The sequence below is a fragment of the Verrucomicrobium sp. genome (genome assembly GCA_028283855.1).
In the GTDB taxonomy this organism is placed as follows: domain Bacteria; phylum Verrucomicrobiota; class Verrucomicrobiia; order Methylacidiphilales; family GAS474; genus GAS474.
In genome coordinates this window covers 1,119,485-1,228,373 of sequence record JAPWJX010000003.1, presented here as the reverse complement: position 1 = coordinate 1,228,373, position 108,889 = coordinate 1,119,485, and the positions used below count along the sequence as shown (strand labels likewise).

The following is a 108,889-nucleotide window of genomic DNA, read 5'->3' as shown; positions in this document are numbered from 1 at the left end:
TAACGCTTATGAAATCACGGGCCGTCCTGCTGGTGCTGCTGTGGGCCGCCGCGTGCCCCGCGCTCCCCTGCCGGGGCGCGGAGGTCTACGCCGACGCCCTGGCCGCCTACAAGACCGAGCACTACGCCGACGCCGACACCCTGTGCCAAAAGGGCCTGGCCACCCTCTCCCCGGACGCCAACAAGGAGCGTGTCCGCTACCTGGTGCTCAAAGGGCGCATCGCCACCGGCGCTAAAGACTACGCCAAAGCCAAGACCGTCCTGGAAGAGTCCCTCCATCTCGACCCCAGCAGCATCGCCGCCCGGCGCTCCCTGGGCGACCTCGCCTTCCGCCAGCGCCATTACGCCGACGCCCGCATCGCCTACCAGGACGCCGCGCACTACCAGCCGGGCAACGCCGACCCCGACCTGGTCCTGGCCCTAACCTACTGCGCCCTGGGACAAAAAGACCTGGGCGAGGCCCTGCGCCAGGCCTCCCAGCTCAACGCCTTCGACGACAAGACCCCCGCCGCCTATTTCGCGCAGGCCGCCATCGCCCGCTACAAGGGGGACACCGCCACCGCCGCCCAGACCCTCCAGACGGCGGCCACTCTCTACGGGCCCCAGGCCTACGCGGACTACGCCCGGGACTACCTCTTTCTCTTCGCCAATTCCTAGGGGGAATCGGCGCTCAAAAAGCCGGGCCGCGCGTAGGCCGGATCGGGATACTCGTAAAATCCCCGGCCCGCCTTGGTTCCCAGCTTCCCTTCCGCCGTCATCTTCTTGAGAAAGGCGACGCGCCGCCGCCCGGCGTCGTCATTTAGCGTCTCCGCCCAATAGGCGGAAATCTCCGCGATCGTATCCAGGCCGATGTTGTCGAACATCCCGAACGGGCCCAGCGGCATGCGGAAAATCCCCATCCACGCCCGGTCGACGTCCTCCACCGTCGCCACCTCCCCCAGCACCAGGTCGATCGCCTGCCGCTGCATGGCGCCGAAGATCGAATTGAAGATATAGGCGTGGGACTCCCGATCATAGCGGATGGGGATCTGCCCGATCCGGCGCGCGAAGGCCTCCAGCTCCGCCATCGTCTCCGGCGACGTGCCCGGGTGGGGCATGACGTCGACGATGTTGGAGGTCGCCACCGGCAGGTGAAAATGGAAGGCGGCCAGCCGCTCCGGCCACCGGCAGCTTTCCGCGAACATCGACGGGACCAGGGAAGAAGTGTTCGTCGCCAGGATGGCCCGGTCGGAACACGCTTCCGAAAGCTGCCGGAACACCTTCCGCTTCAGCTCCGGATTTTCCGGCACGCATTCCACCGCCAGATCGGCCTCGGCGGCTCCTTCGGCCAGGGTTTCCACGGCCCGGATCCGCGCCAGCACTGCCGGGAGATCGGCCTCCGTCAAAAGTCCCGGAGGAAGCGTGGCGGCCAGACCGGCCAAACCGGACCCGATCCCGGCCCTTACCGCCGGAGAGGCATCGAAAATGGCCACCTCGCATCCATGCCGGGCGCATTGAAGGGCGATCTCCTTCCCCATCGTTCCTCCGCCGACAACCAGGACTTTTTGAATCATGCCTTAGCTTAAGGGTGTGATTCCGGGTTTGCCAGCGTGGCCGAAATAGGCCACATTCTCCGCTCTTCCTCTGGCGGGATAGCCAAGTGGTAAGGCCGGGCTCTGCAAAAGCCCCATGCGCCGGTTCGATTCCGGCTCCCGCCTCTCCTTTTTATTTTCGCGGAGCCATTCTCTCCCTCTCCGCCTGTTCCAGCAGCCTGGAGGTGGGGAACGGGGCAAAGGTGGAGGTGATGACGGCCAGGTTGTGCAAATACTGGAAGGCCATGGGATCTCCGGCATCCCGCGCGGCCAAATACTCCTGCCAGCGGGGAACATAAAAGGCCGCCGCCTCCAGGCGCTCCCGGGAAAAACGCTGCTGAGGGGTCGCCGTCGCACTGTAGACCACCGCCAACAGGCCGTGGAGTTCCGCCCTCGTCGCGTCCAGGTCCCCGGCCTCCGCCGCCATGATCACGGCCGTATTCGCATCGTCTAAGGCCTGCCTGATCTTTTCGTCGGAAGGCTTCTCCTCCTTAGGAGCCTCGTTTTTCGGCCCCGGGATCGTGCGATGCCAGACGCCGCTATAACGGACTGTCCCATCGGGGAGCTTGAAGGAGTCGATGTAAACCAGCGTGCAATACTGGTCCTCCATCTCAAGCAGATGATCGTGAAAACTTTCAGGACTCTGGTTGTACCACCACCACCACCAATACCCCCCTTTTGCCGGGGCATCCCCGATCCGGTAACGGTATTCGGGTTTTCCCTTGTGCCAGCGCCCTTGGACGGCCGTTAGCCAATGCCGCCGATCCCAAAAATTCTTCCCCTGAGCATCCTTTATCCCCCGCTCCTCGAAGAAAGCTTCCTTTTGGGGGTAATCCATCCAAGGAGTAAAATCGCGATTATCCCGGTAATAAGAAATCCCCTCCCACGCCGCGCCTGCCGCCAGGACAAGCGGCAGAAGGATCCACAATGCCTTTCTCATGGAAAGGGTATGGGAGCATCCCCCCACGGGCTTCAAGCAGGAATTCCAGCTCCCGCCCCTCTTTCGTCATTCCTACCCCCCGGCGGACTGCCAGCTCACCGTGATCGCCTTGGGTGTCAGCGCCGTGATGAACCAATGTTTGGAGGGGAGAGCGGGAGCTGCCTTGGAACCCTTGGCGGGAGCCGGGGCGGCCCCGGCCGATTTGGCCGTGTGGGCGTCGATCTTCGCCGCATAGCCGGCCTGGAAGGAATCGGGCGTCACATAAGCCCGCATCCCTTTTTTCAGCTGTGAAAAAGTCGCGTCCTGGCCGTCTATGCGGACGACGGTGAAATCCCCGACCTGGAAGGTGGACGACTTGCTTGAGGCATCGGCGGCCGCCCAGCACAAAGCCGCGCCGGACAGACTGCCAAGAAGGATCAGGGAGAAGAGCAGGGAATGGATTTTCATGAAAACAGGGGCATCCTGCCCGATTTCCGCGCCCCAAACTATCAGAGAAAATCCCTAGACGGCCGTAGGGATTATTTCGTCGGAAAAGTTTTCTCGGCCGGTTGATTCGGCTTACCGCTTCTTCTGCCGACGGCGAGCCCAAATCGCCCGCTCCAGCTTGAAAAACGGCGTGGCGATCTTCCAGACCAAAGAGCGGGTAATCCGGCGGCGGCGGACGACTTCCTCGCGGTAAAGCCGGGCGTTCTCCTCCTCTTCGGGACTCCGCTCAGGAGGAGGCGGAGGAGGAGGATTCTCTTCCCGCTTCTCCTCCTCGGCACTGCGCAGAGCCTCGGAAAGACTGTTTGCCGCGCCCGTCAGACCCACGACATGGCGGAAGAGCGTTTCCAACGACCGGGCCAGCGGCCCGGGAAACTGCTCCGCCAATCGTGTGAGGGCCGCCAGGCGCGTCTCCGACATGTGGTCCCAATCCGTGCTCATGCTGCCGGGCTGGCGCGTGTAATAGGCCAGCCGCTCGTCGAGGTAATAGACCTGCTTGCCGCGGGCGGCGGCGCGCATCCACAGGTCGTAATCGGCATGGCCATCCAGGTCGGGGGTAAAGACGCCCACCTCCTCCAGCAGGCTGCGGCGGACCAGCGCGACGTGAGGCGGGAAGTAGCCGCCGATCAGGAGGGAGGGCAGAATGTCTCCCCGCACGATGGGCCGGGCTTTTCCGATGGAGTAGTCGTCGAAGAAGCTGCCATCCGGATGGACCTGCTGCATGTCGCAGTAAACCCAGTCGTATTCGGGATTGTTTTGCAGGACGAGGACCTGCTTCTCGATCTTCTCCGGTGCAAAATAGTCGTCGGCGTCGAGAAAGCCGATGTATTCCCCCCGGGCGATGGCGATGCCGTTGTTCCGGGTGCGGGCCAGGCCTTGGTTTTCCTGGCACAGGACGCGGACGCGCGGCTCCCCCTCGTATTTCCTCAATATTTCCGGCGTCGCGTCGGTCGAGTTGTCGTCGACGACGATGACTTCCATGTGCGGCCAAGTCTGATCCAGGAGGCTGCGGATGGCGCGGTCAAGGTAGGGCGCGTGGTTGTAATTGGCGATGATGACGCTAACGAGTGGCATAAGTGGGGTTCCTAGTGGCCCATGGTTTCCCAGGCGGCGATGGTTTCGGCCCGCAGGCGGTTCCAGGATGGCCAGAAGGGCTCTTCTTCTGAAAAGGCCGCCTGCCAGAGCGCGTCGGCGGGCTCGCCCAAGGGGCCCGTTTGATCGGCGCCCGCGGCAAAGGCCAGAAAGAGCCGCAGGCTGGTGAAGTAAAAGGCCCGGCGGGCGTCGCCCTCCGGGGTCTGCGCCAAGTAGGCCTGCCAGAGAGGCCCCGGCGCTCCGGCGGCAAGCCGCTCCCGGTCCCCCTTGTCGCGCTCCGGCTGCGGATGGAGGAAGCCTAGGCCGTTCATCGCCTCCGGCAGGAGCCGGGCCGTGCTTCCCTCAAGCAACAGGGCCATGGAGCGGAGCGCCAAGCGGGGGGCTTTTCCGCCTTCCGCCCACGCCTCCCGCACGGGCAGGTAGACGGGCTCCAGTTTCCAAAGATAGGCGTCCCGCACGGCTTCCAGGAGTTCCTCCGGCAGGGAGGCGGCACGGCCCATGTAGAAGAAACGGCGGGAGCGGACCTCGTAGGAGACGTCATAGGCCTTCCATTTCAGGAGCCACGCATCGCCCAGAGCCATGAGGAGCTTGTTCACCTGGTTCTGGAGGTAGCGCCCGTCCTGCGGGAAAACGCCCGCCGCAGCCGCCTCGAAGGGGACGGTGAGGAAGCCCGCCATGCGGTTGAAGACGATGAGGTGGCCCTCCTCCAGCGGGATGTCGGCCGCGCCCATCGGCGGCAGGTCGTCGAGGAGAGAGGCCGGGCCGTGGAGAACCTGGGTGCCGTAGCGCTGGTCGAAGCGGGATTGGGTGGGGTGGAAATCCTCCGCGCGCAGCGGGGCGTAGTGGACGTCGACGTAGTCGATGCCGATTTCCCGCGCCAGGCGCTTCCCCAGTTCCAGGCCGGAGCGGGGCTGCCGGGTGGCGACGAAGATGTCGTAGTCGTTGACGGCGCGGAGGCGTCCGTCAACGAGGGCGACGCCCCCTTCCCCCCGTCCGAAGGAGCCGCCCAGGAGGATGCCATCGACGTCGGGGGTTTCCTGCAGGATGGCGGCGCAAATCGTCTTCAGGTCCCGCCGCACCATCTCGTCCGCGCCGGGGAGGCGGGACTTGGTGAAGGGGGAGGCCGCGTCCGGCTGCGGCATGGGGAGGGACACGGAGGTGTGGTCTCCCGGAGAAAGGCCCAGGCGGTCCAGCAGGAGGGGGTAGATCTGCGTGGCGTCGACGGGGCCGAAGGCGGAGCCCGCCGGAGTCCCGGGGCCGTGGCAGATGAAGACGCCCTCGTTGTCCGGCTCGGCCGGATCGTAGCCGTGCATGCCCGCCGGGGGCGCGCCGTCGCGCTGGAAGAAGTTGGGATGGACGGCCACGCTGGGGTCCAGGAGGAAGATCAGCTCGCCGTTGCGCGGATCGCACCCGCGGATGGCGAAGCGCTCGATCTCCGCCTCGTCCTCCACGATGTGGCCATGGGGCTGGGAACGGAGCACCCGCTCGACGGCCTCCCGCGCCTCCGTCCGGTGGAACCAGAAGCGGGCCATGCTGGAGTCGAGGAAGTAGACGTAATCGTGCCCGAAGCGGAAGGGCAGCTCCCTGAGCCGCGCCCAGAGGTCGATGGTGCGGTTGACGGTGAGCATGCCATGGTCGGCAAAGAGGATCACCTCGCACTGCGGGTCGATCTTTCGGCAGTGCTCCACCAGGCGGCGGGCCAGGGCGTCCGTGCGGCAGATGCCGCGCTGGATCTCGATCGACTCCGGCCCGTAGGCGTGGCCCATGCCGTCCAATTCCGTGAGGTGGACGAAGGCCAGCCGGTGCTCCGGCCCGATCTCCCGCAGGGCGCGCTCCGTCAAGGCCTCGTCGCCGTGCTCGGGATAGGCAAAGCTCAGGGGCCAGATTAGCTCATACCACTTCTCCCCTTGCTCCCGCAGCAGGTCGTAGAGAGAGCGGTAGCCCTTGCGCTTGTCGTCCGGGGCGTGCCGCTCGGCCAGATCGAAGTAGGGCAGCCAGGGTATCGGAATCTGCAACGTGGAGACGTAGCTGGCGGCGAAGGACGGGAGGAGCCCCTTGGCGTTGTCCACGATCCGCTCGCGCAGAAACTGCTCCCGCCGCAGTCCGTCGACGTCCTTCAGTCCATGCGCCATGAGGAACGGGCTGTTCTCCGGGTCGCAGCGGAACATGTTCGTGTAGCCGTATTCGCCCGGGGTGAGGCCGCCCAGATAGGCGGCGCGGGGCACGAAGCCAAACGGCTCCCGCAGGGTGCCGAGGCCCCCTTCACGGGCGAGTTGCCGCAGATAGCTGGAGCGGGGCAGGTAGTTGGCGCGAAAGGCGTCGAGGAGCAGGAGCAGAACCATCAGGAGAACTCTTCTAACGCGCCGCGTACTGGCGGATCAATTCAGGAAGCCGGTCCCCGCGGATCCCGGAAAAGTGGCAGATGAAATCGCCCGGCTGCCAGCTGTTGCGCTGGTCAAAGGCCTCGGAGAACGACTCAACCCGCTCCGGCGGGAAGCTGTTGAAGGCCCGTCCGTCGGCCACGGCCAGGACATCGTGGACCGCACGATAGTTGTTGAGCAATTCGCGCAATGCCCTCTGCTCCCAGTGGCCGTGCCGCACGTCCATGTCGTGCAGCCACATGAGGTCCAGGAGGCGGACCGCCTGCGGGCATTTCCGCAGGAAGAAGACGCCGCAGTTCACCCCGCCGTCTTCCTCCGCGGCCAGCATGGCCTTCCCCTCCGCGTCGAGCCGCTCGAAAAAGGGCTCCAGCCGGACGGAAGGGTTGGTGATCATGGCGTCGGCATCGATCACCAGGAGCCGCTCGTAGCCCGCCTGCATGAGGCGGAAGAGGAGAGGGAGCTTGTACCAGGAAAGGGGGCGGTGAACCCAATTGGGCTCCATCTCCATGTCGATATAGTCGTAGCCGTGGTCGCGGCAGTAGCGGCGGTGGCTTTCCAGGCAGGGGGCCACCTTTTCCCGGTATTCCTCCCCTACCGCCACCGTGCATACCACGGTGCGGGAGCGGTCCGGCGCGGGCTCCGTCCGGAAGCGCAGGCTCTTCACCGTGGCGGCCAGGTTGGCGCCGATCTCGTTCTCCTTCGGGAATTCGGAGGAATGGAGGCGGGCCAGGTGGTTCTTGAAGATGTCGTTCCCCAGGTAGAGCTGGATCTGCCGCAGGAGGGACTCGCTGGCCGCCGTCGAGGCGGCGGTGCGGCTCATCTTCTCCTGAATCCAGCCGACTTCCTCCCGCGTCTGCCCGGCCAAGGCCCGGATTTGCTCCGTGGATTCCTTGACCTGGCGGACTTGGTCCTTGAGGAGGTTCAGCTCATGAATGAATGGAATTTTCATGCGGGAAAAATCTGGCTGTTATTTCTTCGCAATTCAGCGACGAGAAATAAAATACAAATTAACACAAAGAATATAGGATAACCCAATGGAAAAACCCGCCGCCTGCCCTCAATGCGAGATGCCCGACATCCTCGAATTCCCCGATCGGTGGGAGTGCGTCACCTGCGGGCATGAGTGGCCGCGCGCGTCCGCGCCGCAGGAAGGCCGCGTGGTGAAGGACGCGCACGGCACGCCCCTGGCCGACGGCGACACGGTGGCTCTCGTCAAGGACCTGAAGCTGAAAGGCTCTTCCCAAGTCATCAAGGGCGGCACGAAGGCGAAGGGCATCCGCCTGGTCGACGGGGACCATGAGATTTCCTGCAAGATCGACGGCATGGCCATCGGCTTGAAGGCGTGCTTCGTCAAAAAGGCGTAGGCCGCCATGGACGCCTTCCAGACTTCCCCCGGCGCGGCAGGCGAGCTGAAGGCCCGTTTTTCCGCCCTCCTGGCCGCGCGGCCGGAGGCCGATCCCGCCCTCCTTGGCGCGCTCCTGCGGGAGGCCGACGCCCTCCGCGTGGGCGAGCCCCAGCTCCGCCAATGGCTGCGGGAAGACGGCGCGGGACCGGAGCGGGAGCGCCGCTTCGCCGAGGCCGCGCTCCAATTCCGCATGCGGGACAACCGGGATGTCCTGCGGCGGGCCGCCGCCGAGGCCGCCGCCTTTGAACGGGAGCTGGCCGCGGGCCGGGAGAAAAATCTGGCCGGGATCGAGGGATTCTTTTCCGTCCCCCGCGCCGGGCTCCTCCGCGCGGTGGAGGCGGAGCGCGCCGCCCTTGAAAAGGCAGAGGACCCGGCGGCCCATCTCCGCGAAATCGAATCCCGCTGGCGGCAGGAGCCCCGGCAGCGGCGGGAGACGCCCGCCTGGGCCGCCCGCCACCACCTCCGCTTCCTGGCCAGCCAGCAGGAGGAGCGGGTGGAAAAGGCCGCCCAGCTCCTGGACGCCGTTTTGGAGCCCCGGGGCCTTTCCGCAGAGCACTTCGAGAAATACCTCCGGCAGGAGCAGATCGACCCCCGGCAGCGCGCCGCCTTTCACCGCGCCCTTGTGGTCGCTGCCTCCCCGGAAGGGCGGCGCGCCCTTCCCCGGCCCGCGCCGTTGCCCGCATCGGAGCCGGAAGACTACCGCCTGGAACTGGAGAACGAGCGGGCCGCTCAGGCGCACCGCCGCCTGGCCGGGAGCCTCGGCCCGGAGCTGCACGCCTTCACCGGCGGGCGGTTCCGTCGGGAAATGGCGCGGCTCCATGCAGTCCGCCCCCACGCGCCGGAGGAAACGCTTTCCGCGGAACAGCGCCGCCTTCAGTCCGAGGTGGCCGAGGAAATACGCCTCCTGCGGGAATCCCAGGCCTTTTCCCGGGAAGCGGCCTTCCCCTCCGCCCTGCGCAAGATGCTGGAAGATACCGAATTCCGGCGCGCGCCCGGCGCCCCCTCCCCCGGCGCGGGTCCCGAGCGGCTGCGATAATCCGCCGCCGGATCGTGATCGAAATATCACGGCTCCGCCACGCGTTCGTCAACTTCCGGGCGTTCACTTCCGCCCGGCATGATCATCCACCGCCAAACCTCCCCGGAGGTCCTCGACGGCGAGCGCCTGGCCGCCCTCCATCCCCTCATCGACATTTGCGAATACATCCGCTGGTTTGACGATCCCTCCCTCATCGCGGACTGGAAGCCGGAACGGGAACCCGCCGCCGCCTTCGCCGCAGCGGAGGCCCAGGGGCTAAAAGCCCATCTCTTCAAGGGAGCCACGGAAGCGAACAAAGACCGCTGGGTCCTGGCCTTCGAGCCGACGAAGAGCGTGGAGCAGTGGAAGTCGAACCTGCGCCAGGCCTTCGGGCAATACACGCCGGACTACCAGGCCGCCCAGGATCTGGCCCTCCTGGTGAAGCAGGAGGCGGAAAAGGCGGGCAAGCAGCTGGTCCTCACCGGCAACTCGCGCGGAGGCGGGGAGGCCATGTTCGCCGCCGCCAAGGCACGCGTGCCCGCCGTGGCTTTCAACCCCGCCTCCCTGGGGCCTAAGACGCAGGAGCAACTGAGCCTGGAGGACGTCGCCTGGGCGGATCAAAACGTCATCCTCCCGATCATGAAGCACGAGCTGCTCGACAAGCTCAACCGCGCCGCGGCCCGCTTCGCCGACCAGGCGTGGGTCGGCACCATCCACACCGTGCCGCAGCCGGAAGGCCTGGACCGCTACATGATGCCGCAGGGCCTGAGCCGCACCCTGCGCGTGGCGCTGGAGGGGCACACCAGCCACTCCCTGCTCCAGGTCGTCCGGGACAAGCTCTACCGCCTGGACCCCCATTTCTTCACCCACGTGCCTAAGGAAGTCCCCGTTCCCGCCCACCCGGTCATCGCCCACCGGGGCTCCTCCAACGAGCATCCGGAAAACACCCTGCCCGCCTTCCGCGCCGCCTTCGCCGAGGGGGCCGACGGCATCGAGATGGATATCCACATGAGCGCGGACGGCAAGCTCATCGTCCATCACGACGCGACGACCAACCGCCAGACCGGCGCGGCCCACCGCATCTCCCAAACGCCGTGGGAGACTTTGCGCAAGCTCGACGCCGGAAAATTCAAGGGAGAGCGCTTCGCCGGCACGCCCATCCCCCTGCTGGAGGAAGTCCTGGCCGAGCTGCCCGCGGGCAAGAAGGCCTACATCGAGATCAAGGGCAACGCCAAGATCGTCCCGCCGCTGCTCAAACTGCTGCGCGAGTCCGGGCGCGACCCGAAGCAGTTCACGATCATCAGCTTTTCCCTGCCCGTCCTGGCCCAGGCGCACAAGCAGGGACCGGAATTCGAGACTCTCTGGATCCCAGGCGAGCGGCCCGCCCTGGCCCGCAAGGGCTTCGGCCCCTTCTACGTCAACGCGCAGGGCGGCCTCCTGAGCCGCGGGCAGATCATCTCCCGCGCGAAGGCGGCGGGCGTGACGGGCATCGACATCGACGCCTCCCAGATCACCGCCCGGCAGGTCGACCACCGGCTGATCCGCGAGGCTCAGGCCGAGGGGCTGAAAGTCGCCGCCTGGACCGTCGACTCCAAAGTCGGCACGCCGCTGGAGCGGGAGGCCGCCGCGGCCAAGATCCGCCGCCTGAACAGCCTGGGCGCGGAGGTGACGACGAACGCCCCCGGCCTGGCCTGGGATGCGATCCGCCCGAAGCCGAGCGAGATCCGCCAGCGCCACGGCATCATCCTGGAACACGCCGAGCTGCGCCGCCCCGCCAACCTGCGGGAAGCCGGACGCCTGGTCCGCCAGCTCAGCCGCATCGCCCTTTACGTATGAAGGCCGATCCCGCCGAGTTTTTTCCCGACCCCGGCCTTTTGGCCTGCTGGAAGATCGCCGCGCGCGGCCACGGCGAGGCGCTGCGGGAATTGGCGCAAAGGGACTTCGACATCGACCGGCCCGGCCTGGAAGGGGTCACGCTCCTCCACTTCGCCGTGGCGGCGGGGGACTTGGCCGCTTTTTCCGCCCTCCTGGAGGCGGGCGCCGATCCTCTGCGGCAGGTGGAAGAGGGGGAGAGCGTCCTGGGCTACGCCGCCGCGGTCGCCGATCCCCGGTTCCTGGCCGAGGCGCTTCGCCGGGGCATCCATCCGGACGGGGCCAACGCCGCGCTGGAAACGCCCCTGCATCTGGCCGCCCGGCTGGGGCGGCGGGAACACGCGGCCCTCCTCCTGCGGCACGGCGCCTCCCCGGACGTTCAGGACGAGGAGGGGGCCACTCCCCTTCTCCGCGCCCGGGAGGAAGGCCACGAGGCCGTGGCCGCCCTGCTCCTGGAACAGGGGGCCGATCCGGCCCTGCCCGATTACGCGGGCCGCCGTCCCGCCGATTTCGCCGCCTCGCTTTCCGCACGGGTCTAAGTCAATCTGCCTCCATGCGGACGGCCCTGCTGCTGTGGTGCCTGCTGGCGTGGCGCGCCGGGGCGGAGGAAGCGGTCACCTTCACCGACCTGACGTGGCACGACGCCGCGCGCGACCGCGACGTGCCCGTGCGGATCTACGCGCCCGGCTCCCAGGCGGGCCCGCTCCCCGTCCTTTTCTTCTCTCACGGCCTGGGCGGCTCCCGGGAAGGCTACGCCTACCTGGGCCGCTATTGGGCGGCCCACGGCTATCTCTCCGTCCACGTCCAGCACCTCGGCTCCGACGCCGCGCTCCTCCACTCCCCGCTGGAGCTGAAAGCGGCGATGGCCAATCCGAAAAACTACATCGACCGCCCCCGGGACATCTCCTTCGCCATCGACCAAGTCGCCGCGCTCAACGCCGCCCCGGGGCCGTGGCAGGGCCGCTTCGACCTCTCCCGCATCGGCGCGGCGGGCCACTCCTTCGGCGCGTATACGACGATGGCGCTGGCGGGCGAAACATTCGCCTCGCATCGGAATCCGGCGTTGGACCATGTGGCCGATCCCCGGGTGAAAGCCGTCGTGGCGATGAGCCTGCCCCATATCGACGGCCAGCAATTCTCCGGCATCCACCAGCCCGCCTTCCACTTCACCGGCACGGAGGACCGGGGCCGCCTGCGGGAGGAGGACCCGAAAGACCGCCGCGCGGTCTTCGACGGCTCATCGGGGCCGGACACCTACCTCGCCGTTTTTCAGGGTGGGGACCACATGGTCTTTTCCGGCCGCCCCCGGCTCATGCGGCAGGGCGGGAAGGGCGACCACGACGCCGATTTCCAACGGCTGGTCTGCGAAGGCACGACGGCTTTCTGGGACGCCTATCTCAAAGCGGACGCCCGCGCCAAGCAATGGCTGGCGGGCGGGGGCTTTACCCAAGCGCTGGGAAGCTTGGGCGCCTTCGAGCAAAAGTAGGCGGTCCCCTCTTTTCTTCCGCTTCGGCATCACGCGCCTCAACCCTTAACGCGCGTGAAGATCGGTGAGTGGAAACCCTTAGCCGGGCGCCCTTTTTGGCACGCTTGAAGCTTCCTTTCCCTCCGGAGTTTCCCCGCATGCCCATCCTCGCCTCACCCGTACTGGAAGTGGAAGAAACGCCGCTCTGGCAGCGCCGCCGCCTGGCTTTCCTAAAGCTGGCGGAATCGGCCCGGCGCAACGAGCCCGGCGCCCGCGCCGACTTCGAGGCCACGCTCTCCCACTTCGAGCGCCGCCCCTTTTTCCACACGCCGCCGGAGGTGATGGACATCATCGGCCTCTTCTATATCCCGAAGGACGGAGCCAGCGCGGCGCTTCCCATGGTCGTGGCGGCTTCCGTGCTGGGCTGCCATGACGTGCTTCGCTTCGCCTCCGCCTCCGGCCGGGAGGAGATTTTCTTTAACGAGCGGTTCCTCCAGCGCGCCTACCTCGTGGCGGGGCCCCAGACGCTGCAAAGCGTGGAGGCTCTCGTCTCCAGCCATCGCGCCCAGGTAAAGCGCCTGGTGGAGGAAGGCCTGCGGCTGGCCGAGGGCTTCCGCATGGAAACCGAATACGAACCCCGCTGGCCGGAAGCCTACGGGCTGGAACACCTTCTTGGAGAAACGGAGATTCCCTCCGCTTCGATCGCGTCCTGGGAAAACCTTTGGGGAGAAGCCAAGCGGCAGGTCGCCGCCTACTACGGAGCCCGCTAATGCCTGCCATCCACCCTCTCGTCGCCACCCGCCTTTCCTGGGCGGCTTACATGGATTGGGACCTCTTCGCCAAACGGGAGGTGCCGCTGCCTCACGGGTGGGAGGCCGACCTTTCCAGCTCCGGCAAATCGGCGGACGGGAAAAACAGCTTCGTCACCTTCCACAACGCGGAGGCGAAGCAGGTCGTCATCGCCTTCAAGGGGACCGACAGCCTTCCCCAACTGCGTTCCGACCTGCTCAATTCCGGCGGCGCAGCCTGGGAGGCGATCAAAGGCCCCTTCGAGGAAAAGCTGCCGCAAATCCGCAAAGCCTACTCCGGCTTTCAGATTTCCACCGACGGCCACAGCCTGGGCGGCGGCCTGGCGCAGACCGCCGCGCTGGAGCACGGCCTAAGCGGCTACGGCCAAAACGCCCTCCCCATTTCCCGGAGCGCCCTGAAGGACCAGCCCCTGCTGGGAAAAAGCCTGCCGCAGGCCATCGCCGACTGGCGCGAAAAGGGAGGCTCCTTCATCGAGACGAACCGGAGCGGGGACATCGCCACCTTTTTCTACTCCCATCTGCGGCATCAGCCCTACCTGAATACGGAGACGCAAACCCTGCCCCGGCGGGTGGACCGGCCCACGCTCCTGCCCCACCTCAGCTCCTCCATCCTGTGGCACACCGTCCGCCCCCATTCGATCCGCACCATCGCCATCGACCTGGCCCTGCGGGAAAACAGCTCCCTTCCCGCCATGCCCTCCCAGAGTAAAGCCGGCCTGCGGCACGATTTCGCTCGCCCTGTTTCCCGGCAGCAGGCCAATGTCGAAGGCGCTGTTCAAGCCCTTTAGCGGCATTCCCAGGGGGAATAGCCGAATTATCCTTAACACCAGGAGACATTATGGCCGATATCAACAAGATTCCCCGGGAACCCAGACTTCTTAAAAACATCGCGCTTGTCGCGCTGGGAGCCAGCATCACCGCCGGCATCGTCTATCGCGACCGGGTTGAAAAAGCCGCCGGCGACCTGGCCCATCAACCCCAAGCTACGGAACCCGTCTCCCGCACCGATGTCCGGCAAGCCCCCGACCGTCCGTCGAAGGGCCAATCCAAGTCCTCTCAAAAGAAGTCCCCAGCCTACGTGGCGGAGGAAAGCGCTCCATCCCCCGTCCCCACCCAGTCTGCGTCGGCTCCTCTTCCCGCCTCCGCACCCGCGCCGCAAGCGGCTCCAGTCCAATCCCCCACTCCGCAACAGCCTGTCGCCAACGCAGCGCAAGCCGCCCCGGACCAAACCGCTCAGCAAGCTCCCCAACAACCGGCAGCGCAGCAGCAGCAGCCTGCGCAGGTGGGCAGCAACGCGACCACCGTGGTCGTCGCTCCGGCCCGCCGGACGTATTCCGTCGTCATTGATCTCTTTCCCGGTCCTGTCTGTTCCTACGATCCCTATTTCTACATGCCTTGCGGCCCTGGCGTGATCTTTTATCCCCGCGGGCCCTACTACCATCCCAGCTACGACCACAACCGCTACGGCAACCGCGGCTGGCATCCTTCTCCCCCCCGTCATTACGATCCGCCTCAGCGCGGGGACTTTCACCCCCCCACCGTCCATCCGGGCGGCGGCGGCCGCGGCGACTTCGGCGGCAGCCGGGGCGGCTTTGGTGGCGGACGCGGCGGCGGGGGCGGGGGCGGCGGCCATCACCGCTAAGACCGCTAGGTAACCTCCCTCTCTTGCCGGAGCCCCGCTTCGGCTCCATAGTACAAGGGTGGCCGCCACCCCATTGGAAGAGAAGCTGCGGACCCTTCCGCACCGGCCCGGGGTCTATCTCTATAAGGACCGGCTGGACCGGGTGATCTACGTCGGCAAGGCGCGGGACCTCCATCGCCGCGTCAGCCAGTATTTCCATCCTTCCCGGCGGGATTACGCCGACCGGAAGACCCGCGCCCTGGTCGACGCCATCTGCGACCTGGAATACCACGTCGTCAAATCGGAGCCGGAAGCCCTCCTCCTGGAGAGCAAGCTCATCAAGGAATACCGGCCCCGCTACAACATCAGCTTCCGGGACGACAAGCGCTTCCTCCTGGTAAAGGTGAACCTGAACGATCCCTACCCGCGCTTCCAGCTCACCCGCACGCGGCGGGAGGACGGGAGCCGCTACTTCGGCCCCTTTCCGCACTCCACCTCCCTGCGCAATTCCCTAAACCTCATCCGGCGGCAGTTCAAGCTGCGGACGTGCAGCCCCGTGGTGCCGGGCGAGGCCGATTTCCGCCACTGCCTGGACCACGTCATCCGGAACTGCTCCGCCCCCTGCATCCATAAGATCACCCGCGCCGCCTACCTGGCCCAGGTGAAGCAGGCCTGCGACTTCCTGGAAGGCCAGTCCACCGAGATGCTGGCCAAGCTGGAACAGGAACGGGACGCCGCCGCCGCGCGGCTCGACTTTGAAAAAGCGGCCCAGATCCGCGACCTCCTGGAAGACCTCCGCCGGACGACCAAGCCGGTGAAGCGCTTCCTGCGCGCCTTCAACGGCCGGGCCCTCAACCCCCAGCAGGACATGGAGGCCCTGGGCGCGGAGCTGAACCTGGCGGAGCCGCCCCGGCTCATGGAGTGCTTCGACATTTCCAACATCTCCACCACGCACAAGGTGGCCTCCATGGTCGTCTTCCGCGACGGCAAGGCGGACCGCTCCGGCTACCGGCGCTACCGCATCCGCAGCGTGGAGGGGCAGGACGACTTCGCCAGCATCGCGGAGGCCGTCCGGCGCCGCTACGGGCGCGTGCTGCGGGAGAACCTGCGGCAGCCCGGCCTCATCATCGTGGACGGCGGCAAGGGCCAGGTCAGCGCGGCGGCGGCGGAGCTCCGGGCCCTGGGCCTGGAAAATCTCCCCCTCATCGGCCTGGCCAAGGAGAACGAGGAAATTTACCGCCCCGGCATTTCCGAGCCGCTGGTCCTGGACAAGTCGACCGGCGCGCTCAAGCTCCTCCAACGCATCCGGGACGAGGCCCACCGCTTCGCCAACGCCTACCACTCCATCCTCCTCAAACAGCGGATGACGGAGAGCCTCCTGGACGACTGCCCGGGCGTCAGCGCCGCGCGGAAAAAGGCACTCCTGCTCCACTTCGGCTCCGTCGACCGTCTCCGCCGCGCCACGCCGGAAGAAATCGGCGAAGTCGAGGGCGTCGGCCCGAAGCTGGCGGAGGGAATCGCCGCCTATTTTGTCCGGCTCGACCGCCGGGAAGACGCGGAAGAGATTGCGGAAGAAGAGGTTTAGCCATCCTGGCGACTTGGTATGCGCCCTGCTTTTCTCCCCGCATGACCGAGTTTGCCGTCCTGATCGAACGCGACCCCGAAGGGGTCTATCTGGCCACGGTGCCCGCCCTGCGGGGCTGCCACACGCAGGCCGATTCTTTAGAAAGCCTGCGGGAGCGCGTCCACGAGGCGATCCACCTCTGCCTGGGCATGGGAAAGGCGGCGCACGATCCGGCCTTCATCGGCATCGAGAAAGTGGAGGTGTAAGATGGCCCGCTTTGCCCGCCTGACCGGCCCGGAATTGGTCAAAGTTTTGGAAGAGTACGGCTTCGCCGAAGCCCGCACCCAGGGGAGCCACCGCTTCATGAAGCACACGGACGGCCGCTGCACCACCGTCCCCATGCATGCCCGGGAGACGATCGCCCCCGGCCTCCTTTCCAAGATCTGCCGGGACACCTCCATCGGCAAGGACGACATGGTCCCGGGCCGCGGAAAGGAACTGGCCAAGGCGCAGGCCCGCCAGGTGATCGCGGAGGCGGGCAACGCCGGCCTCTTCCGCCAGGCGACGCGCTACACCGCCGGCGCCCAGGGCCAATACGCCCAGCAGGGCCGGGCGTACTAAGAAACCGCGCGGGCCACGTCCCAGCCCGCCTTTTCCAGCCGCTTTTCGGCGGCGGCCGCGTCGACCTTCGCCAGCGTCATGACCAGCCGCCGCGCGCGGTCGCGCAGCTTCCGGTTGGTTGGCTGCACGTTGACCATCAGGTTGTCCTTCACGCGGCCCGTGCGGATCATCGCCACGGTGCTTAGGATATTGAGAGCCGCCTTCGTCGCCGTGCCCGCCTTCAGCCGGGTGGAGCCGGTGACCAGCTCCGGGCCGGTTTCCAGGACCAGCGGCAGCGCGCCGGGCAGGCGCTTGTGGTCCGGGTTGCAGGTCAGGAAGACCGTCTTGGCGCCCCGGCGGCGCGCCTCTTCCAGCGCGCCCCGGACGAAGGGGGCGGTGCCGCTGGCCGTGATGCCGACGACGACGTCCCCCTTCCGCACGCCGCGCGCCTGGACGCTGGACGCCCCGGCACCGGCGTCGTCCTCCGCCCCTTCCTGGGCCTTGAGAAGGGCGGCGAAGCCCCCGGCAATGATGCCCTGGAAAAGATCGGGCGCGACGTTGAAAGTCGGCGGCATCTCGCTGGCGTCCAGGACGCCCAGGCGGCCGCTGGTCCCCGCGCCGACGTAGAAGCACCGTCCCTTCCGCGCCACGGCGGCGGCGACGGCGGAGGCGGCGGCCGCCAGCTGGGGCTTGGCCTTCCGCAGCGCCTCCTCGACGCGGCGCTCCTCCGAGACGAAGAGCTCGACGAGCTGCGCCACGCTCTTCTTTTCCAGGCCGCGCGAGCGGGGGTTGCGCCCCTCGGTAACGAGGCCGCCGTAGGACTCGGCGGGCGCTTCCTTGGGCGCGACCACGGGCGCGGGGCCCGCCAGGCCGGAGACGAGGCGCGCCGCGCCGACGGCGCCCGGCACGCGGCTGACGAAGATGGGGCCCACGGCCACCCGCTTCCGCACCTGGCGGGTGAAGAGGCGGACGTATTCCGGCACCTTTTCAAAGAGGCCGCCGATGAGGCCGACGGGGGGATTCTTGAGCTTCATCCGCCGCGCGATGTCGGCGACGCGGTCGGCCAGGACTCCGGAACGCTCCTCCAAGAGGCGGCGGGCCAGGCGGTCGCCCTTGTGCGCGGCGGCGAAGACGGCCTCGGAAAGCGCGGCCACCTCCGTCTTGCCGCTGTGGGAGAGCATCCAGTCGACCAGCTCCGCCATGCCGTTCTGGCCGGTGCGGCGGAGGTATTCGTGGCCCAGGGCGGTGATTTCCTGGGTCTGGTCGAAGTGGACGAAGGCGGTTTCCAGGCCGCGCCGGGCAATGTCGTAGGCGCTGCCGGGATCGGAAAAGAGCGCGCCCCAGCCGCCCGCCTTTTCCCAGCGGCCCCGGGCGTGGCCCTGGACGTTGGCCCCGGTGCCCGCGATGACGATGATCCCCTCCCCGCGCCCGTGCGCCCCGGCAAAGGCGGAGCGGGTGTCTTCCCCGATGACAACGGGGCCCACGGCGGGCCAGTAGCGGCGGACCCAGGCCTCCACGCGGCGCTTCTCCTTCGGCAGGTGGCAGCCGGCGAAGGCCCCGCCGACGGCGGAGACGTCGGCCCCCGCCGCCAGGCGGATCGACTGGATCATCTTGCCCAGCTGCGCCTCCGTCAGATGCTCCAGGTTGCCCGCCGTGGTCCGGCCTTCGCGGACGATCTTCTCCTCCTTGTCCAGGAGGGCCCAGGTGGTCTTGGTGCCGCCCCCTTCGATTCCGAGGACGTATTGCGGGGCGGAGGCTTTCTTGGCGGTCTGGGGCATCGGGAAAATATGGAAGGCCCCGCCGGGGGCGGCAACGGGAAAACGGGTCCGGCGTTGCTTTTTGGGACGCTTCTCCCAAAATCTCCGGTCTTGAGCTTCCGCGACCGCCATCACACCCTCGCCGCCCGCATCCGGGAGCTGGACCGCGCCTATTACCTGGAGGCGGCCCCCCTCGTCCCCGACCAGGAATACGACGCCCTCTACCGCGAGCTGCTCGACCTGGAGGCGGCCCATCCCGAGCTGGCCACGCCCGATTCCCCCAGCCAGCGCGTCGGCGGCGCGCCGCTGCCGGAATTCGCCTCCGTCCGGCACGCCCTGCCGATGCTCAGCCTGGACAACACCTACTCGGAGGAGGAGGTCCGCACCTTCGTGGAACGGGTGGGAAAGAACCTACGGGAGATCCCCCACACCTTCACCGTGGAGCCGAAGATCGACGGCGTGGCGGTGAGCCTCCGCTATGAAAAGGGGCGCTTCGTCCAGGGCGCCACGCGCGGCGACGGCCAGACGGGCGACGACATCACCGCCAATCTGCGCACCCTGCGCAACCTCCCCCTTTCCCTGGAAGGAAAGGGACTGCCGGAAATCTTGGAAGTGCGCGGGGAGGTCTACTTCCCCACCGCGGCCTTCGCCGCCCTCAACCGCCAGCGGGAAGCGGCGGGAGAGCCCCTCTTCGCCAATCCGCGCAACGCCGCCGCGGGCTCCCTCAAGCAGCTCGACCCGCGCGTGGTGGCCAAGCGCGGCCTGGCCATCGTCCTCTACGGTCCCGGCCACTGCGAAGGGCTGGAATGCGCCAGCCAGGTGGAATGGATGGAAAAGCTCAAGTCCTGGCACCTCCCCATCCCCGGCTGGCATCCGCAATGCGCGGACGCCGAGGCGCTCGTCGCCGCCATCGGCGAGCTGGACCGGCTGCGGCGGGAGAGCCGCTTCCCCTACGAGCTGGACGGCGCCGTCATCAAGCTCAACGAATGGCCCCTGCGCGAGCGCCTGGGCCTCACCTCCAAGGCCCCGCGCTGGGCGATGGCCTATAAGTACGGCGCGGAGCGCGCCCGCACGCGGCTGAACGCCGTCACCTTCCAGGTGGGCCGCACCGGCACGATCACCCCCGTGGCGGAACTGGAGCCGGTCCCCCTGGCGGGCTCCACCGTCGCCCGGGCGACGCTGCACAATTTCGACGAGGTGGAGCGCAAGCAGATCCGCATCGGCGACGCGGTCTGGATCGAGAAAGCCGGGGAGGTCATCCCCGCCGTCGTCGAGGTCGACCTGGCCGCCCGCACCGGCGCGGAACGAAAGATCGAGCCGCCCGCGGAATGCCCCGGCTGCGCCGCGCCCCTTTCCTGGGACGGCATCTTCCTGCGCTGCGTCAATCCCGCCTGCCCCGCCCAGCTGAAGCGGCGGCTCCTCCACTTCGCCCAGCGCAGCGCGATGGACATCGAGCGCGTCGGCGAGGTCCTGGGCGGCCAGCTCATCGACCGCGGCCTGGTCCGCGACCCGGCCGACCTCTACGCCCTCACCCTCGACCAGCTCCTGACCCTCGAGCGGATGGCGGAGAAGTCGGCCCAGAACGTCCTGGACGGCATCGAGGCCAGCCGCCGCCGCCCGCTGGGACGCTTCCTCTTCGCCCTGGGCATCCTCCACGTCGGCGTCACGGCGGGACAGGAACTGGCCGCCCACTTCGGCTCCCTGGACGCGCTGGCCGCCGCGGAGAAGGAGGAGATCGAGGCGGTGCCGAACGTCGGCGCGATCATGGCGGAGAGCATCCACGCCTGGTTCCGGGACGAGGGGAACCGGGAGCTCCTCCGCCGCTTCGCGGAGCGGGGCGTCGATCCCCAGCCGCCGGAAAAGCCCGCGGCGGGCGGCCCGCTGGAGGGGAAGACCTTCGTCATCACCGGCACCCTCTCCGCGTCCCGGGAATCCTTCGTGGAAAAGATCCGCGCGGCGGGCGGCAAGGTGGCCAGCAGCGTCAGCAAGCTGACCGACTACGTCCTCTCCGGCGAAAGCGGCGCCGCCAAACCCAGTTCCAAGCTGACCCAGGCCAAGAAGCACGGCGTGGCCGTCATCGGGGAAGAAGAGTTCCAACAGCTCCTGCAATGAGCCAGGGCCGCCACCTCCTCTGCAGCGATCCGGCGGACCTGGGCGAAACCCTCCTCCGGCTCTGGCAGACGTGGCGGCCCCACCACGACGCGGCGGCGGCCCCGGTCACCCTCGTCGTCCCTTCCCGCGCCCACCAGGCGGCCTGGAAGCGATTCCTTCTGGAGCGCGGCGCGGTCCTCTTCAACGCCCACTTCGTCCTCCCCCGCGACCTCCGCCCCCTTTTGGCCGAACCGCTCCTGGGAGAAAAGCCGCCCCTCTGGGGCCGGGAGGAGCTCGAGTTCCTTCTGCGGCGGATGGCGGAGCGGATCGACTTCCCCCTTTGCCAGGCTCTGGCGCGGGACGCCGCGCCGCTGCTCCGCGCGCTCGACGAGCTGGCCGCCGCGGGCCACTCCGCCGGGGCCCTCCTGGCCGGGCAGCCCGCCACCCACCGGCGGGACCTCGACGCCCTGCGGCGCGGCTGGGAAGACCTGGCGGGCCATCCCGTCCTGGCCTCCGGCCTCCGCGCGCTGCAGGACGCGCGGCTGCGCGCCTCCGCCCAGCGGCAGCCCCGCTCCGTCCCCGGCCGCCTCCTGGTCCTGGGCTGCGGGCTGCGGCAGGCCGCCGATTTTCCCCTCCTGGAAGCGGCGCTGCGCGCGTGGGAGGAGTGCGCCGTCCTCACCCTCCTGGCCGCGCCCGGCCAGGAAACGACCGAGCAGCCCTGGCACGACCTCGTCGCCGCCGCCCTGCCCCAGGCGGAGACGGCGCTCCCCGGCGGCGTGCCGGAGGAGGGCGAAAATCCGGCCCCGCCCGCGCCCCGCTTCTTCCTGGCCGCCGACCGGGAGGACGCCGCGCAGGGCCTCCGCCGCCAGGTCCGCGCCTGGCTGGCGGCCAAGCCCGACGCGCGAATCGGCCTCGTCTTTCCCGCCGTTTCCCCCGGCCTCTCCCGCGCCATCCAGCTCCTGCGGGAGGACGGCATCCCCTTCCATTCCGACTTCGAGACGCCGCTCCCCCTCCGCTTCGAGCAGGAGCTGCTGCGGGACTGGCTGCGCCTCCAGCAGGACGGCCTCTGGCTGGAAAATTTCCTGGCCTTCTGGCGGCGGGCCTCCGCCGTGCCCGCCTTCCAGAAACGCTTCGGCGCGGACGACGGGCGGCTGGAACGGAAGCTGGCCGAGGCCCGGCGGCAGACGATGAGCGACGACGCCGCCGTCCTCGCCGCCTGGCTGCGGGAGCGGGAGGAAGGGCTGCCCGCCCTCCACGCCTTCATGGCCTGGTGGGAGCGGGAAGGCCGCTGGCCGGAAAACGCCCCGCTGCGCCAATACCTCGACCGCCTGGGCGCGCAGCTCGACCTTTTGCTTAGGGAAGGGCTGGGCAAGCCCGTTCGCCGCTTCCTGGCCCAGGAGCTCGACCGCCTTTCCCGCGCCTGGACGGCGCCCCTGGGCCGCGCCGCCGCGTGCGAGATCCTGGAAAGCTTCGCCGCCCGGCCGGAACGGACGCGCGACTTTTCCGAATGGTCCCCCGTCCGCTTCCTCTCCCCGGAATCGGCGCGCGGCCTCGCCTGGGACCACCTCTTCCTGGCGGAGGTGGAGGAAGGGGCCTGGCCCCGCATCGACCTCCCCGCCAATCTTTTGGAGGACGGCCTGCGGGAGCGGCTCAACCGCCAAGCCCAGGTCCCCTCCCCCTCCGGCGGGGAGGAAATGTCCTACGCCACCGGCTACGCGCCGCTCCTCACCGCCGCGGAGCACCGCCGCCTGACGCGGGAAACCTTCACCCTCCTCCTGGAAAGCGCGGGCGGCGGAACCGCCCTCTGCGCCGCCGCGCGGGACGAGCTGGACGGCGGGCGGGAGGTTTCCCCTTCTCCCTTCTACCGCCAAGCCTGGGAAGCCGCGCGCGGCCCTTGGCCGGAAAAGCTTCACCCCTCCCCCGGGACGGAGCCCGCCGCCTCCGCCCCGATGGAAGACGCCTCCCTCTCCGCCCTGCGCGCCGCCCGCGCCGCGCGGACCGACGCGGAATCTCCCTTCGGCCCCTTTCAATTCGCCACGGACGGAAAGCCCCACGCCCACCCGCTGACCGCCGGGGCGGCGGAAAAGACCCTGCAGGATCCCGCGACCGCCTGGTTCGAGGCCCTGCTGAAGATGCGGCGGCGGGAGGAAACGGCGGACGACGATCCGTGGCCCCTCTTCCGGGGCTTCTGGCTCCACCGCTGGATGGAGCAGCTGGTCCTGGCGCTGGGCGGCGCGTGGGCGGCGCTGCCGGAACGGGCGGAGTGGCCCGGCCTCTTCGCCGCGCTGGAAAAGGAATGGCGGCGAAGCGGGGAGGAAGTCCTCCGCGCCCACGCCGCCGCGCAGGCTCCCGCCCCCACCTGGTGGAAGAGCGAGTGGCCCCGCCTGGGCGCGGCGGCCCGCAGCCTCCTGGTCCGCCTCCAGGCGGAACTGCCCCCGGAGTTCACCCACCTGGCCTCCGAGTTCGCGCTGGAATTGGAGCCCGCCGGCGGCCCGCTGCCGGAACTGCCCTGGCGCGGGCGGGCCGATCTCATCGCCCTCGACGCGCCCGATCCCTCCCAGGCCGCGCGGGCCTGCATCATCGACCTGAAAACGGGGCTCCTGGCGGCCGACTTCGACGCGGGGGCCGCCGCCGACCCGGAGAAGGCGGCCTACTTCCAGCTGGTCGTCTACGCCGCGCTCCTCCGCGCGGCGCGGCCGAACCTGCGGGAAATCTCCGTCCTGGTTCTCCACGCCGGATCGGGAAAGGCGGCCGCCCCGACGCCCGTCGATCCCGCAGACCCCGCCTTCGCCGACGCGTGGCGCGTCCTGGAAAAGGCGTGGAAAGAAGGCCTCTTCGGCCAGACGCTGCCCGTGCGCGACCGCTTTCAAAAAAGCAGCCGCCTGCCGCTGGCCACGCTGGAAATCCCGGAGGAGACCCTCCGGGAAAAGTGGAACCGGACGCCGGGGCTGCCCCCGCGCGGCGACTAGGCTGCCGCCTTTTCTTTCTTCTTCGGCTCGCCCTGGAGGAGCCGCTCGGCCAGGGCCAGCGACTCCTTGCTCTTGCCGCCGAGCATGCGGGCCAGCTCCGTGATGCGGCCCGGCTTGTCGAGCCGCTGGAGCGCGGTGGCGGTGCGGCCGTCCCGCACTTCCTTGGCCACGTGGAAATGGGGCTCCCCCTGCGCGGCGACCTGCGGCTGGTGGGTGATGCCCAGGACCTGGTGGGTCTTCCCCAGCCGGGCCAGCTTCCGCCCGACGGCCCAGGCCGTCTCGCCGCCGACGTTGGCGTCGACCTCGTCGAAGACGAGGATGGGAACGGAATCGACCTCCGCCAGCGTCGTCTTCACCGCCAGCATCACGCGGGCCATCTCACCGCTGGAGGCGATGGCGCGGAGCGGCTGCGCTCCCTCCCCGACGTTGGGGGCGAAGAGGAACTCGATCTCGTCCGCGCCCGCCGGGCCGGGCTCCCGCTCCTTTAGGGAAACGGAGAAGGCGGCCTGCTTGAAGCCCAGCTCGCGCAGCTCCCGCGTCACCGCCTCACCCAGGCCGGGGGCGGTCTTCCGCCGGGCCGCGCCGAGCTTGGCGGCGGCCTGCTCCAAGGCGCGGCGGGCCTGCGCCTCTTCCTTTTCCAGGCGGGCCAGCGTTTCGTCCCCGGCCTCCAACGCGCGCAGTTCCTCCCCGGCGGCGGCGCCGTGGGCGATCACGTCGGCCAGGGTGGGGCCGTACTTTTTCTTAAGGGAATGAAGGAGGCCCATCCGCTCCTCCAGCTGCTGGAGGCGGGCGCCGTCCAGGTCGACCCGCTCCGCGTAGGAGGAAATCTCCGCGGCCAGGTCCTGCAATTGGGCCACGGCGGCGTGGTTCTGCTCCGCCCAGGCCGCGGCGGCGGGGTCGATCTTCTGCCAGGCGGCCAGGGTCCGCTCCACCTGCGCCAGGGCGGTGAGGGCCGCGCCCTCCCCCTCGCTGATCTGGGCGGCGACGGCGGAGGACCACTCCAGGATCTGCCGGGCGTGGTGGGCCAGCTTGAAGTCGCGCTCCACCTGGACGTCCTCCTCCGGCTGGAGGCGGGCCTGCTCGATGTCCTGGTGATGGCGGCGCAGGCGCTCGAGTTTTTCCTCCCGCTCCCGCTCGCTTAGCGTCAGGGCGGCGCGGCGCGCGCCGATTTCCCGCCAGGCCTCGTACGCCCGGGCGGTTTCCTCCCGCAGGCCGGTGGTCTTGCCATAAGCGTCCAGGACGCGGAGCTGCTCCTCCGTGCGGAGGAGGGACTGGTGGTCGTGCGGCCCGTGGACGTCGACCAGGAGATCCCCCAGCCGCTTGAGGCCCTGGAGGGTGACGGGGCTGCCGTTCACGAACTGGCGGCCGCCGGAGGCGGCCAGGGTCCGCTTGAGGAGGAGGACGCCGTCCTCGCACCTTTCCGCGCCGATCTCTTCCAGAAGGGCGCCGACGCGGGCCAGGAGCGGCGGCCGCAGGGCCACTTCCGCCTCCACCGCGCAGCTTTCCGCGCCGGAACGGATGAGGGTCTTGTCCGCCCGCTCTCCGGCCAGAAGCATGAGGGCGTCGATCAGGATCGACTTCCCCGCTCCGGTCTCGCCGGTCAGGGAATTGAATCCCGCGCCCGGCTCCCACCGGAGCTCGTCGATGAGGGCCAGGTTCTTGATCCGCAGGGCGCTGAGCATGGGACACCGATTTACCGCTTCCGGTCCGCCCTGCCAACTGATAACAAAATTTCCTCCCATGGCCGCTCCCGTCCGCGTCACCGTCCTAGGCTCCGGCACCTCCCAGGGGGTGCCGATGATCGGCTGCCCCTGCGCGGTCTGCCGTTCCCCCGACCCCCGGGACCGCCGGACCCGCTCCTCCCTCTACGTGGACGACGGGGTCCTCCCCTTCCTGATCGACACCACCCCGGAGCTGCGCCTCCAGTGCCTGGCCGCCGGGGTAAGCCGGGTGGAGGCCGTCCTCTTCACCCACAACCACGCGGACCACGTCTTCGGCTACGACGATCTGCGCCGCTTTTGCGAGGCCAACGGGCGCCCCCTGGACATCTACGGCTCCCCCGAGACCGTCGCCCTGCTCCGGCAAACCTTTTCCTACGCCTTCGACACCTCCATCCAGGTGCCCCACTACGTGCGGACGACGCCCCACGTCTTTCCCCCCGACGCGCCGCTGCGGCTGGGGACCCTGACCGTCTGGCCCCTGCGGGTCGTCCACGGCCGGGCTGAGACGCACGGTTTCCTGATTGAGCGGGAGGGCCGGAAGCTCCTGGCCTACATTCCCGACGCCAAGGAAATCCCGGAAGCCGCCCGCGCCCGCCTGCAGGGCGTGGAGCTGGCCATCACCTGGACGGCCTGCGGGACGACCTCCACCCCACCCACATGAACACGGCGGAGGCCGTGGCCGCCGGGCGCGCCATCGGGGCGGGGCGCACCGTCCTGACCCACCTGACCCATCACAAATCGCACGCCGCGCGCGAAGGGGAGTTGCCGCCCGGGTGCGAGGTCGCTTATGATGGCCTGACATGGGCCTTATGACCCGTTTTCTCCTGGCGCTGGCACTCCTGGCCTGCGCCGCCCCGTCCCTGCGCGCCGAGCCGATGGCGCTCCACACCCTCGTCGTCTACAACGACATCCTGCCGGAAAGCTCCTCCCTGGCCCGCTACTACGCGGAGAAGCGCGGCATCCCGAAGGACCACATCCTGGGCATCCGCTGCTCCACGGCGGAGGAGATCGACCGGAACGAATACCGCACCCATATCGAGGAGCCGATCCGCGCCCACCTCCTGCGCAAGAAGTGGATGACCCTGGAGGAGAGCGTCTCCCCCTTCGGCAACCAGACCCTCCCGATCAAAGCGGCGACGCACAACGACATCTGGTGCATCGTCCTCATGAAGGGGATCCCGCTCAAGGTCGCCAACGACCCGACGGTGAAGGAAGTCCCCACCGCCAACAGCCAGCTGAACACGAACGCCGCCTCGGTCGACTCGGAGCTGGCCCTCCTCCCCCTCGTCGGCCTGCCGCTCATCGCCACGATGCCGAATCCCTACCAGCTCCTGGGATACGAGCGGGCCTTCGACAGCCTCGACGCGCGGGAGATGATCCTGGTGGGCCGCCTGGACGGCCCCACGGCGGAAGACGTCCGCCGCATGATCGACGACGCCCTCTACGCGGAAAAGCACCGCCTGACCGGCATCGCCTGCATCGACGCGCGCGGCCTGGGCGACTCCAATTCCGGCTACTACCAGGGGGACAAGCAGCTGGTCGACAGCGCCAGGGAACTTTCCAAGGCGGGCTGGCTCGTCACCCTGGACCACAAGCCCCCCCTCTTCGCGGAAAACCTGCCCTGGCGCAACGTCGGCATCTACGCCGGGTGGTACCAGGAAAACGCGGGCGGCCCCTTCATGCGGCCCGGGCTGAAGGGCTCCGTCTTCATGCGCGGGGCGATCGCCTACCACATCCACTCCTTCGGCGCCTTCACGCTCCGCTCCACGGACAAGAACTGGTGCGGCCCGCTCATCGACAAGGGCGTAGCCGCCACCATGGGCGCGGTCTACGAGCCCTACCTCGACTTCATGCCCCACTGGGACGTCTTCATCCGGCGCCTCCTGCAAGGCAGCTCCTTCATTGAGGCGGCCTACGCCTCCCAAAAGGTCCTTTCCTGGATGACCACCTTCGTCGGCGACCCGCTCTACACCCCCTTTGCCGTGCCGCTGGACCAGGCCGTCGCCAAGGCCGATCCGGAGAGCGTCTGGAAAGACGAGCTGCGCGTCCAGCAGGCCGCTGCCGCCCTGGCCGCCGGAAACCTGGACGAGTGCCGCGCCGCCCTCAGCCGCCTGACCGCCGATCCCCACCTGACCTACGCCGGCTGGGAAGGCTTCGCCGACCTCATGAGCGACCCCAGCCTGCTCCCCGCCAATTCCAGCGTGGCGGAGGCCTACGAGCGGGCCTTCAACATGAGCCCCACCCTGGAAGACCAGATGCGGAACAACATGAAGGCCGCCACCGCCTATGAAAACCGTTTCCGGGAAAAGGACGCCCGCCGCCTCCTCTCCCTCCTGCTCTCCCGCTACCCGAACGAGGCCGTCTACTTCGGCCTGCAAAAGATGGTCAAATCCATCGACAGCACCGGCGGCATCCCCGCCCCGGACGCCGACAGCGGCATCCCGCCCAATGGGCCGCCGCCGAAAATCCCCCTGACCGGCCTGGGGAAGCAGCCGTGATCCTCGAGACGCACGCGCACCTCTACTACCCCGACTTCGACGCCGACCGGGGCGAGGTCGTCGCCCGCGCCCGGGAACAGGGCGTCACGGAAATCATCGCCATCGGCACCGGCCTGGAATCGAGCCGCAAATGCGTTGCCCTCACGCGGGAGTATCCCGGCGTCCTCTGGGCCACCGTGGGCATCCACCCGTGCGACGTCGGCCCCGGCTCCCTGGCGGAATTGGAGGAGATCCGCCCCCTGCTGGCCCAGTCCGGCGTCGTCGCCGTGGGGGAAATCGGCCTCGACTACCACCGGCTGCCGGAAGACCCCGCGCAGGTGGCCGCAATCAAGCGCCTGCAGGCGGAAGCCTTCCGCGCCCAGCTGGAAATGGCCGCCCAGGCGAAACTCAACGTCGTCATCCACCAGCGGGATTCCTGGGACGACACCCTGGCCATCCTCAAGGAATTCACCGGCCGGCTGCGCGGCGTCTACCACTGCTTCGGCGGCACCACGGCGCAGGCGGAAGAGCTCTTCGCCCTGGGCCACCTGGTTTCCTTCACCGGCATCGTGACGTTCAAGAACGGCAAGGGGGTCCTGGAAACGGCAGCGAAGATCCCCCTGGATAAGTTCATGGTGGAGACCGATTGCCCCTACCTGGCCCCCGTCCCCCACCGCGGCCAGCGGTGCGAACCGGCCCACACCCGCCTCATCGCCCAGACCATCGCCGACGCGCGGGGCCTTTCCCTGGCCGACCTGGGCGCCGCCACCACCGCCACGGCGCGCGGTTTCTTCCGCTTTCCTGAAAAATAACCGGCCCCCGGCCTTTCCTGTCGGAAGCGGTCCGTCCTTTTCCCTCGGGCTAATCCAAACGCCTTGCCCGTTTGAAGCCCTCCTCGCTACGCTAAACCTCCCGTGAGAACCATCGACGATCCCAGCCGCAAGCCGACGAAACCCCTGCCCCCCGCCCACCGCCTTTTTTCCGCCTCGGTGGTCGACGGCGTGGAGCGCGCGCCGAACCGCTCGATGCTCTACCCCACCGGCTTCCAGCACGAAGATTTCAAGAAGAACCTGATCGGCGTCGGCTCCGCCTGGAGCGAGGTCACCCCCTGCAACATCCACCTGGACAAGCTGGCCGAAGAGGCCGCCGGGGGCGTCGACGCGGCGGGCGGCAAGGCCATCTCCTTCAACACCATCACCGTCTCCGACGGCATCTCCATGGGTACGGAAGGGATGAAGTATTCCCTGGCCTCCCGCGAGGTGATTGCCGACTCGATCGAGACCGTCGTCGGCTGCCAGGGCCTGGACGGCTTGGTCTTCGTCGGCGGGTGCGACAAGAACATGCCCGGCGCGCTCATGGCCATCGGCCGCCTGAACCGGCCCGCCGTCTTCGTCTACGGCGGCACCATCCTGCCCGGCTGCTTCAAGGGGAAGGACATCGACCTGGTGAACGTCTTTGAGGCCGTCGGCGCCCGCGCCAACGGAAAGATCCCCCAGACCGAACTCGACGCGATCGAAAAGTGCGCCATTCCCGGCCCCGGCTCCTGCGGCGGCATGTACACCGCCAACACGATGGCCTGCGCCATCGAGGCCCTGGGCATGAGCCTGCCGAACAGCTCTTCGGCCATCGCCGAGTCGAAGGAGAAAGTCGACGAATGCCGCCACGCCGGCGCCGCCGTCATCCCCCTCATCGCCAAAAATATCCGCCCCCGCGACATCATGACGCGGAAGGCCTTTGAGAACGCCATCACCGTCGTCATGGCCCTGGGCGGCAGCACCAACGCCGTCCTCCACCTCCTGGCCATCGCCCACGCCGCAGGGGTGAAGCTGGAGCTGGACGACTTCACCCGCATCGGCAAGCGGGTCCCCGTCCTGGCCGACCTGAAGCCCAGCGGCCGCTACGTCATGGCCGCCCTCTGCCGCATCGGCGGCCTGGTGCCGCTCATGAAGCGGCTCCTGGACAAGGGCCTCCTGCACGGCGACTGCCTGACCGTCACGGGCAAGACCGTGGCCCAGAACCTGAAGAACGCCCCCGATTACCCCGCCGGGCAGGACATCATCCGCCCCTTCGAGGACCCCATCAAGCCGGACGGCCACCTCGTCGTCCTCCGCGGCAACCTGGCCCCGGACGGCGCCGTGGCGAAGATCAGCGGCAAGGAGGGCCTCTCCTTCCGCGGCAAGGCCCGCTGCTTCGACTCGGAAGAGGAGGCCCTGGCCGCCATCCTGGACAACCGCGTGAAGAAAGGGGACGTCATCGTCGTCCGCTATGAGGGGCCGCGCGGCGGCCCGGGCATGCGGGAAATGCTGGCCCCCACCTCCGCCGTCATGGGCAAGGGGCTGGGGAAGGACGTGGCCCTCATCACCGACGGGCGCTTCTCCGGCGGCAGCCACGGCTTCGTCGTCGGCCACATCGCGCCGGAAGCCTACGTCGGGGGCCCACTGGCCCTGGTGAAGAACGGGGACCCCATCCTCATCGACGCGCAGAAGCGCGTCATCGCCCTGGACGTGCCCGTCCGGGAGCTGGCCGCCCGCAAAAAGAAGTGGAAGACGCCCGCCCCCCGCTACACCCGGGGCGTCCTGGCCAAGTATGCGGAACAGGTCAGCTCCGCCCACCTGGGCGCGGTGACCGATTTGCACTTTGCCCCAAAGCGGGGTAAGTAAACGGAAAGGAACGCCCGATGGAACCCGCGCATCCCAAAAAACACGGCGTCCATCGGGCCCTCTTCCTCACCACGCTGGGCCTGCTGGTCAACGCCGCGCTGGCCGCGGTGAAGATCACCGCGGGTGTCCTGGGCCACTCCACCGCCCTCTTTGCCGACGGCATCGAGTCCTCCGCCGATACCCTCACCTCCCTGATTATCTGGGCGGGATTCCGGCAGTCCCTCCGGCCTCCGGACGCCTCCCACCCCTTCGGCCACGGGAAGGTCGAGTCCCTGGCGGGCTTCCTCGTCGCCCTGGCGCTGCTGGGAGCCTCCCTGGTCATCGCCGTGCAGGGCGTCGGGCAGGTCCTCCATCCCGGGCCGGAACCCCACTGGCTGACCCTGCCCGTCCTGGCCATCGTCATCGTCATCAAGGAATTCCTGGCCCGCCGCGTCCTGAGCACGGGCGAGGATCTGCAAAGCCGCTCCCTCCATAACGAGGCCTGGCACCACCGGGCCGACGCCCTCACCTCCATCGCCGCCTTTGTCGGCATCTCCGTGGCCCTGCTGGGCGGCCCCAAATACGTCGCCGCCGATGGCGTGGCCGCCCTGGTGGCCTGCGTCATCGTGGCGATCAACGGCCTGCGCCTCCTGGGCCCCTCCTTGGACGACATGCTGGACGCCGCCCCGCCCGCCGCCCTGCGGCGGAAGATCCGGGAACTGGCCGAATCGGTCAAAGGGGTGGAACGAATCGAGAAATGCCGCGTGCGGAAAAGCGGCCTGGAGCTGCAAGTCGTCATCCACGTGGAGGTCGACGGGCAGATGACAGTGGAAAAGGGGCACGCCATCGCCCATGACGTGAAGGACCGCCTGATCGAATCCTCCCTGGGTGTCGCGGAGGTCGACGTCCACATCGAACCCGCCGGACAGACCGAAGGGCGGGAACACACGCCCCCTCCGTCCAACTAGCAGACGCCGGTTAGATCGGCGTGGTCGGCGGGGGATTCGTCGGCACGTTGATCGACTGGCCGGTGGCGCCGTCGATCACGGCGGAAGGATTCGTGCGCACGTCCGGAGTCACCGGCAGGGCGCTGGGCGGGGCCACGGGATCGAACGCGCCTTCCGCTCCGTAGGGCGTGGCAAAAACGTCGGGCTTCTGATTCGTCGGCCCCGGGATCAGGGCGGGAGCGGGAGCGTAAAGGGCCACGATGGAATCGGGCGTCACCGCGCCGGGAGAGCCGGCGGAGGTGGCCGCCGGGGCGGCGGCCGGAGACGCGGCAGCCTCCGCCGCGGCGGCGGAAGCGGGAAGCGGGGCGGGAGAGGCCGATACCTGCGCGTTGGACGCGTTTCCATCCACCCGCACGCCGCCCAGCGCGCCGCCTTCCACGCGGACATCCCCGCTGGCGGCCAGAGTCATGGTGGCCACGCCGGTGGAGTCCACGTTGACCTCCCGGCCATTCATGGTGAAGAAAAGCGGGGTGGCATGCTCACCCGCCGGGGTGACGATGACGGAGAGGTTCCCCTCCGCGTCGCGGCCATAGCTGACCTGGAAGGAGTAGGAATCGATGTCGATCTGCCGTCCGATGGTGCCGGTGGGCAGCGTCGCCACCACGTTTCCGGCCGTGTCGTAGACGTAAAGGGTGTCGTTCGTGCCGACCTTCATCGAGAAGGGCTTGCCGGCGGCAAATGCCGCTCCCGCCCAAAGAAGGGAACAGGCAGCCCCCAGGAGGAGAGCCTTATGAAGTTTCAGGAAACGGGAGTTCATGGGATAGTTCATGCCGCGATCCTCCATCTGTCGTATTTTCGTCCCAAACGCCTTGAGAATCAAGAGCATAATAGACTCGTCAGCAGGAATCGGGCCCCTTTATAGAGGGATTTTTAGGCGCAACGCGGCCTTTTCAAAGCGCAGGACAGGCTCTAATCGTCATTTTCCATGCATTTTACCCTCGGCCATTCCCCCGACCCGGACGACGCCTTCATGTTCTACGCCCTGGCCAAGGACAAGATCGACGCCCGCGGCCACACCTTCGAGCACCTGCTCCAGGATATCGAGACGCTCAACCAGCGCGCATTCCGGGAAGAGCTGGACATCACCGCCTTCTCCATCCACGCCTACGCCTACCTTTCGGACAAATACGCCCTGCTCCCCAGCGGCGCCAGCATGGGGGACAACTACGGCCCCCGCCTGGTGGCCAAGCGGATGTATTCCAAGGAGGAGCTGGCCAAGGCCAAGATCGCCATCCCGGGCAAGCTCACCAGCGCCTTCCTGGCCCTCCAGCTCTACCTGGACCAGACCGCCGAGCAGTTTGACTGGATCGAGGTCCCCTTCGACCAGATCTTTGACGCCGTGAAGGACGGCCGGGCCGACGTCGGCCTCATCATCCATGAAGGGCAGCTGACCTATCAAAAGGAAGGCCTCGTCCTCTGCGAGGACCTGGGCGCCTGGTGGCACCGGGAAACCGGCGGCCTCCCCCTCCCCCTGGGCGGCAACGGCGTCCGCAAGGCCCTGGGGAAGGAAACCAATCAGGAGCTCTCCAAGATCCTCAAGGAAAGCATCTCCTACGGCCTGGCCCACCGGAAGGAGGGCGTCGACTACGCCCTGCCCTTTGGCCGGGGCCTGGATACGCAGCTGGCGGACGACTTCATCGGCATGTACGTGAACGAGCTGACCGTCGACTACGGCGAGCGGGGCCGCGCGGGCATCCGGGAATTCCTGAGCCGGGCGGAAAAGAAGGGCCTGATCCCGAAGCAGGGCCCCCTCGAATTCGTCGAATAGGTTGTGCGGGCGATCCGGCGGGCGTAGAATAGCCCCCTGATGATTTCTCCCCAAACCTGGCAGATCGCGGGCCGGACGTTCCGTTCCCGGCTCCTGGTCGGCACCGGCAAGTTCTCCTCCAACGCCGCCATGATCGCCGCGCTGGAAGCGAGCGGCGCGGAGATCGTCACCGTCGCCCTGCGCCGGGCCGACCTCACGGGGAAGGAAGACCCCTACGCCGACATCCTCACCGCCATCGACCCGGAGAAATACCTCCTCCTGCCGAACACCTCCGGCGCGATGAACGCGGAGGAAGCCGTCCGCCTGGCCCGCCTGGCCGCCAGCGCCGGGCTGCCGAAGTGGGTGAAGCTGGAGATCCACCCCGATCCCCGCTACCTCCTGCCCGACCCCATCGAGACCCTGGCCGCCACCGAAATCCTGGCCAAGGAAGGTTTCACCGTCCTTCCCTACATCAACGCCGACCCCGTCCTGGCCAAGCGCCTGGAAGACGCCGGCGCGGCCACCGTCATGCCGCTGGGCGCCCCCATCGGCTCCAACCGGGGCCTGGAAACCCGCGCGCAGCTGGAAATCATCGTCGAGCAGGCCACCGTCCCCGTCATCGTCGACGCGGGCCTGGGCGCGCCTTCCCACGCCGCCGCCGCGCTGGAGCTGGGCGCCTCCGCCGTCCTAGTGAACACGGCCCTGGCCGTCGCCCCCGATCCCGCCGCCATGGCCCACGCCTTCAAGCTGGCCGTGGAGGCCGGGCGGATCGCCTACGAAACGGGCCTCGCTCCCGCCCACGTCCAGGCGGAGGCGACCAGCCCCCTCACCGGGTTCCTGGAGCCCGCCGGGACGCGATGACCTTTTCCGAATCGTTCCGCGCCGGGCCGCCTCCGGCCGCTGCGCTCCGCCGCTTCGCCGCGCTCCTGGAACCGGACGCCGACCTGGAAGCCGCCGCCCGCGAGGCGCAGCTGCTCACCCGCCGCCACTTCGGCAAGACGATGCGGCTCTTCGCGCCGCTCTATCTTTCCAACGAGTGCATCAACATCTGCAAGTATTGCGGCTTCTCCCGCGACAACCCGATCCTCCGCACCACGCTCACCGTCGACCAGGTGGAAACGGAGGCCCGCCACCTGGCCGCCGAAGGGTTCCGCAACCTCCTCCTCGTCGCCGGGGAGCATCCCAAGTTCGTTTCCGAGGGCTACATGGCGGAGTGCGTCGCGCGCATCCGCCCCTTCGTCCCCTCCGTCTCGCTCGAAGTCGCGCCGATGGAGACGGAGGCCTACCTGCCGCTGACCGCCGCCGGGGCGGAAGGCCTCGTCGTCTACCAGGAGAGCTACGACCGGGAAGCCTACGCGGAACTCCACACAGCCGGTCCCAAGCGGGACTTCGACTGGCGGCTCGACACCCCGGAGCGGGCCTACGCCGCCGGGTTCCGCCGCCTGGGCATCGGCGCCCTCTTCGGCCTGGCCCCGTGGCGCACGGAAGCGATGGCCTTGGCCGCCCACGCCGCCCACCTGCTGAAACATTGCTGGAAGGCCTCCCTCACCATCTCCCTGCCCCGGCTCAAGCCCGCCGCGGGCGACTTCGCCCCGCGCCATCCCTTCACCGACCGGGACTTCGTCCAGCTCCTCTGCGCCCTGCGCATCGCCTTCCCGCAGGTCGGCCTGGTCCTCTCCACCCGCGAGCGGCCCGCCTTCCGCGACGCGCTGGCCAACCTGGGCGTCACCATGATGAGCGCCGGCTCCCACACCGAGCCCGGCGGCTACACCGGCGCGGGCCGCGACACCCTCCACCGCACGGAAAAAGGCCGCGCCGTCTCCCTGGCGGAAAGCGAGAAGGAGGCGACCGCCACGGAGCAGTTCTCCGTCAGCGACGAGCGGAGCCCCGCCCAGGTCGCCGCGCGGCTGCGGGAGCTGGGCCTGGAGCCGGTCTGGAAAGATTGGGAAGTCTGCCTCGGGGCCTGATGATCGGCATCGTTCTCAACGGGCAGCCCGTCGAGGTGGCGCCCGGCACCCTCCTGAAGGATCTGGCCGCGAAGTTCAGCCTCCCTGCCAAGGCCATCCTCGTCGAACGGAACGGCGAGGCCCTTCTCCATTCCGAGTGGCCGGAAACGCCCGTCGCCGCGGGCGACCGGATCGAATTCATCCGCATGGTGGCCGGGGGATGAGCCGCCTCCCCATCTACGAGATCGCCGACGCGCTGGCCGAGGCCCTGCGGACGGAGAACCGCCTCATCCTCCAGGCGCCCACCGGATCCGGCAAGTCGACCCAGGTCCCCCAGATCCTCCTGGACCGCGGCCTGGCGGGGGACGGGGAGATCGTCGTCCTCCAGCCCCGGCGGCTCCCCACCCGCATGCTGGCCGCCCGCGTGGCGGCGGAGCGCGGCGGGCAGCTGGGCCAGGAAATCGGCTACCAGATCCGCTTCGACCGCGTCGCCTCGGACAAGACCCGCGTCCGCTTCGTCACGGAGGGGCTCCTCCTGCGCCAGATGCTGGCGGAGCCGACGCTCCCCGGCGTCTCCGTCCTGGTCTTCGACGAGTTCCACGAGCGCCACCTCCACGCCGACGTGACGCTGGCCCGCGCCCTCGACCTGCAAAAGCGGCTCCGGCCCGACCTGAAGATCGTCGTCATGTCGGCCACCCTGGAGGCGGCCGCGCTGGAGAAATACCTGGCCCCCTGCGTCACGCTCACCTCCGCCGGGCGGACCTTCCCCGTCACGATGGAATACCTCGACAAGCCGGTGGAGGGCGACCGCTACCCCGTGTGGCAATTGGCCGCCGACGAATTGCAGCGGCTCCTCCCCGCCCATCCGGAGGGGGACGTCCTCATCTTCATGCCGGGCGGCTACGAGATCGACCGCACCCTTTCCGCCCTCCGCGCCGTCCTGCCGCAGCAGGAATGGATCCTTCTTCCCCTCTTCGGCGAGCTTCCGGCCAAGGAACAGGACGCCGCCGTGGCGACGTACGACAAGCGGAAGGTCGTCGTGGCGACGAACGTGGCGGAAACGTCCCTCACCATCGACGGCATCCGCCTGGTCATCGACTCCGGCCTGGCCCGCATCGCCAAGCACGATCCCTACCGGGGCATCAACACGCTGCTGGTGGAGCCGATCAGCCGCGCCTCCGCCGACCAGCGCGCGGGCCGCGCGGGCCGCACCGCGCCGGGCCACTGCCTGCGCCTCTGGACGGCCAAACAGCACGAGCACCGCCCCGTCTCCGAGCTGCCGGAGGTCAAGCGCCTCGACCTTTCCGAGGCGGTCCTCTCCCTCCGCGCGGGCGGCATGGAGGACCTGCGGGCCTTCCCCTGGTTCGAGCCGCCGGAGCCGCGCGCCCTGGAGCGGGCGGAAGGGCTCCTGCAGGACCTCGGCGCGTGCGACGCGGCGAACCGCCTGACCGCCGTGGGCCGCCGGATGAGCGCCTTCCCCATGCACCCGCGCTACGCCCGAATGCTCCTGGAGGCGGACGGGCGCGGCTGCGTCCGCCCCGTCGCCCTCATCGCCGCCATCATGCAGGGGCGCCCCCTCCTCCTGCGGGAGACGGACAAGAAGATGGGCCAGAACCGGGACGACTTCCTGGGCGTGGAGACGGAATCCGATTTCTTCCTCCTCATGCGCGCCTGGCGCTTCGCGGAGAAATCCAATTTCGACCTGGGCCGCTGCAAGATGCTGGGCATCCACGCCCAGGCCGCACGGCAGATCGGGCCGCTTTTGGAAAACTTCCTCCGCCTGGCCGGACAGCAGAAGCTGAACGTGGAAGAAAAGCCCGCGCCGCCGGAGGTGATCCAGCGGTGCCTCCTCGTCGGCTTCGCCGACCACCTGGCGCGGCGGCTCGACGGCGGCACCCTGCGCTGCGACATCGTCCACAACCGGCGCGGCACCCTGGTCCGGGAAAGCGCCGCGCACGACGCCCCCTTCTTCGTCGCCGCCGAGGTGCGGGAGGTGAACCGGGGCGGCCAGCTCGACGTCCTCCTCTCCCTGGCCACCACCGTGAAGGAAGAGTGGCTGCGCGACGCCTTCCCGGACGATTTCTCCGAGAAGGCCGAGGTCTTCTTCGACGAGAGCCTCAAGCGCGTCATCCAAAAGCGCCGCACCGTCTTCCGCGGCCTGGTCTTAAAGGAAACGGGGGAGGAAGCGCCCGATCCCGACCGGGCCGCCGCCCTCCTGGCCCAGCGCGTCCTGGAAGGGAAGATGCCCCTCCACGGCTGGGACGACGCGGTGGAGCAGTGGATCGTCCGCCTCAACCGCCTGCGGGAATGGATGCCGGAGCTGGAGCTGCCCGCCCTGACCGAGGAGGACCGCGTGACCCTCTTGGAGCAGCTCTGCCACGGCGCCACCAGCTACCGGGAGATCAAGGACCGCCCCGTCTGGCCCGCCGTGAAGGCGTGGCTCTCCCCCCAGCAGCAGGGGTGGCTGGAAAAATACGCGCCGGAGCGGGTGCCCCTGCAAAATTCCAAAGGGGAGCGGAAGGCGAAGATCACCTACGCGAAGGAGGGCAGCCCCATCCTGGCCGCGCGCATCCAGGATCTCTACGAGGTGGGCGGCGACCTGCGGATCGCCGGGGGAAAGGTGCCGCTGGTCATCCAGGTCCTGGCGCCCAACCACCGCCCCATCCAGGTCACCCAGAACCTGACGACCTTCTGGAAGGAATCCTACCCGAAGCTTAAGCCCGAGTTATCGCGGAATTACCCGAAGCACGAGTGGCGCTGACCTGGTGCGCCCGCTTGAGCGCCGTGACGTAGGGTTCCGTGTCCTGGTCCAGCGCGTGGAGTTCCAAAAGGCCGCGCACCTCCCGGCAGGCTTCCTTTTGGTCCGGGGCTTCCAGAATGTAGGCCAGCGGCGTCCGCTCCTCGAAAAGCGGGTTGCGGTTCTTCCGCTGCATCCACTCGTCGGCCAGCGGCGGATTGAGGGCGATGTGCAAATTCTTAAACATGCCCAGCACGTAGCTGATCCGCTCCAGGGCGTCCTGGGAAAGGACCGGCTTCTCCTCCGCCTTGAGCGCGGCATACTCCTCCGCCGTGGGGAGGCCCAGCAGGCGCCGGGCGTCGTCTTCCTGAAGGTGCCAGCAGTCGGCAATCTTTAGAAAGCCCTGGCGGGCCGCCGGGCTGATCGCCTTGCGCTCCTCCGGGTTGGTCAGGTCAAGGGGGGCGGCCATCTCTCTTGGATTAGGAGATCACCTCGCCCTCGACAAACCCCTTTTCAGGCGCGATTCTAGGGAAATGGGTTCCCCCCTTGTCCTCAACCCCGCCCGGATCTACGACGATCCCATTTTCATCCAGCAACAGCTTCCGCCGGAAGTCATTGATATCCAAGACTCCGCAGTCCGTTCCAAGGGCCCCGTGCAAGTCGATCTCACCATCCAGCGGGATGGCGAGTCCCTGATCGTGACCGGAAAGGTGGGCACCGTCCTTTCCACCCAATGCGGCCGCTGCGCCGACTGGATCGATTGGCCTGTGCAGATCGACGAATTCATCCACCTCCTGGAGGCTCCCCTCCCCGATTCGGTGGACTTGACACCCCTGGTCCGGGAAGACATTCTGCTCGACTTGCCTGTGGTGACGGCGTGCCGTCTCACCCCGGACCGAAAGTGTCCGATCAGCGGGAAAACCTATCCCGAGGCAGGCGAAACGCCGTCCCCAATTCACGGCGCCGATGTTTGGAAAGAATTGGACAACATATAATTAGAGTAACAGGAGTTTTATGGGAGTTCCCAAACGGAAGACCTCGAAGGCCCGCATGCGTTCCCGCAAGGCGGCGAACAAGTGGACCGCCCCCGGCCTTTTCACCGACAAGAAGACCGGCAACCGCCATCTGGGCCACACCGTCGACCCGAAGACCGGCATGTACCGCGGTCGCCAGGTCCTGACGAAGACCGCGGGCGAATAACGCCCACGCCCCCTTTCGTCCGGTTTTGAAAATCGCCCTCGATGCGATGGGCGGGGACTTTGCCCCCGCCAATCCGATCGCCGGCGCCATCCAGGCCCTCCGCGAGTATCCTGAGATCTCCCTCGTCCTCGTGGGAGACCGGGCCCGCGTGGAGGCCGAGCTGGCCAAGCACGACGTGCGCGGCCTGGAGGGGCGCTACGAATTCGCCCACGCCTCCCAGGTCGTGGAGATGCACGACAACCCGCTCGACAGCGTCCGCCGCAAGCGCGACTCCTCGATCAGCGTCTCCGTCGACCTGCTGAAGGAAGAGAAGGCCGACGCCTTCGTCTCCGCCGGGCACACCGGGGCGGCCGTGGCCGCCTCCGTCATCAAGCTGCGCACCCTCCCCGGGGTGGAGCGCCCGGGCATCGCCACCGTGCTGCCCACGGAGACGAACCTCTTCGTCCTCATGGACTCCGGCGCCAACATCGGCGCCACGCCCCGCCACCTGCTGGACTACGGCATCATGGGCAGCATCTACTCCCGGGAGATCCTCGGCTTCGCCAACCCGCGCGTCGGCCTCCTGTCCATCGGCACGGAGGACGCCAAGGGCAACGACCTGACGAAGGAGGCCTTCCGCCTCCTCGCCGAATCCGGCCTGACCTTCAAGGGGAACGTCGAGGGGCACGACCTCTTCGAAGACCCCGTGGAAGTCGTCGTCTGCGACGGCTTCGTCGGCAACGTCGTCCTGAAGACCTCCGAGAGCCTGGCCAGCGCCATCTTCCACTGGCTGCGGCACGAGCTGGTGAAGTCCCCCCTGCGGAAGCTGGGAGCCTGGCTGGCCCGCGCCGCCTTCTACGCCATCAAGAAGAAGACCAATTACGAAGAATACGGCGGCTCCCTCCTCCTGGGGGTCAACGGCGTCTGCGTCATCGCCCACGGCTCCTCCAGCCCCAAGGCGGTCAAGAACGCCATCCGCGTCGCCAAGGAGGCGGTGGCCCACCGGGTCAACCCGATCATCATCGAACAGATCCAACGGCACCATGATCGCGCCCAGAAAAACTCTCAAGATTCATCCGCGGCAGTCTCATCCGCGTCGTAACGCGTCGATCTTCTCCACCGGCGCCTACCTGCCGGAGAAGGTGCTGACGAACGCCGACCTGGAAAAGATCGTCGACACGACCGACGAGTGGATCACCACCCGCACCGGCATCAAGGAACGCCGCATCGCCGCGGAGGGGGAGATGACCTCCGACATGGGCGCCGCCGCCGCCCTTCAGGCCATGCAGGAAGGCGGGATCAAGCCGGAGGAGATCGACCTCATCATCTGCGCCACCTGCACGCCGGACACCATCTTCCCCTCCACCGCCTGCCACATCCAGGAGAAGATCGGCGCCAAGCGCGCCGCCGCCTTCGACATCCAGGCGGCCTGCTCCGGCTTCCTCTACGGCCTCATCGTTGCGGAGCAGTTCATCGCCTCCCACGTCTATGAAACCGTCCTGGTCATCGGCGCGGAAAAGCTCTCCTCCATCGTCAACTGGAAGGACCGCAACACCTGCGTCCTCTTTGGCGACGGCGCGGGCGCCGTCATCGTCCGCAACCGGCAGGACGGCCACGGCCTATTGGCCAGCGACATGGGCGCCGACGGCTCCCAGACCGACATCCTTTCCCTCCCCGCCGGCGGCTGCCGCCTGCCCGTCACGGCCGACGTGATCGACCAGCAGCTCCACACCCTCCAGATGTCCGGCCGGGAGGTCTACAAATACGCCGTCAACGCCATGAACGACTCGGCGGAGCGGTGCCTGGCCAAGGCGGGCATCGATTCCTCCGAAATCTCCCTCATCATCCCCCACCAGGCCAACGTGCGGATCATCGAGTCGGTCGCGCAGAAGATGAAGGCCCCCCTCTCCCGCTGCTACATCAACCTGGACCGCTACGGGAACATGTCGGCGGCCTGCATCCCCGTCGCCCTTCACGAGGCGGCGAAGAAGGGCATGCTCCACCAGGGGGACATCATCCTCCTGGTCGCCTTCGGCGGCGGCCTCACCTGGGCCAGCGCGGTCCTGGAGTGGTAAGGGCTACTTCGTCCGGCCGTCCCCCGGCCGGATCTCCGGTCCTCGGGACCGCAGACCGTTCTTCGGGAAAATCGCCTCGCCCAGGTTCCTGAGCTGGTCGGCCCGCTCCTCCGCCTGGAAAAACTGGGTAAAGGTCATCGCCTCCCCCTGCGGGCCCTTCAGGACATAGTAATCCAGATCAGTCCCCTTCCTGGCCGCCGCGATGGCGGGCTTCAGCGCCGCGGCGATCTCCTCCTGCGTCTGATCCTCCGCGCGGACCGGGTAATGATGCCAGCCTTTGCTGCTGTAAATGAGGGTGGCCAGGAGATTCCATTTTCCCTCCCGCGTCCCCGGCGCGGCGGCCAGGACAGCCAGGTCATGGTATTCCTTCCGCTCGATAAGCGCGGTGGCCAGGCGGAAGGCGCTCCCCGCCTCGTGCAGGGGGAAGTTTTCCTTCTGCGCCCGCTCGGAGAGGATGCGGATGACGTGGCTGCGGGCGCCGCGCGGGCAGCGGTCCTCCAGCGTCTCCCGCAGCAGGGCCGCGGGGGCGTTGAAATGGGATTGGGGCGGGCGGATCTCCTGGGCCGCGCGCACCCAGGCGTCGTCGGGCAGGTGATGGGGCCACCAGCCGGGAGCCAGATCCTTCTTCATGCCCCGGATCGTCGCCGTTTTCCGGCCCGGGGAAAAGGTTTTTAGACCCGCGCCCGCGCCGGACGCTCCCCCCGCTCCCGCGGAAGCGCGGCCGAGGCGCGGAAACCCAAGCCACTCAGGTTCCGCCCCTTCTCCTCCCGGTAAAAATCGCCCAGGGTCAGGTCCCGGCCCAGGTTATGGCCGTCCCGCTCGGTGTAGTAAGGCACCTTCGGGTCGACGTGGGGGGAGGCGGCCAAAATCATCGGCTTCAAATCGCTCTTCATCGCGGCCCGCTCGGAAGAGCCCATCTCCATGACGGACGCATCGTAAAGGGTGTAGAAGCGGACCATCGCCCCCACCACCTCTCCCCGGGCGCGGCGGGTGGGCTGGGCCTTCAGGAGGGCGCCCAGCGTGGAGTAGTCGTGCTTCTGGATCAGGCGGGAGGCCTGACGGTCGAGTTCGCTGTTCATCGCCGCCGACCCTGGCAGCCCTTTTTTAAGAAACCGCGTACGGGAAGTGAATTCCCCGTTTCTCCCGTGTGACGGGAAGATGGCGCAAAAAAGCCGCGCCTCTCTCCCCCAAGGGAGAAAGGCGCGGCTGAAAGCGCGTCAGGAACGGTTAAATCGCCGCCTCGATCGAGCCCGTGCCGGCCTCCGGCGCGCGGCCCAGGCCGTTGCGGGAAGCGGTGAAATCGGCTCCGGCCAAGGATTCCTTGGCCCGCAGCTCGCGGGAATGGGGGGCGAAGCCCGGATGGACCTGCGGCGGATTATAAACGGCGTCCTTTTGCTGGTAGAACTTCGGGTCGGCGTCAAAGCCACCAAAAACGAGCTCATCGGGATCCGGGCGGTCAGAAGGAACGTAGTTCATATCTTTTATTTAATTCGGCTATTTTTTAACCGGCACATGCGGAAAACCGGCGGCGCTTCGGTTACGTTTCCTGAAACGCTTTGTTACGGAATTGCGACGGCAAAGCCGCTTTACTCCCGCCCCTGCTTCCATAAGGTGAAGGCCTCCCGATGGATCCCGCCGATTCCGCCTATTTCCCCTCCCACGAATGCGGCGTCTTCGCCGTCTACGGCCACCCCAACGCCGCCGAGCTGACCTACTACGGCCTCTACGCCCTCCAGCACCGCGGGCAGGAGAGCGCGGGAATCGTCAGCGCGCCGGGGAACAGCCTCCCCTTCGAGGTCCACCGGGGCATGGGCCTGGTCTCCCAGGTCTTTCCGGAGGCGGAGATCAAGCGCCTCACTGGCACCCGCGCCATCGGCCACGTCCGCTACTCGACGACCGGCTCCAGCAACATCAAGAACGCCCAGCCGATCACCGTCACCTGCTCCAAGGGGCAGCTGGCCATCGCCCACAACGGGAACCTGGTCAACGCGGGCATCCTGCGGGAGGAATTGGAGGCCCAGGGCTCCATCTTCCAGACCACCACGGACAGCGAGATCATCGTCCACCTCATGGCCAAGCTGGGCCCCGCCGGCGGCGGGCCCGCCGCGCGGGAGCAGAGCATCATCGAGACCCTGGGCCGCATCCAGGGAGCCTTCTCCCTGGTCGTCATGGGGGAAAGCGAGATCATCGGCGCGCGCGACGCCTTCGGCTTCCGCCCGCTGTGCATCGGCAAGCTGGACGGGGCCTACGTCCTCTCCAGCGAAACGTGCGCCCTGGACCTCATCCACGCCGAGTTCGTCCGCGACGTGGAGCCGGGGGAGATCGTCGTCATCGACGAGCAGGGGCTGCGCTCCCTCAAGCCCTACGTGCCGAAGCCCCGCCAGGCCCTCTGCGTCTTCGAGTTCGTCTACTTCGCCCGGCCGGACAGCACCCTCTCCGGCCACGGCGTCTCCCAGGCCCGCATCCGCATGGGGCAGGCGCTGGCCCGCCTCCACCCGGTGGAGGCCGACCTGGTCGTCCCCATCCCCGACTCCGGCAACTACGCCGCCCTGGGCTACGCGGAGGAATCGGGCATCCCCTACGGGCAGGCCTTCGTCCGCAACCATTACATCGGCCGCACCTTCCTGCAGCCCTCCCAGCTCACGCGCAGCTTCGGCGTGCGGGTGAAGCTCAACCTCATCAAGGCGGCGGTGAAGGGAAAGCGCGTCATCGTCGTCGACGACTCGATCGTCCGCGGCACCACCGCCCGCGCCCGCGTGGTGAACCTGCGGGAGGCCGGGGCCAAGGAAGTCCACATCCGCATCAGCTGCCCGCCCCACCGCCATCCCTGCCACTACGGCATCGACTTCCCCGACCCGGCCGACCTGATCGCCAACCAGATGGACGCCGAGGCGATCAAGAAATACCTGGGCGCCGACTCCCTGGGCTACCTGGACACCGCCAGCATGGTCCGCGCCTGCGGCCTGCCGGAAGACCGCTTCTGCCTGGCCTGCTTCAACGGGGACTACCCCGTGGAGGTGAAGGACGAGGCCGACAAGCTCCGCCTGGAGCGCCACGCCACCACCGGCGCGGGCCCCCTCCTGGATGAGGCCGACGTCTGGCAGGAACACCTCATTTGATGAAGAAAAAGCTCTACAGCCGGGCCGGCGTCGATGTCGACCTGGGCAACCGCGTCAAGGGCGGCATCGGCGCCCTGGTCGCCGCCGCGCGGCGGCCGGAGGTCCTCGGCTCCATCGGCGGCTTCGGCGGCCTCTTCCGCGCCAAATTCCCCAAGATGAAGGACCCCGTCCTCGTCGGCTCCATCGACGGCGTGGGGACGAAGCTGAAAGTCGCCGAGATGGCCGACCGCCACGACACGATCGGCGAGGACCTGGTGAACCACTGCGTCAACGACATCGCCGTCCTGGGCGCGGAGCCCCTCTTCTTCCTCGACTACATCGGCACCTCCAAGCTGGAGCCGAAGCGCTTCCGGCAGATCCTCACCGGCCTGGTCCGCGGCTGCAAGGGGGCGGGCTGCGCCCTCATCGGCGGGGAAACCGCCCAAATGCCCGGCCTCTACCACGGGAAGGATTACGACCTGGTCGGCTCCATCGTCGGCGTCGTCGACCGGAAAAAGATCGTCGACGGGCGCTCGATCCGCGCGGGGGACGCCCTCATCGGCCTGCCCGCCACCGGCCTGCACACGAACGGCTACGCCCTGGCCCGGCACATCCTCTTCGACAAGCTGAAGCTGACCCTGAAGAGCCGCCTTCCCGGCCTCAAGGGGACGCTCGGCGAGGCCCTGCTGGCCGTCCACCCCAACTACCTGCCCGTCCTGCGGAAAACGCGCCGCGCCGTGACCGTGAAAGGCATGGCCCACATCACCGGCGGCGGCCTCCTGGACAACCTCCCCCGCGTTCTGCCGAAGAAAGTCGACGCGCGGATTGACCTCGGCTCCTGGGAAATCCCGCCCCTCTTCCGCTTCCTGGTGGAAAAGGGAAAGATCGCCGGGGAAGAGCCCTACCAGGTCTTCAACATGGGGATCGGCATGGTCCTCGTCGTCGCGGAAAAGGACGCGGCCCAGGCGGCCCGCCTCTCCGGCGGCAGGGTGATCGGCCGGATCGTCAAAGGGACCGGCCGGGTGCGCCTCGGTTAAGTCTGGCGGCCGTGCCAGCGCACGTCCGGGTTGCGCACCATCGGCAGGCGGCCCCGTTCGTCCCGGCCCCGCAGCGATTCGGAAACCCAGACCGCCGTCCGCAATTCGGCCTTTTGGGCGTTCGGGGCGGCCTTGGCCAGTTTGACCGGGGTTTCCTCCGGCAGGAGATGGTAGTGGCGCATCGTCCGCACCATCTGCTCCAGCGCCTTGGCACGGACGCTGTAGCGGTGCTTCTCCTCCATCTCCATTTCGCCGAAGGTGCGGGGGCGGCCCGCCTGGCCGTTGGGCAGGAAGAGGCGGTCGTAGGAAAAGCCCTTTTCCCCCTGCACCTTGCGGGCGATTTTCCCCCGGCAAACCGACTCGACCGTGATGAGAACCTTCCCGTCGCGGACCAGGGAGAGGACCGTGTGGAATTGCGCGCCGCGGCGGCGGACCGGGACGTGCTTTAAATCGGAAATCATTCGGCGGTTGTTCTCTACCTCACGCTCGGCGGGGGTGATGCTGTTTTCCTTCACCGTGCGGGGGTCCCAGGCCTGGCGGGTATTGGCCATCTGGCAGTAGCGGGCGGAAAGGACGCCGGGACGGCCCTTCAGCGCGTCGACCTGGATGCCGGAATCGTCCGCCAGGACGAAGACGCCGGGGTGATTCAGGTGCTTGCTGATGGCCAGGGACTTGAGATGGGCGTTTTTCTGGAAGGTGTTTCCGGTTTCCTCGACCTCCGGCAGATCGGGCGGAGTGGCCAGGTGAACCGCGTCGCCGACGAGGTTCTTCAGCTCCGCGATCTTGCCCGCGTTGCTAGACGCCAGGACCAAGACCGGCTTTTCCGTGCTGAAATGGAGGGAGGCATCCATGCTTCTCTGTAATTCGCCTATTTTACAGAGAGGCTGCCCAACTTTTTCGCCAATCCTTCCAACGCCCGCGCCCGGTGGCTGATGGCGTGCTTCGCGGCGGCGTCCATTTCGGCAAAAGTCTGGGAAAAACCCTCCGGGACAAAGAGCGGATCGTAGCCAAAGCCCTCCGCCCCGCGCGGCGCCTCCAGGATCGCGCCCCGGCAGACCCCGTCGCTCGCCGCCGTGACCTCCCCGCCCCGCGCCAGGCAAAGGGAGCAGCGGAACTGGGCCCCGCGTTGAATGGCAGGCACCCCGGCCAGGGCGGCCAGGAGCTTCTCATTATTCCGGGCGTCGCTCTTCGGCTCCCCGGCGTAGCGGGCGGAATAGACGCCGGGCGCGCCGTCCAGGGCGTCGACTTCCAGGCCGGAATCGTCCGCCAGGACCGCGACCTCCGGCCCGACGTGGGCGGCGATGGTCAGGGCCTTCTTGGCCGCGTTTTCCTGGAAGGTGGCCCCGTCCTCCACCGGCTCCGGCAGGTCGGGATGGTCGAGCAGGGTTTCCACCCGCCATTGGCCGCCCAGCATGGCGGCGAATTCGCGGGCCTTTCCGGCGTTCCGGGTGGCGACGAGGAGGCGGGGGAGGGTCGGCATCGCTCCATGTAACCCGCCGGGCGGCCCATTTCCAGGGTGTTTTTGATTGAAGCGGCCCCCGTTTGCCCGTGTACTTCCGGCCCCCATGCAGACGACGCCGGCCCGCAAGCAGTTCCCCTTCGCCGAATTCGAGCCCAAATGGCAGCGCCTTTGGGCGGAGCGGCAGACTTTCCGCACGCCCAACCCGGGCGAGCCCGGCGCGGACAAGCCGAAGTACTACGTCCTGGACATGTTCCCCTACCCCTCCGGCGCGGGCCTGCACGTCGGCCACCTGGAAGGGTACACCGCCACCGACATCGTGGCCCGCTACAAGCGGATGCGCGGCTGCAACGTCCTGCACCCGATGGGGTGGGACGCCTTCGGCCTTCCCGCGGAGCAATACGCCATCCAGACCGGCACCCATCCGCGAGAGACGACGGCCAAGAACGTGGCCACCTTCAAGCGGCAGATCGACTCCATGGGCTTTTCCTACGACTGGAACCGGGAGATCGACACGACCGATCCGAAGTATTTCCGCTGGACCCAGTGGATCTTCCTTCAGCTCTACAAGAAGGGCCTGGCCTACGTCTCCGACGCGCCGGTCTGGTATTGCCCCAACCTGGGCACCGTGCTGGCGAACGAGGAGGTCCTCCAGACGCCGGAAGGCCCCCGCTCCGAGCGCGGCAGCCATCCCGTCGTCCGCCGCCCCTTGCGCCAGTGGATGCTGAAAATCACCGCCTACGCGGAGCGGCTCCTGGCCGACCTCGACCTACTGGACTGGCCCGAGTCGCTCAAGGAAATGCAGCGGAACTGGATCGGCCGCAGCGAGGGGGCGGAGGTCGACTTCGCCCTGGAGGACCGGCGGAAGCTGACCGTCTTCACCACCCGGCCGGACACCCTCTTCGGCGCGACGTATCTGGTCCTCGCTCCGGAGCATCCGCTGGTCGACGCCGTGACCGCGCCCGCGCAAGCGGAGGCCGTCCGCGCCTACCGGGAAAAGGCCGCCACGAAGAGCGACCTGGAGCGGACCGACCTGGCCAAGGAAAAGACCGGCACCGCCACGGGCGGCTTCGCCGTCAATCCGGTCAACGGGCAGAAGCTCCCCATCTGGATCGCCGACTACGTTTTGGCCAGCTACGGCACCGGAGCGATCATGGCCGTCCCCGCGCACGACGAGCGGGACCACGAGTTCGCCGTCGCCTTCGGCCTCCCCATCGTGGAGGTGGTGCAGCCGCCGCAGCCCGTGGAGGGCTGCTTCGCCGGGGAAGGCGTCGCCGTCAATTCCGGCTTCCTCGACGGCCTGGCCACCGCCGAGGCCAAGAAAAAGATCACCGCCTTCCTGGAAAAGGAAGGGACGGGCAAGGCCAAGGTGCAGTTCAAGCTGCGCGACTGGCTCTTCTCCCGCCAGCGTTACTGGGGCGAGCCCTTCCCCATCCTGTGGAAGGACGGCGAGCACCGCGCCCTGGCGGAGGACGAGCTGCCGCTGCTGCCGCCCGACCTCGACGACTTCAAGCCGAGCGCCGATGGCCAAGCCCCCCTCACCAAGGCGAAGGAGTGGCTCCAGCTCCCCGACGGCTCCACCCGGGAGACGAACACCATGCCCCAGTGGGCGGGCTCCTGCTGGTATTACCTCCGCTTCTGCGATCCGACGTATGCGCAGGGCCCGATTTCCCCGGAGGCCGAGCGCTACTGGCTGGGCGGGAAGGGCGGCGGCGTCGACCTCTACGTCGGCGGCGCGGAGCACGCGGTGCTCCACCTCCTCTACGCGCGCTTCTGGCACAAGGTCCTCTTCGACATCGGCGTGGTCACCTCCCCGGAGCCGTTCCGCAAGCTGGTGAACCAGGGCATCATCCTGGGCGAGGACAACCAGAAGATGTCGAAGTCCCTGGGCAACATCGTCAACCCGGACGAGATCATCGGCGAATACGGCGCCGACTCGGTCCGCCTCTTTGAAATGTTCCTGGGCCCCCTGGAACAGATGAAGCCCTGGTCCAGCCAGGGCATCGAGGGGGTCTACCGCTTCCTGGGCCGCGCCTGGCGCCTGGTGGCGGAGGAAGACCAGGAAGGCCGCTGGCAGCCCCACCCCAATCTGGCCGACGTCCCCGCCCCCGAGCCGCTCCTGCGCCGCCTGCACGAGACGGTCAAGAAGGTGACCGACGACCTCGACCGCCTCCAGTTCAACACCGCCATCGCCCAGATGATGGTGCTGGTGAACGACCTGACGAAGGAGGAGAAACGCCCCCGCTCCATCGTGCGGACGCTGGTCCTGCTCCTGGCTCCCTTTGCCCCCCACCTGGCGGAGGAGCTGTGGGAGCGGCTGGGCCACACCCAATCCCTGACCTACGAGGCCTGGCCCGTGGCGGAGGAACGCTACCTGGTGAAGAGCGAGGTCGAGATCGTCGTCCAGGTTTCCGGCAAGGTCCGGGGCCGGGTCACCGTCCCCGTCGCTGCGGAACGGGAAGCCGTCGAGGCCGCCGCCCGCGCCGATGAGACAGTTTTACCCTGGGTGGCGGGAAAAGAAGTCCTTAAGGTCGTTTACGTTCCGCAGAAGCTGATCAACTTCGTGGTTCGCTAAATCGGAACCCGCCCCACCTAGTTATAATACCTAGAAAGCACGCCAACCCCTTCCCCACGTGAAGGTTAACCTCTGGCTTACCCGGCGGGAACAGGGACTTGTCCTGTTTGTTCTTGCCCTCCTCCTCCTAGGTGGCATCGTCCGTGCTGTGAGGAACGTGATGGAAGCGCAAGCGACCCACCCAACTCAACCTTCAACCCCCCTGAATCCGGCCCCCCAGCCGGAAAAAGCCGACTAACTATGGCCAAACGGGATTTTGCTCAAGTCATTCAGGAGATCTGCGAGGCCGACCCCCGCTACACGGCCGATTGCTACGGCTTCGTCCGCGAGGGCCTGGACCACACCCTCAAGAACCTCAAGCGCGCCAGCCACGGCCCCCGCGGGCACGTCAGCGGCCAGGAACTCCTGGGCGGCCTGCGCGACTACGCCCTGGACGAGTTCGGCCCCATGAGCAAGGCCGTCCTCAACGAGTGGGGCATCACCCGCTGCGAGGACTTCGGCGAGATCGTCTTCAACCTGGTGAAATTCGGCATCCTGGGGAAGACCGACACCGATTCTCTCAACGATTTCCGGGAAGGGTTCAACTTCCACGACGCGTTCGTGAAGCCCTTCCGGCCCCACCATCAGGACCCGCGCGGCTCGCTGACGAAGCTCCCCCGCGTCCCCCGCCCCCGGAAGAACAAGCCGGGGAAAAAGTCCTCCGGCGCCACGAAAGAATAGTCGTTGATCGCTTCCCTGGTCCCAGGCTCCCTCCCGCGCGCGGGCGGCTCCCTCCTTCCGGAGATCGTCTCCTCCGAGCTGCCCAACGGGCTCCAGATCCTGGCCGCCGCCGACGCCTCCGCGCCGGTCGTCTCCATCCAGTATTGGTGCGCCACCGGCAGCATCCATGAGGGGCGCTGGCTGGGCGCGGGCCTCTCCCACCTGCTGGAGCACCTCCTTTTCAAGGGCACGCCCAGCCGGGGCAACTCCGGCATGGCCCGGGAGATTCAGGACCTCGGCGGCCACCTGAACGCCTACACCTCCTTCGACCGCACCGTCTACTACGCCGACCTCCCGGCGGAGAACTGGAAGGCCGCCCTGGCCATCCTGACGGACGCCGTGCAGCACTCCCTCATCCCGGCGGAGGAATTCGAGCCGGAGAAGGAAGTCATCCGCCGCGAGTTCGCCATGGGGGACGACAATCCCGACTCCGTGCTGATGAAGCTGGCCTTCCGCACCGTCTTCACCACCCATCCCTACCGCTTCCCCGTCATCGGCCACATCGACCTCTTCAACCGGCTGACGCGGGACGACGTCGTCTCCTACTACCGGGAGCGCTACGCCCCGCAGAACCTGACCCTCGTCGTCTGCGGCGCGGTCGACGCCCAGGCCGTCGCCGACGAGGCGGCCCGCCTGTGGAAGGAAGAGCCCCGCCGCTTCCTGCCCGACGTGACGCTGCCGCCGGAGCCCGCGCAGCAGTCCCCGCGCGCCGTCCGCCGCCCCTTCCCCACGGAGGTGACCCGCCTGGCCCTCCTCCACCCCATCCCCGGCTTCCACCACCCGGACATCCCGGCCCTGCAGCTCCTGGCCGTCATCCTGGGCGGCGGACGCAGCTCGCTCCTGCACCAGCTCCTCGTCGAAAAGGAAGGCCTGGCGGAGGAGGTCGACGCCTTCGCCTACGCGCCCGGGCAGGCGGGCCTCTTCGGCGTCGACGCCCGCTGCCAGCCGCAGAACGGGGACAAGGTCGCCGCCCGCCTCCGGGAAGAGCTCCAGCGCTTTGCCGAGAAAGGCCCCTCCCAGGCGGAGCTGGACCGCGCCCAGCGCCTCTGCCTGACGCAGCAGATCCAGCAGCTCAAGTCGATGTCCGGCAAGGCCTCCGCCATCGGCGGCGGCTGGCGCGTGGCGCGCGACCCGCGCCTGAGCCAGACCTTCCTGGACCGCCTCCAGGCCGTGACCGTCGCCGACGTGGCCGCAGCAGCGCGCCGCTACCTCGATCCCCGGACGGAAAGCCTCGTCGAGCTGGTGCCGCAGGAAAAGGAGGCACCCGCCGCCGCCGGCGCGCCCGCCGCGGCAGCGGAGCCGCCCCTGCCGCAAAAGCTGGCCGCCGCCACGCCACGCTCCCTCTACCTGCCGCAGGACCGGCTGCCCCTCTTCACCCTGCGCGCCGCGCTGCCCGGCGGCCTCCTTTCCCAGCCGGAGGGGAAGAGCGGCCTCTGCCGCCTGGCCAGCCAGCTCCTCCTGAAAGGGACGAAGCGCCGCAGCGCGGAGGAAATCGCCCGGGAGGTCGAGTCCCTCGGCGGCTCCCTCTCCGCCGACTCCGGCAACAATAGCGCCAGCCTCCACCTGGAACTCCTGAGCCAGGATTGGGAAACCGGCCTCGAGCTCTTCCTCGACGTCCTCACCGAGGCCCGCTGCGACGCAAAGGAACTGGAGATCGAGCGGCGCAAGCACCTGGCCGCGATCGCCCTGGAACAAGACCAGCCGATGGCCCTGGCCCGCGACCTGGTACGCGGCGCGCTCTATCCCGGCCACCCCTACGCCCACGGCATCCTGGGCGCGGCGGCCGAAGTGGCCGCCCTCACGCAAAAGGACGTCGCCGACTACGTCGCCTCCGCTTTCCGGAGGCCGGAATGGGTCCTGGGCGTCGCCGGACCGGTTCCGCCGGAAAAATGGATGGAGTCGATTTCCCGCCGCGCCGCCTTTTCCGGCGGCACGCCTCCCGTCCTCCCTCCCCTGCCCGCCTTCCCCGGCAAGGGCCCAATCCGGGTCTTCAAAGAAACGCCGAAGGAACAGGCCGTCCTTCAGATCGTCTTCCCCACCGTGCCCGCCGCCCATCCGGACCAGATTCCGCTCTCCCTCATCGCCGAGGCGCTCTCCGACCTGGGCACCCGCCTCTTCGTCCGCATCCGGGAGCAGCTGGGGCTGGCCTACTTCGTCAGCGCCACGCGCTTCCTGGGCGCGGCGGGCGGCTACTTCTGCTTCTACGCCGGGACCGATCCCAAGAAGAAGGAGCTGGTGGAGGCCGCCATGCTGGAGGAAATCGCCAAGCTGGCCGAGGGAGGGCTGACCGCCCCGGAGATCGAGCGCGCCCGCGCCAAGCTCCTCTCCGAGGAACAGATCGACTCCCAGAATCCGGGCGGGGTCGTCGCCGCCTCCGCCCTGGACGAGCTGCTGGGCCTGGGCTACGACGAGGCCCCCCGCCGCCGCGCCCGCCTGCGCGCGCTGACGGCGGAGGAGATCAACGCCGCCTGCCGGAAATACTTCGGCACCCAGGAATTTGTTGTCGCCACGGTCAGTCCGGCCTAACGTTACGCTCCCATGAGCGATTCCCCTTCCGTCAGCCCGCAGGAGCTTTCCCAGCGCTTCGCGCAGATGGTGATGATGCAGGCCCAGAACGTCCTTTATCTCCTGGGCCGCCTCTCCCCCCCGGGAGAAGGGCCGCCCCCGCAGCTCGCGGAGGCCAAGATGCTCATCGACCAGCTGGAGATGCTCCAGGTGAAGACGCAGAACAATCTCACCGGCCAGGAAGCCAAGCTGCTGGAGAACACCCTGACGCAGATGCGCCTGGCCTTCGTGGAGACGACGGGCGGCACCAGCCCCGCCATGATGCCCCGCTCGACGGCCTACGACGACTTCGGCCTGCCGCCGGAAGAGGAAGAGGCCGCCGCGCCCGCGCCGGAATTCTCCGCCGTGCCGCAGCAGGCTCCCGCCGCCCCCGCCGACGCTCCCAAGCCGGAGCCGGTGGAGGATAAGAAGAAGTTCTTCAAGAGCTATGGGTAGACGCAGAGGGAGGGGCTTCCCTCCCTCTGGACTCCCGCCCGCCTGAAGGCCGGGTCTTTCCGAATTATCAACGCCCCTTAAAACGGCGCAGCTCTTCCTCGAAATCGCCGAGGACGCTCTCGATCTCCATTTTCAGCCAGTCGGGCGACATGCAGAAGGCGCCCAGGCCTTCCACGACGCTCCGCTCCCCGCCGTCGGCGGTGATGACGGTGATTTCCCCCGGCTGCGCGTGCCGGGCGACGAGGGCCTCGATGATGCTGTCCGCACTCTGCCCGGCTTTGGAATAGAAGACCTCCATGTCCCCCGGATGGCCGCGCATCGCCGGGCCGCCGGTCTGGCCGTCGTAAATGAGCGTGACGTTCCAGTTCCCCGCGTCGTGAAAACGGCGGAGATGGGCGATGAGGGTTTCCCGCGCCTGGCGCGGGTTGCGCTGATGGAGGGCGCGCAGCTCCGGCCACGCGTAGAGAACGCTGTGGCCGTCGATGAGAAGGGGGCGCGCCATGGCGCCGCTCCTTACTTCTTAGCCTTGGCGGCGGGAGCCTTGGCCGGGGTGGCCTTGGCCTTCTTGCGCTTGAGGTATTGCTTGCGGCGGTTCCGCTTCTGAATCTTGTTGGTCTGTTGGCCCATGCCGTTTTTCTAGAGGGATTTTTTCAGAAAGCAATCTGTGTCCGCACGCCGATGACGGCGGCGTTCGGCGCGCCGGACTGGCCGCCGGGGGTCCAGATGTATTGAAAATCGGGCTGCACGTTCCACCACGGGGTGATGGTGACCTTGTACGTCGCCTCCAGGACGGTTTCCGCGCCGTAGGAAGGGGTGCCGTTCACCGCCTGCTGGTAGGCGCCGTAGGAACGGCTGATGGAGGACCAGGCCATGGCGATGCCCACCACGTCGTTCGTACGGCCGGGCATGAAGCCGGTCAGGTCGAGGCCGGCGTCGAGATACCAGTCGACGATGTTGACGTCCGGCGGCGCGTAGCCGAGGCGGGTGAAGCCGGAGAGGACCCGGCCATCCTTCTTCCACAGCTCATGGTCGGCGATGGCGTAAAGGCCGAAGTCGGCCCCCTCGCTCCGCAGGGTACCGGTCCCCAGCGCGGCCGCCTCCCGGGAGCCCCAGTCGTTCCAGTCGTGAGTGTGGACGAAGGAGCCGAGCTTATAGCTGCCTTTCAGCCCTTGATCGGGATTCACGACGTAGCCGACCTCGCTGTAGAGGGCCAGGCCGTCGTGGCCGTCGACGGGAAAATCGGTGCCATACGGGTTGAGCGTCTGGCTTTCGGAACTGCCGTTGTAGAGGCCGCTCATGAAGTAAAAGGCGGGAATCGGCTGGACAAGGAAGCGGACGCCGGGCGCCGCGATGGGGTAATTGTTCGCGTCATAGGGAGTGGCCAGGTTGGTGGCGGCCAGGTTGAACTCGCCGAAGGTGCCGTTGAGGAAAAGGTTGGCCGTGTCGGAAATCATGAATTCCGAATCGGTCGCCAATTGGCCGAAGCGGACGGAGGCGCGCTCCCCCCAAAACGCCTGCTGGAACCACAATTCCTGGAGCCGCACGGTGTTGTAACCCTGGATGCTGCTGACGTTGCCCAAGTCGCCCAGGTAGGCGGGGGAAAGCCCCGGCCCGGCGATCCAGAGCACGTTGACGTGGAAGGTGGCGCCTTGCCACGCGGGGACAAGCCGGTGGAGGTCGACGTCGAGCGGGACGTTGAGCAGGTGATCGTACATCACGGCCCGGCCCCGCCCGTCGTAGCCGCCCGCGCCGCCGCTCACGTTGCCGAAAACCTCGCCGGTGTAGACCGGGTTGATCGAAAAGCCCTCTTCCGCCATGTCGTGCCGCAGCGGCGGTACGCCCAGGAGGACAGGGCGTTCCCAGAGCCCGTCCGAGGGCTCGCCGCGCACCGGCTGATCCGGCAGGCCCGCATAGGGGCTGGGGGTGTTTCCGAAAACATGGGCCCCCGGCACGGAAGGCCCTGGCTGGGCGATGGGCGGGGAATAAGCCGGGGCGTCCGCCGCATGCGCGCGCAAAACCGTCCCCGCCAAAAACAGGGCGGGCAGCAGCCGCCGGAGTGGGAAGCGCACGGCCATGAAAGCCCTGGAAGCTACTCGATTCCCCCTAGACATAAAGCCAGTTTTGGACAGACTCGCCCCTGAAATGGGTCTCTTTATCCGGGCGGCCGCCTTTGGGTTCCTTTTTGCCCTCTTGGGCGGCGCGGCGGCGTCCGCCGAAACGCTGAAGGAAATGGGCCGCCGGACCGACCAGGAGGCGATCGCCTGGAGCGGCACTTTCAACGAACCCCATCTGGCCGCCTTCGTCCGCGAAAGCCTGGCGCGCAACGACGAGCCCGCCCTCCTCGTCGCCAATGTGACCGCCGCGGCGACCCACTCCCAGCGGGCCGTTTCCCTCCTGCTCCCCATCCTGCGCCAGACGTCCGGCGGGGCGCGGACCAGCTACCTGGCCGCCTCCGGCAATCCCCTGGCGGGCACGGAGGCCCCGGCGCTGGGCATCTTCTTCGCCGTCGGCTGGGAAAAGGAGATGTGGAAAACTTTTTCCGAGCGCCGCGACTTCCCCGACGCCGATTACGGGGCGTTCCGCTGGTCCCTGGCGGCGCAGTCCCTCAAGGCCTGGACGCTGGCCGTGGAGGCCCGCATGGAGCAGAAGCTGGCGGAGCGCGCCGTGGACGCCTCCAAGCAGATCCTCCAGACCGTCCAGGCCCAGCTGGAAGGCCGCGCCGCGCTGCGCGGCGACTTCGACCGGGCGACGGCCGACCTGGCCGAGAGCCGCCAAAACGCCGCCGACGCCGACCTGGCCGCCCGCGCCGCCGTCCGCGGCCTGGAGACGCTCCTGGGCCGCTACCCGGAAGACCTCCTGGAAAAGGTCCGCTTCTTCCAGGCCTCGCCGCCCGCGCTGCCCGCCGGCCTTCCTTCCTCCCTCCTGGAGCGGCGGCCCGACGTGCGCCAAGCGGGGGAGGCCCTGGTGGCCGCCTTCCCGGACCAGGTGGGCAGCGCCCGCCTGCCCCTCCTCCCCCTCACCTCCGTCACCGGCGGGCCCAGCGAGACGCTCGACCGCCTCTTCGACGAGGGGAACCCCTTTTCCTTCAGCGGCAGCCTCCTGGACGCCCTGCGCAAGGGCGGATACAGCGACGCCGAGTTCGACAAACTCGACGGCCGCCAGCAGGAAGCCGTGACCCGCTACGACGCGGCCGCCCGCGCCGCCTTCCGGGAAGTGCAGCGGATGCTCGACAACGAGATCTCCCTCCGCGCGCGGGAGGAATCGCTCCTGCGCATCGTCACCAACGACGAAACCGTCCGCAAGGTGGCGGAGAAGCGCTACCAGAACGGATCGATCGACCTGACCGACCTGCGCGCCGCCGAGATGCAGGAAATCCAGACCGGCGCGGCCCTCATCGCCGTCCACGCCTCCCGCCTGAGCAACCGGGCCGACCTGACGCTCGCCCTGGGCGGAGCGGTCCCCCGCTAGGGGATCAGCCCCACAGGCCCTCCAGCTCCTCCAGCGTCTTCCCCTTCGTCTCCGGGACGAAACGCCAGACGAATCCCGCCGCCAGGAGCGCCATGCCCGCGTAAAGCCAGTAGGCGAAGGCGTGGTGGAAAAGGGCGACGAGACGCGCCTGCCCGTCGAAGATCGGGAACGACCAACTCACCGCGTAATTGGCGATCCACTGCGCGGCGACCGCCACCGCCATCGCTTTCCCCCGGATCGAATTGGGGAAGATCTCGCTAAGCAGCACCCACGTCACCGGCCCCCATGACACGGCGAAGGCCGCGATGTAGGCCAGCATGGCGGCCAGCGCCAGCACCCCCTTCTCCTGCCGGAAAAGGGCCAGGCCCAAGACGCCCATCGCCGCCGCCATGGCCAGCGCGCCCCCGATTTGCAAAGGCCGCCGCCCGCAGCGGTCGACCGTGACGATGGCCGCGACGGTAAAGAGCGCGTTGACCGCGCCGACCAGGATCGTCTGGAACAGGGAGGCATTCGTGTCCAGGCCCATGCCCCGGAAAATTTCCGGCGCGTAATAGAGCACCACATTGATGCCGACCAGCTGCTGGAAAACGGAAAGGAGGACGCCGATCGCCACGACCGCCCCGCCGAAGGAAAAAAGCCGCCCCGAATGGCCGCGCGCCGTGGCCCGCATCGCCTCCAGCTCCCGCGCGGCCTCCTCCGGCGCGGCCAGGCGCAGCAGCACCGCCCGGGCCTCCGCCTCCCGCCCCCGCAGCACCAGCCAGCGCGGCGTCTCCGGCACGAGAAAGAGGAGCCCAAAAAAGAGCGCGGCGGGCGCCGCCGCCGAGGCGAACATCCAGCGCCATCCCACGGCGTGCAGCCACGCCTCCCCGCCGCCGTACGCGGCGATGCCGTAATTGACGAAGTAAACGGAGACGATCCCCGTGACGATCGCCATCTGGTTCCAGGCCACCAGGCTTCCCCGCAGCCGCGCGGGCGCGATCTCCGCGATGTACATGGGGGAGAGCATCGAGGCCAGTCCGATCCCGACGCCGCTTAAGACGCGATACAAGAAGAACACCCAAAGGAACTCCGCCCCGCCGCTGCCGACGGGCGCCAGGCCCAGCTCCGGCGCCGCCGAGCCGAGCGAGGAGAAAAGAAAGATCAGCGCCGCGAGCAGGAGGCCCCGCTTGCGCCCCAGCCGGGCCGCGACCCAGCCGCCCGCCATCCCGCCCAGGACACAGCCGATAAGCGCGGCGGAAACCAGGAGTCCCAAGAGCGCGTTGGCCGCATCCGGTGCCAGCCCGCGGGGCGCGATGAAATGGGCACGGAGGCTGCCCACCGCGCCGGAAATCACCGCCGTGTCATAGCCGAAAAGGAACCCGCCCAGCGCGGCCACCCACGCCAGAAAAACGACGGGGAAACGCATTCGGGGTTTTTACCTTAAAATACGCTAAAATTGCCAAAGAATAAAAACCTCTAATTTTTTCACCGCGTTGGCCTTCTTCTTGCTTTGTTAGCCATCTTCCCAGATGGGATAATATTGATAGATAGATTAAGTAGACTTTTAACAGCCGCCATTCTACCGTCCCCCCCTCATGAGCGACTTTACCCACGCCTCGGATAAGGTGATCGAGAACACCGTCTTGGAGGCCTTCCAAATGGGTCATGGGCAAATTGAGCTGGAGCACCTCTTCCTCGGCCTGCTGCGGACCCGCTACGGCATGTCTACCCAGCTGCTCAATCAAATGAGCAAAGGGGAACTGGGCATCGTGCGGGAAGAGGTCAAGAAACAGCTGGAGCTGCGCCACGCACGGGCGGGGACCACCATCCCTCCCGTCGTCACCGGCGTGGTGCCGTCCCACACCCAGGCGCTGCGGCATGCCATGTTCCGCGCCGGATTCCGGGCCAAGCAGCGCAACCACTTCATCGACCCGGACCACCTCCTCTACGGCGTGGTGGAAGAGACCATCGACGGTCCTTCCGACTCCCTGCAGGCGGTCTTCAACACCTTCCACACTCTCGTTCCCAACCTCAAACGCACCCTGACTATGAGACTCGACAACGGCAAGTACCCCTCCCCCATCCCCCAGTCGAACGGCGACCTCGATATCCTCGAGGAATTCGGCATCGACATGACCGCCATCGCCGCCAAGGGCGGGTATGACCCGATGATCGGCCGCACCGAGGAACTCGACAAGGTGATCAAGGCCCTGGGCCGCCGCACGAAGAACAATCCGATGCTCATCGGCGACGCCGGCGTGGGCAAGACCGCCATCATCGAAGGCCTGGCCCAGGCCATCGTGAAGGGCGACGTTCCCGAGGAACTGCGCGGCCGCCGCATCTTCTCCATCCCCCTGGCCAACCTCGTGGCGGGCACCAAATACCGCGGCCAGTTCGAGGAGCGCCTCAAGGGCGTCATCGAGCAGGCGGAAGCCGCCAAGGCGATCCTCTTCATCGACGAGACCCACACCCTCGTCGGCGCGGGCGACGCGGAAGGCGGCCTGGACGCCTCCAACATTCTCAAGCCCGCCCTCGCGCGCGGCAGCCTGCAGGTCATCGGCGGCACCACTCCTAACGAGTTCCGCCGGATCGAGAAGGACAAGGCCCTGGGCCGCCGCTTCCAGGTCGTCGACGTGCCGGAGCCTTCCCAGAAGGAAACCCTCCAGATCCTGCAGGGCCTCCAGCCGAAGTATGAGGCGCACCACAAGGTGACCTACACTCCGGAAGCGCTGGCCTCCGCCGTCCGCCTCTCCGCCCGCTACGTGCAGGACCGCTTCCTGCCGGACAAGGCGATCGACCTCATCGACCAAGCCGGTTCCAACGCCCACGCCGACTCCAATCACCGGCCGGAAGCAATCAAACAGCTGGAGGCGGAACACGCCCTCGTCCGCAAGCAAAAGGACGAGGCCATCGCCCTCTCCCGCCACGACGACAGCCCGGAAGTCCTGCGGCAGTGCATCGAGCTCCAGGAAAAGGAGAACAACGCCAAGAAGGAACTCGACCAGGCCAACTCCGCCTGGAATAGCCAGCGGGAAAAGAACCCCGTCGTCATCGGCGAGGACCAGATCCGCAACGTCATCTCCAAGTGGACCGGCATCCCCGCCGACCGGATCGGGGAAGACAACAAGAAGCGCCTGAGCCACATCACCGAGGAGCTGAACAAGCACGTCATCGGCCAGAAAGAGGCCACGGAAGCCGTGGGCCGCACCGTGAAGCGCTCCGGCGCCGAGGTCGAGGTCAACAAGGGCCCCCTGGGCTCCTTCCTCTTCCTGGGCCCCACCGGCGTGGGCAAGACGGAGACCGCCCGCGTGCTCAACCGCGTCGTCCTGGGTAACCAGGACGATAAGGACATCATCCGCATCGACATGTCCGAGTACATGGAAAAGCAAAGCACCTCCCGGCTCATCGGCTCGCCTCCGGGCTACGTCGGCTACGAGGAAGGCGGCCAGCTGACGGAGCGCGTGCGCCGGAAGCCCCACTCCGTCGTCCTCCTGGACGAGATCGAAAAGGCCCACCCGGACGTCTTCAACCTCCTCCTCCAGGTCCTGGATGACGGGCGGCTGACGGACGGCCAGGGCCGGACGGTCGACTTCAAGAACACCTACTTCATCATGACCTCCAACCTGGGCACGGAAGACCTCCGCGCCGAGCTGGAGCGCGCGGGCGCCAAAAACCACGGCTTCACCAAGGGGGAAAAGCCCGTCCAGACCTTCTCCCAGGAGAAGATCGACAACATCATGCTTGGCGCCGTGAAGAAGGCCCTGCGTCCGGAGCTGCTCAACCGCATCGACGACGTCGTCGTCTTCCACCCCCTGGAAAAGAACGACGTCAAAGAGATCCTCGACCTCCAGATCGCCCGGATCAACAAAGGCCTGCAGACCTCCCACGGCATGAAGCTGCGCCTGACCCCGGAAGCCTCCGAATTCCTGATGGAAAAGGGATACGACCGGCAGTACGGCGCCCGCCCCATGGAACGCGCGCTCAAGAAGAACGTGCTCGACCCCCTCAGCGACGGGATCCTGGAAGGCACCCTCACGGACGGCCAGACGCTCGACCTCGGCGTGAAGGACGGAAAGATCACCTTCCGCGACGCGAACGCCCTGCCCACCCCGGCCCCCACCAACATCCTGGGCCTGGACCGCTTCCGCCCGCCCGTTACCGACCTGCTGGACGGCGGTCTGGACGGCGCCAGCCGCAGCTCCCTGCTGGGCGGCGAAAGCAACGCGCCCGAGCGCGTCCGGCTCCAGTAACCGGTTGGGATCCCTCCCGGACGCCGCCGTCGGTCTTTGCACCGGCGGCGGCGTTTCCGTTTGCCAGAACGGGGCCGACCTTCTACAACGAAAGGTCGCGCCAGGAGCTGTGGCTGAGTGGCCGAAAGCGGCGGTTTGCTAAACCGTTATACGAGTAAAATCGTATCGGGGGTTCGAATCCCCCCGGCTCCGCGCGTTTTCAATTTCTTCCGCATGAAATGGTGCTTATGGGGCACCTCATGCCATCAACACGCGATGTTGCATGAGTAGCAATCGCGGGATGAGTGCCTCGAATAAATTGCACTAAGTTGCACTTGAGGGAATCTGCCCCATTCCATACCCTCACCCTATGGGACGCCCCAGCAAAATTACCATCCAAGCCGCCCGAGGAAAAATGATGCTCCGGGTACCATCGAAATTCAGCCAGAGCGGTAAAGTGGAAAGGTATTTCTTCCCCACACGGCGGGCTGCCCAGGACGAAAAAACCCGACTGGAAGAGTCGATTGCCGAGCATGGACGCGGAGCTGCCATCTCCCAGGACGAGCGCCTGGCGTTGTCGATGGCCAGGAAGGAGGGGCTCTCTGCCGACCAGCTCCTAGATGCCATCCGACGCTTCAAGGATACCCCCATGGCCGAGAATGCCGTACGGGTGAGCGACTTGATCGACCTCTTCCTGAAATTCCATGCCGAGGTGAAGCGGAGCGGCTTGCGTCACCGTAGCACGCTAAAGTCGCGCCTGGCATCATTTGCAGCCAAGCACGGGGCCTACTCCTCCGACGCCATCGGGCCGGAAACGATAACCCGCTATCTCGACGCCATCCCCGACCAGCAAAGCCGCCTAAACCACTACCTCTCCCTATCTGGCTTCTTCAATTTCGCAATAGAGCGTGGGCACATTGGCCAGCACCCAATGAAGGTGCCCAATCGGATCGTGCAGCGGCCTACCGTCGAATACCGGCCACCCGATATCCTAAAGGAATCCGAGGCTGTCGATATGCTGGAGGCGGCCGAGGGAGTAAATCGCGTTGTCCTGGCGCTCGGATGCTTCGCCGGGATTCGCTCCTGCGAGATGGTGCCCCCCGGATGGAAAAGGCCGGTCCTGGAATGGTCCGACTTCGACTGGAAGGAGGGAACCATTCACATCCGCCGTGAGGTGGCGAAGAAGACTAGGAAACGAGACAATGAGAGATGGGTTCCAATCACCGACGCTCTGCGCGCCTGGATCGAGCCCATGGCGAAGAAATCCGGTCGAGTCGTCGACTGTCCAATTCGGGAGTTCTACGCCGGTCGTGGGAAATTGGTCGAGGCGGCTGGCCTGAAGGAATGGCCCGACAATGCGCCTCGCCACTCCTACGCGAGCTATTTCCTGGCCGCCTATCCCGAGAAGGGAGCAGCCGCCTTAGCGCAAAACATGGGGAACAGTGAGACGGTGGCTCGCCAGCATTACATTCGCGCCCTGAAAAGGACGGATGGAGAGGCCTGGTTCGCGCTGCGCCCCAAATAGGAAATCCGACCAGTGAACATGTCGGGGGTTCCTGCTACCCCGCCATTAATTCGTCGATCCGCCGCTGACGATTCCCTCAACGTTCGACGTCGACGACAGGTTGATAGCGTCCGCGGTGGCATCCGTAGCTTTTTCCTTCGACCGCTTCTTCTCGGAAATCACCTTCGTCTCGTAGCCTCGATCTTTCGCCAGGGTGTGCTGCACGGCGGTGATGATCCAGTCCTTTTCGATGGCGGAGGGAAAGTCGCCGGTCAGGGTCAGGGTGCCCTCTGCCATGAACTCCGGGTGCCCTGCCAGCGTCACCTCGATGTTGTGCTCCCCGCGTTCCGATTGATCGAGCATTGAGTCGGCGGCCGCCGCGGCCGTTGCCGCGTCGGGATAGGGATGAGGATGCTGGTAGTCCGCGCCAGCGTCCGTCGTATCGTCCTCGTAACCTGCGCCGTCGATGCTTGTAGTGCTGGCAGGGGTTACCGAGCTGCCGCTCACGACGGATTCCACATTGCTAGATCGGGTTAGGGTCACGGTCTGGCCGAGGTTGTTGTCGTGGTAGCGGGTCGAGACTGTGGCCTTGCGGGTGCGTCTGCCAATTGTGGCCTGGTAGGAGATGACGTCTTCCCGGTCGAGGGTGATACCTTTTAGGCTCTTTCCGTTCACGCTCTTTGATGTGCCGCGCTTGGAGAAAACCAGGCGGCCCATCATGGGCTTGAAGACGGCTCCGTACTCACGTGATAGACGGGTAAGTAGGTTCATGTCGCTTTCAGCCAACTGGTCGATATGCGGAATCGGAACCTGTGCCATCTCGTCGTCTATGGCCGCCTGGAGGCCGTTGTCTTTTGCGATAGTCTTGAAGATTTCCCCGATTGTCATGCCGGACCAGGAGCGCGTCTTGCGGCTTTGGATCGGTTTTTGCCCAGCCGCTCCGGTGAAAGGCGCGGCCTTGCCCTGTACGCGAACCATGTCGGGCGGCCCGGAGAGAATCACCGCGTCGATCATGTAAGACCCCATGACGCGAAGCTGGCCGGTGTAGCCCAGGCTGACGGTGAGGATCGCCCCCTTGTCCGGGATGATGAGGCGGCGGTCTGCGTTGGAGAGGGAGATGTCGAGCGCGTCGGAGACCTCCGCCGCGTTGTCGGTGACGGTGAGGCTGATGAGCCGGTCCCGGAAGTTGTCGGTCAGATCCCCTTCCTGGCCGGTGACTTTGAAATCCGGCGTCATGCGTCAGGAAAATAGACGGACGACTTCCTGGGTTTTCGGCGTCACGTCCGGCAGGGTGATGAGGAGTCCGGCAGGGAGCGTAACGTATTGGCCGAGGTCAAGGGGGCGGTTGGACTCCAGCGTGGCCTCCACCTGGCCGCTGTAGGTCGTGCCGTAATAGCGGTAGCAGATGGCATCGACGGTCTCGCCCTCTTTGGTGCGGTAGGTCATACGAGAAGCCCCATTAGGCCACCCACAGATACGGGGAATCCCGCGATTTTGACCGTTAGGTCGTCGGCCTGGACGAGCTGCACGGTGAAGTCGAGCTTGCGAGGCACGCCGTCGGAGAAGAAGTATTCCTGCCCCTCGCGGACGGAGAGGACAGACCAGAGGCCCAGATAAACACCCCTCCCCGTGACCAGCGTCAGCTTGGTGCCAAGACCGGCCTGGGTACGTAGGAGGTCGAGTTGGGTGGCGCTCCCCTTGAAGCCGGGATAGATGATTCCCTCCAGGGTGATCGAGTCGGACGATGGGCCCGTGCTTTGCAGGAGAGGCAGCTTCCCGAAGCGTTCGCTCTGCGGCCAGCGGTAGGAGGTCTCCCGCTCAAGCCGCTGATAGGCCGCGGTGTCGAGGGAGAAGCGGAAGGCCCCCAGGGCCATCATGATAGTTCCGATTGCCATAACCTAGTCGTGGAGGGCCCCGGCCGCGTTTGCCGCTTCGTCACCCTGCATGCGCTGGACGACGAGGTCGGCGATGGACTTGGGGTCCTGGCCCGGCTGGGCGTTGATGGTGATCCGGTACTGCCGATTGTCGGTCATGGCCTTGTGGGTGGAGGACGGGGGTGGGGCCATCACGAAGCCGCTTGTCGACGCCGAGGGCGGAACATAGTCCATGCTGGAGCCGAGTAGATTCGGCGTGCCGGAGGAACCAACTCCAGCGAAGGAAAGGCCAGGCAGCCCGATCCCTCCGCCTCCAAACAATGAAAAGAATTTAGAGATGGAATCCCACCTGGAAATTAGGAGGTCGATAGCAGCAACTAAGGCGATGATTGCCCCGGTTATCAAAACAATGGGCCAATCAAGGAGACCCAAAGCAGAAAGCAAAACCCGGGATCCGCTGAAAACGCTTATCAGACCGGCACCAATCTCCCACAGCCCCTTCACCAGGCCACTTATCTTAACAATAAGAGAGGACCCAATGATGATGCCTAGCCCCCAAAAAACAGCCTTCAATCCGCCGATGTGGTCGAAGACCCAATTTACCGCCTTGCCTAGAGATAAAATCGCGTCGATCAAATCGGAGATTCTCTGCCCCCATTCCTCCGCGGCCTTTTTAAACCCTCCGTTATTAATGGATGCCTCAATGCCGTCCAGAATCTCCTTGAGCCTGGCCTTCAGCTTCTCAAATGGCCCGGACTGCATAATAGCCAGGCCGAAGCGAACGGCGTAGTCCTTGAGGTTGGAGATCATGCCGTACCAGGTGCTCATCTGCTCGGCCATAAGGCCGCCGTAGCGATCCTTCCAGATGGCGAGATAAAGGCGCTTCTTCATCTCCATGTCGTTTTTGTCGATCAAGACCTTCATCTGGTTACCGAGATGATTGGTAAACTCGACCATCGCTTTCCCCTGGCCGACGCCTTCCTCGATCACCTTGATGCCAAAACCGGCGATCATCCGGTTCTGGTTTACCATCGCGTCATCGAAAGCCTGCACGGCCTCATCCATGCTACGCCCGCTGCCAGAAGCCGCATCGCCAATGGTCTTAAGTAGATCGTCTTTGGTGGGATCAAGCCCGCGGCTTTTCAGGCGAACGAAGGCGCTCCGCACCTCTGGAATCTCGAATGGGGTCGTGTAAGCAAATTTGTCGATCCAGGCCAGGTCTTGCTTTCCCTTTTCCTTGCTCCGGTCCATGACGGATAGAGCGATCTGGGCCTGTTCCTGCTCGGCCTCGGCGTGAAGCATTCCCTTGAATCCAAGACCGAGACCTGCTGTTGCGGCAGCAGCGACGTAGCCATTTCCGATGCCGAATCGAGAAAGACCGCTGCCAATCCCGGCAAAGCCTCGCTGAATGGCGTAGAGGCCCTTGATGGAGCGGCTGGTGCGCTCAATCTTGGCATTCAGAATATCCAGCTGCTTCCCGGCTAGATTCGCGAAGCTCGTGTTCAGAAATCCGCTAGTGAGCTTGGCCTGGTTCTGTAGCTCCTTGAGGTTCGCCGAGAACTTCTTTGTCAGCGCGCCCAAGACATCGAAGGAAGCTTTGATGCTCCCGTCGAGCTTCCCACCGATCTCGATTACGCCCTTGTACCGTTTTTCAGCCATGCTTGGAGAGGGCTTTCACCAGAATTTTATGATAGTCCGCGAAATCCTGCACCGTGAGCCGATCAATCTCGCTCGGCTGCCAATGAGTGTGCAGCGCCAGCGCCATTACGGCGTTTAGGAGGCCGTCTCTTCCGAGGGCAAAAAATCGCCACCCTCCGTGGCGTACTCCTGAAAGGCTTTACCAACACGGCCATAGTCTACCAGAGAAAGGGAGTCCGCCTCCTTCGGCGTGATCTGAAGAAGATTGGCAAGTAGGACGTGCTGGGCATCCTCCGGGGTGCGGCCCTTTTGGGCCACGCGAAGATCGCCGACGCTAGGCTCACGCATTTCGAGCGTGTCGACCAGGGTGCCGGAGACGGTGATGGGCTTGGACAGGATGATTTTCTTGCTCATTTTATTGGGGGTTTAGGTGCCAATCGCGTCACGCTGGCTTTGCAGCGCATCGACTCCATTGACTAGCCGAATCATATTGACGACATCGATGTCGTGGATGACCACGCCGTTCTGCTCGTACTTGTAGGCGCGGAGGTCGACAGTGAAGGGCACGGAGGACTTGTTGCCAGCCTGCCAGGCGGCGGGCTCGATGGAGCGGATGGTGCCACGCATGGTCACGATTACGGGCTCTACAGTTCCGTCTAGGTTCTGGACCGCGCCGCGGGCCACCAAGGGAACGGAACTCCCCTCGCCCACGCCCCAAAGAGCGAGCGCGGCAGGCTCATAGGCGGAGAGGGTGAACTTAAACTCCATTTTCTCCTGGCCCATCTCGATGGCGATGGACGAATCCATGCCGCCCGCCCGGAAGTCTTCCATCTTGGTCGTCAGCGGCGGAAGCGTCAGCTCGTCGATGTTTCCGGCGTAGCCCTTCCCGTCGATGAAGAGAGAGAAGTTCTTGAGGATGCGATTTGCGGTAGCCATGGGTGGATGTGGTGGAGGGTGGGTTTAGGACTCGGTCGAGACGATCTCGCTAAGGTAATCGTTGTTAATCGAGACCCGGAAGGTGATGTGCTCCGCCGGGTAGGTCGGCGCGAAGTCGAAGTCGAAGAACACCTCACCGTTGGAGATGTTCGCGGGCGTGTTGAGGTCCGGGTCAGCCCAGCACTTTCCGTCGATGATCGCTCCCTGATTCTTGAGATCCCGAAGGTAGGCGGTGACCCGCTCGGTGACATCCTTGACGTAGGTCTTTGTGATCGGCCGGTCGATTGCCCACAAGTGGGCTCGCTGGATTGAGTCGATGATGATGTCCGCCGTGCGGCGGACGCAGAGGAAGGCGTATTTCGGATCACTAGAGGTCGTACGGTTTCCCCACAGGCGGAAGCCGTCCTGGCGGATGATGGTGGCGATGTTGCTCTCGTTAAGGAGGTTCGCTTGGCTGTTGGGATCGCCCAGGGAGAAGTTGATCGGGCGCTCGGTGCCCACAATCCCGGCGATCTCCTGGTTGGAAGGGCTCCACCAGAAGCCGCGTGCGTTGTCCCCCAGGGAGATGATGCCCGCCACGCGGGCCGAGGCGGGCCGGATGACGGTCACCCCGTCCACAACGACCTTGACGGCGGGGTCGACCACGTAGAGTCGGTCGGAGCCGAAATTCTGGATGTACTGCACGGCGTCCGAGTCGGTCATGCTCGGCCCGTCGGCGATGACCACTGCACGTAGGCGGGCCGCCACGATCAAGAGTTCCTGGACAACGCCGTTGGTGGGATCGTCCGTGAACTCCGGGGCAACCAGGATGCGCGGGGCGACGCCGACCGCGCTTTCGGCCCCCAGGAAGGCGTAGACGCCGGAGGAGGCGGCCGCCGACCCGACGATGTTGGCGGCGGTCTCCGCGGCGTCATCCCCCTCCTCGACGCGCACGACCACGATGGCGGCTCCGACCTGGTCGAAGATGTCGTCGATGGCGGCGGGCAAGGTGCCATTCGAGCCCAGGGCGGCCGCGGCGGTCGCCGAACCGGCAATGAGGACCGGGGTGTTCAGCGGGAATGCCTCGTCAAGGCCGCCAGAGAGGTAGCTGGTGGCCTGGTAGCCCAGGACGCCCGCTCCGGTAGAAACTCCGGTAGATGCCACCGTTACCAAGGCGTTAGCCGAAGCGTTTGCCGCGATGGCAGTCTTCAGCAGCGTGGCGGTAGTGGTGATCGCCTTGGCCGCGCTGGTGGCAAGGGAGACAATGATCGCCTTGCCGGAAACTGTGATAGAGAGAGGTGCAGAGGCCGTTCCTGGCGAACGCATGGAGACGCTGATGTCGTTCCCCAGAGCCCCGGCAAGCTTGCTCGTCCAGGTCAGGGCGGTGTTGTCGCCGACGCTTCCGGTCGCCATGGAGGCCGTTACAGCTTCCTGCGAGTCGGGGGCAGTGCCGATCAGGCCGATTACGGAGGATTTTACCGTACTGATGGCGCTAGTTCCGTCGGAGACTTCGACGACTTCGACGCCGTGGAGAAATTGTTCGGGCATGGTGGATGTGGTGGTTTTCCACCGATTTAAGAGCCACCCGCCATACTCCTCTACTGGTCGGATTTCCGCGCTCTAGGAGCCCTGTAATGCGTAGAGGAGCTGCTTGCAGTAGTTCCCGTAGGCGACCAGGACCGGAATCAGGTCGGAGGTCTTTTCAGAGTGCGTCGTCCCGGCGTTGTCCTGGATCGTCTGCACGGAATTGAGGATGGCCGCCCTAGCTGCATCGTCCGTAGCGACGAGCAGAGAGACGTTAAGAAGGGATACGGTATTAGCGAGGAGAGACTGCGTGGATTGATCGCAAGCCAGGGTGTAGCCACGGCCCGTGTCGAACCCGGCGGCAACGGCCTCATCGTAGACTTGCTGGGCGGATTTTTTAGTGGAGTCGTGGGCCGAAACAAGCGCGTTCAAAGCCGTAACCTGATCGGCTGTGAGAGCGCCGTCCGCATAGTAAACGCCGTTTGCGTCCCAGGTGAAGGGGCACCCGGAAACGGACGATTTCAGAACTTCTTCCGCGAAGGAGGGGCCGATTGATTTTTGAATAATATTCATTTTTTAAACCATGGTGCTTCCCCAAACGGTGCCCCATCCAGAATATGAGCCGGACGCCACATACCCGAACGCCGAAAAGTAATTAATGCCCGTGCTGCTTGCCTGGACCTGATTTACAGGCTGGGTTATTTCCCTGGCGGTATATTGCTTACAGGTTGTTGGGCCTCCATTCGTAGCGCCGTTAATGCCCATTGCGAAATAACAGAAAACGTCATTCGCGGTTTGAATATATTCTATGGTCGCGGCGGCCAACGAATCCCCCGATTTCCCGTCCCCAAGAAAATAGACTCGGGAAGACGAAGATAATTCAACCCACGAAGTGGATGAGGTTGAGTATGTGAAATAGGCATACAACCCCATCCGTTTCTGATTAAAGAAACTCTTTACGAGCCGAGCGGTAACGCTGTCCTGAAAGAGACCAGAGGAGTCCGTGCCGACCATCCCAACAAACGTTTTCGTGGCATCACCGCTTAAAACGAGCACCCCGTTCCGAGGGTCTGTGGCATACCCTGTAGTTGAGGAGGAAAGAGTCATAACCCCGGACACCATCCCCACATACACGTATCGGGCCGTCAAATTCCCTATGCCGGAATTGGAAAGAGTCGGGGCCGTGGCGGGGATTTGCTGCGCCACGTTGTCGATAATGATTCGGTTTCCATTAAACGGGGAAAGCTTAACCTGCGTCGAGCTGACAAAATCTAGGCGGCATTGACCGTGTAACTGCTGGTTGGCGATGGAGGCGGCGGAAGCCGCGGCGGCCGTAGCCGAACCTGAAGCAGCAGTAGCCGACGCAGCGGCATTCGCCTCCGACACCGCAGCAGCCGCAGCGGAAGTTGCGGAATCAGAGGCCTTACCGGTAGCAATACCGGCCTCCGTAGTTGCTGTGGCCGCCGACGCAGCGGCATTCGCCTCCGACGCCGCAGCAGCCGCAGCGGAAGTTGCGGAATCAGAGGCCTTACCGGTAGCAATACCGGCCTCCGTAGTTGCTGTGGCCGCCGACGCAGCGGCATTCGCCTCCGACGCCGCAGCAGCCGCAGCGGAAGTTGCGGAATCAGAGGCCTTACCGGTAGCAATACCGGCCTCCGTAGTTGCTGTGGCCGCCGACGCAGCGGCATTCGCCTCCGACACCGCAGCAGCCGCAGCGGAAGTTGCGGATGCGTTGGATGCCGCCGTCGCCGTAGCAGCCTCGGGATAGCCGGGCGTCACCTCCACGACGACCTGCGCCGGAGGGGTGACGATCACTTCAATGTCTGCCATGGCTAGCGGGTAACTGTGGGGGTTATGGTGACGTTCCCGGCGACCATTCGGTAGCTGATCCCGGCGTTAGACATGAAAAGATCGTAGACGCCACTGGCGAAATCGAGATCGGCGGTCTGCGATCCCGTCAGGGAAATCACGACTCGCCCAGGGGTCTCCCCGTCAACGGTGACGGTGAAGGTTGCAAGAATTACGTTTCCCTCCGCGGCTTCCCGAATCTGCGCCTTAAAGGTGGCTGCGATGATGTTCAGAGGAGTTCCATTCCCGTCCTTAAATACGAGTGGAAGGGAGTAGTCGGCTCCGCGCTCGATGGTAATGTCGTAGGATGCGGCTGGCATGGATCAAGAGGGCAATTCCGGCCACTCGACATTGGCCGGATCTTCGGTGTGCTCGGGAAGGTCGCGGAGTTCCTGGCGGTAGATTTGCCAGGAGTTCTTTGCCTCTGAATCGAGGGGCGCATCCGAAAGCTGGGTCCAATCGGATGCGGTCAGCAGGGCATTGCGTGTCGTCCGAAGGTATTCCATCGTGCCCACCTCCGAATCGACCGCAGGCGCGGAAACGGCTGGGATTTCGATGAGGGACCACGCGGTGCCGCTCCACTTTGCGATTTTCCCGGTCACGACCGACGGAGGAGCGACCGACGTGGAGGCGTAGGGCATGAGAATTAAACCAGGCTGGATAGGGCAATCCATCGCCACGGTTTCCCCGGTATATAGGTGGGTGGCGGGATCGTAGCAGTAGACGGTGTGCAGGCTCATAAATTTGGTTGCCTAGTAGTGGATGCAGGGAAGGAACGCCACATTGCGCGGGCGGGTTTCTGCGCCGCCTGTGGCCTGGATGCTTACGTTGCTTCCGTTGGTAGTCGTGGTAGTCGAGCCACCACCAGCCCTACCTGGCCCACTAAATCCAAAAATGGAATTTGCGCCGTCGTTAAAAAACACGGTGTGATTGTGGCCGGGATCGTTGACACCGTGGGTGTGGGATGCGAAGGAATCGGCCTGCCAAGATCCAAGGATGCGCCCCGAATCGATTCCTCGACCGCCGTCGAATCCACGCAGGAACTCGCCGCGAAGGTCGGGGATTTTGAAGGTCGTAGTGCCGTCGCCAGCGCCGTAGGTCGTGCCGATGGCGGTGAAGAGATTCGCGTAGGTGGCGCGGGAAATCAGCGAACCGTTGGCGATGATCCACCCCGGGGGAGGTGTCGCCATGGGAAAGAGGCCGATGAGGCCAACGTAAGTCGCGGAAAGGGCCTGAATTAGGCTGTCGACGTAGTTTTTATTGGCGGCCTGCGCAGGGTCGGTCGGGTCACCATAGAGAGCAAGCGGACCTACCATCGTTCCGCCGCTTTTAAGGAGATACCCTGCAACACGGTCTGCCAGCTTCTTCGGAGTTACAATGGTTTGATCGTCTGTCCCGGCAGTGACCAGGGAGGTAGTTGCGATGGCGGCCACACCCAGCGTTGTCTCTGTGGCGGCCGGGTATGAAAAGCCGGTGTCCCCAACGGTGATGGAGTCAGGGTCTGCCCCTGAAAGGGCAAAATCGAGGGAGAAGAGAAAGTCAGAGTTGGCACCCTTCACCAAGATGTTGCTTCCCTGGGAGTAGACCGCAAATAGCACGCCGGTCGAGGTGATGAGGCCAATCTCGCCAACATTGTAGGCGTCTTGGGAGCTGTCGACCGCGGTGATGTGAATCACGCCTGGCGCTGGCACCGTAGAGCCGCTGGGGGTCAGTTGCTTGGTTTGGCTTTGCAGTGCGGTTTGCGTCGCGCTGGGCGTGTAGAGGCCTGTGCCGATAGCCACCTTGGAAATCGTGACGGGGCCTAGGCTTCCCACGTTGGCCAGGGCGGCCAGTCCGGCGTTGGTGATGACGAAGGGGATTGCGGACATAATCAGGAGGTCGATGCGGTGGCGGTTCCAGAGATGCGGGTGAAAAGGCAGGGCCGCACGATGGCGGATAGGTAGGGCGTGGCGGTGAAGCCCTGGGTCGTAAGCAGGGTCATTTCAGAGCGAACCGGCTTAACCTGGTCGACAGCGGTCGCTATGGCGTCCTGAACGTCCGAAGGGGTGTTGATGATGGCCAACGTGACGGTGAAGGTATGGGGCGTGCCGGGCGGCGTGGTCTGCCACCATTCTCGAATGGCACCGGACAGCCCGAAGGGCTCCAGCACACGGCGCACGGCCCCAAGGGTGCCCTTGTGCCGGTGAACATCGACGCTGGCCTTGATGACGGCCCGTTTCTGCGCGTCGGTCCAGGAGGAAGACCAGGTGTCCACCTCAAGGGCCCAAGCCAGCCAAGGAAGGAACGCCGCCGGGCAGGTATCCGGGTTCCAGAGCGTGCGGAGGGGAACGGGCACGTCGGAGATTCGAGACGTGACGGTCTCGACGTCCTGCTCGAACTCCGTTGCGTTAGGGGGGAGAAGGCTTTCGCTCATTCCGTCGTCCCCCCGAAGGTCACTTCGATGCCGCTGCAATACGGCGTGGACTGGTAGTCGGTGGCGAGGTCGGAGGCGGGCGTCGTCAGCACGACTCGCTCAACACCAGCGACATGCAGGGCGGCGTAGAGTCCGGACAGGGGAACGGAGGCTCCAATCTTGTGCCGGGAGTCCGCAAACGTCTGGGCTGATGCTAGCGCCGACTGAAGGACCACGTTGGAATCCGGCCCGCTGGATGTGTAGATGGTGGCGACGATGTTGTAGGGGACGGGGGTAACGCTCTGTACGGTGACGTGGTCGGTGATCGGCCGTACATCCTCGGCGTTGAGAGCGTCGGCGACCGCCTGCACTGTCGTCTCGTTCACCGCGCCGCTTGGGGTGGTGCCAAGCAAGGTGACCAGAACCTCTCCAGGAGAAAGCGTCGGGGGCCCGGTGATGCTGGCGTCCTTCACCCCATCGACGGAAAGGGCGTGGAACAGATAGGAGCCGGAGGGGCCTGCCGTGGAAAGGCCCTCCAGGGAAAGCTGGGTTCTATAGCGAAGGTCAGTATCCGCCTCGTCGGTCTTTCGCGTGACGCCGAATAGGGCTGCCAGCTGCTCAAGGTCGCCGCCCGTGGCGGAGGCGAGCATGACAGCCCGGGCCGCATCGTTGACCCGCTGACGCAGAAGCATTTCGCGCATGGCGCACACCTCCAGGGCTTTAACCACCGGCTCGGAATCTAGGTAGGCATTGAAGTCGGGCAGAAGTTCCACCATCTGATCCTTCATCGCCTGAAGGATTGTTAGGTAGTCGATGTTCTCGACGATGTCCGGCGCGGCGACGGTGGATAGGTCGATGGGGGTGTAGCTCATACAACAAGGCCATCCATGACGATTTCCTGTCCGTCCGGCAGATAGTTACCCTCTAGTGAAAGAGTGAATTTACCGTCGATCACGCTCTGCACCTGAACCCGAGTTGTCTTAAAGCGCGGCTCCCATTTGTTCAGGGCCTCCACGGTTGCGACGAAGATTTCTACCTTCGTCGCCTCGTTCATAGGGGCATCGACGAGGTCAAAAAGGCGGGAGCCGTAGTCGCGGAGCATCACCCTGGACCCAAGTGGAGTGGTCAGGATATCCCGGATCGACTGGCGCAGATGGTCGATGCCGGATAGCGATTTTCCGGTATCGGCAGAGCTTCCGTTCACGGCGAAAGGGTAGTTCGCCGCGGCGAGGCGGTTCTACTGGTCGGATTTCCGCGTCCTAGTGATTCTCGAACCCCGACGCGCTGGCGGCGGCCAAGGTGGCCCCGCCGGAGGAGAGGTTCAGCGCGGTTCCCCCGCAGGTCAGTACGATCCCGCTGGAAGACACCTCGATTTTCGACGATCCGACGGCTAGGGTGACCTTTTCGGACGCCACCTCGGCGTAAGCATCGCCCGCGGTGGCCTTGACGGTTCCGCCGCCCGGCACGTCGATGGAATAGGCGTGGGCAGCCCTGTCGTAGGAAACGGAGGCTCCGTCGCCGTAGACGGTCGTGCTGACGTCGGCGGAACTGGCCGGGGCCGGAAAGGAAGCCCTATAGATCGACCCCAAAACGTAGCCCATCCGGGTATCGCCAGACGGAGATAGTACGAGAACTTGCTCTCCAACCTCCAGGGCTGACCAAGTTCGATCCCCGGCCGCCCGCGTGACCAGCCATGGGAGCCATGCGCTTTCCGCGTCCCCCAGCTTCACCCGCACCAAGGCATTCACGTAGTCCACCTGTGATACCAGGCCGGGCCGGATCATGCAGGCCAGGCGGCGGTCATTGTCGGAAATTTTAGCCGCGCTCATTCGGGGAATATGACCTGTTCGTAGGCTATGGCCGAGGAGGGATCATCCGCGTCCCCTCTCCCGGCGAATACCTCGGTAACAAGGGTGCCCATCGGCTCCCACACGTTGTCGCCCAAGGCGGCCTCATGTGTCCAGGAGACGCGCCAGGTCTCGTAGTCGGTACGCTGGTCGGGGAAGTTCTGGTGTCCGTATTGGAAGCTCTCCGGGTGGGATGACACGAAGACCCCCGGTCCAACAGGCTTACCCCAGCGGTTGTTGGTGATGAGCTGGGCGAAGGCGGCAGCCAGCTGCCGGATGGCGAGCTTATTCCCCTTTTTATAATCGAAAACCAGGATAGCCGACCAACGCAGGGTGACCTCCAGCTGCTCCGTTCCAGTCTGCGGGGGATCGGACGGCTCGAACTCCTCCAGCTCTAGGTAGATCGCCTTCGGCATCTTGAAGGACTCCTCCGGGCGGGGGTAGTAGTCGACCGCAAACCCTGGGAAGGCTGCCTGGACTTGCGCCTTGATCGCCTCGTGCAGGGCAGCCAGGTCTACGCCGGGAATGCTGGGTGTGCTCGCTTCGGTGGTCATCGGCTTCGTGTCTCCTTGATGCGCTGCCAGTTGAGTTCCCGCTCAAACTCATTCCAGATGCGGGGTTCCAGATCCGGGAGGATGGAGTCGATGGCGGACTGCCCCTCGTTTTCGATATGGACGCCCTCGGCCTTCTCAATGGGGAATCTCCCTTTCCCGACACGGGTGAATACGTTTTTCCCGGCCTTGGGGATAAAGAATCCCCCAGGAACGGTTACCGGCCCCGCCTTGATGCCGGAATTTGTTTTTTTGGGGTTCAGCCTAGAAAGGGAGATCGGGTCCATGCCGAAGAAAACACGGGCTTTGTCGACCTGTAGGAAGAGACCCATGCGCCCCTTAATGACCCGGCCGGTGACGCGGACCTTCCTTGCCGACCTGCGCCGCAGTTCACCACTGGCCCAGCGCGCCGTCCGCGTGATTGCCTTCCTCATTGCGGGCTGGATGTCCTTTTCCTTCGCCGTGAGTGCAGCGGCCTTGTCGACGATCTGGCTGGCGTCGAAATAGATGCCCTGGAAGCTGCTATTCATAGGCGAGGTGGACCGTCGCCGTTCCGGCTCCATCCGGCCAAACCTGCACAACCGAATATGGCTTCCCGTTCAATGTGACGGGCGTCTCGCTCTTGATGTCGGCGACGTCGGAGAGCTTGCAGGAGAAGCGGGGCTGCACGGATGCGGGAACGATCTCGCCGATGGATTGATCGAAGAACGATTCGTCGAAGAATCCGCGCACGACTCGCGACTCTCCGTCGACGGTGAAGGTCGCCTCGACGGAATCCAGGCTGGAGAAAAATACGTCGAGGTTTTCCTGGAACATGGGGACGTTACCTCAAGGCGCTACATAGGGCCATAAGTGCCCGCAGGTTCCACAGCAACCAAAAGACACACACGGCGTTTTCAATCACTTCTGCCATCGGGAATCTCAAGTTTTGGCGCTTGGCCGCGCCGGTTGGCTCGGCGGATCGCAATTAGGGTTGCTACCCCTACGGCTATACCCACGAAGAGGGATGTGATACGGAGGAACTGCTCGACCTTGTCGAGATTGGAGATGCAAACCCCGGCGACAGTCGATGCCACCCCCACCATTCCCCTCTCGTAGACCGAGGCGGCGGCCGGGGGAAGCATTACTTTTTACCTTTGCCCTTCGCTGGAGCGGAGGGTTCTTCGGCTTGCGCCTGTTCCTGCTCGCTCTCTTCGGAAGTTTCGCCCTCGATTTCCTCGTCGTCTTCCTGCTCACCTTTGGGGTCGGTCGGAGTGGAGGGCTCGATGTGATGCGCGGCGGCGCTTCGGTTGATGAGTTCCCGGCCCAGGCTCTCGTTGACCTCTGCAACCTGGTTGACCGAGTGATGCACGCCGCCGATGCGGATGGATTTTAGGACTTTGATCTTCATGATGGATTACGTGATAGAGGGGCGGGAAGCCCCCAGACTTCCCGCCCCAAGTTTGTTAGGCCGTGTGGGTGGCCATGACGAAGGACTCGGGATGGCGCACCGCAAAGTCGACATCCTGGAACCCGACGATCTGCAAGCGGCCCTTGTCGCTGCCGGAGTAGGGATCGACGGTAAGTTCAAGGCCGCCCCACAGACCGATGAGGAAGTCGGCGAAGTTTCCGAAGAACAGATCGCCCGCGGTGATCTGGTTGGTAACCTGGACCTGGTAGCCATTCAGGGTGTTGCCAGGTTCCCACAGGGTCGCCGAGTCGGTGGCAGTCGCCAGACGACGGGTCGTCTTTGCATAACCGCGCTGGGCCGGATTAATGACCCAGCTGATGCGGCCAATGTCGGCGTTAGCGGACGCCATCGCGGTCTCGCACTGCACGAGTTCCGCAAAGGTCGGCGCGCCCGCTGCGGCCAGATTGACCGAGCCGATCCCGGCAACATGAGAGAGGCCAGTCGGGGCATTGCCCGTACCTGCTCCGTAATAAGCCGCAATATCGATGGCAAGGCCGATGCCGCGGGAGAGATCAGTGCGAACCAGGCTTTCTACGCCTAAGGAAGGCTGCTTAAGCATTTGCCGGGTAATGATCGCCTTGGCGGCAACAGTCTTCGGACGCAGGGAGACAAGGCCAAATCCGAGGGAGTCGGTCGGGGCCGAGTCATCTTCACCCACCCAATAACCACCAATCTGGCCGGACTGCTTGGGGATGTCCACATTACCGACCAAACCGGAGAGATCGGTGGCCAGGTTCATGATCGTGGCGTGGTTTTTCAGCATTCCGATGAAGGAATCCGCCAGAAGCGAAGTCTGAATGGCATTGGCTCCCGTTCCGGTGTAGCCGGTGCCAGACTTTTCGGAGATGACATTGCCCGAAGCAGCGCGCTGACCAACCACACGAAGCACGTCGATTGGAACCAGAAGGCCGCTTACGGAGCGGTGGCTCATGTTCTTCGCTGCGGCTTCGCAGACTTCAAGCTCGAAGGCTGCTTCTTCCCGGAACTTGTGATCCGTCGGATGAGCGAGGACTCGCAACGCCTTGACGAAAGAGAAATCCTTGGCCTCCCGCTCGCTCAAGCCGACGGGCTTGTTCGCGTCGGTGACCTTGGTGTTACGCTTTTCCAGGGCCTCGTAGATGGCTTCGCGGGCCTGGTCGATGCTGGCACCTTCCGTCAGTAGATCGGTGGCCTCCTTTTCGAGGCCGAATTTCTTGCCCAGCGCGGTGATGCTGCGGACGCGGTCGTTCTCCTCCTTGCGGATGGCGGCGCGTTCCTGCTCGATGGAGATGGTCGGCGTGGGCTTCTGTTCGACTTCGTTCTTGGGTTCGGTGTTCATGGGTTTTTGGGTAGATTGAGTGGGTTGGTGGGACATCGACCGACCGACGCCGACGGACATGTCGGCCGGAATCGTGACGATTGAGATTTCGTAAGGCTCCCACTTGGTGACGGTGTAGACGTCGGGGCCGCCCTCACGTTCCTCCGTGAGTTTAAGCTCTAAGATGCGGTAGCCGACCGATACCTTGGTCAGAATCCCGTCTTGAACGTCCTGCCATTTCGCAACGGCTTCGGGAGAGTTGCCGAACCGCACCAGGGCGCGGCCAACTCTATCCTTGTCGATGCGGGCTTCTTCAACCACGCCAAGTGGGCTATCGGGGTCGTGGTTGAAAAGGATGTTTGCCCCGTCGTTGAGGCGAGAGAGGTCACATGCGCCGGAGTCGTGGGATAGAACCTCCAACACGCCAGGCCATTGCTCGACCGGCTTGTCCGAAGAGAACGCCAGTTCAACGGTGCGCTTGCCCGCGTCGGCCACGCTCAAGGTGGCGGAGCGATGGAGCTGCTTCCCGATGAGTTCCTCGATCTTCGGCTTCATTTGCGCCGGAGTGTGCTGGGATTCTAAAAACGGCTCTACTGGTCGGATTTCCGAATCGGCTATGGCGTCAGAACCAGCGAGGCCTCGGCATCACGGCGGACCCGTAGACCGGCGGAATCCGGCCAGAGCCGCTTCATCGTCCGCATCTGCCTGGCAATCTCGTCATAGTCCTCACGTGGCACGGCGTCGCGGATTGCCCGCATCTCTCGCCGGGCTGGACCCGACATTCCCGGGCCGCGGTTGAAGACAAGCGAGACGAGAGCGGCCTGCGCGTTTGGCCGAAGGCGGTCGAATCCGGGGAACGCCCGGCGGGTTACGAACCAGAACCGCGTGACGTCGACGCGGTCAAATACGTCGAGGGCCAGGGACCAGGAAACTAGGATGTCGGCGACCTGGGCGGCCTTGGGCTTCGCGGAAGGCCCGTGGAAAGGCTGGGTGGCGACGAGGCGATCCAGCGGATTGGAGGGAATGTCGTGCCAGTCCTCCCGGATGATGTCCGGTTCGACGGTGGACAGGTCGTAGCCGACGCCGATGGTTACGCCAGAGCTTTCCCCTGGCCAGCTGGGCCGCTGAAGGAAGCGGTCATAGTAGGATCTGCCACCGCCGACCTCGTAGTCCAGTATGAGCTGGTGCCCTGCCTTTGATAGCGCGGGAGGGGATGGCAACTCGACTAGGGCGGCCGTCGCCGCGGCGATCAATGAGCCAAAGCCCAAAGCGCCGACAAGAAAATGGAGATGGTCTCGCATGAATCGAGGAGGACGCGCCAACGGGGAAGCGTCCGCGTCTCATCATCGGTCAGGGGGGAGAATAGCCGCCGCTTTGCCAGCATGGTGAAGGCGCTGGCGATGACGAGGGTGAGAGCCTGAACGCCAAGGCCGACGATTCCGCCCAAGTCCTCCCGGTCGGCACGACCTGTAAGGGCTCGGAATAGAAAGGCCATCGCCACCAGGAATCCGATGACGCCGGGAAGGTGAAGATAGGTTTCCTGGTATCGGCGGACATGGTCGATTGGCGATTTCATAAAACGCCGACGAGGTGGAGTAGTCCGGCAATGGCCGAGAACACGACGAATCCTAGAAACGCGGCGACGACGCGCTCGGCGGTTCCAATAATGCCGCCCAGGATTGGGATGGACGATAGGAATGCCCCGTATCCGGTAGCTGCGGCCAGCCACGGACCGATGATCGCCATAACGGCGGCCAGAACGAAGCCGAAGAGCGAAAAATAGAGCCAGTGCTTCCGTTTTGCGTCACCGGCTGCAATTTGCTTTGCCTGCTTGGTCAGGTCGGAGTTGACCTTGGCGACTTGCTTGCCCGCCGCGAGGTCATGGGCGGCAAGAGCGGCATCCGACTCGGCGGCATGGCGCTGGGCTGCGGCCAAAGTGGACTGTAAGACGGCGGACTCGGCACTTCCGGCCCGGGTGCCCCGTTTGGCGATGGCCGAGGCGGTCTGCTGGGCCTGGGCGAGGTCGACTCGGGTTTCCCGGAGACCATTCCTCACCTCCCCCGTGGAGACGGGAGCGTAGTATCGAGTGGTCCCAGCGCATCCGGCCAGGAGGAGGACGGCAAGAAAAGCAAAACGGGTCATTTTTGGATAGGCTCGCCCGCAGGGGCAGGCGCTTCCTCTTCCGGCGGCAGCGTGACCCCGGGGGGAAGGGCTGGGATAATTCCGCGACGGGCAAGTTCCTTGTTCTCGGCCTCGATTTCGGCAAAAACCTCTTCGGGATCGCGGTTGCTGGTTTCCCGAATGACCTGGGAGCGGCTTTTGAAGCCCTGGGACACTGCCCGCTCGTTAGCAGATTGATCGGAGCTTGGATCGATCCACGCCCAGCGGGTGCCTATGAAGTCGACGGCCTTGTATTTTTCGAGCGAATCGACACGCAGAGGCTTTTCGTTGATGAGGATGGAGCCGGTGACCAGGACGGAGAACTCCAACCACGCCTCGAACATGGGGCGGCAGACGCCCTCCACGAAGGAGTCTTGGAGGCTGCGCCAGACGCTCCGCTCGTCGAGCGTACCTTGCCGGATGGAGGAGAAGTTGACGCTGGTGAGATCGTTGGAGAGGTTGTGGTAGGAGACGGAAAGGCCCGCGCCGATGCTCCGCAGGATTGTGCGGATGAAGGTTTCGATGGCGGCGTCAGGAAACTGCGGGTCCCACTTCACCAGTTCCCGGTTGCCGATGTCTTCCATGGAGCCAGGGTCGGCGTCGATCACAAGATCCTCGTCGTCTGCGCCTCCTTCCGCATCGGGGTTGTGGAAGAAGCCCATCTTAGACGATCCAATTCGGGCATTGATGATCGCCGCGTCCTCAAAGCCGGATAGCATCCGCATGCGGGAGAGGGCGGTGCGTCCCGGGCAGATTCCGCGCTTTTGGCCCGGCTTCTCCGGCACGAACCAATGGATCACGTCCCGGGCGTCGACGACGGTGAAGTCGTTAGGACCGTAGCCAGCAAGGTATCCGCATCCGCGCTCGTCCGACTTGCGGAAGTAGTAGCGCAGGGGGCGGTTGTCCTCGTCCATCTCGATGCCGTGCCGGATGTGGTTGCCGTTCGGCAATCGCATGTAGTGGATCGGGTCGAGGCGTACCGGGTCGATGAACTGGAAGGCGATGCCGTGGGGAAACTGTTTGCCGTAACGCTTCACGACGATGACCTCGCCGTCGGTCGCCCAGGTGTTCAGCGCCATGCGCTCGGCGTCGGCGCGGGAAAGTGTGCCGCTGACGTCGAAGTTCCCCTTCTTGGAGAAGTCGTAGTAGGCGCCCTCGATGGCGCGGATGGCTCGGGTATCGACAGAGCCGGAGGGGTCCCTGATCTGCGCGTTGAGGTTCATCCCGTTTTCGCCGACGACGTTGGCGCGGACCAGCTGGGCGAATTTACGATAGTGGTCGAACTCCTCGTAAGCCTGGCGGGCGCGGGCGGTGGTGGCCGTCCACGCCTGGTAGATCAGGTCGTCAGCGGTGTAGGGAGTGGAGCGCCAGGACGACTCCAGGCGGCCGGTGCGGGCTGCCTGGATGATGCTCCGCACGTTGACGGCGGCCTTTTTCTTCTGGCCTGGCTCGTTGCGCGGGCGGGGGAATCCGGGATTCGTGGGAATGGCCGTTCGCTGGAAGGAAGGGGTTCGGCCAGATGCCGGAAGGTTGCGGATGTTCATGCGCTAGACGGTGAAGACGATCCGGGGAGCGCGTCCGCCGTTGGCGCGGCGGCGTTCTTCGGCGAGGATTCCCCGCCACTCGGCCAGGAGGGCGCGCAGGTCGGCGATGGGATAGTTTTCCAACTCGCGGTTGTTGATGCGGTAGCGGCGCACCATCGGCGTGGCTGCGCCGCCTAGGCCCAGCATGGCCTTAAGGTTGGCGACGGCGATTTCGGCCTCGGACCGGACCTCCGCGCCCACGGGAATGTCTCCCGCGGCCTGCTGGAGGACGAAGGTTTCGCGCAGGATGACCTTTTTCTCGGAGTCGGTCGCCTGCATCACCTCCATGAGGTAGTTACCGGCGGCCCAGCCGGAGGTGTCGGCGATGATCTCGAACCAGCCGTCCTGGCTGGCGGTCGCTGCAACGGTGTGCTTCGAGGCTCCGGCGAAGACGGCGGTGATCGCCGAGCAGGGAGCAGCAGAGCGGCAGACCTTGATCGTCTCGCCGGAGGTGTATCGGGTCATCGCCATGAATTGATCCAGCCGCCTCCCCCTCGCCTGCGGCGCCGGGGCTTCGGCTTCCCCGCACTATCGGGAGGAGGTTGCTCGCTTTCTACTGGTCGGATTTCCGGCTCCTCTTCCTCGTTTTTTACGGAAACTACTTTTAGCGCAGGCCTCGCCGCGACCTCCTGGGCGCGCTGTCTCATGCGCCAGGCCACCTTGTCGAACTGCGGGGCGCGGAGGATGAGGGCGGCGAAGGCGTAGACGCGGCAGTCGAGGGGTTCGTTCCTGGCCTTGTCGGGCTTGAACCACTCCCGCTTTGGCATGCCTTTGACGTAGCGCACTCGCATTTTCTCGCATGTGAGGCCCCGGAAGTAGTCGGCGGATCGCCCGGCCGGAAAGTGCGGATAACCCGGCCCAGGAGCCTCCATTTGCAGGCGCTTGTAGATGATGGCCTTGGCCTGGTCTACACCGACGATGTAGACGTCGACGGGCCTCTTTGTCTTTTTGCCAGCCCGCTTTCGGGATGGATTGCCGACGATGGGAATCCCCTCCCCGCCACGGCCTTTGATGGCGAAAACGCGCTCCCCGGAGTGCTTTTTGACGTATTCGTAGACTGCCTGGGTGTTGTGACCGCCGGAGTCGATGCAGGTGGACTCGATAGCTACTTCCAGACCGCTCTCGTGCTTCCATTTCCGTCGGATGTGGTCGGTCAGGTCGCTCCATGGAGAACCCGGGGCCCCTTCCTTGATCTCGGGGTCGCCGTGGATGACGTGGTAGTCGATGCTCCAGCTTTCCTCTCCGCCCGCCCAGGCGACTACTTCGACTTCCAGGCGGTCCGGCTGCGTATCGACGCCGCAGGTCAGGACGAGGCCGCGGGCAGGAACGTCGATTCCCTCCGGCCATGGCTCGCACCGGCTCAAAAGGTCATGCTCGTCGATCTTTTCGCCCGTGTCGTCGTAGGTTTCGCCCAGGGAGGTGTTGACCCACACCTGGTAGAGGGCTGGGTCGTCCTTCGCTACTAGGTAGTCCTCGGCGATCTGGGCCAAGGTGCGCCAGGGCGAGTAGAGTTCGTTGAGGTGGAAGCCCGCGATCCCGTTGAAAGGAGCGGTGGCGATCCATCGCCCGCGGCTTACCGCCACGTTTTTCTGCGCGTTGGTGATGCTACCACTGCACGATACGCATCGTAGCACGGCCTCCTTGGGCCTTCCTTCGGGCCAGGTGACGTTGCCCCATTGGAGACGCTGTTCTTCCTGGCAATGAGGACAAGGGACGTAGAAGAACCGCTTGTCCGAAAGCTCGAACTCCTTCTCGATGCGGGAGAATCCCTTCACCGTAGGCGTCGACGCCATGACGATGCGGCGATTCCAGAAATTGTTGGTGCGCTTGATGGCGAGCTTGACCGGGTCGCCCTCCTCTCCCGCGCTGGCCGGGTATCGGTCGACCTCGTCCATTAGAAGAACACGGATTGGCCGAGATGCCAGGGTCGCCGGGGAGTTCGCCCCAGCCATCGTGAGGTGGCCACCGTGAAATATCTTGTGAAGCTTGGTGCTGCCAGCCCCACGCGAGCGCCCTTCCTTCACCTTTCCCCGCAGCGCTGGCGTGTCCCGGAGCATCGGCTTGAGTCGATCCTCACTGAACGCCTCGGCCATCTGAACCGTCGGCTGGAGGAGCATGAGCGGGGACGGGTCGAAGTCGATGTGGTAGCCGGAGACGTTGAGCAGGATCTCCGTCTTGCCCACCTGGGCGGAGGTCATGAAGACGACGCGCTCGTTTTTCGGATCGGTAACGGCATCCATCATCCCGCGGGCATATTCGGCGCGGCTGGTGCGCCAGCGGCCCGGCTCCGCTGATGCCTCGCTGGAAAGTCGGCGCCGTGCGTCCGCCCATTCGGAAAGAGTCCAGGCAGGAGGAGGAGCCCAGGTGCGGGCTATAGCCGCGGTGAGGTCGACCAGGGCATTCACGGAACGGAGGGCTTGGGGGCCCCCGGCTCGGTGATTTCATCGTCCGGGTCGCCCACGTCGTCAGACTCAACCGGAAGGGGCTGCTGAAGTTGCCGGGCTACCACTTCCTCCGCTGGATAGTCCGACAGCTCCTCAAGCGCCTCGTGGACGGCATCCTTGAGGATGTCGAGGATTTGGTTCGGGTCGGAGATGTCGGCCACTTTCGGGGCGCATACGGTCGGGATGGAAAGGAGTTTGGCGCGAGAGCGGGCAACCATGTCGTTCATCACGGCGGCGACGACCTCGGCGTCGTGGACGGTGCCACTCATGCGGGCGGCGATGATTTCCTGGGTGTCGGCTCTGGCCTTGTAGAGCCGGGTGCGCTGGGTGTCGTAGCCGTTGCCGCCCTCCCCTTCGCCGGATTTTCCAGCGGCGAGACGCCGCAGGTAGCGGATGTAGCCCTTGATCGACTCGTATAGTTCATACTCCCCCCGCTTCGCCTTGCGGACGATTCCCTCCTTGGCGAGTTGCTGAACGCGGATTTCCGTCAGCTCGAAGAGCTTTGCCAGGCTGGTGACTGGAACGGTGGCGGGAGAGGACTTCTCGGCCATCGGGTCACTCCTTCAGAGTGAACCACCGCTTGCAGTGGGGGCACTCGACTTTCTTCTCGCCGTCTAGGCCGCCGTCTCCGGGCAGGTTCTCCTCCTGGGTGGAGTTTTCGAGGAAAGCGGCCAACTCTGCCGCGCCGAATCCGGTGAGGGATAGGTCGAATCCCTCCTCCCGAAGGTCAAGGAACTCGGCCTTCAAAAGCTCGTCGTCCCATCCGGCGTTTAGGGCGAGCTTGTTGTCGGCGATGACGTAGGCCCGTTTTTGTTTTTCGGTGAGGTGGCCGAGGCGGATGCACGGCACCTCGGAGAGGGCCAGCTTCTTCGCCGCCATGACCCGACCGTGGCCCGCGATGATGCCGTTTTCGGAGTCGACCAGTACCGGGTTTGTGAATCCGAACTCCTTGATGCTGGCCACGATCTGCGAAATCTGGTCATCGGAATGGGTGCGGGAGTTCTGCGCGAACGGGACAAGCGCCTCGGTGGGGAGAATTTCGATTTTCAGGGCATCGGCCGCCGCGGGGATGATCTTCTTGGTTTGCAAAACAAAGTCCGGTTTTTTGGTTCGTGCTTAGGTGAAAAATGGGGTGGTTTCCGCCCCCGCATACCCCCCGGCTCGGAAGAACCTATGGGGTGGGGGTGGCGGGGTGGCCGCTACAAGTCGCGCAGGATGCCTTGCACATGGCGCACGGTGAGGCCGTAGCGCGTCGCAATGAGCGGGATAGGGTCGCCGTGGCGCGCAGCCTCCTTGATCGCCCTATTGCGATCCTGGACGTAAAGACGGTGGCAACTCGCCAACCATAGTTGCTCACCCCCGAACGCGCGTTGCAGGCGCTGGGCTAGGACCGGCCCGATAGTGAGGACAATCCAGTGGGAAAAAGGGAGGGTTGCCTTTGGGACGTAGATGGTCCCGTAGGGGCATTTGCCCGCGAGGGCTATCGTCGCCTCACGTCCGATTACGTTGGCGATTACCTGCGCGGTCGAAGGCAGGGGCGTGGATTCGAGGGTCGAGCTAGAGAGTTCCGGCCGGTTAGCGTGAGTCGTCACGCTTCCCCATCCTAATCACACCGGAAAAGTGACAAGGAATAATTTACGGAACTCCTTCGCTCAAATCACAGTGACCACAACCCCATCCACGACGACCGCCTTATGCCGAGCGGCGCCGTAGGTGATCGGGTATTTGCCGTTGATGAGGCGCGTACGCGGCAGCTGGGCGAGGATGTGGGATCGGAGCATTTCCTCGTCCAGGCCGACGACGCGCTCGGCGAAGCGCAGGACGGCATGGTCGCTGACTACTTTCATTTCGGATTTCACTCTGCCTCCTTCTCCACCAGGGCGATGGCGGCTTCCGCCTGGTTTATCCAAATTTGAGGCTGATAGAACCCCAGCTCTTTGTTGGAACGCATGACGGCAAGACCGTTTAGTGCCGCCTCCAAGAGCTGCGCGTTGAGCGCCTCGGCCTTTTTGATCTCTTCGTTTTTGATTTCGTTAAAGCAAGTGGCACAGACATACCCGTATTCGCCATCCCTCCACGGCGTGTGTTTTCCACATCCGCATTTCCCGCATGTTGAAACCTGGCTATCGACAAACTTCTGGCTTTCTATCAACTGCGCGTTGAGGGCGCCGAGGCGGTCGAGTTCTTCGGCCATTTTCGGCGCAGCAGAGATAAGCTCCGCGTTCTGACGAGTAACCTCAATGCCACATTCGCCATACCCTGACCAGGCGCCTAAGACCGTATTGCCCTCCTGATCAATAAGGACGTTCCTATCACATCCGTATTCGTTCCAGGTCGGCTCCTTCCAGTTTTCCTTACTATTCCCGAAGCAGCTTATCTGCTCAGCCCATTTCCACCGTATTCCATTCATCTCATTCTGCTCGTTAGGGGTCATGCCTCCTCCGTTGTTCCGCGCTTAAATGCGTGGCGGTCAAATTCAGGTCCCCACGCTTCCCTAAAATATTCAAATGAGGCCTTCTGACACTCGGGGTGCCATCGGTGACGCTGAATATTTCCATCGTATACCGACCGCTCGTCTTGATAGGTTTCTCCAGTCAAAATGTCCTCCCTGCACCAGATGCAGTCGTGGTTTTTCCTTGCCTTGCGGGTGTCGGAACTGAACAAGTGGAATCTCATTCCCCACCCTCCTTATCCCACCCCTTGGAGGCGATGTAGCCTTCCGCGAAATGATAGGCCCTCATTTTTGGATAAACGCCATCTTCCTCTTCGCGCTCTGCGCTAAGCTTGGTCATACACCATACTCCTGTGTTGCTAGGCTTTCTGCGGATCGTAGGGATTGTAAAAGCCCGGTTACTTCTAAAAGTCTCCCTTTCAGCGAGTGCCTATCCTCATCCGGCATAAGATGTCTCCCCTCAAACAACTCCATAAGATGCCGTTGCCTCTTTTCTAAAATCTGAATCGCTCGTCTCATTCCCCCTCCTGTTTGTGCCATCCTTTGGCGATGGCGTAGGCTGTTCGATGAAAATCGATTGGCTCAAGGCTGAAATAGCTCACTTCGGTTTTTGTAAAACAGTCATGCCACAGGCGTTCGGAATATTTACTGGGGTAGTTCTCATTCCACGCCTCGCGCACCTCGTTCTCCTGCTCGGGGGTTAAGGGGATCATTTTGAATCCCCCTCAGTCTTGATTTTTTGCGCCATTTCGAGCGCCTCCTTTGAAAGCCGATTCAGCCGTATGATGCGAAGCTTCGGATTTTTCCCTCTGCACGCCATGTGCAAATCCCAACGCATGTTTTTCCACGCGCTCATTCCTTCCCCTCCGTCGTCAGTACAAGCGGGGGCTGGGGTTCTTCTTGATAAAGCGGCACCCGTTTTCCCTCATACACAATTTCCACCAACCCCCGATCACGCATGGTGAGTAAGTCCCAATCAGACCAATATCTACTCATCCATCCCGGCAACTCCTCCCTCCGCAACGCCCTGCGCTTCGGTGGGCGGGGGATAGTGATGCGGACAGACTTTCCCCATCGCATGAACTCCTTAGTCTGAGTCGGTGGATGGCCTCCAACTCCGAACCAATCAGTTACTTTTTTACCTTCCACTCCCTCAAATGACTGAAAGGCTTCAGGAAATGCCTGAGAGTGCTTAAGAGCCAGCGATATGGCTGCCTCAATATCCGTCTCCGCCATCCTCCCATCCTCCAGCAGCGCCACGATCTCGGCGTCGTTCAAGGGTCTGATGTCGGGTGACATGTTAAAAAATCTCCATTCGGAGCCTTTCGACAGCCGTTTCGGCGATGGCTGTGTCTTGCTCGATGCCAATTGCTCTACGTCCGCAAGCCCGGGCGGCGATTAAGGTAGTTCCAGAGCCTGCGTGGCTATCAATAATCAAGTCGCCTTCATTGGTTAGGGTCTTAATTAAATAGATCATGAGTTCAATCGGTTTTTGATTTGTGTGCCACCTACACATACTAGAGTGCTTCGCATATTGTATTATGGAGGTGGGATATTTCATTCCTGACAAGTCATCGGCTGCGCGCTTGCTTATCAATCTATAATCCGAAACGTTTTCCTTGGACTTGCCTTGGGAGTGATTCACGGAACCTTTCGTCATCTGTGGGTGGTAGGTGGGTTGCCGATCACAAAAAACCAAAACGTCCTCATGGACCTTCAGTGGCTGTCGCTTGGCATTAGGGAAGTTGGTGGGGTTCTTCTTATCCCAAACCCAAGCCCACCTGAACCACTCGGGCCGTGACATAACAGCCTTACTCGTGAATGGCTGGCTAGATGTGAATGCAGCTGTCCCTCCGGGTGTAAGCGTTTTGTTGATCCATACCCACCATGCCGAAAGGTCCAGGCCCTTGTCCCATTTTTGATAGGTTGTTCCATAGTCGGGATCGGTGATGATGTGATCAGCGTTTCCGATGAAATCCTCCCACTTGCCATTCAGCACCTGGACTTGGCCGTCACTAAATAGCTCTTTCACTCTCCCCCTCCTTCCCGGCGCGGCTGGCTTCGTAGGCAAAATGAGCCCCAATCAGATCGCTCATGGCTGAAGCCCTTTCTTCTTGCGAGCCTTCCTTTTTTTCCCAGGCCCAGATTTGCCGCTCCATCGCCTCAACCAACCTCACCGCAGCCGCTTCGCGCTTTTCCAGCCGCTCGATCTCGGCCAGAGCATCTTCCAAGCACTGCTTCTGATACCACGGAATCCGGTCGTCTCCCAAAAGCGCCACGAGGTTGCTCTTAACACTCATTTCTTCCCTCCCTTCTCCACGGGAATCTCGATCACGACCTTGTGGGCGCGGTTGCCGAGGCGGTCCGGGCCTTTAGCCTCATCAGCCTGCCACTTTGTTGCATACGCATAGCCGCATAGAACAGGTCTCTCATAGACATTCATCCACAGCGTGACCTTCCTCGTCTTCGGCTTGGGCTTTCCTGACACAAAGTAAGGAGGAATCCCCGGCTCGGTTTTCAACAGCCGATACCCCTTTCCGGGGTTGGGTTTGGTGGTCATTATTTGACCCTCCAAATTCTGACTTCGTTTTCGGAAATCGCTCTGGATTCAAACCTCTTACCCGTTTTGGAAGAGTGCGAGGCGGAGCTTAGGACTTTTCTGTAGTTTTTTTTCTCAAACACAAAACTGTCCCCAATCTCCATTTCCAAAAATGGATACTTCGTGACATTTTTCCTCTTAGCCGAAATCTCAATTCCTTTTTCGATTTTGTATTTCATTTCTCTTTTCTGATTCTGGTTTTTATATCCGATATTTTTTGTTGGTTTTTTTATCAACACCATCTGTGGGCTGGTTGCATTTGACGCAGGCGAGCCACAGCGTTTGGCCGTTGTAGGCGCTGTATCCGGGCCGCTGGCCCTCCAATCGCAATTCTGCGCCGCAGCATTTGGATACCAGCGTAATCGTCACTTCGCTCATTTATCCTTCTCCGGCTCCGGCTCCGGCTCCGGGAATGTCACGTCGCATACCCGGTCGCAGCTCGTGCATTCACTCCATGTCACGTAGGTGTCGGGCGTGATGTGGGGGCGCTTCTCCGTGCGGATTTTGGCGCGGCAGCACCTGGAAACGTAGGGGGTATCGTTCATTTCCCTCCCTTCGCCATCTCCCACAGGAGCATGCCCAGGATGATGGCCGCGACGATGAGCGTGGCCGCGATGATTTCCAGGAGGCACTTGGTGACGAACGCCAGCACCAGCCCTTCGGCGATGTCGATGGCAGTCATTCGCTTTTCTCCATGTACCCAAGGCGAAATAAAATAAGGGCAATCCCCCAGGAAATTAGATCGCCTTCCGTCAATCCTTGGTCCGTGTTCATTCGGCGAAGAACGGCAAAGGCGAAGGCGCACTCGGCGATAAACTGGATGGCTTCCCCGATTAGACGACAGGCCTTCATTCCTCATCCTCCTGTTCGTTGTTGTAGCCCGCCTTGAGCCGTTCCTCCGCACCAGCAACGCGGGCCTCGTGCAATTTTTGCTGCACGTAGGGATCTCGCGCTAATTCCCTAGCCTCCTCCAATCGAGAGATGCATCGCGTGGGAGGCGCTGGGTCTTTGAAGGTTTCGTCGTAGATCATGGTGTGGTCGTTACTTTCTTGGTTGTGGTTGGTTTTCATCTGCGGAAATTGATGGCCGCACAAAACTCGCGGAGTCGGCGGAGCAGAGGCTCGGCCGCGTTCTGGTCCTCGAAGCGTTCCTTGAGGCGTTCGCCGACATCGTTCGTCGTGACGATGAGCGGTCGGCCCGCGGCGGTGCGCCGGTCGACGATCTCGAAAAGCGCCTCGGCCACTCGGGCGGTGATCTTCGCCTTGCCCAGGTCGTCGATCACCAGGACGCCGACGCTTCCCGCCAGCGTGCTGACGAACGCTTTCTCGGTGCCGTTGCGGTAGGCGTCGCTGGCCTCCGCGCTGAAGTCGAAGGCCGAAAGAACCCGAACGTGGATCGCCTCGTCGACCACCAGCCTCCGCAGGAGCAGCCAGAGCGTGCGGGTTTTCCCGCCGCCGGTATCGCCGTAGAGCACCAGGCCCGTGGGGCCCATCTGCCAGGACAGCACCTTGTCGACCAGGTCGGCCCGCAGGCGGGCGCGGTCGGTCTCCTGGAACGCCGGGGGGCACAGCTCCACAAACCGATCCTCCCTCGCCTGCCGATCTCCGGCCCGCGCCTCGTCGACCATGTCCTGCTGCCGGGCCCGCTCCAACTCCTGAACGACCGGGTTGGTCAGGTCGTAGCGCGGTAGCTCGGTCAGTCCGTTACGGTCGAGTACCGCCTGCATCCGGGGGAAGATCGGCTTCCTGGGCTGGGGGGTTGTGCCCCTCACGACCTCCTGGTAGGCCCGGGCGTCCTGCTGGGGGTTAGAAGCCTCGATCATACTCCTCCTTCGTTGTGGCGGGTCTGACAACTTTCCCGAATGGCCCGTTTTGGGCCCTGGCCGCCACGCCCCGCGCGTTTTGCTCCCTCCATGAACTTTGCTCCCTTCCCCACCGCCCCTTCACGTAGGGCCAAAAAGCCAAAATGGGGTTGCCGTAGCCATCCGATCCCCCTCGTCCTTCTGCCTCGTTCCAGGCCATAAGGGCAAATTCGGGATGGATTCCGGCTGTTGCCGCACCCGTTTTCACCTCCCCCTCGTCCTTAGGCCAACCGCTCGCGCGCTCCTTTTTTTCTCTATGACTGAAGTCTGTAGACGAAGACGAAGACTGAAGAGCATCCGTTTGGCATGAGGGTTTAGGGAGGGTACCCTCTGCCAACCCTTGAGGCTTGGCATTGCCCCACCTGCGCCGACCGTGGACCGCTTGCTTCTCCCTAAATTCTTTCTGCTTAACTCTTTCAGATTCTAAGCGAGCGTTCCTATAGCCCTCTTCCGTGCGGTCGAATTTGCTCAAGACGGGCGCAAGTCTCGAAGGACGAGCGGCGCAAATTCGCGCCACAACTTTGATGTCGAGCGGCACAAAACCGCGATCCCACTGGTGGCAGAGGAGTCGAATGTAGGCCCCTACCTGCTCGCAGGTGAGGTCCGCCGTGCCGACCAAAAAGTCGGCGGCGTAGAATTGAAATGCAGGTGGTTTCATGGTCAAAAAATCTCGATCAACGTGCCTTCCTCGCTGCGCGTGCCGACACGCTCCTGTCGGAATTGGAAGTCGATTTCGTGGGGGTTGTCGTCGCGGATGAGGCCGCGATACCGGATGGCGTCGAGGAGCGGCTTGCAGCCCCCTGAACCGTTGTCGACGTCGAGGAGGCGGCGCGCGCGTCGAGTAACGCGAACGACAAGGCGCGGACCGCGTCGTTTTTCATCCTGTGCAGGCGCGGCCAGGGCTGGCCCAGCATGCGGTTGAGGCTTGGCGTCAGGTATCGGGGCAGCCAGAGGCGCAGGGGCTTTCGCCCAGCCGCCGCGGCCATCAGGCCGGAAGCCTTTTTTGAGGAGGTCGTCATGATTCATTGGAAAGAGAGTTCTTGAGGCAGGTCCAGACGGGCTGCGGCCCTCGGCGAAAACCAAAGGACCTCCCGCCTCTTGGCGGCGCCATCGGCCAGGGCCGACCGTTCGATGCGGTGCCAATCCGGGAAAAGCTCCTCGTCGTAGAGCGCGGAGGGATAGCCGCTGATGACGACACACCCCTTCAACTCCCGGAGGGCGGCCGCCAGGGCCCGGTGATCTTCCACCGTCATCTCGTGGCGGTAATCGCCGCCCGCATCGCGCGTCTCCGGCACGTAGGGCGGGTCGCAATAGTGAAGGGTGAATGGCGAGTCGTGCTGCCGCATCACCTCCACCGCGTCCCGGTTTTCGATGACGACCCCGCGCAGCCGCTCGATGGTATGGGCCAGGGCTTCGGGGTAGTTCCGCCAATCGTGGGCGGGCGTCGTCCCCGAGCGGTTGGAGCAGGAGCGGAAGCCGGTGGCCTTGGTGTGGCTGTTGCTGCCGAAACCCATGAAACTGCGGACCAGCGTTCGCCGCGCTTGCTCCATCGGATCGCTGGATGGCTCGTAGCTGTCCTGGAACTCGTCCCGGCTGAATGGGGTCAGTTCAAGAAGGCGGCGCAGCTCATCCCCATCATCGCGGACAACGCGAAAGAGATTTATCAACTCCCCGTCGAGGTCGTTATAGACCTCGGCATAGGAGCGCGGCTTTTGCAGGAGTACGGATGCGCCCCCTCCATACGGCTCATCGTAAATTCGGTGATCCGGGAAATGGCTGATGATCCAGCGAGCCAGCCTCCACTTGCCGCCGTGGTAGCGAAGAAGGGGTCGGGGCTTCATTCAGCGGCCCCTTTCGAGGTCGAGATAGGCTCTAATGAACGCTTGCGCCTGCTCCTTGTTGATGGCGTTGCCATAGGCGCGCAGGCGTCCCACTCGGGAGGCAGCCCCATGAGCCAGCGGGAATGTGCCGGGTTCAACAGGCCGGTATTTGCCGTCTCTGCACCAGATCCATTCGGCGTTTCCCCAGAATCCGCGTAGAGGGTTTGCCTCGATAAGGGCTGCCCCTTCGATCCGTAGAGGCCTTTGCTGTTCATTTTGGACCGATCCGATTTCCAGTCCCGAGCTGATGGGGTTGCCCAACTCGCCACTGTATTGAGCGCTGCCCCCCCCCCCAGACGATTCGGCGGAATTTTCGAGCCGTTTCCGTCGCTCGTTCTTGGAGTCGGCCACGAGGTCAGGGACGCCGCCGCTGGAAGATCCAGGCCGTAGCCCTTTCTGATCCTTCCCATCCCCGAAGACTTCTCTGAATCGTTTTGGGAAGGGCAAGTTGGCGTTGGCCATCCAGTAAATTCGGCTTCGGATGTGTGGCGCACCGACGCTCGCAGCAGGGAAACCAACCGCCCCGAAGGCATAGCCTTCTCCTTCCAGGTCATCTTGAACAAGATCGAGCCAGCCGAACCCAATCGCCTTTTCAACCTGCTCACCAAAGAGGACGCCAGGGCGGCAGACGCGGACGAGGTGGAAGAAGTGCGGCCATAAGTGCCGCTCGTCATCAAATCCAAGCCCCCGGCCTGCCGAGGAGAAAGGCTGGCAAGGGCACGACGCTGTCCACACAGGCACATCGTCCGGCCATCCCGAGCCTCGGAGCGCTGCCGACCAGACGCCGATACCAGCGAAGAAATGGCACTGCGTGTAGCCGCCGAGATCGGCAGGCCGCACGTCGCGCACGTCTCGTTCGTCGACATCGCCAGGGGCAATGTGCCTTGCTGCGATGAGGTTGCGGAGCCACTTCGCGGCATAGGGTTCGATCTCGTTGTAATAAGCACGGCTCACACCCCCCCCATTTCCAACAGCCGATACCCGACGAAGATCGGGCCGGAGATGTAGACCTTCACCGCGACACCTCCTTATTAGCGTGTTTGGTCGCCATGTGACGGGCGAGGTTCGAGAAGGTGCGGTTGCAGCAAGGGCAGACGCCAGCGCTGATGCGCTTTTTGACCTTCACCAGGGCGCCCTTCGTCCCGTGAAGCTGATGCCTAAGCGAAGCGCTCTCGCAAGCGAGCTGCGTGGCGCGCTTTTCTGAGTATTCCGCTCGTTCTCTGGCCCGCTCTACGTCGGATTTTCCAGGGAAATGTTGGCTGTGTCCTGACGGGCAGTAGAAGGACGAATGGTCCCGCCTGCGCTCAGTCATGATCCGCTGCGGGAAGGCGAACATGATCCCGCAATTAGCGCAGGTAACGGCTTCGAGGGTCTGCTGTTCAATAAATGTGAGACTCATAGTGGGGGTTTGGTTAAGTCGCGGCCGCCTAGGCGATCCGCGTCACGGTGTAGGTGAAATCGGGTTGCCGGATATGGGACGCCTTGCCGCCCCTCCGGTAGATGTAGTTGCGAACGGCTGCCGCTTTCCCCTCGGGAAGGCCGGTGATGGATTCGCCGACCTGGAGTCGGGCAGCCAGCGCGGTGTGCTCACAGACCTTCATGCCGCGAGTCCCAGGTCGAGTTGGCCGACCGTGTTGAGGTGGGCGATCTGGCGGGCGCGGTCCAGGTTGACGGTCTTGTAGAGGAAGATCGTGCGGCTGTTGCCGCTCTTGCTCTTCGACCGGCGGCACTCGAACGGCTGCGCCTTGGCGATCACGTCCAGGTGATCGGTCAGGAGCTTATAGGCGTTGCCGATGCAGTTGACGTCGTCGGGCGGCAGGTCGACCAGCACCTCGTCCGGCCAGAACGATCCGGCCAGGGCAGCGCGACAGATGGCGATGCACGCGGTGCGAATCGAGTCGGTCTTGAAGACCCACTGGAGATTCGCCATCTCGGCGAGGTGCTGGTCGACGTCCGGCTTCATCGTCGTCTAGTCCTCCGGGGAGTAGATGACCTCCGCGTCCTGCTCACGAGTCAGGGCGTACCGAGGGATGTTGATGGCGCGGAGGGATTGCTCGTAGGCGGGCCAGGCGTCCTTTTCGACGCACTCCTTGTAGAGGGCCAAGAGCCTCGCGCACTCCTCGTCGCCCTTTGCCAGGGAGGCGGCGCCGATCTCGAACGTATTCACGCCGTAGGGCGGCTTCGCCTCGACCGCGATGAAGATGAACCGCTCCGGCGCCAGGCCGAGGAGGGTGGCGATCCGCATGTAGTGGGCCGCCTGGAGGTGGTATCCCATCTGGTCGATGATCTTGGCGAACTGCCAGTCGGAGGCGTCGTAGGTCGTCTTGATGTCGACCATGACCACACCGCTAAGGAGGTCGACCCGGCAGCGGATCGGCAGGCCGGTCACCGGATCGTCGATGAAGAGGGAAACCTCGGTGCGGTATTCCGACCGGAAGATTTCCCCGGCGATGCGGTGGCCGAGGACCGCCATAGCCATCTTCTCGATGTTCGAGGCGTCGGTGGCGGAGATGATCTCCTTGCCCTCGGTCTTCGCGTCGAAGTCGGCCCACCAGGCGATTTGCTCCAGGGTCTTGGGCGAAGGCTTGGCGGCGTTCCGCTGGGCCTCCGTGGGCCGCTTGGGAGCGTCCGGCGGGATGATGACGATCTCGGCCTTGTACCGCTCGGGTTCGAGCATCCTACGGTGAAAGATGGTGCCGAAGGGCGTGTCCTCGTCCTCCCGGTCGGCCAGCTTCACCCGCATGTGGGCGGGCGAGCGGCGCATAGCCTTGAGGATGGTGGCGCTGACGCCGGGGGCAGAGTGGTATTCACCCTCCGGCATGTCGTGATAGATACCGGGCGAGATCACTTCCCGCCCTCCATGAGAGCGTCGAAGCCCTTTTCAAGGGTGTCCTGGAGTTCCGCCGAGAGGTCGGCGTACCGCTTGAAGCGGCGGTCATTGAATTGCGCCCACCGCTTCCCGGCGAGTTGAATCACCCCAAGCTGCTCTTCGATCTCGTCCTTGCCGTAGTCGGCGGCCTTGACCAGGAGACGCTGGAGCGGGGTTTCAGGCGCGGCGGATTCCTCCTCGAAGCGGAGATTGTCCTGGGGTTCGGGAGCGGCCTGATCGATGCGCTCGACCGCCGCTTCCACCGACGCCTCTACCGGCTCGGCGGCCTTCTTTCCCAGGGAGTCCTTGAAGGAGGGCTTGCCAGTATCGACCACCGTGCCGGAGACCGGACGAGCGGCCTCGACCGGATCAATATCGCGAGCTTCCTCGGCGGTCAGCAGGCCGCGCAGGGCATCTCCGAATTGATCGCGCAGGCCGAAGGACCGGGCGCGGAAGCGAAGCATCCGGGCGGGGTATTGGCTCCAGGGGCCTGTCTTGCCCCACAGATTCGCCCGCTTGGCGTCCTCCACCGAGAAGGCCGTGATCTGCGCCTGGGCGTAGCCCTTGCGCCGAACCCGGCAGACGGCGGCGGTGGATTCGTCGAACTTGGAGGGGTTCCGATCAAGGCGTTCGCCGCCCTGCTCAAACCACTCCTCAAACTCCTCCAACTCGCCCGTAGCGCGGACGATGCCAAGCTGGGCGTCTCCCCAAACGGAGGGGCGACCATTGATGACGGCGATGTTCTGAAGCGCCGCCATCGGCGGCAGGCCAAGCTCCGCACCCATTTGCAGGGCTACGGTGATCGACTCCGGCGTGTCGATGCCCTTCGGGGCAAGGCCAGATTTCGAGACGGCGGTGGCGAAGCGCCAGATCTCGTCGAGGTTGGAAAGCTTGAGGCCGCGATCACCGGAAAGGATCGGAGCCTTGGAGGAAGCGGGGATTAGGGAATTTTCGGACATGGTGGGGTGGTCGAGGGGTGGGACTTAGAGCGCAGCGAACTGCGCCTTCTTCTCGTCGAGGCGGCGCTGGAGAAGGGTGGTGAGGGCGGAAGCGATGAAGTCGAGGTCAGCCGGATCAATCTCAACGGTGCCCCCGGTAAATTCGGTGCCGATGCTAAGGCCGATAGACCTTTTCAGTTTCCGAACGGAGTCGATGTGAAGGAGGGAGCCCTCGATGGCGCGGATCTCCCGATCCAGGATATTTGCCTTGAGAAGATTTTCTTTAGTCATGGGGTGATGGGTTGAGAGCGGGGGTCGGACCCGCCCTCGGGTTGCGTTAGGAGGCCGCCTGGGTAGAGGCTTCGCTGCTGGCGTCCGCCGGAGCGGGCGTTTCGGTGGAGGCGTCGGTCGAGGGCGCGGGAGCGTCCGTCTCGGCGGGAGCCGCCTCCGGTTCCGGTGCGGGAGCTTCAGCCTTCGGCACGGGGATGATGGTCTTCTTCTCGCCGTGCTCGACGATGGCCAACTCGATCTTGTGGCCGAGAGAGTGGAGATAGCCCGCGATGTCTTCCGCCGCCGCGGCGGCGTCGTCGACGATGCTTTCGGCCAGGGATTCCCCGGCGATGACGATGCTGAACTTGCTCATTGGTTGGTCCTTTTGTGGGGGTTTATTCGCGGGGCTGATGGTTCAGATCCCGCACCTCCACCTCGAAGAGGCGGAGGGCTTTCTTGCCGCGCTCGGTGAGGCTCACGCCATCAGCCGCCACGCGGAGAAAATCGATTTGGAGGAGCCAGCCGACCGTTGAGTCGAGCTTCACGGCTCCCAGGTCTTCCGCGTTCTCGACGAGCGCAGAGAGGGATAGCGGCTGTCCGCAATGCCCCCTATGGGCAAGGCGCAGGACGATCACGTCGGACGCGTCGAGCTGATATTCCTCGACATCCTTCGGCCCCTCCATGGCGGCCAGGCGGGCGCGTGCCACGCGGCCCTGGCGGTGCTGGTTCCAGCGGTCAAGGCTCACTTCGAGCCTTTCTCTTCCGGGTTGGGAGCGCCGTTATAGGCAGCAGCCCACCAGACCTTAACCTTCGATGATTCGAAGCGCCAATGGCGCGCGCCCTTGCGGCGGTGGGCCGGAATCTTCCCAGCCTTGGCCCATCGGTTGATCGTCCAGCGGCTATGTCCGGTGTGCTTTACGACCCACTTGATGCCAACCCACACCGGATCTATGGAGGGGGTAGTCATTTCCGGCGACGCTTTCCGGTGGAGTCCTTGACGAAAAACTTATCGGGAATCACCTGGCGCAGTCCGCGCCGCATCACCTGGGAGGGGTAGAGGTCTTCCGATTCGCAGTAGGAACGGAGGGCTTCGCCGATGTTTTCCGGGACTCGAAACGTGAATCGAGTTTTACAAGACATGCCGCTCTAATGCCAAATGTCGGACAATCGCGCAATATGGAAAATTGACAAACCGCGCTTTTTGTCCGACAAAGTGAAACAATGAAGAGTGATAAGCTCACCGAGAGAATCACGGTTCGCCTGTCAGAAACCGATCTGGAGGCGGTTAAGAAATACGCCCAGTATCACCGCCTGGACCCCAGCGACGTGCTTAGAATGGGAACCGTCTCCTTCTTGAGGAGTCAGGGAGCCTTAGACATCGAAGAGCCAAAGCAGGGATTCTATTTAATCGAGCGCGGTTCCGTTCCCGCCGGAAGCCCGATCCATGAAGAGGAGTCCGGCGGCAAGCGGATACAAATCCCCGAAAACATGCTCCCCCCTAACCTGCGAAAGGACGCGTATGTTCTTCGTGTAAACGGAAAGTCGATGGAGCCGGATATCCCGGACGGGAGCTACATCATCGTGGTTCGGAAAGACCCAAAGCCGGGAGACATCGTCGTCGGCCATGTGGACGGCGATGGAGTCACGCTGAAAAAATACATCATGAAGAAGGGCATCCACCTTCTCCGGTCGATCAATCCTCACCCGCGCTTTCGGGACATCATCCCCCGCGAAAAGCTCGAAGCGCAGGGAGTCTTCCACGCCATCGTTCCGAAGGCATAGCCATTAGATTCTAGGCCGGGGCCAGGAAGTCAGAATGCCCAAAAGGCAAAGGCGGCCAAAGAAGACCTTGGCCGAATGGGAGAGGGAGGCGCAGGAGGGATCTCCAGATGATCCGCCCCCCGGGAAAGTCTTAAAAAAGAATCTCCCATCCATAAAGCAAGACCTCACGCCGTGTCATGGCGTGGTGATTTATAGAATGCCTACGGCGAATATTGCCGCTTTACGTAGGCTAGATAACTACAGGGCCGAGCAAGCGGGGCATCCCGTCCATCAATACGCCCCAGCCAATCCAGCATCAAACGCCTGGAGAAATGATCCAGCTACCGATAAGCAGCGAGAATATCTCCTCAAGTCCCGCGGCATATGTCTGCCAGCGAGCGCAACTAAGGGGGACGCCTCTCGCATAATCGATGACATCATTCATTCTGGCGTCACCCCCAAGCAACGCGCCTGCCTAGAATACCACGGCTACGACTGGCGTAATATGCGGAGAGAGGAATGTTATGAGGCGCTCGATCTCATCCACATCAAGCCACGCTCCTTCCACGTTCCCGAACCCTGGGAAACCGCGAAATACCGACTCCATCCGAATCTTTATATCCAAACACAAGACACCCGATCATCGAAGATCACCGTAAAGTTGAAGAGCCCTCCGAGCAGGGATAAGCGGAGCCGATCCTACCTTTGGGTAATTCTTGTTTGTGTGGGGGTGCTGCTGTTGCGGAAATGGCTGTCATGGGCTGCAGCGGGGTTTAAATAATTTGAAAATTGCATTGCGTAATTCAAATAAATGCGCAATAGTCCACTCATGCGGATGGAATGGGACGAAGACAAGAGCGCCAAGGTCAAGGCCGAACGCGGAGCCTCTTTTGAGGACATCGCAACAGCCTTGCACGAAGGTGGATTCATCGACCTTATCGATAATCCCGCCCGCACTGGTCAGAGCTTCCTAATCGTGCGATGCAAGGGCGATGTGTGGGCAGCGGTGATCGAATGGCGCGGGAAAGTTGCTAGAATCGTGACGGCCTATCCCAGCCGAAAAATGAGGAAAAAATATGAAAAATAAGAAATTTAAACTGACTGCCGAAGAGCGGCGCATTGAGGAAGAAGTGCTGCGCGGAGAGTGGAAGCCAGCTTCTGCCAAGAGCAAGGCCGCGCTCCTGGAAGCCGCCAGCCGCAAAGTAGCCGAGATTCGGCGCGGTGGCGCTCGTCCTGGGGCGGGCAGGAAGCCAAAGCCGGTCGATCTCCTACGGGTTCCGCTCTCCTGCCGGGTAAAGCCTACAACCCTGCGGAAGCTTCGGGCCAGGGTAGGGAAAACGAAGAAAGTGCTCTCCATAGGCTCCCTCATCGACGACCTGGCCGAACGCCTGTAGGAAGCGCATCACCCAAATAATAAGTTGCACATAAGTGGCACTTGCTCCTTATGCTACTTGATATGCAATGCTTTAACTCGGGTTTTAAACGGTTTGCTAAACCGTTATACGAGTAAAATCGTATCGGGGGTTCGAATCCCCCCGGCTCCGCGCGTTTTCCCTTTTCTTCCGGCTCAGGCGGCGCCCGCAAAGACCGCTTCCGTCGGCTTGTTCAGTTTCTTCAGCGCCGTGACCGGAGCCAGGCGGCCCAGGAAGTTGAGCGCGTTGCTCATGCCCGGCCGGATCTCAAACGTGTCGTTCCGCAGGCCATCGACAGCCGCCTTCACCAGCGCCGGCACGGTCGTCTTAGGAATATCCTTGGCCCCCTCCGCGCCGAAGGCGTCCGTCAGCATCGCCGTATCCGTCGGCGGCGGGGCCAACTCAAACACCCGCACCCGGCTCCCCTTAAGTTGCACGCGCAGGGACAGGGTGAAGGAATGGACCGCCGCCTTGGTGGCGCAATAGACGGGGGCAATCGCCATGGGGACGAAGGCCAGCAGCGAGGAAACGTTCATGATGGCCGCCTCCGGCTGCTTTTTTAGCAGGGGCAGGAATTGGCGCGTCATGCGGATCGGGCCCGCCAAGTTCGTGTCGATTTCACGCGTCAACTCCGCCAGGTCCTCCCCTCCCTGATGGAAGTTGATGGCGCGCATCTGGCCGGCGTTGTTGATGAGGACGTTCAGCGTCGGATACTCCTGCGCGACCTGCCGGTAAAGCGCGGCGATCGCCGCCGGATCGCTCACGTCGCTCTGGATGCCCCTTACCCCGGGGAGCTTCCCCGTGGCGGAACGCAGCCTGGCCGCATCGCGCCCCGTGATCAGCACGGTGTTCTCCCGGCTGAGTGCGCGGGCCAATTCCAGGCCTATGCCGCTGGTGCCGCCGGTGATGAGGATCGTGTTGCCTTTCATTTTCATCTTACTTTTCCTTTCGTTGGGTGGGTTTGGGGGGAATCTGCAGCTTCTCGATCGGGGCGTGGCCGGCGGCGTCCTGCGGCAGGGACCCGTCATGGGCGGCGCCTTCCCGGATTTTGAACCAGATGGCGTAAAGCGCGGGCAGGAAGACCAGGATCAAGGCCGTCCCCGCGGCGGTCCCGCCGATCAGGGAATAGGCCATCGACCCCCAGAAGACCGATTGGGTCAGCGGGATGAAGGCCAGCACGGCCGCCAGCGCCGTCAGCGCCACGGGGCGGGCCCGCTGGACGGTGGCCTCCACGACGGCATGGAACGGGTCGAGGCCGTCGGCCTCGTTCGTATGGATCTGCCCGATGAGGATCAGCGTGTTGCGCATGATGATGCCGGCCAGGCCGATGAGGCCCAGAATGGCGTTGAAGCCGAAGGGCTGATGGAAAAGCAGCAGCACGGGCACCACGCCCACCAACCCCAGCGGGGCGGTGAGGAAGACCATGGCCATGGCGGAAAGGGAACGGACCTGGAAGACGATCACCGTCAGCGTCAGGGCGATCATGATGGGGAATATGGGGGCCAGGGCCGCGTTGGCCTTGGCGGAGTCTTCCGTGTTCCCCCCCACCTCGATCCGGTAGCCGGGAGGCAGCTGGGCCACGATCGGCTGGATGGCCTTTTCGATCTCCGCGGAGACTTGGGGCGGCTGGAGGGCTTCGTCGATGTCGCACTGCACGGTGATCGTCGGCAGCCGGTCCCGGCGGCGGAGAATGGGGTCTTCCGCCCGGGTTTCGACCCGGCCGATCTGGCTTGCGGACACCAGGCGGCCCGCGGAGGAAACCAGCGTCAGGTCGCCGATGCGCGCGGGGTCCAGGCGGTCGCCGCCCGCGCTCCGCGCCACCACGTCCACGGAGCGGATGTCCTCCCGCACCTGCGTCACCGCCACGCCGGTGAGGAGGAACTGCAGCTGCTGGGCCGCCTCGCTGGGCGAAAGGCCGATCAGCCGCAGGCGGTCCTGGTCAAAGACGAAGTGGAGCGTCGGCTGCCGTTCCGACCAGTCCAGGTTCACCTGCCGCGTGTGGGGATTGGCCCGTTCCACGGCCGCCACCTGCTCGGCGATCTGTCGGATTTTCCGGGCGTCGGGGCCCATGACCCGGAAATCGACGGGGAAATGGTCATACGGGCCGAAGACAAGCTGCGCCACGCGGACCCGCGCCTCCGGCGCCAGCCCGGCGGCCACGCGCTGCCGCAGCCGTTCCTTGAGGGCGTCGCGCTCCTTGTCGTCGGCCGTCAGGACGATGATTTTGGCAAAGGACGGGTCCGGCAGCTCCGGATTGTAGGAAAAGAAAAACCGGGGCGCGCCCGCGCCAATGTAGGAGGTGACGATCTTGGCCTCCGGCTGGCCGCCGAGCCAGGCCTCCACCTTCGCCGCCGCCGCGTCGGTCGCCTCAAAGCTGGTGCCCTCCGGCATCTGCACCTCGACGAGGACTTCCGGGCGGTCGGAATTCGGGAAGAACTGCTTTTTCACCGCCGCCATGCCGCCGCCCATGAGCAGGAAAATCGCCGCCACCGCGCCGACAACGGCGTATTTGTGGCGGATGCTCCATGTCACCAGGCGGCGAAAGCGCCGGAAATTCGGCGTGTTGTAGATGGCCTGGTGGCCTCCTTCGGTCTTGGGGATCTCCGGCAGCATCTTTACCCCCAGGTACGGCGTGAAGGCCACCGCGACGACCCAGGAGGCGAGGAGGGCGAAGCCCACGATCCAAAAGATGTTCCCGGCGTATTCCCCCGCCGTGGAGCGGGCGAAGCCGATGGGGGTAAACCCGATGATCGTCACCAGGGTCCCCGCCAGCATGGGCGCGGCGGTGTGGCTCCAGGCGTAGGCGGCGGCCTCCGCCCGGGCGAAGCCCTCCTCCAGCTTCACCACCATGATCTCGATGGCGATGATGGCGTCGTCCACCAGGAGGCCCAGGGAAATGATGAGGGCGCCCAGGGTGATGCGGTCGAAGACCCGTCCCGTGGCCAGCATGATGACCAGGACCACCGCCAGGGTCAGGGGAACGGCGGCGGCCACGACGAGGCCCACGCGCCAGCCCAGGCTGACCAGGCCGACGATCATGACCACGGCCAGGGCGACGCAGAATTTGAGCATGAACTCGTCCACCGCCTCCCGGATGTTCACCGCCTGGTCGGTGATCTTGGAAAAAGCCATCCCTAGGGGCAGGGAGGCGGCGATTTTGGCCGCCTCCGCCTCCAGGGCCTTGCCCAATAGCAGGCCGTTCCATCCCTCCCGCATCACCACGCTGAGGACCAGCGCCAGCTGCCCGTTGTGGCGGATCAGGAACGTCGGCGGGTCCTCATAGCCCCGGCGGACCGCGGCGATGTCGGAAAGCTTGAAGGAGCGCCCGTTGGCCGCGATGGGAGTGTCCCGGATTTTTTGCAGATCGTCATAGGCCCCGTCGATCCGGACGTAGACCTGGGGGCCGGCGGTGTCGATCGACCCGGCGGGCGTCAGCGCGTTCTGATGGGCCAGCGATTCGAACACCTGCTCGGGACGGATGCCCAGCGTCGTCAGCCGGGAGTAGGAGAACTCGACGAAGATCTGCTCCTTGCGCTCGCCCAGGATGTCGACTTTCTTCACCCCCGGGACGCCCAGCAAGTCCTGCCGCAGCCCCTCCGCCTGGCGGACCAGGGCGCGCAGGGGCATGCCGGGCGCCTCCAGGCTGTAGAGGGCGAAGGAGACGTCCGAATACTCGTCATTGATGAACGGGCCCAGGGCGCCGGGGGGAAGCTTGTGCGCCTCGTCTCCCAGCTTTTTGCGCAGCTGGTAAAACTGCTCCGCCACGTCCGCCGGGGGCATCCCGTCCTTCAGGGTGACCAGCATCACGGCCAGGCCGGGCCGGGTGAAAGTCTCCACGCGGTCATACCACTGCAGTTCCTGGATCCGCTTTTCCAGGGGTTCGGCCACCTGGTCCTGGATCTCCTGCGCCGTCGCGCCCGGCCAGACCGCCGTCACGGTCAGCACTTTGATGGTGAAGCTGGGATCTTCCGCCCGCCCCAGCTTCGTGTAGGCCACGATGCCCGCCAGGATGATGACGAGGATCAGGAAGGAGGCGACCGCCCCTTGCTTCACCATCCATGCGGAAAGGTTGAAGCCTTTCATCGCCGGGCCCCCTCGTTCATGGCCACCTGGACCTTGCCCCCTTCCGCGACGCGGACCGTGTCCCCTTCATGCAGGAGATTGGCCCCCAAGGCCACGATGCGGGCGCCGATCGGCGGCCCCTGGGCCAGCAGGGCTTCCTCGCTCCCCAGCGCGGCGACCTGCACCCGCTGGAAGGAGACTTGGGACGTCTTCGGATTCCACACCCAGACGCCGGGGCCTTCCCCCGCGTCGTAAAGCGCCGCCAGGGGCACCTGGACGGCCCCGGGCTTTCCATCCTCCGCGATATAGACCGTGACCGTGGCCCCCAGCGGGGCCAGCGCGGCCTCCCCTTCCAGCACGTAGCGGGCCTCATATGTGCGGGTCAAAGGGTCGGCCGAATCGGAAAGCTGGCGGAGAAAGGCGCCGCAAAGCAGGGACGCATTTCCGTAGAGGGAGGCCCGCGCCTTCTCTCCCAGGACGGGGCGGACGGTTTCCGGCAGGTTCACCGCCGCCTCCCGCGGTCCGGCATGGGCCAGCTTCACCACGACCTGCCCCGCCGTCACCACCTGGCCGGGTTCCGCCAGCGTTTCCATCACCACCCCGTCGGAATCGGCCCGCAGCTCCGTGTAACTGTCATTGTCCCGGGCGATCTGCAGGCGGGCCAGGGCGGCCTCCAGCAGGGACTTGGCGCTGTCCGCCTCCGCGCCGGCCGCATCGTATTCCTTCCTGGAAACCGCGTCGGCCGGCAGCAGCTCCGCGCAGCGCTTGAGATCCGCCTGGGCGTTGACGTTCCGCGCCGCCGCGGCGGCGACCGTCCCTTCCTCATCGGCGATCGAATGGGCGTAATCGGCCCTGTCCAGCCGCATGAGCGGCTGGCCCGCCTTGACCGCCACCCCGGCGTCCACCAGGCGCTCCACCACCTTCCCCGGCACGCGGAAGCCCAGATCGCTTTCCACCCGCGCCTTCACCGTCCCGGTAAAGGCGCGCCGCCCCCCCTCCCCGGACGCTGCCACCTCCGCCAGCCTGACCAGGGGCGCCCCCACGCGCGGATCGGCCTCCGGCGGCCTGGAACATCCGGCCGACACGGCCAGGAGCGCGGCCAGAAAGAAGAGGGGGAAGAAAATTTTCATATCGGTGAGGGTGCGATTGTTGTTTAAAATACGATCGTATTTTAATATAATACGGTCGTACTGCAATAAAAACTTTCAATCCCACACCCACCATGCGCTACGCCAAAGACCACAAGGCCGAGTCCCGCAAGAAAATCGTCGCCGCCGCCTCCCGCACTTTCCGGTGCAACGGCATCGCGGCGACCGGCATCGACGAAGTCATGCGCAACGCCGGCCTGACGAAGGGGGCTTTCTCCGCCCACTTCCGCTCAAAGGACGATCTCGTCACCGCCGCCCTGCGCGATTCCATGGAGCACAGCCCCCTCTTCTCCCTGACCGCCGGGGAGGACACGCTGGAGGGGCTCATTTTCCATTATCTGACCGCGGCGCACCGGGACCACCCGCAGGAAGGGTGCCCCGCCGCCGCCCTGGCCCCCGAAATCGCCCGCCTTCCCGGAGCCATCCGGGAGACCTTTGCCGAAGGGCTGGGGAAAATGGTGTCTTTCGTGGAGGCCCGCCTTCCGAAGGGAAAGACTGGCGCCGCCCGGCGGGAAGCGGCCCTCTCCGTCCTGGCCACCATGCTGGGCACGCTCCAGCTGGCCCGGCTCGCCGGGGAGACCGAAACCTCCAACCACATTCTTAAAACGGGCGCCCAGGCCGCGCTCAAGCTGGGCCGGGAAGCGGCTCCCGCCGCCCCTCCCCGCGGCAAGAGAAACGCCCGGAAAGGCTAACGGCGGCGGCCTTGCCTATCCCCCGCGCCAGGCCATACAATCGCCCCTGCAAAATCCATCACGCTTTGGCCAAGGAAGGGCGAGTCTCCCTGCCCCGCCAGCCCCAGGATAAAGCCATGAAGCTGGCGATTTTCGACACCCACCAATACGACCAAGAATCCCTGGAACAGGCCAACGAAGGGCTGGGCCACGAGCTGAAGTTCTTCAAGCCCTGCCTCTCCCCGGAGACGGCCGCCTTGGCCGCGGGCTACCCCGCCGTCTGCGTCTTCGTCCACGACCAGCTGGACGAAGCGACACTGGCCGTCCTGCACGAAGGGGGGACGAAGCTCGTCGCCCTGCGCTGCGCGGGATTCAACAACGTCGACCTGAAGGCCGCCGCCCGCCTGGGCATCCGCGTGGTGCGGGTGCCGGAATACTCCCCCTACGCCGTGGCGGAGCACGCCATGGCGCTGCTCCTGGCGCTCAACCGGAAGCTGCCCCGCGCCTACAACCGGACGCGGGACGGGAACTTCTCCCTGGACGGGCTCGTCGGCTTCGACCTGCACGGGAAGACCGTCGGCGTCGTCGGCCTGGGGCGGATCGGCGCGGCCTTCGCCCGCATCGCCAAGGGCTTTGGCTGCCGCCTGCTGGGCTATGACGTGGTGGTGAACGAGGCGGTGCGGGAGGAAATCGCCCTGGAATACACCTCCCTGGACCGCGTGCTGCGGGAAGCGGACATCGTTTCCCTGCACGTCCCGCTCTTCAAGGAAACCGCCCATCTCATCAACGCCCAGACGCTGGGGAAGATGAAGCGCGGCGCCCTCCTCATCAACGCCAGCCGCGGCGGCCTGATCGACGCGGTGGCGCTTCTGGAGGCGATCAAGAGCGGCCACCTGGGCGGCGCGGCGCTGGACGTCTACGAGGGGGAGGAGGAGCTCTTCTTCCGCGATCTTTCAGGCCAGGTGCTCCAGGACGACGTGCTGGCCCGCCTCCTCTCCTGCCCGAACGTGATGGTCACCGCCCACCAGGCCTTCCTGACCCAGGAGGCCCTGCGCGAGATCGCCCAGACGACGCTGGGGAACGTCACCGCCTTCGAAAAGAAGGAGCCCCTCCGCCACGTGCTGGCCGCCGCCTGACCATGCTGCACCGTCTTCTTCAACCGGGCGAATGGGGGTTCTGGGGCTGGATGCTCTGCCTGGGATGCCTGCCGCCCCTCCTCTGCGCGGCGCTCTGGCTGGTGCCGTTTTGGCTCCTGGCGGGCGTCTTTTCCCTGGGCGGGCTGGCTCTTTACTTCTTCGGCGCGCCGCGCCCCTCCGATTCATGACCCCGCTGCGCCTGGAAATCGTCACCCCGCAGGCCCTGGTCTTCGACGGGGAGGTGGAGATGGTGACTTTGCCGGGGGAGGAAGGGGAGTTCGGCGTCCTTTACGGGCATACGCCCCTGCTGGCCCGCACGGCGGAAGGGGTGGTGGAATGGATCGCCCAGGGAAAGCGGCGGCGGCTGAAGGTTTCCCCCGGCTTTGCCACCGTCTCCGAAAAGGGCGTCTCCCTGTTCATTTCCGACCGGAAGGACCCCGACGCCACGCCCGCCTGCGAGGAGCTGCCGGCGGCCGACGCCGCGCGGCTCAACCTTTAGCCGAGGCCTTTCGGCGATAGGCGCTGGGGGAAAGCCCGGCGATCTGCTTGAAGGTGCGGTTGAAATGGCCCAGGGAGCCGAAACCGCAGGCGAAGGCGATCTCGCTCACCCGCAGGTTCGGGTTCAGCAAAAGGTTGCGGGCCTTTTCCACGCGCGTGCGGGAGAGATATTCGGTGAAGGTCATCCCCGTCGCCTTCCGGAACATCTTGCAAAAATGGAAGGTGCTGACGTGGAGCGCCGCCGCCATGTCCTGGAGGGAGATTTCCTCCCCCACCCGCTCCTCGATGTATTGCTTGGCACGGGTGACCAAGGGGGGCTCCGCATGGCTCTGCGCGGTCAGGAGCTGGTTGGCGAAGAGGGAGAGGTGCTGGGCAAAGATCTCCAGGAGCCGGACCATGGCGGCGTATTGCTCCTTCCCCAGCACTTTGGAGTGGAAGTAGGCGTCTTCCAGCCGGGTCAGGTCGACCTCCATGCCCCATTCCACCAGCTGGCGGGCGACGCGGGAGAAACCGGCCCGGGTCGGCTTCTTGAGCGCCACCTGGCCGGTCTGCAGAAAGCCGACGACCTCCGTCCCCACCCGCAGGGGGACGGCCGTATCGCACAATCCGGCGAAGCAGGTGACGGTGGTGGCCCCCTCCCCCTTCCCTTCCACGATCTTCTGCTGCACCTGAAGGCAGGCGGCACAGCTGGCGTTGGTTTTGGCCAGAAGGGCGCAGAAAGGGTTTTCGTGCTTCTTCCCCTCCAAGGCATGACGCCAGATCTCGTGGGGGCGAAGGCTGAGGGGCAGCTCGGTGGAACGGCTGAACGCCTCCTCGTAGTCGCGGTAGATTTGCGACTTGGAGAGCTGCTCCAAAATGGCCTCCCGCTGCAGCATGGCAGCTCCCACGCTATCAGGAGCGGCCGGGGAGAAAAGCCTACTTCTTTTCAGCCAACTGGGCGATGAGCCCCGCCGCCGCCTCGATAGAGACGCGGTCGGTGTTGATCAACAGGTCGTATTGGAGGGGGTCCTGGGCCCGGACGTGGAAGTAGTGCCAGGCAAAGCGGTCACGGTCCCGGTCTTTCTTGGCGATCTGCGCGCGGGCCTCCTTTTCCGTCATCCCCTCCTCTTCCACCAGCCGGGCCACCCTTTTTTCAAGAGAGCCAATAATCCGCACATGGAAAGCATCCGGACAGCTGGCGGTAACGATATTCGCCGCCCGGCCGACGAAGATGACGTGCCCCAGCTCCGCCATGTGGAGGATCGTCTCCGCCATCTTCTCGACGAGGGTCCAGCGGGAGGGGTGGAGATTGGCCAGTTCCTCGATGACGTCAGCGATGGTCGAGACGTGCTCCTCGGCCAGGAATTGCTCGATCCGCTTTGGCAGGGCGTGGTCCTGCACCACGCGCTCGGCCAGGGCCTCGTCCATCACCAGCCAGGACTGGCGGCCGCCGCTGCGTTCCGTCAGAAGGGAGGCCACGCGCCGGGCGATTACGGCGCCCTCCGCGCCACGCTGGCGGGAAATGGTGACCACCGGGCGGCGCGTCTCCCCCGGATGGGA

The 108,889-nt window shown here is 65.0% G+C and carries 122 protein-coding genes and 2 tRNA genes (2 of these 124 cut by a window edge); 48 read left to right on the top strand and 76 right to left on the bottom strand.

From position 1 onward, the window contains the following. Positions 1-3, top strand: partial view of a glucose-6-phosphate dehydrogenase gene (zwf, locus tag PW734_07295; GenBank protein ID MDE1170996.1) — the final stretch only. 1,545 nt of this gene lie to the left of the window's left edge; 3 of the gene's 1,548 nt are visible here — the last part of the coding sequence; the start codon falls outside the window, past its left edge; the stop codon is at positions 1-3. A gap of 5 nt (positions 4-8) precedes the next feature. Then, positions 9-656 (top strand): hypothetical protein, encoded by a 648-nt coding sequence (locus PW734_07290; protein ID MDE1170995.1) that lies wholly within the window; start codon positions 9-11, stop codon positions 654-656. On the opposite strand, the gene PW734_07285 is transcribed toward PW734_07290, so the two are convergent. Beyond that, positions 653-1,552, bottom strand: a complete 900-nt coding sequence (locus tag PW734_07285) for a 3-hydroxyacyl-CoA dehydrogenase NAD-binding domain-containing protein (GenBank protein ID MDE1170994.1) — start codon at positions 1,550-1,552, stop codon at positions 653-655. The genes PW734_07290 and PW734_07285 overlap by 4 nt on opposite strands. Positions 1,553-1,624: 72 nt before the next feature. Here PW734_07285 and PW734_07280 point away from each other — a divergent pair. Next, positions 1,625-1,696 (top strand) — tRNA-Cys (locus tag PW734_07280). 7 nt (positions 1,697-1,703) lie between these two features. On the opposite strand, the gene PW734_07275 is transcribed toward PW734_07280, so the two are convergent. From PW734_07275 to PW734_07255, 5 genes are all read right to left on the bottom strand, one after another. Next, the gene (locus PW734_07275; GenBank protein ID MDE1170993.1) at positions 1,704-2,180 is read right to left on the bottom strand and encodes a hypothetical protein; all 477 of its coding nucleotides are present in this window, start codon (positions 2,178-2,180) and stop codon (positions 1,704-1,706) included. Positions 2,181-2,582: 402 nt separating this feature from the next. Beyond that, a complete protein-coding gene (locus PW734_07270; GenBank protein ID MDE1170992.1) occupies positions 2,583-2,957 on the bottom strand; it encodes a hypothetical protein in 375 nt (124 codons plus the stop codon). Between the two features lie 111 nt (positions 2,958-3,068). Continuing rightward, entirely contained in the window at positions 3,069-4,067 is a 999-nt protein-coding gene (locus tag PW734_07265; protein MDE1170991.1) for a glycosyltransferase, read from the bottom strand. Between the two features lie 11 nt (positions 4,068-4,078). Beyond that, positions 4,079-6,427, bottom strand: a complete 2,349-nt coding sequence (locus PW734_07260) for an alkaline phosphatase family protein (protein ID MDE1170990.1) — start codon at positions 6,425-6,427, stop codon at positions 4,079-4,081. A 13-nt stretch (positions 6,428-6,440) separates the two neighbouring features. After that, positions 6,441-7,415 carry a hypothetical protein gene (locus PW734_07255; GenBank protein MDE1170989.1) on the bottom strand — a complete coding sequence of 325 codons (975 nt, stop codon included), beginning with the start codon at positions 7,413-7,415 and terminating at the stop codon, positions 6,441-6,443. 85 nt (positions 7,416-7,500) lie between these two features. On the opposite strand from PW734_07255, the gene PW734_07250 reads away from it, so the two are divergent. From PW734_07250 to PW734_07200, 11 genes are all read left to right on the top strand, one after another. Further along, positions 7,501-7,830, top strand: coding sequence for a zinc ribbon domain-containing protein YjdM (locus tag PW734_07250; protein MDE1170988.1), 330 nt, complete (start codon positions 7,501-7,503; stop codon positions 7,828-7,830). A gap of 6 nt (positions 7,831-7,836) precedes the next feature. Beyond that, on the top strand, positions 7,837-8,907 hold the full coding sequence (locus PW734_07245; GenBank protein ID MDE1170987.1) for a hypothetical protein: 1,071 nt from the start codon (positions 7,837-7,839) through the stop codon (positions 8,905-8,907). Positions 8,908-8,985: 78 nt separating this feature from the next. Further along, complete coding sequence (locus PW734_07240) at positions 8,986-10,722, top strand: glycerophosphodiester phosphodiesterase family protein (protein ID MDE1170986.1); 1,737 nt, start codon at positions 8,986-8,988, stop codon at positions 10,720-10,722. Continuing rightward, the gene (locus PW734_07235) at positions 10,719-11,297 is read left to right on the top strand and encodes an ankyrin repeat domain-containing protein (GenBank protein MDE1170985.1); all 579 of its coding nucleotides are present in this window, start codon (positions 10,719-10,721) and stop codon (positions 11,295-11,297) included. Before PW734_07240 ends, PW734_07235 begins: the two co-directional genes overlap by 4 nt. 14 nt (positions 11,298-11,311) lie before the next feature. Further along, entirely contained in the window at positions 11,312-12,244 is a 933-nt protein-coding gene (locus PW734_07230; GenBank protein ID MDE1170984.1) for a hypothetical protein, read from the top strand. 137 nt (positions 12,245-12,381) lie between these two features. After that, entirely contained in the window at positions 12,382-12,993 is a 612-nt protein-coding gene (locus tag PW734_07225) for a hypothetical protein (GenBank protein ID MDE1170983.1), read from the top strand. Continuing rightward, positions 12,993-13,820, top strand: a complete 828-nt coding sequence (locus PW734_07220) for a hypothetical protein (GenBank protein ID MDE1170982.1) — start codon at positions 12,993-12,995, stop codon at positions 13,818-13,820. The genes PW734_07225 and PW734_07220 overlap by 1 nt, the downstream gene beginning before the upstream one ends. Before the next feature lie 50 nt (positions 13,821-13,870). After that, positions 13,871-14,674 (top strand): hypothetical protein, encoded by an 804-nt coding sequence (locus PW734_07215; protein MDE1170981.1) that lies wholly within the window; start codon positions 13,871-13,873, stop codon positions 14,672-14,674. A 58-nt stretch (positions 14,675-14,732) separates the two neighbouring features. Continuing rightward, complete coding sequence (locus PW734_07210; protein ID MDE1170980.1) at positions 14,733-16,238, top strand: excinuclease ABC subunit UvrC; 1,506 nt, start codon at positions 14,733-14,735, stop codon at positions 16,236-16,238. A gap of 41 nt (positions 16,239-16,279) precedes the next feature. Further along, positions 16,280-16,483, top strand: coding sequence for a type II toxin-antitoxin system HicB family antitoxin (locus PW734_07205; protein ID MDE1170979.1), 204 nt, complete (start codon positions 16,280-16,282; stop codon positions 16,481-16,483). A gap of 1 nt (position 16,484) precedes the next feature. Continuing rightward, entirely contained in the window at positions 16,485-16,838 is a 354-nt protein-coding gene (locus PW734_07200) for a type II toxin-antitoxin system HicA family toxin (GenBank protein ID MDE1170978.1), read from the top strand. On the opposite strand, the gene PW734_07195 is transcribed toward PW734_07200, so the two are convergent. Next, positions 16,835-18,595 (bottom strand): N-acetylmuramic acid 6-phosphate etherase, encoded by a 1,761-nt coding sequence (locus PW734_07195; protein ID MDE1170977.1) that lies wholly within the window; start codon positions 18,593-18,595, stop codon positions 16,835-16,837. The genes PW734_07200 and PW734_07195 overlap by 4 nt on opposite strands. A gap of 90 nt (positions 18,596-18,685) precedes the next feature. On the opposite strand from PW734_07195, the gene ligA reads away from it, so the two are divergent. Together ligA and PW734_07185 are read left to right on the top strand one after the other, a co-directional pair. Beyond that, positions 18,686-20,686, top strand: coding sequence for an NAD-dependent DNA ligase LigA (gene ligA / locus PW734_07190; protein MDE1170976.1), 2,001 nt, complete (start codon positions 18,686-18,688; stop codon positions 20,684-20,686). Then, positions 20,683-23,634, top strand: coding sequence for a hypothetical protein (locus PW734_07185; protein MDE1170975.1), 2,952 nt, complete (start codon positions 20,683-20,685; stop codon positions 23,632-23,634). The genes ligA and PW734_07185 overlap by 4 nt, the downstream gene beginning before the upstream one ends. Here the strand turns inward: PW734_07185 and recN are convergent. Further along, positions 23,631-25,316: a DNA repair protein RecN gene (gene recN / locus PW734_07180; protein MDE1170974.1), complete on the bottom strand. Its 1,686-nt coding sequence runs from the start codon at positions 25,314-25,316 to the stop codon at positions 23,631-23,633. The genes PW734_07185 and recN overlap by 4 nt on opposite strands. 58 nt (positions 25,317-25,374) lie before the next feature. On the opposite strand from recN, the gene PW734_07175 reads away from it, so the two are divergent. The 6 genes from PW734_07175 (at position 25,375) to PW734_07150 (ending at position 31,439) form a co-directional block, all read left to right on the top strand. Further along, complete coding sequence (locus tag PW734_07175) at positions 25,375-26,016, top strand: MBL fold metallo-hydrolase (GenBank protein ID MDE1170973.1); 642 nt, start codon at positions 25,375-25,377, stop codon at positions 26,014-26,016. Beyond that, the gene (locus tag PW734_07170) at positions 26,013-26,168 is read left to right on the top strand and encodes a hypothetical protein (protein ID MDE1170972.1); all 156 of its coding nucleotides are present in this window, start codon (positions 26,013-26,015) and stop codon (positions 26,166-26,168) included. The genes PW734_07175 and PW734_07170 overlap by 4 nt, the downstream gene beginning before the upstream one ends. Then, the gene (locus PW734_07165) at positions 26,165-27,853 is read left to right on the top strand and encodes a TIGR03790 family protein (protein ID MDE1170971.1); all 1,689 of its coding nucleotides are present in this window, start codon (positions 26,165-26,167) and stop codon (positions 27,851-27,853) included. Before PW734_07170 ends, PW734_07165 begins: the two co-directional genes overlap by 4 nt. After that, a complete protein-coding gene (locus PW734_07160; protein ID MDE1170970.1) occupies positions 27,850-28,644 on the top strand; it encodes a TatD family hydrolase in 795 nt (264 codons plus the stop codon). The genes PW734_07165 and PW734_07160 overlap by 4 nt, the downstream gene beginning before the upstream one ends. 102 nt (positions 28,645-28,746) lie before the next feature. Beyond that, positions 28,747-30,492 (top strand): dihydroxy-acid dehydratase, encoded by a 1,746-nt coding sequence (gene ilvD, locus PW734_07155; GenBank protein ID MDE1170969.1) that lies wholly within the window; start codon positions 28,747-28,749, stop codon positions 30,490-30,492. A 17-nt stretch (positions 30,493-30,509) separates the two neighbouring features. Continuing rightward, a complete protein-coding gene (locus tag PW734_07150; protein MDE1170968.1) occupies positions 30,510-31,439 on the top strand; it encodes a cation diffusion facilitator family transporter in 930 nt (309 codons plus the stop codon). A gap of 10 nt (positions 31,440-31,449) precedes the next feature. Here the strand turns inward: PW734_07150 and PW734_07145 are convergent, their stop codons facing one another. Next, positions 31,450-32,235 carry a hypothetical protein gene (locus PW734_07145; protein ID MDE1170967.1) on the bottom strand — a complete coding sequence of 262 codons (786 nt, stop codon included), beginning with the start codon at positions 32,233-32,235 and terminating at the stop codon, positions 31,450-31,452. 168 nt (positions 32,236-32,403) lie between these two features. On the opposite strand from PW734_07145, the gene PW734_07140 reads away from it, so the two are divergent. Genes PW734_07140 through hrpB form a run of 5 tightly spaced genes read left to right on the top strand, consistent with a single transcriptional unit; the run spans position 32,404 to position 37,932 of the window. Further along, positions 32,404-33,246, top strand: a complete 843-nt coding sequence (locus PW734_07140) for an ABC transporter substrate-binding protein (GenBank protein MDE1170966.1) — start codon at positions 32,404-32,406, stop codon at positions 33,244-33,246. A gap of 39 nt (positions 33,247-33,285) precedes the next feature. Next, positions 33,286-34,086, top strand: a complete 801-nt coding sequence (locus PW734_07135) for a thiazole synthase (protein MDE1170965.1) — start codon at positions 33,286-33,288, stop codon at positions 34,084-34,086. Then, the gene (thiH, locus tag PW734_07130; protein ID MDE1170964.1) at positions 34,083-35,192 is read left to right on the top strand and encodes a 2-iminoacetate synthase ThiH; all 1,110 of its coding nucleotides are present in this window, start codon (positions 34,083-34,085) and stop codon (positions 35,190-35,192) included. The genes PW734_07135 and thiH overlap by 4 nt, the downstream gene beginning before the upstream one ends. Further along, positions 35,192-35,395 (top strand): sulfur carrier protein ThiS, encoded by a 204-nt coding sequence (thiS, locus tag PW734_07125; protein ID MDE1170963.1) that lies wholly within the window; start codon positions 35,192-35,194, stop codon positions 35,393-35,395. Before thiH ends, thiS begins: the two co-directional genes overlap by 1 nt. Beyond that, the gene (gene hrpB, locus PW734_07120; GenBank protein MDE1170962.1) at positions 35,392-37,932 is read left to right on the top strand and encodes an ATP-dependent helicase HrpB; all 2,541 of its coding nucleotides are present in this window, start codon (positions 35,392-35,394) and stop codon (positions 37,930-37,932) included. Before thiS ends, hrpB begins: the two co-directional genes overlap by 4 nt. Here hrpB and PW734_07115 read toward each other — a convergent pair. Continuing rightward, positions 37,886-38,377, bottom strand: coding sequence for a hypothetical protein (locus PW734_07115; GenBank protein ID MDE1170961.1), 492 nt, complete (start codon positions 38,375-38,377; stop codon positions 37,886-37,888). The genes hrpB and PW734_07115 overlap by 47 nt on opposite strands. Positions 38,378-38,441: 64 nt before the next feature. Here PW734_07115 and PW734_07110 point away from each other — a divergent pair, with 64 nt between their 5' ends. Genes PW734_07110 through PW734_07095 form a run of 4 tightly spaced genes read left to right on the top strand, consistent with a single transcriptional unit; the run spans position 38,442 to position 41,162 of the window. Further along, positions 38,442-38,903 (top strand): hypothetical protein, encoded by a 462-nt coding sequence (locus tag PW734_07110; GenBank protein MDE1170960.1) that lies wholly within the window; start codon positions 38,442-38,444, stop codon positions 38,901-38,903. 19 nt (positions 38,904-38,922) lie between these two features. Beyond that, positions 38,923-39,108, top strand: a complete 186-nt coding sequence (gene rpmF / locus PW734_07105; GenBank protein MDE1170959.1) for a 50S ribosomal protein L32 — start codon at positions 38,923-38,925, stop codon at positions 39,106-39,108. A 25-nt stretch (positions 39,109-39,133) separates the two neighbouring features. Continuing rightward, positions 39,134-40,189 (top strand): phosphate acyltransferase PlsX, encoded by a 1,056-nt coding sequence (gene plsX / locus PW734_07100; protein MDE1170958.1) that lies wholly within the window; start codon positions 39,134-39,136, stop codon positions 40,187-40,189. After that, positions 40,131-41,162 (top strand): ketoacyl-ACP synthase III, encoded by a 1,032-nt coding sequence (locus PW734_07095; protein ID MDE1170957.1) that lies wholly within the window; start codon positions 40,131-40,133, stop codon positions 41,160-41,162. Before plsX ends, PW734_07095 begins: the two co-directional genes overlap by 59 nt. 3 nt (positions 41,163-41,165) lie before the next feature. On the opposite strand, the gene PW734_07090 is transcribed toward PW734_07095, so the two are convergent. The 3 genes from PW734_07090 to PW734_07080 all read right to left on the bottom strand — a co-directional run bounded on the left by PW734_07090 (position 41,166) and on the right by PW734_07080 (position 42,638). Further along, positions 41,166-41,792, bottom strand: coding sequence for a hypothetical protein (locus PW734_07090; protein ID MDE1170956.1), 627 nt, complete (start codon positions 41,790-41,792; stop codon positions 41,166-41,168). 41 nt (positions 41,793-41,833) lie between these two features. Continuing rightward, on the bottom strand, positions 41,834-42,241 hold the full coding sequence (locus tag PW734_07085; protein MDE1170955.1) for a hypothetical protein: 408 nt from the start codon (positions 42,239-42,241) through the stop codon (positions 41,834-41,836). 148 nt (positions 42,242-42,389) lie between these two features. Further along, on the bottom strand, positions 42,390-42,638 hold the full coding sequence (locus PW734_07080) for a hypothetical protein (GenBank protein MDE1170954.1): 249 nt from the start codon (positions 42,636-42,638) through the stop codon (positions 42,390-42,392). 149 nt (positions 42,639-42,787) lie between these two features. Here PW734_07080 and purF point away from each other — a divergent pair, with 149 nt between their 5' ends. Together purF and purM are read left to right on the top strand one after the other, a co-directional pair. Further along, positions 42,788-44,281, top strand: coding sequence for an amidophosphoribosyltransferase (gene purF / locus PW734_07075; GenBank protein MDE1170953.1), 1,494 nt, complete (start codon positions 42,788-42,790; stop codon positions 44,279-44,281). Then, positions 44,281-45,297, top strand: a complete 1,017-nt coding sequence (gene purM, locus PW734_07070) for a phosphoribosylformylglycinamidine cyclo-ligase (protein MDE1170952.1) — start codon at positions 44,281-44,283, stop codon at positions 45,295-45,297. The genes purF and purM overlap by 1 nt, the downstream gene beginning before the upstream one ends. Here the strand turns inward: purM and PW734_07065 are convergent. Together PW734_07065 and rdgB are read right to left on the bottom strand one after the other, a co-directional pair. Further along, a complete protein-coding gene (locus PW734_07065) occupies positions 45,294-46,148 on the bottom strand; it encodes a non-canonical purine NTP pyrophosphatase (GenBank protein ID MDE1170951.1) in 855 nt (284 codons plus the stop codon). The two genes, purM and PW734_07065, sit on opposite strands and share 4 nt — an antisense overlap. A gap of 17 nt (positions 46,149-46,165) precedes the next feature. Continuing rightward, positions 46,166-46,777 (bottom strand): RdgB/HAM1 family non-canonical purine NTP pyrophosphatase, encoded by a 612-nt coding sequence (gene rdgB / locus PW734_07060; protein ID MDE1170950.1) that lies wholly within the window; start codon positions 46,775-46,777, stop codon positions 46,166-46,168. 85 nt (positions 46,778-46,862) lie between these two features. On the opposite strand from rdgB, the gene leuS reads away from it, so the two are divergent. The 4 genes from leuS to PW734_07040 all read left to right on the top strand — a co-directional run bounded on the left by leuS (position 46,863) and on the right by PW734_07040 (position 53,090). Then, positions 46,863-49,331: a leucine--tRNA ligase gene (gene leuS, locus PW734_07055; protein MDE1170949.1), complete on the top strand. Its 2,469-nt coding sequence runs from the start codon at positions 46,863-46,865 to the stop codon at positions 49,329-49,331. Between the two features lie 240 nt (positions 49,332-49,571). Next, positions 49,572-50,051: a hypothetical protein gene (locus PW734_07050; GenBank protein MDE1170948.1), complete on the top strand. Its 480-nt coding sequence runs from the start codon at positions 49,572-49,574 to the stop codon at positions 50,049-50,051. Between the two features lie 3 nt (positions 50,052-50,054). Beyond that, positions 50,055-52,616: a pitrilysin family protein gene (locus PW734_07045; protein ID MDE1170947.1), complete on the top strand. Its 2,562-nt coding sequence runs from the start codon at positions 50,055-50,057 to the stop codon at positions 52,614-52,616. 12 nt (positions 52,617-52,628) lie between these two features. After that, positions 52,629-53,090 (top strand): DUF1844 domain-containing protein, encoded by a 462-nt coding sequence (locus PW734_07040; protein MDE1170946.1) that lies wholly within the window; start codon positions 52,629-52,631, stop codon positions 53,088-53,090. Between the two features lie 67 nt (positions 53,091-53,157). On the opposite strand, the gene PW734_07035 is transcribed toward PW734_07040, so the two are convergent. Together PW734_07035 and PW734_07030 are read right to left on the bottom strand one after the other, a co-directional pair. Next, complete coding sequence (locus PW734_07035; protein ID MDE1170945.1) at positions 53,158-53,592, bottom strand: NYN domain-containing protein; 435 nt, start codon at positions 53,590-53,592, stop codon at positions 53,158-53,160. A gap of 148 nt (positions 53,593-53,740) precedes the next feature. Then, a complete protein-coding gene (locus PW734_07030) occupies positions 53,741-55,165 on the bottom strand; it encodes a carbohydrate porin (GenBank protein ID MDE1170944.1) in 1,425 nt (474 codons plus the stop codon). Between the two features lie 67 nt (positions 55,166-55,232). Between PW734_07030 and PW734_07025 the strand changes: the two genes are divergently transcribed. Continuing rightward, positions 55,233-56,558 (top strand): TolC family protein, encoded by a 1,326-nt coding sequence (locus PW734_07025; protein MDE1170943.1) that lies wholly within the window; start codon positions 55,233-55,235, stop codon positions 56,556-56,558. Positions 56,559-56,562: 4 nt separating this feature from the next. Here PW734_07025 and xylE read toward each other — a convergent pair whose 3' ends face one another. After that, positions 56,563-57,963, bottom strand: a complete 1,401-nt coding sequence (xylE, locus tag PW734_07020; protein MDE1170942.1) for a D-xylose transporter XylE — start codon at positions 57,961-57,963, stop codon at positions 56,563-56,565. 169 nt (positions 57,964-58,132) lie between these two features. On the opposite strand from xylE, the gene PW734_07015 reads away from it, so the two are divergent. The 3 genes from PW734_07015 to PW734_07005 all read left to right on the top strand — a co-directional run bounded on the left by PW734_07015 (position 58,133) and on the right by PW734_07005 (position 62,291). Then, positions 58,133-60,787, top strand: coding sequence for an ATP-dependent Clp protease ATP-binding subunit (locus PW734_07015; protein MDE1170941.1), 2,655 nt, complete (start codon positions 58,133-58,135; stop codon positions 60,785-60,787). A 103-nt stretch (positions 60,788-60,890) separates the two neighbouring features. Continuing rightward, a tRNA-Ser gene (locus tag PW734_07010) sits at positions 60,891-60,979 on the top strand. 157 nt (positions 60,980-61,136) lie between these two features. Beyond that, the gene (locus PW734_07005) at positions 61,137-62,291 is read left to right on the top strand and encodes a hypothetical protein (GenBank protein MDE1170940.1); all 1,155 of its coding nucleotides are present in this window, start codon (positions 61,137-61,139) and stop codon (positions 62,289-62,291) included. Positions 62,292-62,336: 45 nt separating this feature from the next. Here PW734_07005 and PW734_07000 read toward each other — a convergent pair whose 3' ends face one another. The 53 genes from PW734_07000 to PW734_06740 all read right to left on the bottom strand — a co-directional run bounded on the left by PW734_07000 (position 62,337) and on the right by PW734_06740 (position 97,629). Beyond that, complete coding sequence (locus PW734_07000) at positions 62,337-63,506, bottom strand: contractile injection system protein, VgrG/Pvc8 family (protein MDE1170939.1); 1,170 nt, start codon at positions 63,504-63,506, stop codon at positions 62,337-62,339. A gap of 3 nt (positions 63,507-63,509) precedes the next feature. After that, the gene (locus tag PW734_06995) at positions 63,510-63,716 is read right to left on the bottom strand and encodes a tail protein X (GenBank protein ID MDE1170938.1); all 207 of its coding nucleotides are present in this window, start codon (positions 63,714-63,716) and stop codon (positions 63,510-63,512) included. Next, positions 63,713-64,165 carry a phage tail protein gene (locus PW734_06990; protein ID MDE1170937.1) on the bottom strand — a complete coding sequence of 151 codons (453 nt, stop codon included), beginning with the start codon at positions 64,163-64,165 and terminating at the stop codon, positions 63,713-63,715. Before PW734_06990 ends, PW734_06995 begins: the two co-directional genes overlap by 4 nt. 3 nt (positions 64,166-64,168) lie before the next feature. Continuing rightward, positions 64,169-65,803: a hypothetical protein gene (locus PW734_06985; GenBank protein MDE1170936.1), complete on the bottom strand. Its 1,635-nt coding sequence runs from the start codon at positions 65,801-65,803 to the stop codon at positions 64,169-64,171. Between the two features lie 114 nt (positions 65,804-65,917). Then, positions 65,918-66,196 carry a phage tail assembly protein gene (locus PW734_06980; protein MDE1170935.1) on the bottom strand — a complete coding sequence of 93 codons (279 nt, stop codon included), beginning with the start codon at positions 66,194-66,196 and terminating at the stop codon, positions 65,918-65,920. A gap of 12 nt (positions 66,197-66,208) precedes the next feature. Then, entirely contained in the window at positions 66,209-66,718 is a 510-nt protein-coding gene (locus PW734_06975) for a phage major tail tube protein (GenBank protein ID MDE1170934.1), read from the bottom strand. Between the two features lie 24 nt (positions 66,719-66,742). After that, entirely contained in the window at positions 66,743-68,245 is a 1,503-nt protein-coding gene (locus tag PW734_06970) for a phage tail sheath subtilisin-like domain-containing protein (GenBank protein ID MDE1170933.1), read from the bottom strand. A 72-nt stretch (positions 68,246-68,317) separates the two neighbouring features. Beyond that, complete coding sequence (locus PW734_06965; protein MDE1170932.1) at positions 68,318-68,794, bottom strand: hypothetical protein; 477 nt, start codon at positions 68,792-68,794, stop codon at positions 68,318-68,320. A gap of 3 nt (positions 68,795-68,797) precedes the next feature. Next, positions 68,798-70,051, bottom strand: a complete 1,254-nt coding sequence (locus PW734_06960; protein MDE1170931.1) for a hypothetical protein — start codon at positions 70,049-70,051, stop codon at positions 68,798-68,800. 2 nt (positions 70,052-70,053) lie between these two features. Next, positions 70,054-70,389, bottom strand: coding sequence for a hypothetical protein (locus tag PW734_06955; GenBank protein ID MDE1170930.1), 336 nt, complete (start codon positions 70,387-70,389; stop codon positions 70,054-70,056). A 3-nt stretch (positions 70,390-70,392) separates the two neighbouring features. Then, a complete protein-coding gene (locus tag PW734_06950; GenBank protein MDE1170929.1) occupies positions 70,393-70,809 on the bottom strand; it encodes a tail fiber assembly protein in 417 nt (138 codons plus the stop codon). A 12-nt stretch (positions 70,810-70,821) separates the two neighbouring features. Beyond that, positions 70,822-71,937 carry a tail fiber protein gene (locus tag PW734_06945; protein MDE1170928.1) on the bottom strand — a complete coding sequence of 372 codons (1,116 nt, stop codon included), beginning with the start codon at positions 71,935-71,937 and terminating at the stop codon, positions 70,822-70,824. 2 nt (positions 71,938-71,939) lie between these two features. Then, complete coding sequence (locus tag PW734_06940) at positions 71,940-72,482, bottom strand: phage tail protein I (GenBank protein ID MDE1170927.1); 543 nt, start codon at positions 72,480-72,482, stop codon at positions 71,940-71,942. After that, positions 72,479-73,333 carry a baseplate J/gp47 family protein gene (locus tag PW734_06935; protein ID MDE1170926.1) on the bottom strand — a complete coding sequence of 285 codons (855 nt, stop codon included), beginning with the start codon at positions 73,331-73,333 and terminating at the stop codon, positions 72,479-72,481. The genes PW734_06940 and PW734_06935 overlap by 4 nt, the downstream gene beginning before the upstream one ends. Further along, positions 73,330-73,665, bottom strand: a complete 336-nt coding sequence (locus PW734_06930) for a GPW/gp25 family protein (GenBank protein ID MDE1170925.1) — start codon at positions 73,663-73,665, stop codon at positions 73,330-73,332. The genes PW734_06935 and PW734_06930 overlap by 4 nt, the downstream gene beginning before the upstream one ends. Positions 73,666-73,720: 55 nt before the next feature. Beyond that, a complete protein-coding gene (locus PW734_06925) occupies positions 73,721-74,290 on the bottom strand; it encodes a phage baseplate assembly protein V (protein ID MDE1170924.1) in 570 nt (189 codons plus the stop codon). Continuing rightward, on the bottom strand, positions 74,287-74,862 hold the full coding sequence (locus tag PW734_06920) for a hypothetical protein (GenBank protein ID MDE1170923.1): 576 nt from the start codon (positions 74,860-74,862) through the stop codon (positions 74,287-74,289). Before PW734_06920 ends, PW734_06925 begins: the two co-directional genes overlap by 4 nt. Continuing rightward, a complete protein-coding gene (locus tag PW734_06915; protein MDE1170922.1) occupies positions 74,859-75,389 on the bottom strand; it encodes a hypothetical protein in 531 nt (176 codons plus the stop codon). Before PW734_06915 ends, PW734_06920 begins: the two co-directional genes overlap by 4 nt. Continuing rightward, positions 75,382-75,675 carry a hypothetical protein gene (locus PW734_06910; GenBank protein MDE1170921.1) on the bottom strand — a complete coding sequence of 98 codons (294 nt, stop codon included), beginning with the start codon at positions 75,673-75,675 and terminating at the stop codon, positions 75,382-75,384. The genes PW734_06915 and PW734_06910 overlap by 8 nt, the downstream gene beginning before the upstream one ends. 307 nt (positions 75,676-75,982) lie before the next feature. Further along, positions 75,983-76,249, bottom strand: coding sequence for a hypothetical protein (locus PW734_06905; GenBank protein ID MDE1170920.1), 267 nt, complete (start codon positions 76,247-76,249; stop codon positions 75,983-75,985). A gap of 55 nt (positions 76,250-76,304) precedes the next feature. Next, positions 76,305-78,161 carry a phage major capsid protein gene (locus PW734_06900; GenBank protein MDE1170919.1) on the bottom strand — a complete coding sequence of 619 codons (1,857 nt, stop codon included), beginning with the start codon at positions 78,159-78,161 and terminating at the stop codon, positions 76,305-76,307. Positions 78,162-78,220: 59 nt separating this feature from the next. After that, positions 78,221-78,907, bottom strand: a complete 687-nt coding sequence (locus PW734_06895; GenBank protein MDE1170918.1) for a hypothetical protein — start codon at positions 78,905-78,907, stop codon at positions 78,221-78,223. After that, positions 78,856-79,182: a hypothetical protein gene (locus PW734_06890; protein MDE1170917.1), complete on the bottom strand. Its 327-nt coding sequence runs from the start codon at positions 79,180-79,182 to the stop codon at positions 78,856-78,858. The genes PW734_06895 and PW734_06890 overlap by 52 nt, the downstream gene beginning before the upstream one ends. Continuing rightward, complete coding sequence (locus PW734_06885) at positions 79,179-79,541, bottom strand: hypothetical protein (protein ID MDE1170916.1); 363 nt, start codon at positions 79,539-79,541, stop codon at positions 79,179-79,181. The genes PW734_06890 and PW734_06885 overlap by 4 nt, the downstream gene beginning before the upstream one ends. Positions 79,542-79,744: 203 nt before the next feature. Then, positions 79,745-81,310 carry a phage portal protein gene (locus PW734_06880; GenBank protein MDE1170915.1) on the bottom strand — a complete coding sequence of 522 codons (1,566 nt, stop codon included), beginning with the start codon at positions 81,308-81,310 and terminating at the stop codon, positions 79,745-79,747. A 3-nt stretch (positions 81,311-81,313) separates the two neighbouring features. Then, positions 81,314-81,820, bottom strand: a complete 507-nt coding sequence (locus tag PW734_06875; protein ID MDE1170914.1) for a hypothetical protein — start codon at positions 81,818-81,820, stop codon at positions 81,314-81,316. Then, positions 81,811-83,754 carry a phage terminase large subunit family protein gene (locus PW734_06870; GenBank protein MDE1170913.1) on the bottom strand — a complete coding sequence of 648 codons (1,944 nt, stop codon included), beginning with the start codon at positions 83,752-83,754 and terminating at the stop codon, positions 81,811-81,813. Before PW734_06870 ends, PW734_06875 begins: the two co-directional genes overlap by 10 nt. Beyond that, entirely contained in the window at positions 83,751-84,344 is a 594-nt protein-coding gene (locus PW734_06865) for a hypothetical protein (GenBank protein ID MDE1170912.1), read from the bottom strand. The genes PW734_06870 and PW734_06865 overlap by 4 nt, the downstream gene beginning before the upstream one ends. Positions 84,345-84,348: 4 nt before the next feature. Beyond that, a complete protein-coding gene (locus PW734_06860) occupies positions 84,349-84,882 on the bottom strand; it encodes a ParB/Srx family N-terminal domain-containing protein (GenBank protein MDE1170911.1) in 534 nt (177 codons plus the stop codon). A gap of 563 nt (positions 84,883-85,445) precedes the next feature. After that, positions 85,446-85,640, bottom strand: coding sequence for a hypothetical protein (locus tag PW734_06855; GenBank protein MDE1170910.1), 195 nt, complete (start codon positions 85,638-85,640; stop codon positions 85,446-85,448). Between the two features lie 8 nt (positions 85,641-85,648). Next, a complete protein-coding gene (locus PW734_06850; protein MDE1170909.1) occupies positions 85,649-86,227 on the bottom strand; it encodes a hypothetical protein in 579 nt (192 codons plus the stop codon). A 533-nt stretch (positions 86,228-86,760) separates the two neighbouring features. Beyond that, a complete protein-coding gene (locus PW734_06845) occupies positions 86,761-86,958 on the bottom strand; it encodes a hypothetical protein (GenBank protein ID MDE1170908.1) in 198 nt (65 codons plus the stop codon). 139 nt (positions 86,959-87,097) lie between these two features. Next, a complete protein-coding gene (locus PW734_06840) occupies positions 87,098-87,523 on the bottom strand; it encodes a hypothetical protein (protein ID MDE1170907.1) in 426 nt (141 codons plus the stop codon). A gap of 22 nt (positions 87,524-87,545) precedes the next feature. Then, a complete protein-coding gene (locus PW734_06835) occupies positions 87,546-88,277 on the bottom strand; it encodes a site-specific DNA-methyltransferase (GenBank protein MDE1170906.1) in 732 nt (243 codons plus the stop codon). After that, a complete protein-coding gene (locus tag PW734_06830; protein ID MDE1170905.1) occupies positions 88,261-88,545 on the bottom strand; it encodes a hypothetical protein in 285 nt (94 codons plus the stop codon). Before PW734_06830 ends, PW734_06835 begins: the two co-directional genes overlap by 17 nt. After that, positions 88,542-88,805: a hypothetical protein gene (locus PW734_06825; protein ID MDE1170904.1), complete on the bottom strand. Its 264-nt coding sequence runs from the start codon at positions 88,803-88,805 to the stop codon at positions 88,542-88,544. The genes PW734_06830 and PW734_06825 overlap by 4 nt, the downstream gene beginning before the upstream one ends. Continuing rightward, positions 88,805-89,023, bottom strand: a complete 219-nt coding sequence (locus PW734_06820; protein ID MDE1170903.1) for a hypothetical protein — start codon at positions 89,021-89,023, stop codon at positions 88,805-88,807. The genes PW734_06825 and PW734_06820 overlap by 1 nt, the downstream gene beginning before the upstream one ends. A gap of 22 nt (positions 89,024-89,045) precedes the next feature. Beyond that, complete coding sequence (locus tag PW734_06815; protein MDE1170902.1) at positions 89,046-89,222, bottom strand: hypothetical protein; 177 nt, start codon at positions 89,220-89,222, stop codon at positions 89,046-89,048. Beyond that, a complete protein-coding gene (locus tag PW734_06810) occupies positions 89,219-89,389 on the bottom strand; it encodes a hypothetical protein (protein ID MDE1170901.1) in 171 nt (56 codons plus the stop codon). Before PW734_06810 ends, PW734_06815 begins: the two co-directional genes overlap by 4 nt. Further along, a complete protein-coding gene (locus PW734_06805) occupies positions 89,386-89,526 on the bottom strand; it encodes a hypothetical protein (GenBank protein MDE1170900.1) in 141 nt (46 codons plus the stop codon). Before PW734_06805 ends, PW734_06810 begins: the two co-directional genes overlap by 4 nt. Positions 89,527-89,692: 166 nt before the next feature. Continuing rightward, positions 89,693-89,875, bottom strand: a complete 183-nt coding sequence (locus tag PW734_06800) for a hypothetical protein (protein MDE1170899.1) — start codon at positions 89,873-89,875, stop codon at positions 89,693-89,695. Between the two features lie 35 nt (positions 89,876-89,910). Beyond that, complete coding sequence (locus tag PW734_06795; protein ID MDE1170898.1) at positions 89,911-90,420, bottom strand: ATP-binding protein; 510 nt, start codon at positions 90,418-90,420, stop codon at positions 89,911-89,913. A gap of 945 nt (positions 90,421-91,365) precedes the next feature. Beyond that, positions 91,366-91,731, bottom strand: coding sequence for a hypothetical protein (locus PW734_06790; GenBank protein ID MDE1170897.1), 366 nt, complete (start codon positions 91,729-91,731; stop codon positions 91,366-91,368). Continuing rightward, on the bottom strand, positions 91,728-92,546 hold the full coding sequence (locus PW734_06785) for a DNA adenine methylase (protein MDE1170896.1): 819 nt from the start codon (positions 92,544-92,546) through the stop codon (positions 91,728-91,730). Before PW734_06785 ends, PW734_06790 begins: the two co-directional genes overlap by 4 nt. After that, on the bottom strand, positions 92,547-93,539 hold the full coding sequence (locus tag PW734_06780; protein MDE1170895.1) for a DNA cytosine methyltransferase: 993 nt from the start codon (positions 93,537-93,539) through the stop codon (positions 92,547-92,549). Between the two features lie 473 nt (positions 93,540-94,012). Beyond that, the gene (locus tag PW734_06775) at positions 94,013-94,186 is read right to left on the bottom strand and encodes a hypothetical protein (GenBank protein MDE1170894.1); all 174 of its coding nucleotides are present in this window, start codon (positions 94,184-94,186) and stop codon (positions 94,013-94,015) included. Beyond that, positions 94,183-94,548: a hypothetical protein gene (locus tag PW734_06770; protein ID MDE1170893.1), complete on the bottom strand. Its 366-nt coding sequence runs from the start codon at positions 94,546-94,548 to the stop codon at positions 94,183-94,185. The genes PW734_06775 and PW734_06770 overlap by 4 nt, the downstream gene beginning before the upstream one ends. Positions 94,549-94,554: 6 nt before the next feature. After that, on the bottom strand, positions 94,555-95,433 hold the full coding sequence (locus PW734_06765; GenBank protein MDE1170892.1) for a PD-(D/E)XK nuclease-like domain-containing protein: 879 nt from the start codon (positions 95,431-95,433) through the stop codon (positions 94,555-94,557). After that, a complete protein-coding gene (locus PW734_06760) occupies positions 95,430-96,413 on the bottom strand; it encodes a recombinase RecT (protein MDE1170891.1) in 984 nt (327 codons plus the stop codon). Before PW734_06760 ends, PW734_06765 begins: the two co-directional genes overlap by 4 nt. Before the next feature lie 24 nt (positions 96,414-96,437). Next, positions 96,438-96,683, bottom strand: coding sequence for a hypothetical protein (locus PW734_06755; GenBank protein ID MDE1170890.1), 246 nt, complete (start codon positions 96,681-96,683; stop codon positions 96,438-96,440). 46 nt (positions 96,684-96,729) lie between these two features. Next, on the bottom strand, positions 96,730-97,035 hold the full coding sequence (locus PW734_06750; GenBank protein MDE1170889.1) for a hypothetical protein: 306 nt from the start codon (positions 97,033-97,035) through the stop codon (positions 96,730-96,732). A gap of 22 nt (positions 97,036-97,057) precedes the next feature. Then, positions 97,058-97,408, bottom strand: coding sequence for a hypothetical protein (locus tag PW734_06745; protein ID MDE1170888.1), 351 nt, complete (start codon positions 97,406-97,408; stop codon positions 97,058-97,060). Then, complete coding sequence (locus tag PW734_06740) at positions 97,405-97,629, bottom strand: excisionase family DNA-binding protein (protein ID MDE1170887.1); 225 nt, start codon at positions 97,627-97,629, stop codon at positions 97,405-97,407. Before PW734_06740 ends, PW734_06745 begins: the two co-directional genes overlap by 4 nt. Before the next feature lie 254 nt (positions 97,630-97,883). Between PW734_06740 and PW734_06735 the strand changes: the two genes are divergently transcribed. The 3 genes from PW734_06735 (at position 97,884) to PW734_06725 (ending at position 99,817) form a co-directional block, all read left to right on the top strand. After that, the gene (locus PW734_06735) at positions 97,884-98,444 is read left to right on the top strand and encodes a S24 family peptidase (protein ID MDE1170886.1); all 561 of its coding nucleotides are present in this window, start codon (positions 97,884-97,886) and stop codon (positions 98,442-98,444) included. A gap of 814 nt (positions 98,445-99,258) precedes the next feature. Further along, complete coding sequence (locus PW734_06730; protein MDE1170885.1) at positions 99,259-99,510, top strand: BrnT family toxin; 252 nt, start codon at positions 99,259-99,261, stop codon at positions 99,508-99,510. Further along, positions 99,500-99,817, top strand: a complete 318-nt coding sequence (locus tag PW734_06725) for a hypothetical protein (GenBank protein ID MDE1170884.1) — start codon at positions 99,500-99,502, stop codon at positions 99,815-99,817. The genes PW734_06730 and PW734_06725 overlap by 11 nt, the downstream gene beginning before the upstream one ends. A 173-nt stretch (positions 99,818-99,990) precedes the next feature. Here PW734_06725 and PW734_06720 read toward each other — a convergent pair whose 3' ends face one another. Genes PW734_06720 through PW734_06710 form a run of 3 tightly spaced genes read right to left on the bottom strand, consistent with a single transcriptional unit; the run spans position 99,991 to position 105,027 of the window. Next, on the bottom strand, positions 99,991-100,770 hold the full coding sequence (locus tag PW734_06720) for an SDR family NAD(P)-dependent oxidoreductase (protein MDE1170883.1): 780 nt from the start codon (positions 100,768-100,770) through the stop codon (positions 99,991-99,993). A gap of 1 nt (position 100,771) precedes the next feature. After that, positions 100,772-103,918 (bottom strand): efflux RND transporter permease subunit, encoded by a 3,147-nt coding sequence (locus tag PW734_06715; protein ID MDE1170882.1) that lies wholly within the window; start codon positions 103,916-103,918, stop codon positions 100,772-100,774. Further along, positions 103,915-105,027, bottom strand: a complete 1,113-nt coding sequence (locus PW734_06710) for an efflux RND transporter periplasmic adaptor subunit (protein ID MDE1170881.1) — start codon at positions 105,025-105,027, stop codon at positions 103,915-103,917. The genes PW734_06715 and PW734_06710 overlap by 4 nt, the downstream gene beginning before the upstream one ends. A gap of 92 nt (positions 105,028-105,119) precedes the next feature. Here PW734_06710 and PW734_06705 point away from each other — a divergent pair, with 92 nt between their 5' ends. The 4 genes from PW734_06705 to atpC all read left to right on the top strand — a co-directional run bounded on the left by PW734_06705 (position 105,120) and on the right by atpC (position 107,351). Continuing rightward, entirely contained in the window at positions 105,120-105,737 is a 618-nt protein-coding gene (locus PW734_06705) for a TetR/AcrR family transcriptional regulator (protein ID MDE1170880.1), read from the top strand. Positions 105,738-105,853: 116 nt separating this feature from the next. Further along, positions 105,854-106,852: a 2-hydroxyacid dehydrogenase gene (locus tag PW734_06700; protein ID MDE1170879.1), complete on the top strand. Its 999-nt coding sequence runs from the start codon at positions 105,854-105,856 to the stop codon at positions 106,850-106,852. 2 nt (positions 106,853-106,854) lie between these two features. Next, on the top strand, positions 106,855-107,040 hold the full coding sequence (locus tag PW734_06695) for a hypothetical protein (GenBank protein MDE1170878.1): 186 nt from the start codon (positions 106,855-106,857) through the stop codon (positions 107,038-107,040). Continuing rightward, on the top strand, positions 107,037-107,351 hold the full coding sequence (gene atpC, locus PW734_06690) for an ATP synthase F1 subunit epsilon (GenBank protein MDE1170877.1): 315 nt from the start codon (positions 107,037-107,039) through the stop codon (positions 107,349-107,351). Before PW734_06695 ends, atpC begins: the two co-directional genes overlap by 4 nt. Here atpC and PW734_06685 read toward each other — a convergent pair. Together PW734_06685 and PW734_06680 are read right to left on the bottom strand one after the other, a co-directional pair. Continuing rightward, positions 107,341-108,225, bottom strand: coding sequence for a helix-turn-helix domain-containing protein (locus PW734_06685; protein ID MDE1170876.1), 885 nt, complete (start codon positions 108,223-108,225; stop codon positions 107,341-107,343). The two genes, atpC and PW734_06685, sit on opposite strands and share 11 nt — an antisense overlap. Positions 108,226-108,265: 40 nt before the next feature. Next, a protein-coding gene (locus tag PW734_06680; protein MDE1170875.1) for a cytidylate kinase-like family protein crosses the window boundary here: on the bottom strand, positions 108,266-108,889 show its 3' portion. Its footprint extends 57 nt past the window's final position; only the last 624 of its 681 coding nucleotides appear in the window; the start codon falls outside the window, past its right edge; the stop codon is at positions 108,266-108,268.

What these genes read in the sequence shown, in the direction of transcription:
- PW734_07025 (MDE1170943.1), top strand. Translation starts at nt 55,233, where the DNA reads ATGGGTCTCTTTATCCGGGCGGCCGCCTTTGGGTTCCTTTTTGCCCTC.
- PW734_06990 (MDE1170937.1), bottom strand. Translation starts at nt 64,165, where the DNA reads ATGGCAATCGGAACTATCATGATGGCCCTGGGGGCCTTCCGCTTCTCC.
- PW734_06830 (MDE1170905.1), bottom strand. Translation starts at nt 88,545, where the DNA reads ATGAGTGTTAAGAGCAACCTCGTGGCGCTTTTGGGAGACGACCGGATT.
- PW734_07290 (MDE1170995.1), top strand. Translation starts at nt 9, where the DNA reads ATGAAATCACGGGCCGTCCTGCTGGTGCTGCTGTGGGCCGCCGCGTGC.
- PW734_07050 (MDE1170948.1), top strand. Translation starts at nt 49,572, where the DNA reads ATGGCCAAACGGGATTTTGCTCAAGTCATTCAGGAGATCTGCGAGGCC.
- PW734_07080 (MDE1170954.1), bottom strand. Translation starts at nt 42,638, where the DNA reads ATGAACTACGTTCCTTCTGACCGCCCGGATCCCGATGAGCTCGTTTTT.
- PW734_06980 (MDE1170935.1), bottom strand. Translation starts at nt 66,196, where the DNA reads ATGAGCAAGAAAATCATCCTGTCCAAGCCCATCACCGTCTCCGGCACC.
- recN (MDE1170974.1), bottom strand. Translation starts at nt 25,316, where the DNA reads ATGCTCAGCGCCCTGCGGATCAAGAACCTGGCCCTCATCGACGAGCTC.
- PW734_06695 (MDE1170878.1), top strand. Translation starts at nt 106,855, where the DNA reads ATGCTGCACCGTCTTCTTCAACCGGGCGAATGGGGGTTCTGGGGCTGG.
- PW734_07230 (MDE1170984.1), top strand. Translation starts at nt 11,312, where the DNA reads ATGCGGACGGCCCTGCTGCTGTGGTGCCTGCTGGCGTGGCGCGCCGGG.
- PW734_06685 (MDE1170876.1), bottom strand. Translation starts at nt 108,225, where the DNA reads ATGCTGCAGCGGGAGGCCATTTTGGAGCAGCTCTCCAAGTCGCAAATC.
- PW734_06755 (MDE1170890.1), bottom strand. Translation starts at nt 96,683, where the DNA reads ATGACTAAAGAAAATCTTCTCAAGGCAAATATCCTGGATCGGGAGATC.
- leuS (MDE1170949.1), top strand. Translation starts at nt 46,863, where the DNA reads ATGCAGACGACGCCGGCCCGCAAGCAGTTCCCCTTCGCCGAATTCGAG.
- PW734_07195 (MDE1170977.1), bottom strand. Translation starts at nt 18,595, where the DNA reads ATGCCCCAGACCGCCAAGAAAGCCTCCGCCCCGCAATACGTCCTCGGA.
- PW734_06815 (MDE1170902.1), bottom strand. Translation starts at nt 89,222, where the DNA reads ATGAGCGAAGTGACGATTACGCTGGTATCCAAATGCTGCGGCGCAGAA.
- PW734_07030 (MDE1170944.1), bottom strand. Translation starts at nt 55,165, where the DNA reads ATGGCCGTGCGCTTCCCACTCCGGCGGCTGCTGCCCGCCCTGTTTTTG.
- PW734_06710 (MDE1170881.1), bottom strand. Translation starts at nt 105,027, where the DNA reads ATGAAAATTTTCTTCCCCCTCTTCTTTCTGGCCGCGCTCCTGGCCGTG.
- PW734_07115 (MDE1170961.1), bottom strand. Translation starts at nt 38,377, where the DNA reads ATGGCCGCCCCCCTTGACCTGACCAACCCGGAGGAGCGCAAGGCGATC.
- PW734_06735 (MDE1170886.1), top strand. Translation starts at nt 97,884, where the DNA reads ATGAAGAGTGATAAGCTCACCGAGAGAATCACGGTTCGCCTGTCAGAA.
- thiH (MDE1170964.1), top strand. Translation starts at nt 34,083, where the DNA reads ATGACCTTTTCCGAATCGTTCCGCGCCGGGCCGCCTCCGGCCGCTGCG.
- PW734_06915 (MDE1170922.1), bottom strand. Translation starts at nt 75,389, where the DNA reads ATGAATAGCAGCTTCCAGGGCATCTATTTCGACGCCAGCCAGATCGTC.
- PW734_07285 (MDE1170994.1), bottom strand. Translation starts at nt 1,552, where the DNA reads ATGATTCAAAAAGTCCTGGTTGTCGGCGGAGGAACGATGGGGAAGGAG.
- PW734_06920 (MDE1170923.1), bottom strand. Translation starts at nt 74,862, where the DNA reads ATGACCACCGAAGCGAGCACACCCAGCATTCCCGGCGTAGACCTGGCT.
- PW734_06855 (MDE1170910.1), bottom strand. Translation starts at nt 85,640, where the DNA reads ATGAAAGTAGTCAGCGACCATGCCGTCCTGCGCTTCGCCGAGCGCGTC.
- PW734_07235 (MDE1170985.1), top strand. Translation starts at nt 10,719, where the DNA reads ATGAAGGCCGATCCCGCCGAGTTTTTTCCCGACCCCGGCCTTTTGGCC.
- hrpB (MDE1170962.1), top strand. Translation starts at nt 35,392, where the DNA reads ATGAGCCGCCTCCCCATCTACGAGATCGCCGACGCGCTGGCCGAGGCC.
- PW734_06700 (MDE1170879.1), top strand. Translation starts at nt 105,854, where the DNA reads ATGAAGCTGGCGATTTTCGACACCCACCAATACGACCAAGAATCCCTG.
- PW734_07200 (MDE1170978.1), top strand. Translation starts at nt 16,485, where the DNA reads ATGGCCCGCTTTGCCCGCCTGACCGGCCCGGAATTGGTCAAAGTTTTG.
- PW734_07085 (MDE1170955.1), bottom strand. Translation starts at nt 42,241, where the DNA reads ATGAACAGCGAACTCGACCGTCAGGCCTCCCGCCTGATCCAGAAGCAC.
- PW734_06955 (MDE1170930.1), bottom strand. Translation starts at nt 70,389, where the DNA reads ATGCCAGCCGCATCCTACGACATTACCATCGAGCGCGGAGCCGACTAC.
- rdgB (MDE1170950.1), bottom strand. Translation starts at nt 46,777, where the DNA reads ATGCCGACCCTCCCCCGCCTCCTCGTCGCCACCCGGAACGCCGGAAAG.
- PW734_07135 (MDE1170965.1), top strand. Translation starts at nt 33,286, where the DNA reads ATGATTTCTCCCCAAACCTGGCAGATCGCGGGCCGGACGTTCCGTTCC.
- PW734_06895 (MDE1170918.1), bottom strand. Translation starts at nt 78,907, where the DNA reads ATGCGAGACCATCTCCATTTTCTTGTCGGCGCTTTGGGCTTTGGCTCA.
- PW734_06775 (MDE1170894.1), bottom strand. Translation starts at nt 94,186, where the DNA reads ATGAAGGTCTGTGAGCACACCGCGCTGGCTGCCCGACTCCAGGTCGGC.
- PW734_07110 (MDE1170960.1), top strand. Translation starts at nt 38,442, where the DNA reads ATGGGTTCCCCCCTTGTCCTCAACCCCGCCCGGATCTACGACGATCCC.
- PW734_06900 (MDE1170919.1), bottom strand. Translation starts at nt 78,161, where the DNA reads ATGAAGCCGAAGATCGAGGAACTCATCGGGAAGCAGCTCCATCGCTCC.
- purM (MDE1170952.1), top strand. Translation starts at nt 44,281, where the DNA reads ATGAAGAAAAAGCTCTACAGCCGGGCCGGCGTCGATGTCGACCTGGGC.
- PW734_06970 (MDE1170933.1), bottom strand. Translation starts at nt 68,245, where the DNA reads ATGCCCGAACAATTTCTCCACGGCGTCGAAGTCGTCGAAGTCTCCGAC.
- PW734_07150 (MDE1170968.1), top strand. Translation starts at nt 30,510, where the DNA reads ATGGAACCCGCGCATCCCAAAAAACACGGCGTCCATCGGGCCCTCTTC.
- PW734_06845 (MDE1170908.1), bottom strand. Translation starts at nt 86,958, where the DNA reads ATGATCCCCTTAACCCCCGAGCAGGAGAACGAGGTGCGCGAGGCGTGG.
- xylE (MDE1170942.1), bottom strand. Translation starts at nt 57,963, where the DNA reads ATGCGTTTCCCCGTCGTTTTTCTGGCGTGGGTGGCCGCGCTGGGCGGG.
- PW734_06905 (MDE1170920.1), bottom strand. Translation starts at nt 76,249, where the DNA reads ATGAAGATCAAAGTCCTAAAATCCATCCGCATCGGCGGCGTGCATCAC.
- PW734_06715 (MDE1170882.1), bottom strand. Translation starts at nt 103,918, where the DNA reads ATGAAAGGCTTCAACCTTTCCGCATGGATGGTGAAGCAAGGGGCGGTC.
- PW734_06880 (MDE1170915.1), bottom strand. Translation starts at nt 81,310, where the DNA reads ATGAACATCCGCAACCTTCCGGCATCTGGCCGAACCCCTTCCTTCCAG.
- PW734_06705 (MDE1170880.1), top strand. Translation starts at nt 105,120, where the DNA reads ATGCGCTACGCCAAAGACCACAAGGCCGAGTCCCGCAAGAAAATCGTC.
- PW734_06725 (MDE1170884.1), top strand. Translation starts at nt 99,500, where the DNA reads ATGAAAAATAAGAAATTTAAACTGACTGCCGAAGAGCGGCGCATTGAG.
- PW734_07035 (MDE1170945.1), bottom strand. Translation starts at nt 53,592, where the DNA reads ATGGCGCGCCCCCTTCTCATCGACGGCCACAGCGTTCTCTACGCGTGG.
- PW734_06950 (MDE1170929.1), bottom strand. Translation starts at nt 70,809, where the DNA reads ATGAGCCTGCACACCGTCTACTGCTACGATCCCGCCACCCACCTATAT.
- PW734_06935 (MDE1170926.1), bottom strand. Translation starts at nt 73,333, where the DNA reads ATGAGCTACACCCCCATCGACCTATCCACCGTCGCCGCGCCGGACATC.
- purF (MDE1170953.1), top strand. Translation starts at nt 42,788, where the DNA reads ATGGATCCCGCCGATTCCGCCTATTTCCCCTCCCACGAATGCGGCGTC.
- PW734_06730 (MDE1170885.1), top strand. Translation starts at nt 99,259, where the DNA reads ATGGAATGGGACGAAGACAAGAGCGCCAAGGTCAAGGCCGAACGCGGA.
- PW734_06940 (MDE1170927.1), bottom strand. Translation starts at nt 72,482, where the DNA reads ATGAGCGAAAGCCTTCTCCCCCCTAACGCAACGGAGTTCGAGCAGGAC.
- PW734_07215 (MDE1170981.1), top strand. Translation starts at nt 13,871, where the DNA reads ATGGCCGATATCAACAAGATTCCCCGGGAACCCAGACTTCTTAAAAAC.
- PW734_06995 (MDE1170938.1), bottom strand. Translation starts at nt 63,716, where the DNA reads ATGACCTACCGCACCAAAGAGGGCGAGACCGTCGATGCCATCTGCTAC.
- PW734_06890 (MDE1170917.1), bottom strand. Translation starts at nt 79,182, where the DNA reads ATGAAATCGCCAATCGACCATGTCCGCCGATACCAGGAAACCTATCTT.
- PW734_07000 (MDE1170939.1), bottom strand. Translation starts at nt 63,506, where the DNA reads ATGACGCCGGATTTCAAAGTCACCGGCCAGGAAGGGGATCTGACCGAC.
- PW734_07225 (MDE1170983.1), top strand. Translation starts at nt 12,382, where the DNA reads ATGCCCATCCTCGCCTCACCCGTACTGGAAGTGGAAGAAACGCCGCTC.
- PW734_07265 (MDE1170991.1), bottom strand. Translation starts at nt 4,067, where the DNA reads ATGCCACTCGTTAGCGTCATCATCGCCAATTACAACCACGCGCCCTAC.
- PW734_06925 (MDE1170924.1), bottom strand. Translation starts at nt 74,290, where the DNA reads ATGAGCGCGGCTAAAATTTCCGACAATGACCGCCGCCTGGCCTGCATG.
- PW734_07145 (MDE1170967.1), bottom strand. Translation starts at nt 32,235, where the DNA reads ATGAACTCCCGTTTCCTGAAACTTCATAAGGCTCTCCTCCTGGGGGCT.
- PW734_06790 (MDE1170897.1), bottom strand. Translation starts at nt 91,731, where the DNA reads ATGAATCATGACGACCTCCTCAAAAAAGGCTTCCGGCCTGATGGCCGC.
- PW734_07205 (MDE1170979.1), top strand. Translation starts at nt 16,280, where the DNA reads ATGACCGAGTTTGCCGTCCTGATCGAACGCGACCCCGAAGGGGTCTAT.
- PW734_06875 (MDE1170914.1), bottom strand. Translation starts at nt 81,820, where the DNA reads ATGGCGATGACCCGATACACCTCCGGCGAGACGATCAAGGTCTGCCGC.
- PW734_07165 (MDE1170971.1), top strand. Translation starts at nt 26,165, where the DNA reads ATGACCCGTTTTCTCCTGGCGCTGGCACTCCTGGCCTGCGCCGCCCCG.
- PW734_07175 (MDE1170973.1), top strand. Translation starts at nt 25,375, where the DNA reads ATGGCCGCTCCCGTCCGCGTCACCGTCCTAGGCTCCGGCACCTCCCAG.
- PW734_06850 (MDE1170909.1), bottom strand. Translation starts at nt 86,227, where the DNA reads ATGACCCCTAACGAGCAGAATGAGATGAATGGAATACGGTGGAAATGG.
- PW734_06810 (MDE1170901.1), bottom strand. Translation starts at nt 89,389, where the DNA reads ATGAACGATACCCCCTACGTTTCCAGGTGCTGCCGCGCCAAAATCCGC.
- PW734_07255 (MDE1170989.1), bottom strand. Translation starts at nt 7,415, where the DNA reads ATGAAAATTCCATTCATTCATGAGCTGAACCTCCTCAAGGACCAAGTC.
- PW734_07090 (MDE1170956.1), bottom strand. Translation starts at nt 41,792, where the DNA reads ATGAAGAAGGATCTGGCTCCCGGCTGGTGGCCCCATCACCTGCCCGAC.
- PW734_07095 (MDE1170957.1), top strand. Translation starts at nt 40,131, where the DNA reads ATGATCGCGCCCAGAAAAACTCTCAAGATTCATCCGCGGCAGTCTCAT.
- PW734_07185 (MDE1170975.1), top strand. Translation starts at nt 20,683, where the DNA reads ATGAGCCAGGGCCGCCACCTCCTCTGCAGCGATCCGGCGGACCTGGGC.
- PW734_07220 (MDE1170982.1), top strand. Translation starts at nt 12,993, where the DNA reads ATGCCTGCCATCCACCCTCTCGTCGCCACCCGCCTTTCCTGGGCGGCT.
- PW734_06910 (MDE1170921.1), bottom strand. Translation starts at nt 75,675, where the DNA reads ATGTTCCAGGAAAACCTCGACGTATTTTTCTCCAGCCTGGATTCCGTC.
- PW734_06965 (MDE1170932.1), bottom strand. Translation starts at nt 68,794, where the DNA reads ATGAATATTATTCAAAAATCAATCGGCCCCTCCTTCGCGGAAGAAGTT.
- PW734_06720 (MDE1170883.1), bottom strand. Translation starts at nt 100,770, where the DNA reads ATGAAAATGAAAGGCAACACGATCCTCATCACCGGCGGCACCAGCGGC.
- PW734_07015 (MDE1170941.1), top strand. Translation starts at nt 58,133, where the DNA reads ATGAGCGACTTTACCCACGCCTCGGATAAGGTGATCGAGAACACCGTC.
- atpC (MDE1170877.1), top strand. Translation starts at nt 107,037, where the DNA reads ATGACCCCGCTGCGCCTGGAAATCGTCACCCCGCAGGCCCTGGTCTTC.
- PW734_06985 (MDE1170936.1), bottom strand. Translation starts at nt 65,803, where the DNA reads ATGGCTGAAAAACGGTACAAGGGCGTAATCGAGATCGGTGGGAAGCTC.
- PW734_06805 (MDE1170900.1), bottom strand. Translation starts at nt 89,526, where the DNA reads ATGACTGCCATCGACATCGCCGAAGGGCTGGTGCTGGCGTTCGTCACC.
- PW734_07245 (MDE1170987.1), top strand. Translation starts at nt 7,837, where the DNA reads ATGGACGCCTTCCAGACTTCCCCCGGCGCGGCAGGCGAGCTGAAGGCC.
- PW734_06740 (MDE1170887.1), bottom strand. Translation starts at nt 97,629, where the DNA reads ATGACTACCCCCTCCATAGATCCGGTGTGGGTTGGCATCAAGTGGGTC.
- thiS (MDE1170963.1), top strand. Translation starts at nt 35,192, where the DNA reads ATGATCGGCATCGTTCTCAACGGGCAGCCCGTCGAGGTGGCGCCCGGC.
- PW734_06820 (MDE1170903.1), bottom strand. Translation starts at nt 89,023, where the DNA reads ATGAAATACAAAATCGAAAAAGGAATTGAGATTTCGGCTAAGAGGAAA.
- PW734_07170 (MDE1170972.1), top strand. Translation starts at nt 26,013, where the DNA reads ATGAACACGGCGGAGGCCGTGGCCGCCGGGCGCGCCATCGGGGCGGGG.
- PW734_07270 (MDE1170992.1), bottom strand. Translation starts at nt 2,957, where the DNA reads ATGAAAATCCATTCCCTGCTCTTCTCCCTGATCCTTCTTGGCAGTCTG.
- PW734_06750 (MDE1170889.1), bottom strand. Translation starts at nt 97,035, where the DNA reads ATGAGCAAGTTCAGCATCGTCATCGCCGGGGAATCCCTGGCCGAAAGC.
- PW734_06800 (MDE1170899.1), bottom strand. Translation starts at nt 89,875, where the DNA reads ATGATCTACGACGAAACCTTCAAAGACCCAGCGCCTCCCACGCGATGC.
- PW734_06960 (MDE1170931.1), bottom strand. Translation starts at nt 70,051, where the DNA reads ATGGCAGACATTGAAGTGATCGTCACCCCTCCGGCGCAGGTCGTCGTG.
- PW734_06865 (MDE1170912.1), bottom strand. Translation starts at nt 84,344, where the DNA reads ATGGCCGAGAAGTCCTCTCCCGCCACCGTTCCAGTCACCAGCCTGGCA.
- PW734_06825 (MDE1170904.1), bottom strand. Translation starts at nt 88,805, where the DNA reads ATGACCACCAAACCCAACCCCGGAAAGGGGTATCGGCTGTTGAAAACC.
- PW734_06760 (MDE1170891.1), bottom strand. Translation starts at nt 96,413, where the DNA reads ATGTCCGAAAATTCCCTAATCCCCGCTTCCTCCAAGGCTCCGATCCTT.
- PW734_07005 (MDE1170940.1), top strand. Translation starts at nt 61,137, where the DNA reads ATGGGACGCCCCAGCAAAATTACCATCCAAGCCGCCCGAGGAAAAATG.
- PW734_07260 (MDE1170990.1), bottom strand. Translation starts at nt 6,427, where the DNA reads ATGGTTCTGCTCCTGCTCCTCGACGCCTTTCGCGCCAACTACCTGCCC.
- PW734_07250 (MDE1170988.1), top strand. Translation starts at nt 7,501, where the DNA reads ATGGAAAAACCCGCCGCCTGCCCTCAATGCGAGATGCCCGACATCCTC.
- PW734_06945 (MDE1170928.1), bottom strand. Translation starts at nt 71,937, where the DNA reads ATGTCCGCAATCCCCTTCGTCATCACCAACGCCGGACTGGCCGCCCTG.
- PW734_07040 (MDE1170946.1), top strand. Translation starts at nt 52,629, where the DNA reads ATGAGCGATTCCCCTTCCGTCAGCCCGCAGGAGCTTTCCCAGCGCTTC.
- rpmF (MDE1170959.1), top strand. Translation starts at nt 38,923, where the DNA reads ATGGGAGTTCCCAAACGGAAGACCTCGAAGGCCCGCATGCGTTCCCGC.
- PW734_07275 (MDE1170993.1), bottom strand. Translation starts at nt 2,180, where the DNA reads ATGGAGGACCAGTATTGCACGCTGGTTTACATCGACTCCTTCAAGCTC.
- PW734_07140 (MDE1170966.1), top strand. Translation starts at nt 32,404, where the DNA reads ATGCATTTTACCCTCGGCCATTCCCCCGACCCGGACGACGCCTTCATG.
- PW734_06975 (MDE1170934.1), bottom strand. Translation starts at nt 66,718, where the DNA reads ATGGCTACCGCAAATCGCATCCTCAAGAACTTCTCTCTCTTCATCGAC.
- PW734_06770 (MDE1170893.1), bottom strand. Translation starts at nt 94,548, where the DNA reads ATGAAGCCGGACGTCGACCAGCACCTCGCCGAGATGGCGAATCTCCAG.
- PW734_07240 (MDE1170986.1), top strand. Translation starts at nt 8,986, where the DNA reads ATGATCATCCACCGCCAAACCTCCCCGGAGGTCCTCGACGGCGAGCGC.
- PW734_07065 (MDE1170951.1), bottom strand. Translation starts at nt 46,148, where the DNA reads ATGGATGCCTCCCTCCATTTCAGCACGGAAAAGCCGGTCTTGGTCCTG.
- PW734_06785 (MDE1170896.1), bottom strand. Translation starts at nt 92,546, where the DNA reads ATGAAGCCCCGACCCCTTCTTCGCTACCACGGCGGCAAGTGGAGGCTG.